Origin of the sequence: Staphylococcus lloydii, from assembly GCF_015775975.1 — a bacterium.
Taxonomy (GTDB): Bacteria; Bacillota; Bacilli; order Staphylococcales; family Staphylococcaceae; genus Staphylococcus; species Staphylococcus lloydii.
The window spans coordinates 1557128-1672470 of sequence record NZ_CP064056.1 but is presented as its reverse complement, the minus strand read 5'-3'; the positions used below and the strand labels follow the sequence as shown (position 1 = coordinate 1672470).

Sequence of the window (115343 nt, the reverse complement as noted above, 5' to 3'; positions counted from 1 at the left end):
AAAAATCTTAGTATTAGGTTCAGGACCGATTCGTATTGGACAAGGTGTAGAATTTGACTATGCAACAGTTCACGCTGTATGGGCGATTCAAGATGCAGGCTATGAGGCAATTATCGTTAACAATAACCCTGAGACAGTGTCTACAGACTTTTCAATATCAGACAAACTTTATTTCGAACCTTTAACTGAAGAAGATGTCATGAATATTATTGATTTAGAACAACCAAGTGGTGTAGTCGTTCAATTTGGTGGTCAAACAGCAATCAATTTAGCGGACAAGCTTAGCAATAAAGGCGTTAAAATCTTAGGCACATCATTAGATGATTTAAATCGTGCAGAAGATAGAAAAGAATTTGAGGCGCTATTGCATACAATCGACGTACCACAACCTAAAGGTAAAACTGCCACTTCACCTTCAGAAGCATTAATTAATGCCCGTGAAATAGGTTATCCAGTCGTAGTAAGACCTTCATATGTATTGGGTGGACGTGCGATGGAAATCGTTAATAGTGATGAAGAACTTGAAAATTATATGAACCAAGCAGTTAAAGCGAGTCCAGATCATCCAGTGTTGGTAGATAGATATTTAACTGGTAAAGAAATAGAAGTAGATGCTATTTCAGATGGTGAAACAGTCATTATCCCAGGTATCATGGAACATATTGAACGCGCTGGCGTTCACTCAGGAGATTCAATCGCGGTATATCCACCTCAAACATTGACTCAAAATGAGATTTATACGCTTGAAGATTTTACAATTCGTTTAGCTAAAGGCTTAAATATTGTAGGTTTAATTAATATCCAATTTGTCATTGCACATGATGGCGTATATGTACTAGAAGTAAATCCGAGATCTAGCCGTACAGTACCATTCTTAAGTAAAATAACAGATATCCAAATGGCACAATTAGCTATGCGTGCGATTATCGGCGATAAATTAAAAGATTTAGGCTACAAAGAAGGCATTCAACCTTATTCTGAAGGCGTATTTGTTAAGGCGCCTGTATTCAGCTTTAATAAATTGAAAAACGTTGATATTACGCTTGGACCTGAAATGAAATCTACAGGTGAAGTTATGGGTAAAGACTTAACAATGGAAAAAGCATTGTATAAAGGTCTTACGGCAAGTGGTGTTGAAGTAAAAGACCATGGCACAGTATTGATTACGGTAAGTGATAAAGATAAAGAGGAAATCATCGATATTGCTAACAGATTACATGAAGTAGGTTATAGAATTTTAGCTACTCAAGGTACTGCTTCAAAATTAGCAGAACGAGATATCCCAGCAGAAGTTGTAGGTAAAATTGGTAACGAAGATGACTTGTTAACACGTATTCAAAATGGCGAAGTTCAAATTGTTATTAACACTATGACTAAAGGTAAAGAAGTAGAACGAGATGGCTTCCAAATTAGAAGAACAACAGTAGAAAATGGTATTCCATGTCTGACATCATTAGATACAGCTAATGCTTTAACAAATGTTATTGAAAGTATGACATTTAACATGGCCAATATGTAATTTATCTTAGCGTGATTGTTAACAAAGCTTGAATTTTATAGACGTTCAGTTAGGAGACCAATTTAAATGAAACAATTACCAATTATTGCACTCGATTTTGATACTGAAGATGCTGTTAATAATTTTTTAGATAACTTTGATGAGCCTTTATTTGTGAAAGTTGGCATGGAGTTATTTTATCAAACAGGACCACAGCTTATTAAATCAATAAAAGAACGTGGGCATGATATCTTCCTCGATCTGAAATTACACGATATTCCGAATACAGTCGGAAAAGCAATGGAAGGTTTGAGTAAACTTGATGTAGATTTAGTGAATGTTCATGCAGCAGGCGGTACGACAATGATGGAACGTGCCGTCGCTGGCATTCGTAAGCATAATACTGATATTAAAATTATTGCGGTAACACAATTAACGTCAACGAGCCAAGAAATGTTGAATGAACAACAAAACATTAAGACATCAATGGATGAAGCGGTTTTAAATTATGCTAATCTTGCGCAGAAAGCTGGTTTAGATGGTGTAGTATGCTCACCACTTGAAACTACGATGTTAAAAAATCAATTAGGAGAGTCATTTTTAAAAGTTACACCAGGTATACGTCCAGCAGACAGCCAAACGGACGACCAAAAGCGTGTAACAACGCCAGAAGATGCTAAAAAATTAGGTTCTACACATATTGTTGTAGGTAGACCAATTACACAAAGCGACAATCCCGTTGCTAGTTATCATAAAATTAAAGAAAGTTGGTTAGGTTAATATGACAAAAAGTATAGCTCAGTCGTTATTAGATATCGGAGCAGTTTCTCTATCACCAAATGATTTATTTACGTGGAGTTCAGGAATTAAATCACCAATTTATTGCGACAACAGAGTGACTTTAGGCTATCCAAAAGTGAGAACTGAAATTAGAGATGGTTTAAGTGCGTTAATTAAAGAAAAGTTTGCAAATGTAGAAATCGTGTCAGGAACTGCAACGGCAGGTATTCCACATGCAGCTTATGTTTCTGAAGTGTTGGATTTACCAATGAACTATGTGCGCTCTAAAAGTAAAAGTCATGGTAAACAAAATCAAATTGAAGGTGCCTTAAGTGAAGGTAAAAAGGTTGTTGTAATTGAAGATTTAATTTCAACTGGTGGCTCTTCAATTACTGCAGTAGATGCATTGAAAGAAGCAGGTGCTGAAGTATTAGGCGTAGTCGCTATTTTTACTTATGGTCTGAACAAAGCGGATGAATTATTTAACGATGCAGGTGTTCCATTTTACACTTTAAGCGATTATAATGAATTAATAGAAGTAGCTAAAGATAATGGAGATATTTCAGAACAAGATATTAAGACATTAGTTGAATGGAGAGATAACTTAGCATAAAATGTTAAGCAGAGGGGGGGTAATATCATGACTAATAACCCACACGATGTTTATCGACAGTTTTCTCATGTTAACAAATTTTTATCTAAAACTGACGATTATCGCAATGAAGATAAAACCAATGATCAAAATGAATTGTTGTCCTCGGCTTCAGATGAAAACATATTTAAAAAAGCAAAATCAGATATTAAAGCCAAAGGTCATATTTAATAGTAAAAAAGAGATCGAGACTAAGTTTTAACTTGGGTCTCGCTCTCTTTTTAATATTTTAACGTATAAAAATTTTCGTTAGAATATAACCTAGTAATATAAAAGCTGCGGCTACTAATAATGAAATAATATAGATCATGTTATCGAACCTCCAATAAGTTATTGATTGGGAATGTTATTAAAATATTTACACATTTTAAGCTTTTTATAGTATGACTTTTTACTTTTTATCAATAATAAACTACTTACGGTATCCATATTTTAACATAGACAGAACAAAAACCACGGATAATTAATTATCGTTAGGAGCTGCGTATGAAAAAACTATTCAAAGACCACTATAAAAATGTACTCTTTTGTCTTATAGGCTCATTTATTAACGCGCTTGGCGTTAGCTTTTTTATTTTAGGAGCAAATATGGGCGATGGCGGTACGATTGGTATATCTTTAGCCCTTAAATATACATTAGGATTTTCTCCCGCAATTTCATCATTAATCATTAACACTTTGGTTATTATAGTAGGGTGGAAGTTTTTAAGTAAAGCTACTGCAGTCTATACATTTATTACAAATACTGCACTGTCATTCTTTTTAAGGTTTACTGAAAATTTTAATTTAGGTATTCATGATTTTATTATAAGTTCAGTATTTGGTGGTGTATTCATCGGTATTGGCTGTGGATTTATTATAGCAGCGGGCAGTACAGCCGGTGGTACTTCGGTCATTGCGAAGATGTTGAATAAATATTTTGACGTTAAAACTTCACAAGGTATTTTTATCTTAGATGGTTTAGTTGTGTTATCATTTTTACTCGTTTTACCATTGAAAAATGTATTATTCACAATTATTATGTTGTTTATTACAGAACGTGCCACTTCATTTATTATAGAAGGTTTCAATCCTAAAAAGGCTGTTACAGTTATTTCTAGTAAAAGTGAAGATATTAGTAATGCGATAAATTCCTTTACTGGCAGAGGTTCTACATTATTAAATGGTAAAGGTGGTTACGGCAAGACGGAAACGAGTATGTTATACGTTGTCGTTCCTCAGTCACAAGTAACCCGAGTTAAGAGAATGGTTAGTGAAATCGATGAAAATGCATTTTTAGTTATACACGATGTACGAGATGTGTTAGGTAATGGCTTTATGAATATGAATTAATGATAAAAGAGATAACTCGATTTATCAGAACAATATCGTTATGATATAAATAGATAGCAATGTAGAGAGGGGTAAAATGATGCTTATACCTAAGGTTACAACCTTTTTAATGTTTAATGGAAATGCTGAAGAAGCAATCAATTTATACGTTAATACTTTTGAAGATGCTGAAATTTTAACTTTAGTTAAGTATGGCGAAGATAGTGAAGAAATGGCTGGCGCCGTGCAACATGCTATATTTAGAATTAAAGATCAAGTATTGATGGCTATAGATAATGTAAATGGTGTAGATATTGATATGACACCTGCAATGTCTTTATATGTGACTGTAGAAAGCACTATGGAAATGGAACACCTATTTAGTAAATTAAAAAGTGGGGGCGCAATATTAATGCCGAAAACGGAAATGCCACCTACATTTAGGGAGTTTACTTGGATAGTTGATAAATTTGGCGTGAATTTCCAATTAGCTTTACCAGAAAAACAATAATAAAAGAAGCGCTTGTGTCATAAACACCCATGCTTAAAATAAGAGAGCTAACCCATTGTAGGTTAGCTCTCTTATTATTTTAAATATGATGTACTTGCCTGCGGGCAAACGTGTACATTATTCTAATTTTAATTAATTATCCTGTTTCATCGTTTGGATGTGATCGTAGTCAGGTGTAACGAATAGTGTTTTTTGATTGTCATATGTGACAAATCCCGGTTTAGCACCTGATGGTTTGTGTACATGTTTGATTTCTGTATAATCCACAGGGATTTGACTTGAACTACCTGCTTTAGAAAAATAGCCGGCCAACATAGCCGCTTCTTTAATCGTTTCATCACTAGGTTCATCGTTTAAAATGACTACGTGAGAACCCGGAATATCTTTAGTGTGGAACCAAATATGATTTTTATTAGCTTTTTTGTTCGTTAAATAATCATTTTGTTTATTATTTTTACCAACTAATATTTGCGTACCATCCGTTGCTAGATAACTTTGTAATTTTAGTTCTGGCTTTTTCTTTTTCTTACTTTGTTTACGTTGTTTCATAAAGCCTTGTTCAGCTAACTCATCTCTAATATCATCGATTTCATTAACTGTAATATGTGCGAGTTGCTGTTCAATATTTTCAAAGTAATTAATATTTTCTTTAGTGAGCGCAATTTGTTTATCTAACTCGTGGTCTCGTGTTTTCAATCTATTATATTGTTTGTAATAATACTGTGCATTAACCGATGGCGATTTGGTAGGGTTAAGCGAAATCGTTATTTCTTCATTCGTATAATAATTTAGTACCGTTACATTTTCATCGCCTTGTTTAATACGATATATATTTGCGGTAATTAATTCACCATAAAGTTGTTGTTTATCTTTTTCTTTCGTTCCTTCTTGTTCATCTATGAGTTTACTTAATTTATTTTGATATTTATGCAATTGTTGTTGGACAAATTTTACTAAATCATTTGCACGTTGTTTAACGCGTTCTCTTTCGCCACGAGCCTCATAATAACGGTCGAGTAATTCATCTAATGAATCGTAAACCGTCATGTCATCATGAAATTGTTGTAATTTCATAAAATAAAAGTCTTCTTTACCAGTTTCATGATTTTTATGAAAGACGGGCGTAGGTGCAGATTTTACTTCTGACAACACTTCATCAAATGCAGCTGGTAAAGTTTCACTTGTCATAAACTGTCTGCGGCTCACAATTTCATTCGTTATTAAAGGACTGAAACCTTCAAAATGATTGAGTAACTGTTTAGCAATCTTGCCACTATTAAAGTCGATATATTGTGTAACTTCATCTCCAGTAATTTCAAAAGGATTTATTTTATTTTGAGTTGGTGGTGTTTCGTATTGAAAACCGGGCATAACAGTACGATATTGGTTTGTATTTGGTGTTAAATGTTTGAAACCTTCGATAATTTTGCGTTTATCATCGACAAGAATCAAGTTACTGTGTTTACCCATAATTTCAAGGATAACAGTACGATAAATCGTATCACCAATTTCATCTTTACTTTCTACATCGATTTCAATTCTGCGGTCATTGCCGATTTGTTTAATTGCCTTAATAAAGCCACCCTCTAAGTGTTTACGAAATACACGTGCAAACATAGGTGGATCAAAAGGATTATCATATTTTTTATTTGTTAGTTGTAACCTAGAAAAACTAGGATGTATAGATAATAATAGTTGATGGTTTTTACGGTTTTGGCGGACCACCATAATTATTGTATCGTTTTCAGGTTGATTGATTTTGTGAATTCTTCCACTTGTTAAAAATTGTAGAGATTCAACCATTTTTTTCGTGAATAAGCCATCATATGCCATTTAAGTCAGCCACCTTATTTTAAGTCATTCATTTAATTGTAACATGTAGCAATCATTTGGTCATAGGCAAAGATTGTTATAAGTATGCTATACAATTAAAGCTTTGTTATGGTATCATATGTAAATAATATAGTATAGCTTAGAGAGGTTATAAGAAATGGATAATGAGAAAGGTTTGTTGATAGTACTATCTGGGCCATCTGGTGTTGGTAAAGGTACAGTTAGAAAGAAAATATTCGATGATCCATCTACATCTTACAAATATTCTATTTCTATGACGACACGTGAAATGCGCGTTGGAGAAGTCGATGGCGTTGATTACTTTTTCAAATCAAAAGCTGAATTTGAAGAATTAATTAAACAAGACCAATTTATAGAATATGCTGAGTATGTAGGGAATTACTATGGTACGCCTGTTCAATACGTTAAAGATACAATGGACAAAGGTTATGATGTATTTTTAGAAATTGAAGTTGAAGGTGCCAAGCAAGTACGTAAAAAGTTTCCTGACGCTTTATTTATATTTCTCGCTCCACCAAGCTTAGACCATTTACGTGAACGTTTAGTAGGTCGAGGCACTGAATCGGATGAGAAAATTCAAAGCCGTGTTAAAGAAGCTAGAAATGAAGTCGAAATGATGAACTTATACGATTATGTTGTTGTCAATGACGAGGTCGACTTAGCTAAGCAACGTATTCAATCTATCGTGGAAGCGGAACATTTAAAAAGAGAACGTATAGAAGCAAGATATAGAAAAATGATATTGGAGGCCAAAAAATAATGTTATACCCACCATTAAACCAATTAACTGCTAAAATAAACTCTAAATATTTAATCGCCACAACTGCTGCAAAGCGTGCGCGTGAATTAGAAGATGTAGAAGATACAGAATTACTTGAACGTTATCGCTCAAAAAAAGCTGTTGGCAGAGCTTTAGAAGAAATAGCTGAAGGTAAAGTTTACCCAGATGGCGTACAAAACTAAATTTTAAGCTAATACTAAAAGCATTGTGAGACATACCTTTAACTTCAAGGTGTGTCTTTTTTATAATATTAAGTTTTTGTGTATAATTAGCGATGAAAGTAAAACAAGAACGTTAAAAATAAACACCTGAAACATCATATTAACGTGTTGGTGTTAGTTGAATTGAGTTATATGGAGGTAACTTTATAATGAAAAATATATTATTAGCAGTTACTGGTGGAATTGCAGCTTATAAAGCTATAGATTTAACTAGTAAATTGTCTCAAGCTGGTTATGATGTGCGTGTCATGCTAACAGATAATGCACAAGAATTTGTTACTCCGTTATCATTCCAAGCTATTAGTAGAAATCCTGTCTATACAAACACATTTCTTGAACAAAATCCTCAAGAAATACAACACGTCTCTCTTGGTGACTGGGCAGATGTCATTATCGTAGCACCAGCTACTGCAAACACAATTGCAAAGTTAAGTAATGGTATCGCTGATGACATGGTTACTTCAACTTTATTAGCAACGGAAACGCCTAAATTTATCGCACCTGCAATGAATGTTCATATGTATGAAAATAAAAGAACACAACAAAATATGGCTACCTTAAGTGAAGATGGTTACCACTTTATCGAACCGGGTGAAGGATATTTAGCGTGTGGTTATGTAGCTAAAGGACGTATGGAAGAGCCATTACAGATTTTAACTAAAATAGAACAATTTATAAAAAATAAACAAGCCGACAGCGAAATTGAATATAGTACATTTAACGGCAAAAATGCATTAGTTACGGCAGGACCAACAATTGAAGTACTTGATCCGGTACGATACTTATCCAATCGTTCGTCGGGTAAAATGGGTTATGCCTTAGCAGAAGCCTTAGCTAAACGAGGCGCGAATGTAACACTCGTCAGTGGACCTACACACTTGTCCCAACCGAAATCTAAAAACATTACGTTAGTAAAAGTGCAAAGCGCAGCAGAAATGTTTGAAGCAGTTTCATCTAGATACGACCAATTAGATATCGTATTTAAAGCAGCAGCAGTATCAGATTATGCACCTAGTGAAACACTTAATCATAAATTGAAAAAACAAGATGGAGAATTGTCGGTAACATTTAAACGTACGTCCGATATTTTAAAATATCTAGGCGAACATAAAACACATCAATATTTAGTAGGATTTGCAGCAGAAACACAAAATATTGACGACTACGCACAACAAAAGTTAGTTAAAAAAAATGCCGACGTCATTATTGCTAATAATGTAGGCGATACATCTATTGGTTTTAGTTCAGACAATAATGATTATACGATGCATTTTGCAACTAAAGATTCGGTACAACTTGGTAAAGACACTAAAATAGCGCTCGCTGATAAAATATTAAATGAACTTGAAGCAAGGTGGCAATAATATGATAGCGAAAGTAATCGTTGATATACCGTCTAAAAGTGTTGACTTCACATTTGATTATATTATCCCAACACGATTACAATCTATTCTACAAATTGGCATGAGAGTGATTGTGCCATTTGGTCCAAGAACAATTCAAGGCTATGTAATGTCTATTACTGAAACACCTGACGAACAACTTGATACTTCGAAATTAAAAGAAGTTAAAGAAGTACAGGATATTAAACCAGAATTGACGTCTGAATTAATTGAATTAAGTGAGTGGTATAGTCAATATTTCGTGACTAAACGTATTTCTATGTTAGAAGTAATGTTGCCTAGCGCAATTAAAGCTAAATATACTAAAGTTTTTAAACTAAATGATGAACAATTGATGCCATCTTCATTACTAAGTAAATTTAATAGTGACGGTCATTATCTTTATAAAGAAGCGCAACGCAACGATGATATTACAGAACTTGTACAATATCTTAATAGCGGGGCTATTACAGAAGAAACAATCTTGTCACAAAACACAACAAAGAAAAAACAACGTGCAGTTAAAGTTACCGAGGATTATAATTACGATGAAGTTTTACAGAAGCTTGAAAAATCGGCAAAACAATATGATTTATATGCGTACTTAATGGATGAAAGGCATCATACGGTTTTGTTACGAGATATAGAAGAGATGGGTTTGTCTAAATCAAGCATAGATACACTCGTTAGAAAAGGCTACGTTGAAAAATATGACACTGTAGTAGAACGCGATCCATTTGAAACACGTGTATTTGAACAAGAAGCCAAACAAGCTTTGACTGCATCACAACAAGAAGCGTTTGATGCCATCTCGGCAAAGGTAAATGCACATGAACAACAGACGTTTTTACTTCACGGCGTTACTGGTTCAGGTAAGACAGAAGTTTATTTGCATACGATTGAAGAAGTGTTACAACTCGGCAGAGAAGCTATGATGTTAGTGCCAGAAATTGCATTAACGCCTCAAATGGTGTTACGTTTCAAACGCCGTTTTGGTGATGATGTTGCAGTACTACACTCTGGTTTATCAAAGGGTGAACGTTATGATGAGTGGCAAAAAATTCGTGACGGTCGTGCTCGGGTGAGTGTTGGTGCTAGATCAAGCGTTTTTGCGCCATTTAAAAATCTAGGCATGATTATTATAGATGAAGAGCATGAATCATCTTATAAGCAGGAAGATTATCCTCGTTATCATGCTAGAGATATTGCACAGTGGAGAAGTCAATACCATAACTGTCCCCTCATTTTAGGAAGTGCAACACCAAGTCTTGAAACATATGCACGTGCTGATAAAAAGGTGTATGATTTATTGCCATTACCGACAAGAGTTAATAATCAAGCTATGCCAGAAATCGATATCGTAGATATGCGAGCTGAATTAAGCGCAGGCAATCGCTCAATGTTCTCTAATCAATTACGTGATGCAATTCAAACCCGATTGGACAAGAAAGAACAAATCGTTTTATTTTTAAATCGCCGAGGCTATGCATCATTTATGCTTTGTAGAGACTGTGGACATGTGCCACAATGCCCAAATTGTGATATCTCGTTAACATATCATAAGTCAGCAGATCAGTTAAAATGTCATTACTGTGGTTATCAAGAAACGCCACCAAATTTATGTGCGAACTGCGAAAGTGAACATATTCGTCAAGTTGGAACAGGAACTCAACGTGTGGAAGAATTATTGCAACGAGAATTTCCTGAGGCTAATATTATTCGTATGGATGTGGATACAACTTCTCGTAAAGGCGCACATGAAAAATTATTAAATGATTTTGGTGCAGGTAAAGGCGATATATTATTAGGTACACAAATGATTGCTAAAGGATTAGACTTTCCAAACATTACCCTCGTAGGCGTGTTAAATGCTGATACAATGCTAAACTTACCAGATTTCCGATCAAGTGAACGTACGTTTCAGTTATTGACGCAAGTGGCAGGTAGAGCAGGGAGACATGACAAAGAAGGCGAAGTATTAATACAAACATACAATCCTGATCATTATGCAATTAAAGACGTGCAATTGAATGACTATTTGGCATTTTACGATAAAGAAATGAATTATAGAAAGTTAGGTAAATATCCACCATATTTCTTTTTAATCAACTTTACTATTGCACATCAAGATATGAAAAAAGTTATGGAAGCATCTAAGCATATTCATAAAATTTTATTGCAACATATTTCAGATAAAGCATTAGTTCTAGGTCCATCACCAGCCGCTTTATCAAGAATAAATAACGAATATCGCTTCCAAATTTTAGTTAAATATAAAAATGAACCAGCATTACATGAAGCATTGCAATATCTAGACGATTATTATCATGATGAATACTTAAAACATAAATTATCATTGAAGATTGATATTAATCCCCATATGATGATGTAACAAAACGCTTTGTAACTAATTGTTACAAAGCGTTTTGTTAATTAATATTTATATTGAAAAACTAAATTTCGAAGCTTGCGTTAACTTAAGCATTTTAAAATAGTTAGTTTTAACTATTCAATGTTGCAAATAGGTGATTATAGTTTTCAATAGCAGCATTGTATTTTAATTCTGGGTTCGTTTTAACATTAGATAAAGGGTTTTCAATAACCTCTTTCATATAATTGGCTAATTGAGATATATTATTCGGTTCTACAAGATAACCATTCTTACCATGATTAATAATTTCTGATGGTCCATATTTAATATCATAAGAAACAACTGGACATTTGGATTCAATACTTTCCATAACTGATAGAGCAAAACCTTCGAATTTACTAGTTAGTAAGGAAGCTTTAGATTTTTTGAATTCTAATGATGGATTATTGGTATAATCATAAATTCTTACTTTATCTTGAATTCCATAATCATTTATTAGTTTTAATAACATTTCTTTTTGATTGGATTCATCTTTACCAAAAATAGCAAGCTTAGTAGAATGACCGCTTTCTAAAAACTTATTATATGCTTTAATAACATGATCTAACTGCTTTTCAACTCCAAGTCGTCCTAAGAAAATAAACCTATTTTCTTTTTCGATTACACTAGTATCAGTTTCTTTTTCAAGCATAAAATGTGGTATAACACAAAATTTGTTAGAGTCTATTGGTAATATATTCTGAATATCATTTTTTTGTTTATGAGTTAGAACAATGTATTTTGCAACTTTATCCGGGTTATTTAAAGCAAACTTAAACGAACCTTTTATGCTATTTTCATTTAAATGACTACTATGAAATACTAAAATATTGTTGGTATTATTACTTTGTTTTAAAAGCGGAGCATCTAATGCTCTTGCATCACAAAATACTGTATCGCCGTCCTTAAATTTCGCATCAAAATAATATTGGAAAAATTGTTTTTCAGATGAAAAAGTCAAGTGGGGTCGTTCTTTACGGTATGTTTGTATATAAATCAATTCATTATTGTCTGTGTTTTCAAAAAATTTTTTACAGTAAATATTGCCGTTCTTATCAAAAAATTCTTCTGATATTTTTTGATAAGTATTGTGTGAATAGAAAAGTTTTTTATGTAAGATTCCATGTTTATTATACTGCCATCGTTGGACCTTTCGTTTACTGACGGGGGACATAAAATCTTCAAATTCTAAAATTTTAGTACTTTCATAAAATCTTCTATATAAAACATATTTATCGCCATCATAATAACGAACAACTCGCCCGTTACTTTTTATTTCACTACGTAAACCTTCTATTTCATAGGAAGTTTCCTTTTTAGAATAATTTGAATTAGTACTGAGTAAAAGGTTAAAACCAGATAACCAATCATATATATTTTCAAATTGAATATTATTTGTTACCTTTTTTTGTTCTAAAAAAAGATTATACACTTCTGGATAATCAGCATTGTAATTTGTTGTTAATATTTTAGTAGGTATTGTAAGCTCTGTATCCAGTAATTTTATTCTTCTTAATAAAGATTTTGTTCTCCCGCCATGAAGAGGTGGAAGTGTAGTTGTAACTGTATAAATCAAATGAAACATCCCCTTATTAATAATTAAAATGTAATAATGCTTCTAGGTAAAATATCTATTCCCATTAGTATTTTATAAAACATTATTTTATAAGGTTTTACTATGTTTAATACTCAATTCTTCGAATTTAAATAGAACATATTTTTTTCCCTTAATTTACAATCATTTATTTTATGCATGTATTATAAACAGTAAGCAAAACTATTTAACTAAATATTACTTTATCATAATTAATAGCGAAAGTTTATATTATAATTAATATTTATATTGCTTTTATTTATATAAAAAGTCTATCCTATACGATGATTTAGAAAGGTTTTAATTTTATTGTGAAATTGGCTCAAGGCATTGTTAATGTGATTTTAGAATGACTATCTAGATAAGTAATAAATGATGTATGTTAAGGAATTAGGATTACAGAAAAGTATGCAACATTAATGTGCCAATGTAGTACATAGTGATGTTGCTTCGTTATTTCTAAGAAAAGATAGCATTAATGTCTAAAGTATTGTATGATGCATTAGTACGCCTTAGGGCGTATCATATGAATGTTTGTCTAATTTACGCCCTGAGGTGTATCTCCAGACAAACACTCAGACATCCACCCTTCATTGGGTGGTCTTTTTTATGTATAAGCAAAATTACTAATATCAAAAATGTACGTCTCAAATTTAATTTTCGAAACGCGCATAAACTTAAAAATTACCGTCTTAAAAATGTTTTCCTAGAATGTATGATAAACTTTAAGTGTAAATTACTTTTCCGCTGCAATAGTCTTAATTATCAAGCACATAATTATTTAACATACACTGATATTAATAAAACAAAGAGGGTGTAACATGTGAGATATAATCAATTTAACCAACCGATTGGTGAAGGTTTAGAAGCTTTTAATTTGCCTCCAAATCCTGAAGTAACAGTTTTAAATGGACAATACTGTCGCTTGGAAAAGTTAAGCGAACATCATATAGATGATCTGTATAACCATTTTAGTTTAGATGATGATGCGCCCAATTGGACGTATTTAAGTGAAGAACCAGTTAAAGATAAAGACGAATTTAAGCAGTATATAAATAATCAAATTAATTCACAGGATCCATACTTTATGGCCATAATTAATCAAGATACAAATGAAGTACTTGGAGAATTTTCGCTACTGCGAATAAATCCTAACGATGCATCGATTGAAGTCGGTCATATTCATTTTTCAAATGCCTTAAAGCAAACACGAATTGCTACCGACGCACATTACTTATTAGCAAGTTATGTATTTGAGACGTTAGGTTATCGTAGATACGAATGGAAATGTGATGACTTGAATAAACCTTCTATGAAGAGTGCGAAAAGATTAGGGTTTACTTATGAAGGTACATTTAGACAACATAAAATTTATAAAACACGTAATAGAAACACGGCATGGTTTTCTATGTTAGATAGTGAATGGCCGCATATTAAACAACAATATGAACGATGGTTATCACTAAGCAATTTTGATATTAATGGCCAGCAGTTCGAGCGTTTGAATATTCAATAACTATGACAACAAGCATTGCTAAGTAAAAGTATGACTTTTATAGAGGTGCTTGTTTTTAATTGCTAAAATATAATATCTTTAATTAAAAGATAACAATATAATTTGCGAATAAGTTAAGTTTAGTAACGGTCGCAATTTTATGTAAGATAAGTTATAATTATATGATGAATTTTGAGAGGTGGCTTACTGATGACAATTAAGCGTTTAGTTGCTAAACAACATCCATTGTTGTCTAAAAAAATTAGTCCTGTTGAGGATTTTAATGAAGAACTTGAACAGTTATTATTAGATATAGAAGATACTATGTATGAACAAGAAGCGTCAGCATTATGTGCGCCACAAGTTGGTATTGATAGACAAGTAGCTATAATTGATATGGAATTAGATGGACTTTTACAGTTAATTAATCCAGAAATAGTAAGCCAATCAGATGAAAAAGTGACGGAACTTGAAGGTTCAATTAGTTTACCAGATGTATATGGGGAAGTAACGAGAAGTAAGATGATTGTCGTGAAAAGTAACGATAAAGAAGGCAACGAAGTAGAATTAACGGCCTATGATGATGTAGCTAGAATGATATTACATATGGTTGATCATTTTAATGGTATGTTATTTACTGAACGTGTTGACCGATTAATGACTGAATCTGAGATGGAGGCGTATTTTAATCATGAGTAATATAATTTTTATGGGTACACCAGATTTTTCAACGACAGTTTTAGAAATGCTTATAGCAGAACATAATGTTATAGCCGTTGTAACACAACCAGATAGACCAGTAGGTAGGAAGAAAAAAATGACGCCACCGCCAGTTAAAGAGATAGCTGTGAAGCATGGTTTACCTGTCTACCAACCAGAAAAATTGACGCAGTCTGAAGAATTAGACCAACTTATAGCATTAGATTCTGATTTAATAGTGACAGCTGCATTTGGTCAATTGTTACCAGAATCATTACTAGAAGCACCTAAATTAGGCGCAATAAATGTACACGCATCATTATTACCAAAATATAGAGGTGGTGCGCCGATACATCAAGCTATTATCGATGGCGAAACACAAACAGGCATTACAATTATGTATATGGCCAAAAAACTCGATGCTGGTGATATTATTGCGCAACGTGCGATAGATATTGAAAAAGAAGACGATGTAGGCACAATGCACGATAGATTAAGTTTCTTAGGTGCTGATTTATTAAAAGAAACATTACCAGCTATTATAAATGGTACGAATGACAGACAACCACAAGATGATAGCAAAGCTACTTTTGCTTCAAATATTAGTAGAGACGATGAAAAGATTGATTGGCAAAAGCCAGCAGAAGTAATTTATAATCATATTAGAGGATTATCACCGTGGCCAGTAGCATATACAATCATGGATGACGCTAATATGAAATTGTATGCTGCACATATTGTTTCGAATAAAGACGGTAAACCAGGCGAGATTATAGAAACGACTAAAAAGGCAATTATCGTTGGTACAGGATCACAAGATGCGATTGCTTTAACGGATATTCAAGTTGCGGGTAAAAAACGTATGCTTGCAGCAAACTATTTAAGTGGTGTCCAAACATCATTAGTTGGGAAGGAATTAACATGACAGAAGTATCTGTAAGAAGACATGCATTTGACACGTTACAAGCTATTATAAATGATAAAGCATACAGTAATATCATTATTAATGAAACGCTATCTAATAGTGAAATGAATAGAGCCGACAAAAATTTATACACTGAAATGGTCTACGGTACGCTTGCAAGAAAATATACGTTAGATTATTTTTTAAAGCCTTTTGTCCAAACAAAAATTAAAGGGTGGGTACGCCAATTATTATGGATGAGCATTTATCAATATGTTTATTTAAATAAAGTACCAGAACATGCCATCATTAATGAAGCGGTAGAGATTGCGAAATATAAAGGTGGTCCACATAACGGTAATGTCGTAAATGGTATTCTACGTAACATTATGCGTAGTGAATTACCTCAATTCGATGAGATTTCAGATGCTAAAAAAAGAATTGCAATTCAATATAGTTTGCCTAAATGGCTAGTCGATCATTGGGCAACGCATTTTGGTATAGATAAAACAGAAGAAATTGCACAGTCGCAATTAGAGAAAGTTAAACAAACTGTAAGAGTTAATACGACTAGAATAAGTGTTGAAGATGCAATTTCAAGATTAGAAGACGATGGTTTTGAAGTAGTACAAGATCAACATATCGCTAGTTGTTTACATGTCGGTGGTCAACAGATAATTGAATCACGCATGTTTAAAGATGGATTAGTATCGATTCAAGATAAAAGTTCTATGTTAGTAGGTGAAATTGTTGCACCTGAAAAACAAGATCTAATCTTGGACGCGTGTAGTGCACCTGGAGGTAAAGCGTGTCATCTTGCAGAATTAATGGATAATCAAGGGCAAATAGAAGCTACTGATATTCATGAACATAAGATTGATTTAATTAACTTTAATGTCAAAAAATTACGATTATCTAACATTTTAAGTTATACCCACGATGCCACAGAAAAATATGGTAAAGTGTATGATAAGATTTTAGTTGATGCACCATGTAGTGGTTTGGGCGTATTACGCCATAAGCCAGAAATTAAATACGAACAAAGTAAGGCAACGATAGATAGCCTTGTTGAGACACAATTAGCAATTTTAGATAATGTTAAAGCAAACGTTAAACCTGGCGGCACATTGATTTATTCTACATGTACGATAGAACAACTAGAAAATGAAAATGTAATTTATACATTCTTGAAAAATAATAAGGACTTTGAATTTGAACTATTTGTAGACCCAAGAACAGGCGAGCAAGTTAAAACAATGCAAATACTACCCCAAGATTTCAACTCCGATGGTTTCTTTATAACTAAAATAAGACGGAAGGACAGCTAATTTATGATTACAGCCGAAAAAAAGAAAAAAAACAAGTTTTTACCGGATTTTGAGAAACAATCTATATACTCTTTAAGATATGACGAGATGCAAAATTGGTTGGTAGAACATAAGCAACAAAAATTTAGAGCAAAACAAATATTCGAATGGTTATACGAAAAACGTATAAATAGTTTCGATGAAATGACAAACTTATCTAAAGATTTAAGAGAAATATTAGAAGAAAATTTTGTTATGACAACACTGTCTACAGTAGTAAAACAAGAAAGTAAAGACGGCACGATTAAGTTTTTATTTGAACTACAAGATGGCTATACAATTGAGACAGTATTGATGAGACATGAATACGGTAATTCAGTGTGTGTAACAACACAAGTAGGTTGTCGTATTGGTTGTACTTTCTGTGCTTCTACTTTAGGCGGATTAAAACGAAATCTTGAAGCTGGAGAAATCGTGTCTCAAGTTCTAACAGTACAAAAAGCATTAGATGAATCAGACGAACGTGTCTCTCAAATCGTTATTATGGGTATTGGTGAACCTTTTGAAAACTATGATGAAATGATGGATTTCTTAAGAATCGTTAACGATGATAACGGATTAAATATTGGCGCTCGCCATATAACGGTGTCAACTTCAGGTATTATCCCTAGAATTTATGATTTTGCAGAAGAAGACATTCAAATTAATTTCGCGGTAAGTTTACACGGTGCAAAAGATGAAATTCGTTCACGACTTATGCCGATTAACAGAGCATATAATGTTGAGAAATTAATGGAAGCAATAGAATATTACCAAGAAAAAACAAACCGTCGTATTACATTTGAGTACGGTCTATTTGGTGGAGTGAATGATCAGTTAGAACATGCTAGAGAATTAGCGCATTTAATTCAAGATTTAAATTGCCATGTTAACTTAATACCTGTCAATCACGTTCCTGAGCGTAACTATGTAAAGACACCGAAAGAAGATATTTTCAAATTTGAAAAAGAGCTTAAACGTCTAGGCATTAATGCAACAATTAGAAGAGAGCAAGGATCTGACATTGACGCTGCATGTGGTCAATTAAGAGCAAAGGAACGACAAGTAGAAACGAGGTAGAGATCAAATGCTAAAAGCACAATTTTACACTGACAAAGGTCAATATCGTGAAAACAATGAAGATGCGGGCGGCGTATTTTACAATAAAATAAATCAACAACTTTTAGTTTTATGCGATGGCATGGGTGGACATCAAGCGGGCGAAGTGGCTAGTCAATTCGTAACTAAAGAATTGCAACAACGCTTCGAGGAAGAAAACTTAATAGAAGCACATCAAGCAGAAGATTGGTTACGTTCGACGTTAAAAAACATTAATCGCGAGCTTTATCAGTTATCCAGTACTCGTCCCGAATACAGTGGTATGGGAACGACATGTGTTTGTGCATTAGTATTTGATGATTATATCGTTGTTGCAAATATAGGAGATTCTCGTGCTTATTTAGTCAATAGTCGAGATGTTGAACAAATTACCAGTGATCATTCATTTGTTAATCACCTAGTGATGATTGGTCAGATTACTGAGGAAGAAGCGTTTAGTCATCCACAACGAAACATTATTACTAAAGTTATGGGTACGGATAAATTAGTGTCACCAGACATTTTTGTTAAACGTTTTAACTACTATGATTATCTTATATTAAACTCTGATGGACTAACTGATTATGTTAGAGACAATCAACTTCAAGAAATCATAGAAGACAACGACACTATTGAGAGTATTGGATTAAAGTTAATAGAAGTAGCATTAGCGAATGATTCTAATGATAATATAAGTTTTGTGCTCGCAGAGATTGAAGGTGACAAAGTATGATAGGCAAAGTAATAAATGACCGTTATGAAGTAGTTGAGAAACTTGGTGGCGGAGGGATGAGTGTTGTCTATCTTGCTAAAGATACAATTTTAAAGCGTAAAGTTGCCATCAAAGCTATATCTATCCCTGCAAATGAAAAAGAAGAGACTATAGAGCGATTTGAAAGAGAAGTACATAACTTAACACAACTTGCTCACAAAAATATTGTTAACGTTTATGATGTAACTGAAAATGATGATTGCTTTTTCATAGTCATGGAATATATCGATGGACCTACGCTTTCTGAATATATAGCAAATCATCAACCATTAGATATTCAGACCATCATTAACTTTACTGAGCAAATTATTGAAGGCATTAAACACGCTCATGAAACAAGAATAGTGCATAGAGATATCAAACCACAGAACATCTTAATTGAAAAAGATAAAACATTAAAAATTTTAGATTTTGGTATCGCTAAAGCATTAAGCGAAACGACGATGACACAAACAAATCATGTACTCGGTACAGTACAATACTTATCACCAGAACAAGCTCGCGGAGAATCGACGGATAGTGGTACAGATATTTATTCTATCGGTGTCGTACTTTACGAAATGTTAGTCGGGAAACCACCTTATAATGGTGAAAATGCGATTAGCATTGCAATTAAACATATTCAAGACGATATGCCAAATCCTACTGCACAGCGCAAGGACGTGCCTCAAGCGTTAAGTAATGTTGTATTAAAAGCCACTGAAAAAGATAAAAAAGATCGTTACCAATCTGTAAACGAAATGCAGGAAGATTTAAAGAGTGCATTGTCAGACGATCGTATTAACGAATCTAAATATGTATCTGAAGATATGTCCACGACAACGATGGAATTTGATAAAAACGAAATCAAAGCGCGTGCCAAACAAGAAAATAACAACAATAATATTGAACAGACAATGCAAATTCCTATTGTGGATCACCAAAAATTTCAGTCGAGCGAAGAGCATATTTATGCTATGCCTCCTAAAAAAAGATCGAAAAAGAAAAAGTTTTTTTATGCTTTCATTTTAGTTATATTACTTTGCGGTCTATTTAGTTTTGTTGCTATGGGGATGTTTGGTAATAAATATTTAGAAACACCTAATTTATCTGGTAAAACAGAAAAACAGGCAGAATCTATTTTAGCTCAAAACAAGCTCAAATTAGGTGAAACATCTCGCGCATATAGTGATAAATATGGTGAAAATAAAATTATTAAAACTAAACCGAAAAAAGGTTCAAGATTAAAACAAAATAGTAAAGTCGATATCGTTTTATCAAAAGGTCCTCAAACGGCTAAAATGCCACAATTATATGGAATGCCTAAAGATGAAGCTGTTAAAAAATTAAAAGATTTAGGCTTTAAAAATGTAAATGTGGATAAAGCTTATACCAAAAATAATATGGATAAAGGGTTAATTGAAAAACAAAGTGTTGCAGCTGGCAATAAGGTTAAATTAAGTAGTAATGATATTAAATTGACGGAATCGTTAGGTGTTAAACAAGTTTACGTTGATGACTTTGAGGACAAACCATTTAATGATGCTAAGTCTAAACTGGAAGGCAAAGGCTTTAATGTCGTTGTTACTTCTGAAAAAAATGACGATCAAGTTAGTAAAGATTCCGTTATTAGCCAAACGCCTAAAGATAAAGAAGTTGATGAAGGCTCTACAATCTCCTTTGTTGTCTCTAAAGGTAAAGAGAAAAAAGACGATGACGACAAAGATAAGAAAGATGATAAAAATAAGAGCAAAGATGATGACGACGATGATGATATGACTAAAACTTACACGCAAACAGTTGTCGTACCATATACTGGTAAAGACGATAAAAGCCAAGAAGTAAAAGTCTATATTAGAGATAAAGACAATTCTGGATCATCAGTAGCACAAACTTATAAAATTAAAGATGATAAAACAATTAAAATTCCGATGAAGATTGCTAAAGGAAAAACGGCAGGTTATACGGTACGAGTAGATGACAAAGTAGTGTCAGACAAAGATATACCATATGATTTTTAATTGTAAATAGAGGTTTAGATAAGTTTTAATATTTATTATTAAAACTTATCTTACCTCTTTTGTTTTATTTATAGGTTATTTATTATTTAAAATAACTATGCTTTGCTATAATAAGAAAAGTAATAGTAATGAAAAGAGGTGCAAGTTTGAAAACTGGACGTATCATTAAATCGCTAAGTGGTGTATATCGTGTCGATGTACAAGGAAAAATGTATGATACAAAGCCGCGAGGTTTATTTAGAAAAAATAAATTTTCTCCGATAGTTGGAGATGTCGTAGACTTTGATGTTGAAAATAAAATAGAAGGTTATATTCAACATGTACATGAACGAAAAAACGAACTGAAGAGACCACCAGTGAGTAATATTGATCACTTAATTATCGTGATGAGTGCTGTAGAACCTGATTTTTCAACGCAATTATTAGATAGGTTTTTAGTAATAGCACATTCATATCATTTACGTCCTCAAATTTTGATTACTAAAAAAGATTTAGCGACGTCAGAAATACAACAAAATATTCAACAACAACTTGCTACTTATGCCGATATAGGATATCAAATTCAATTTATAGGTAAAGATAGCGATATTGACGCAATTTTTAATGAATGGGGAGAAGGTTTAGCTGTATTAAGTGGGCAGTCAGGTGTCGGTAAATCAACATTGTTAAATCATTATTTTCCTGAATTACAACTTGAGACGCAACATATCTCTAAATCATTAAATCGTGGACGACATACAACACGACATGTGGAGTTATTCGAAAGAAGTAATGGTTTTATAGCAGATACGCCTGGATTTAGTGCTTTAGATTTTGACCACATTCAAAAAAATGAAGTGAAAGAATATTTTATAGATATTAATGAATTTGGTGAATTATGTAAATTTAGAGATTGTAATCACATAAATGAACCAAAATGTAATGTGAAAGAACAATTGGCTCAAGGCAACCTTGCTCAATTTAGATATGATCATTATGTCCAATTGTTTAACGAGATTAGTAACAGAAAGGAAAGATATTAAATGGCAAAAATATTCCCATCTCTATTATCAGCAGATTTTTTAAACTTAAATGAAGAGTTATCAAACTTAGAAGCGGCAGGCGTTGATGGCGTACATTTTGATGTCATGGATGGTCAATTTGTGCCTAACATTTCAATAGGTATACCTGTACTTGAAGCAGTAAGAAGAGGTACATCTTTACCGATAGATGTACATTTAATGATTGAATCACCGGAAAAATATATTGAATTATTTGCAGAGAGTGGTGCGGATATGATTTCTGTTCATGTTGAGGCAACGCCACATATACATAGAGTAATTCAACAAATCAAAAATGCTAAGAAAAAAGCAGGTGTGGTCATTAATCCAGGTACACCTGTAGAAACGATTTTACCGGTCATTGATATGGTGGATTATGTATTAGTAATGACTGTGAATCCAGGTTTTGGTGGTCAAGCGTTCATCGAATCAACACTTACGAAATTAAAACAACTATCTAGCGTTAAATCTGCCAATAATTTAACATTTGATATTGAGGTAGATGGTGGCATCAATGACAAAACAGTAGAAAAAGTTATAGAAAATGGAGCAACAATGTTAGTTGCAGGTTCATACTTTTTTGGTCATCAAAATTACGATGATGCAGTAAAACAATTAAGAGGATGATGTTATGCATATAAATTTATTGTGTAGCGATAGAAACACGCCCGTACATTTATTAAATAGTAAAAAAGAAGAAACATGGTGTGGCGTAGATCGAGGCGCTTTAATTCTATATCAAAATAATATTGAACCAGAATTTACGATTGGCGATTTCGATTCGATTAATGATGAAGAGAGACAATTATTAACAGATAAATTTGGCATCAATCCCGTTAAAGCAGAAAAGGATGATACTGATTTAGCGATTGCCGTTGAAGAAGCTGTTATACGTGGTTATTTAGAAATTTATATTTATGGAGCTACTGGTGGTAGGTTAGACCATTTCATGGGCGCATTACAAATATTAGAAAAACCTGAATATCAACGATTAAATGTAAAAATTATTATTATTGATCAACAAAATGAAATTCAATATTTAACTGCCGGACATTACAATATACAACAGCAACAAAACTTTAAATATATCTCATTTATACCAGTTAACTATCCGACAGCTATTTCGTTAATCAATTTTAAATACCCTTTAGAACATCAAAATTTAGAACAAGGTTCTACATTAACTATATCTAATGAATTGGATGGACAATCAGGTGTCGTTGAATTACATGAGGGCGCAGTCTTAATGATACAATCAACTGATTAATTACAAATAAAAAAAGACCAATCCTCCACATAAGGATTGGTCTTTATTGTGCATTATATTTATTAAACTCTAGTAACTTTACCAGATTTTAAAGCACGTGCAGAAACCCAAACTTTTTTAGGTTTTCCGTCTACAAGAATTCTAACTTTTTGAAGGTTAGCATTCCATCTACGTTTCGTAGCGTTTAAAGCGTGTGAACGATTGTTACCAGTTGAAGCTTTACGACCTGTTACGTAACATTGTTTGCCCATGAAAGTACCTCCTTTAATAAATATAAATACACGTATCTACTACATACTTTACAAATGTACCATATTTAATAAATCAAAGCAATAAATTTTAAAATTTTTGACTATTTTGCTTTTAGATATAACAAAATATGCTATAATAATGCGAAATGAAATAATGTAACAGTTAACGGTTACATATCATTAATGACAAAATTAAAGAATGGTATGCAATAATGACTACACAAATTGGAGGGTAACGACAATGACATTGGAAATAAATAATGATTACGGGAACATAGATATTTCTAATGAAGTTATCGCTACTGTAGTTGGTAGCAAAGTTGTTGAATGTTATGGCATTGTAGGCATGGCATCAAAACAGCAAGTAAGAGATGGTATAGCTGAAATATTAGGCCACGAAAATTATGCTAAAGGCATAGTTATTCATAGTACAAATGACAGTATAGACGTTGATATGTACGTTATTGTAAGCTATGGTGTAAAGATTTCAGAAGTCGCAAGTAGTGTACAAGCGACAGTAAAATATGCATTAGAACAATCTTTAAAAGTAAAAATCAATGCTATAAATATACATGTGCAAGGATTAAGAATTAATAATGGTAAGGACAATTAGGAGGATATTACATAATGGTACGTACAATCGATGGTAAATTATTTGCGGAGATGATTTTTCAAGGTGCGCAAAATTTATCAAATAATGCAGAATTGGTAGATTCACTCAATGTTTATCCAGTGCCAGATGGGGATACTGGAACCAACATGAATTTAACAATGACTTCAGGGAAAGAAGCAGTTGAGCAAAATCTATCTGCACATATAGGCGAACAAGGTAAAACTTTTGCTAAAGGATTATTAATGGGCGCAAGAGGTAACTCGGGTGTTATACTATCACAAATATTTAGAGGATTTTGTCATGATTTAGAACAATTAGAAACAATTGATGCAAAACAATTTGCTGAAAGTATTCAAGCTGGGGTTAAAACAGCCTATAACGCTATTATGAAACCGGTAGAAGGTACTATTTTAACCGTTGCCAAAGATGCAGGTGCAGCGGCGCTAGAAAAAATGGATGATACTGGGGATTGCATTGAATTATTAACATATGTAGTTGAAGCAGCTAATAAATCATTAGAAAACACACCTAATTTATTACCAGTGTTAAAAGAAGTCGGCGTCGTAGATAGTGGTGGTAAAGGTTTAGTGCTTATTTATGAAGGATTTTTAAGTGCGCTAAAAGGTGAAACAATCACAAGCGAAAAAGCTAAAATCGGAACAGATCAAATCGTTCACGAAGCGCACGATTTTCATGGCGTAATTAGTACCGATGATATTAAATACGGTTATTGTACTGAAATGATGGTACGTTTTGATAGTCAGCTAAAAGATTTTGATGAAAATGAATTTAGAGAAGATATGAGTAAATTTGGAGATTCATTACTTGTAATTAATGACGATGAAATTGTTAAAGTACATGTTCACACTGAAAAACCTGGGGAAGTATTCAATTACGGTCAACAATACGGTGAATTAATTAAACTTAAAGTAGAAAATATGAGAGAGCAACATAGAGAAGTGTTGAGAAAAGAACAACATAATCAACCTAAATCTGAAACGGTTGAAACAGCAATAATTACGATTTCTATGGGTGAAGGTATTTCTGAATTATTTAAATCAATGGGTGCGACTAATGTGATTAGTGGTGGTCAGACAATGAATCCTTCTACACAAGATATTGTAAATGTCATTGAAGAAACACAATGTAAACGTGCGATTATTTTACCTAATAATAAAAATATATTAATGGCAAGTGAACAAGCAGCGGATTTAGTAGATGCAGAAGCAGTCGTTATACCTACAAAATCAATTCCTCAAGGTATAGCTGCGTTATTCAATTTAGACAGTAATGATAGCTTAGAAGATAATAAAGAACGTATGATTCAATCACTTGAGACTGTTAACTCGGGCGCAATAACTTATGCTGTGAGAGATACGAAAATTGACGGCGTAGATGTGAAAGAAAATGACTTTATTGGTTTGCAAGAGGATAAAATTGTGGCTACAAATGCGAATCAACTTGAAGCAATCAAATCATTGTTGACTAATATGATTGAAGAAGATAGCGAAATTATTACTATTATTGCAGGATCAGAAGCTACAAGTGAAAACACTGAACAGACTATTGACTGGTTAGAAGCACAATATCCTGAAATTGAAATAGATCAACATGACGGGCAACAACCTGTTTATCCATATTTATTTGCAGTAGAATAAATATGCTATTGAAATAATACGTAATTAGGCTACGGCTTAATTACGTATATTTTTGTGTTATATTACGTATTGAATTTATTAAAGTGGAAAAAAATAAGCAGTCGTTTTATTTATTTATGTCTTGTTCAACCGATAATAGTTTATAAATAAGATATAGCTTGTTATAATAATATGGACTTAAAGATGTAAGCGTAACACTTTAGAATTATTAAAAATTATTGTGGGGTATTGTTATGAAATATAAAAGCGTTTTTGACATTATAGGACCAACGATGGTAGGTCCATCATCATCTCACACAGCTGGTGCAGTCAGAATTGGTTTAGTTGCAAGAGACTTGTTTGGTCAAACACCACAACAAGCGGATATATATTTATATGGTTCATTTATGGAAACATATAGAGGTCATGGTACCGACGTAGCTTTAGTGGGAGGTTTACTCGGCTATGATACAGATGATGATCGCATAACAAAAAGTTTAGAAACAGCTGAAGAACAGGGCATGAAAGTTAATTTTATCGAAATGTCTGAAGAGCGTTCCCATCCAAATACTGCCATTATTAATATGAGAGACGGCGACACAGAAATTTCTGTCGAAGGTGTATCAATTGGTGGCGGTAAGATAGAAATTATAGCAATTAACGGCTTTAATATCGCTATTAGTGGTAATTACCCAGCGTTACTAGTCTTTCATAAAGATACTTTTGGTACGATTGGACGCGTGGCAAACATTTTGGGAGATTCAAGTATTAATGTTGGGAGTATGCAAGTTGCACGTAAAGAAAAAGGCGATCAAGCATTAATGACTTGCGAATTAGATGACGCTATTAATGATGAAATTATAGAGAGAATAAAAAACGTCGATGGTGTAGTGACTGTTTCACTCATGGGCGACGCCTAATGGAGGAATAGCATGTTTAAAAGTGTGAAAGAATTAATTGCGATTTGTGAATCAGAAAATAAAAAGATTCATGAAGTAATGCTCGAGCAAGAAATGGAAATAACAGGACTATCAGAAGAAGAAGTTTATGCCAATATGGATAAAAATCTACAAACTATGGAAAATGCTTTAGATGAAGGACTTGAAGGCGTAACGTCAACAACAGGACTCACAGGTGGCGATGCAGTATTAATTAAAAACTATTTAGCTACAGGTAAGTCATTAGCAGGGAATACGTTGTTAGATGCAGTTAGTAAGGCAGTTGCAACAAACGAAGTTAATGCAGCGATGGGAAAAATATGTGCAACGCCTACTGCCGGTTCTGCAGGTGTAGTACCAGGTGTATTATTTGGGCTAAAACCAAGATTAAATCCTTCAAGAAGAGATATGTTAAATTTCTTATTAACATCAGGTGCATTTGGATTTGTAGTGGCAAACAATGCTTCAATTTCAGGTGCTGCCGGTGGTTGCCAAGCAGAAGTAGGTTCTGCGGCAGCGATGGCGGCAGGTGCAACAGTAGAATTAGCTGGAGGTACGGCACAACAATCATCTGAAGCTTTTGCAATTTGTTTGAAAAATATGCTAGGTTTAGTTTGTGATCCAGTTGCTGGCTTAGTTGAAGTACCATGTGTTAAGCGTAATGCAGCAGGCGCATCTAATGCGATTGTTTCTGCTGATATGGCGTTAGCAGGCGTAACTTCTAGAATTCCAACTGATGAAGTAATTGAAGCAATGTATAAAATAGGACAAACAATGCCTTCTGCTTTAAGAGAGACAGGACGTGGAGGTCTTGCAGGAACTCCGACAGGGCAACGTTTAAAACAAGAAATATTTGGTGATTAATCATGTCAAAAGTCAATTTAATAGAAAGTCCATTCCCATTATCTAAAATTAAGGGATTGGGTCCTAAACGGTTGGCAGTGTTAAATGAACTTAATATTAATACAGTTGAGGATTTAATCTTATACTTACCAACACGTTATGAAGATAATACTATAATTGACTTAACTGAGGCTGAAGATCAATCTATAGTGACAGTTGTAGGTGAAGTATACTCATCTCCAACTGTCGCTTTTTTTGGTCGTAATAAATCCAAATTGACAGTTCATTTAATGGTGAACAATATAGCAGTCAAATGTGTATTTTTTAATCAACCGTATTTGAAAAAGAAAATAGAGTTACATGGTCAAGTAATTGTAAAAGGAAAATGGTTGCGTAACAAACAAGAAATTAATGGCAATAGAATGTTTTTCAATGAAGAGAACATCAATGAAGATGAACAGTTTGAACCTGTATACAGAATTAAAGAAGGCATTAAACAAAAACCTTTACGTGACATGATTCGACAAGTGTTTAATGAAGTTACAATACATGAATGGTTGTCTCAAGAATTGAGAGATAAATACAAACTAGAAACTTTAGAACAAACATTGAAATCTTTGCATTTTGCCACTGATAAACAATCATTATTAAAAGCAAGACGTACTTATGCCTTTACCGAATTATTTTTATTTGAACTAAGAATGCAATGGTTAAATCGATTGGAAAAGACGTCTGATGAAGCGGTAGAAATCGATTACGATATCGATAAAGTAAAACAATTTATTAATAATTTGCCGTTCGAATTAACAGACGCACAAAAAACAAGTGTTAATGAAATATTTAGAGATTTAAAAGCACCTATTAGAATGCATCGACTCTTACAAGGTGATGTAGGTTCCGGCAAAACCGTAGTGGCTGCAATATGTATGTATGCATTGAAAACGTCCGGGTATCAATCAGCCTTAATGGTACCTACAGAAATACTAGCCGAACAACACGCCGAAAGTCTTGTTGATTTATTTGGTGACACGATGAACGTGGCCTTACTCACAGGCTCGGTCAAAGGAAAGAAACGTAAGGTGTTATTACAACAATTGGCAGAAGGAACTATAGATTGTTTAATTGGTACGCATGCACTCATTCAAGAAGATGTTGTTTTTAACAATGTCGGGTTAGTTATTACCGATGAACAACATCGATTTGGAGTAAATCAACGACAATTGTTAAGAGAAAAAGGTGCAATGACAAATGTACTATTTATGACGGCTACTCCCATTCCAAGGACGTTGGCTATTTCGGTATTTGGTGAAATGGATGTCTCTTCAATTAAACAATTACCTCGTGGTCGTAAGCCAATCATAACGAGTTGGTCTAAACACGAAGCGTATGAAGATGTATTAAATCAAATGACCAATGAACTTAAAAAGGGTAGGCAAGCTTATGTTATTTGTCCGCTGATTGAAAGTTCAGAGCATTTAGAAGATGTACAAAATGTCGTCGCTTTATTTGAATCGTTGAAAGATTATTATGGCGAACAACGTGTAGGTATCTTACACGGGAAGTTATCTAGCGATGAGAAAGATGCTGTGATGCAACGTTTTAGCGATCATGAAATAGATATACTTGTGTCAACGACTGTTGTAGAAGTAGGAGTCAACGTACCGAATGCGACATTCATGATGATATATGATGCAGACCGTTTTGGTTTATCAACACTCCATCAATTACGAGGTCGTGTAGGAAGAAGCGATCAACAAAGTTACTGTGTTTTAATTGCTTCCCCGAAAACTGAAGTCGGTATTGAGCGTATGAATATTATGACTCAAACAACTGATGGTTTTGAATTGAGTGAACGAGATCTTGAAATGAGGGGCCCTGGTGATTTCTTCGGCGTGAAGCAAAGTGGTTTGCCTGATTTCTTAGTGGCGAATGTAGTCGAAGATTATAAAATGCTAGAAGTCGCAAGAGATGAAGCTGCAGAATTGATTCAATCGGGTGACTTTTTCTCGAGTGACTATGATCGATTAAGACATTTTATAGAACGTAATCTACTTTATATGAGTTTTGATTAACTAAGGTAATAAAAAATACTCGCTCAAGACAATGCGTTTTGAACGAGTATTTCTTTGTATGCATGTAATTTTATTTAGTTACACCTACATCATTCCAAGCTTTATCTATAGCTGTAACTTCTTTACTTTTAGCACCATATAATTGTGCTGCAGCTTTTTTTAGTGCAACTTTAGCATCATGGAATTTGGCATTAGGTGTTAAATAGCGAGTTAAAGTTAAGTAGTAGACACGTTCTGCCTTATCTTTACCAATTGCCTTGATGGTTAGATACGCAGCTTTATTAGGGATACCGCTATTAATATGAACACCACCACTATCATTTGGGCTGTTATAATAATTTTTCATATGTGCTGGCTGTTTATATTTTTCAGGGTTAGAAATACTACGTATGCCATCGCCTTTTATTTTAGGCGTATAAGCATCTTCACCGATTAACCAATCATTCGGATCAACAAAATAGGCAAATACATCGGAAATAGATTCATTAAGCGCCCCTGTTTGATTTTTATAAATTAATTTAGCTGTACGTGCGGTAACTGCATGTGTTAATTCATGCGCAATAATATCTTTTGAAGCAGACAATGCTTTAAATTGTTTGCCATCGCCATCACCATAAATCATATATTGTCCTGTCCAAGCGGCATTATTAAAGTTTTTACCGTAATGTACAAATGAATCAATGCGACCACCTTTATTATCATAACTATTACGGTTAAATTTTTTAAGATAATAGTGATATATTTCGTTAGCATAATAGTGGGCATCGACGCCTGCTTTTTGTGATGATTTGTTAAAATTACTAGTTGTATTGGTGATAGGTAGCGCCCAAGTCGTTGTATTATTAGCTGTTTTTGTATTCATTTTTGCTTTTTGTGATGTATCGTTTAACGTATATTGTGTTTTGCCTTTAACTTTTGCAGAGGTTAAGTTTAATGGCTTTTTAATGTCACCATTAACGCCTGTACCTTTACCTTTTACAGAAGCTTCTTCAATAATGTCATCTTTTTTTAATATGGCACCATTTGTTGCGTCTACTTGGATTTTCCAATGCGCGACATAAGGACTAGAATAATTGATTTCCACATTATAAACGTAACGTTGTTTATCACTGTTAATGTCTAATTTATTATTGTTTATCACTTTGTAGCCATCTATATTTTTCACTTGATTTCTTGTTAATCCAATGGCTTCAAATGCTTTAGTTTCGGCTTGTTGTTTAGTAAGGGAAATTTTATTATTAACATTGAGATAAGGTTTGTTTAATGTTCCATTTACTAGCGTCGTTTTATCGTTTTTATCGACATGAACTTTTATAACGCTATCAGATGCTACTACTTTATGTATTTTGGGTTGTAATTCATAATGTGTAACCCCGGTACTGTCTTCTTTTTTGTTAATAACAGTATATTGATTGTATGCCTCTGGTAATTTGGCCGGTTGCACATTTGAAGATGATTTTTCTAATATTTTTTTAGCATTGTTTTGTAGTAGATGTTCTGCAGAAGCATCGTTATTTACAGTTTGTTTTTTTATGGAAGTTAAAGATTCAGAAGTTATACTATTTGTTTGTGTTTGCTCAGCACCGTTAGCATAGTTAGTAGTTAAAGTGAGTAACGTACAAGTAGCAATTGTACATGTCCAAAATTTTTTCATAATGTCCCCCTTGAAATAGAAAAAATGTGTGTGTTTGGCAATACATAATAGTTGTCATTAAATTAATTAAATTATACATATTTTAAATAATATTCACAATAATAAATTGAATATGTAATTGAAAAGTAATTATTATTAATTATAAATTTACGAAGTATTGTTAAAATATAAATACTCAAAGGTTTAAAGAAGCGAGCGAAACAAATAAATCACATAATTGTTGAGCAATTAAAATAGAAAGTGTTATGATATGTTAGGAATGTTTAAGACTTGGTACTAAAAATCATTAAGGAGGGCTTTTGTGAAATTAAAAAAGCAAGCAAGACGAAACTCAATTAAAAAAGAAATAGAACGAAATCCCTTCATTACTGATTTGGATTTAAGTGAAAAGTTTGATGTAAGTATTCAAACAATACGTTTAGATCGCACAAACTTGAATATTCCAGAATTACGCAAACGAATAAAAAATGTTGCTAAAGAAAATCATGATAGAATTCGTTCGATTGATGGGAGCGAAATCATTGGTGACGTTATAAACGTTGAGCCAGATAAACATGCAGTTTCTATAATTAATATAGGAGAAGATTCAGTTTTTTCTCGTAATTTAATTGCTAGAGGACATGTCCTATTTGCTCAAGCCAATTCACTATGTGTAGCTTTAATACATAAACCAGTCGTTTTAACAAAAGAGAGTAATATTAAATTTATAAAAACAGTCAAATTAAATGATATCGTAACTGCAGAAGCACAAGTTGTAGCATATAAAGAAAAATATTATATTATTGAAGTGAAATCATTCGTTAAAGAACAACAAGTTTTTGGTGGCACTTTCAAAATGTATTATACAAGTGAGGATGAAATAAATGGTTAAAATTGCAATTGATATGATGGGTGGGGACGATGCACCTCAAATTGTACTTGAAGCTGTAGAAAAAGCAGTTAATGATTTTAAAGATTTAGAGATTATATTATTTGGTGATAAAGATCAATGTAATTTAAACCACGAACGTGTTGAAGTTAGACATTGTGCTGAAGAAATTACAATGGACGATGAACCAGTAAGAGCAATAAAGAGAAAGAAAGATAGTTCTATGGTCCGTATGGCTGAAGCTGTAAAATCAGGCGAGGCAGACGGTTGTGTCTCAGCAGGTAATACAGGCGCATTAATGTCAGCTGGTTTATTTATTGTTGGACGTATTAGTGGTGTTTCTAGACCAGCGTTAGTCGTTACGTTACCGACAACTTCTGGTAAAGGTTTCGTCTTTATGGATGTTGGTGCTAATGCTGATGCTAAAGCTGAACATTTATTACAATATGCCCAATTAGGAAACATTTATGCTCAAAAAATTCGTGGCATTGAACAACCTTCTGTGGGTCTATTAAATATTGGAACAGAGGCAGCAAAAGGTAATGCTTTAACTAAAAAGGCATTTAATTTAATGGAAGAACAAAATGACTTTAAATTTAATGGTAATGTCGAAGCTAAAGGTTTAATGGAAGATGCTGCTGATGTTATCGTTACAGATGGATACACTGGTAATATGATATTAAAAAACCTTGAAGGTGTAGCTAAAGCTTTTGGAAAAATGTTTAAAGAAACACTACTAAGTAGTTTCAAAAACAAAATGGCTGCTTTAGTATTACGCAAAGATTTACAAGGTTTAACACGTAAAATGGACTACGCAGAATATGGTGGTTCGGTATTACTTGGATTAGACGGCATCGTAGTAAAAGCACATGGTAGTTCAAGCGCTAAAGCATTTTACTCTGCAATTAGACAGGCTAAAATTGCCGGAGAACAAGAAATTGTTAAAACTATGAGAGAAACGGTTGGTGAATAAAATGGGTAAAACAGCTGTAATTTTCCCAGGACAAGGGTCACAAAAAGTAGGCATGGCACATGATTTATATAACGTTGATAGCAATGCATCAGAGGTATTGGATCAAGCCGCAAAACAACTAGACTTTGATATTTTAGAGACAATGTTTACTGATAGCGAAGACAAGTTAGGACAAACAGAAAATACACAACCAGCTTTACTAACACATAGTGTCGCTTTATATGAGGCGTTAGAAAATCTGAATGCGGATTATACTATGGGGCATAGCCTTGGCGAATATTCAAGTTTGGTAGCGAGCGGTGTATTAAAATTTGAAGATGCAGTGAAAATTGTAAGAAAACGCGGTCAACTTATGGCCGAAGCATTTCCAAACGGAGTCGGTAGCATGGCTGCTGTACTTGGATTGGACTACGACGAAGTAGATGATATTTGTAAAAAATTATCTACTGATGATGAAATTATCGAACCTGCAAATATTAATGCACCAGGACAAATCGTTGTGTCTGGACATAAAACGTTAATAGACAAACTTGCAGAAGAAGGTAAATCATTAGGTGCTAAACGTGTTATGCCATTATCTGTATCTGGACCTTTCCATTCATCAATGATGCAAGTAATAGAAGATCAATTTGCTCAATATATTGATCAATTTGAATGGCACGATGCACAATTCCCAGTCATTCAAAACGTTGACGCTCAACCAGAGACTGATAGTGCAGTAATAAAACAAAACATGATTAAGCAACTATATTCACCTGTACAATTTATTCAATCAACGGAATGGTTAATTGAGCAAGGTGTTGATCACTTTATCGAAGTTGGACCAGGTAAAGTATTATCTGGATTGATTAAAAAAATCAATAGAGACGTAAAATTAACTTCAATTCAAACTATTGAAGATTTAAAAGGATGGAATGAAAATGACTAAAAGTGCATTAGTAACTGGTGCTTCAAGAGGAATTGGACGTAGTATAGCGCTACAATTAGCAGAAGAAGGCTACAATGTAGCGGTTAACTACGCAGGAAGTAAAGAAAAAGCAGAAGCAGTTGTAGAAGAAATTAAAGCAAAAAATGTAGAAAGTTTTGCAATTCAAGCTAACGTAGCAGATGGTAATGAAGTTAAAGCTATGATTAAAGAAGTTGTGAATCAGTTTGGTTCAGTTGATGTTTTAGTAAATAATGCGGGTATTACACGTGATAATTTATTAATGCGTATGAAAGAATCAGAATGGGACGATGTCATCGATACAAACTTAAAAGGTGTCTTTAATTGTATTCAAAAAGTAACGCCACAAATGCTACGTCAAAAAAGTGGTTCAATCATTAACTTATCGAGCGTTGTAGGTGCAGTAGGTAATCCTGGACAAGCTAACTATGTAGCAACAAAAGCAGGCGTAATTGGTTTAACTAAATCGAGCGCACGTGAATTAGCTTCTAGAAACATTACTGTTAATGCTGTAGCGCCTGGATTTATCGTTTCAGATATGACTGACGCTTTAAGCGAAGAATTGAAATCACAAATGTTAGATCAAATCCCACTGTCAAGATTTGGTGATGATACTGATATTGCTAATACTGTTGCATTCTTGGCTTCAGATAAAGCTAAATACATCACAGGCCAAACAATTCACGTAAATGGCGGTATGTACATGTAAGTATGCAGAACTATTATTGTTAAAAATAATAGTTGCCTTTATAATACGACTTAGCCACATAATTTTCTGAAATTTAACTACAAATAGGGTGAAATAACGCTTGTATTTCACCTCATAAAATGGGAAAATGATAAAGTCTATGTATATTCTTTTTAAAGGAGGTGAATCGACGTGGAAAACTTCGATAAAGTAAAAGATATCATCGTTGATCGATTAGGTGTTGATGCAGATAAAGTAACTGCTGACGCATCATTTAAAGACGATTTAGGTGCTGACTCACTTGATATCGCTGAATTAGTAATGGAATTAGAAGACGAATTTGGTACTGAAATTCCTGATGAAGAAGCTGAAAAAATCAACACTGTTGGTGATGCTGTTAACTTCATTAACAGCCTTGAAAAATAATAAATCAAAATCTGGACCGTTTCTTTCGGTTCAGATTTTTTATTGACTTTAAATTGTGATGGTAAACAACTAAATATGATACAGAAATACTATAGGTTTTTCCTTTAGTTTTTCCTTGTTTTAACGTAAAATTATATATGTATGACTAAGTTTACGAAGTTTAGGAGGAAAGGTATTGACCAACAACAAAAAGATAGAAATAATTAATGACTTCAAAGATAGGTTTGCACAAAAGATGGAACAATTAAACTTAACGTATAACAATGTTGAGTTGTATCAACAAGCGTTTTCTCATTCAAGTTTTATTAATGATTTTAATATGAATCGTTTGGACCATAATGAACGATTAGAATTTTTAGGAGATGCGGTATTAGAATTGACGGTTTCACGCTACTTATTTGATAAATATCCCGACTTACCAGAAGGTAATCTGACAAAAATGCGTGCAACAATAGTTTGTGAACCCTCACTTGTAATATTTGCCAATAAAATACAATTAAATGAATTAATTTTACTCGGTAAAGGTGAAGAGAAAACAGGTGGACGTACGAGACCTTCATTAGTTTCGGATGCTTTTGAAGCATTTGTAGGTGCTCTATATTTAGATCAAGGATTAGAATCTGTATGGTATTTTGCGCAGAACGTCATTTTTCCATTTGCTGAAGATGATGAACTTGATGGCGTTATCGATTTCAAAACGCAATTTCAGGAATTTGTACACCAACAAAATAAAGGTGATGTAACTTATCGCCTAATCAAAGAAGAAGGTCCGGCGCATCATCGGTTATTTACTTCAGAAGTAATTTTAGAAAATACAGCTATAGCTGAAGGTAAGGGTAAAACTAAAAAAGAATCTGAACAAAAGGCAGCTGAAAGTGCCTACAAAACGATGGTAACTAAAGTTTAAGATGTTTAAATAGATACAATTACTTAGCGCAAATAGGTCAAGACGCTTATGTAGAGTTGGTAATGTATTAAGGAGAATAGCATGGTATATTTAAAATCGATAGATACGTTTGGTTTTAAGTCATTCGCTGAACATACGAGTGTACATTTTGACAAAGGTGTAACGGCGATTGTAGGTCCAAACGGTAGTGGAAAAAGTAATATAACTGATGCCATCAAATGGGTATTAGGAGAGCAATCTGCCAAATCTTTACGTGGCGCTAAAATGGAAGATATTATATTTTCAGGTGCTGAACATCGTAAAGCTCAAAATTATGCCGAAGTTAAACTTAAATTGGATAATAAATCTGGCAAACTACAAATTGACGAGCAAGAAGTTGTCGTGACGCGTCGTCTATATAGAAACGGCGATAGCGAGTATTATTTAAATAATGACAAAGCGCGTTTAAAAGATATAGTAGATTTATTTTTAGATTCTGGTTTAGGCAAAGAAGCTTTTAGTATTATTTCTCAAGGTAGAGTGGATGAAATTCTTAATGCAAAACCGATTGATAGAAGACAAATACTAGAAGAATCTGCAGGCGTATTAAAATATAAAAAACGTAAAACTGCATCGGTGCAAAAGCTAGATCAAACAGAAGATAATCTAACTAGAGTTGAAGATATATTATACGACTTAGAAGGACGTGTAGAACCACTTAGAGAAGAAGCAGCCATTGCAAAAGAATATAAACATTTGTCTAAAGAAATGGAAAAAAGTGATGTACTTGTTACTGTACACGACATTAAGCAATATAATGACAACATTAATAGATTAGATAATAATTTAAATAACCTCAAAAGTCAGCAAGAGACAAAAGAAGCACAAAAAGTTCAACATTCAAATGCGATTACCAAGTATAAGGCTGAACGCCAGCAATTAGACGACACAATAGAATCGCTTAACTATAAATTAGTGAAAGCGACAGAAGAAGTTGAAAAATATACGGGGCAACTCAATGTTTTAGAAGAACGTAAAAAAAATCAATCTGAAACAAATGCGCGTTTTGAAGAAGAACAAGAAAATATAGCAGAACAAATTGAACAGTTACAACAAGAACTTGCAAAAGCAAAAGAGCAACGTACAGCATTAAGTAAGCAGCAACAACAATTAACTAAAGAAATCGAACAAATCGAATCGCAACTTTATGTTTCTGATGAACAACATGATGAAAAACTAGAAGCTATTAGAGATGAATATTATGCATTGATATCAGAACAATCTGATGTAAATAATGATATTCGCTTTTTAGAACATACGATTCAAGAAAATGAAAGCAAGCAATCTAGATTAGACTCCAGGTTAATTGAAGCCTATAATCAATTAAAAGCGTTACAGAGTGAAATTAACGATAAGCAACAACAATATGACAAAAAACAACGTGAATTAAATAATCTAGATAAAGAGTTAAAGTCTTGTGAAAAGCAATTAACTGCAACTAAACAACAACAAACTGAATATGAAGATAAATTACACCAAGCATACAGATATAACGAAAAGTTAAAATCTCGAATTGATAGCATAGCAACGCAACAGGAAGACTATAGTTATTTCTTCAATGGCGTAAAGCATATTTTGAAGGCTAAGGAACAAAAATTATCTGGTATTCATGGTGCGGTTGCTGAAATTATTCAAGTACCTTCAAATTTAACAAAGGCTATTGAAACTGCGTTAGGTGCTTCATTACAACATGTCATCGTAGATACTGAAAAAGATGGACGTGCTGCGATTCAATACTTAAAACAAAATGGTTTAGGACGTGCGACGTTTTTACCGTTAAATGTTGTGCAATCACGACAATTAGGAATGGATATTCGTAAAGCAGCACAAGAGTCTGATGGTTTCGTAACGATTGCTGCAGAAGGCGTGGAAACAAATGATAAATATCAAAAAGTCATTCAAAACTTATTAGGCAACACAATTATAGTGGATGATTTAAAACACGCTAATGAATTAGCAAGAGTCATACGTTATCGTACGAGAATTGTCACTTTAGATGGTGATATTGTTAACCCTGGCGGATCTATGACAGGTGGTGGCGACAGAAAAACGAAGAGTATTTTAGCCCAAAAAGATGAACTTAATTCAATGCGCAAACAACTGGAAGACTATCAAAGACAGACAGTTAATTTTGAACAAGAATATAAATCTTTAAAAGAAAAATCAGATAGCTTAAGCGAATCTTATTTTGATTTGAGCCAGCAGTATAATAAGGTGAAACAAATCGTTCACGAGTATGAGCTAGAATTAGATAAATTGCGTAAAAGTGAAAGTCATCTAAAAAATGAACATGAAGAATTTGAATTTGAGAAAAATGATGGTTACCAAAGTGAAACGAGTCGCCAAACTTTAGAAGATAAAAAGCAAAAATTAGCAGAAATTCAATCCGCTTTACAACAATTAGAGAAAGATATTGATGTGTATACTAAATTGTCAAAAGAGGGTAAAGAAAATACTACGCAAACACAACAACAATTACATCAAAAACAATCTGATTTAGCAGTAGTTAAAGAAAGATTGAAGAGTCAACGTCAAGAAGAAGAACGTTTAAATAAACAACTTACTTCAACAACTGAGCAACAACAAAAAATCGAAGAACAGATTAATTTCTTTAATTCTGAAGATATGACAGGTCAAAAAGCGTTTGATAACGTTCAACAAAATATCGACGATAGTAAAGCAGAGAAAGAAAAGTTAACTGTTAAGCTAGCCGAAATAAAAGAACAACGAAGTCAGTTAAATGAAACGGTAGAAGAAACAGATGCATTATTACAAGAAGCACATAGAGATATCTTATCTATAGAAAATAGCTATCAAGATATAAAATCAGAACAATCTAGACTTGATGTATTAATTAATCATGCAATCGATCATTTAAGTGAAACGTATCATTTAACTTTTGAACGTGCGAAAGATTTATACGAATTAGATGAAGACATAGATACGTTACGTAAAAAAGTTAAATTAACGAAAATGTCTATTGAAGAACTTGGACCAGTTAATCTAAATGCAATCGAACAATTTGAAGAAATCAACGAACGATATACTTTCTTAAATGAACAACGCACAGATTTAAGAGAGGCTAAGATGACTTTAGAACAAATTATTGATGAAATGGACCAAGAAGTAAAAGATCGTTTTAAAGAAACCTTCCATGCTGTACAAGGGCATTTTACTGAAGTATTTAAAACCTTATTTGGTGGAGGACAAGCAGAGTTACGCTTAACTGATGATGATTATTTATCTGCAGGGGTTGATATTATAGTGCAACCACCAGGTAAAAAGCTGCAAAACTTATCATTATTAAGTGGTGGCGAAAGGGCACTAAGTGCGATTGCGTTGCTATTTGCAATATTAAAAGTTCGTTCTGCTCCATTTGTAATACTAGACGAAGTAGAAGCGGCACTCGATGAAGCAAACGTTATTAGATATGCTAATTATTTAAATAATTTATCCGATCAAACTCAGTTTATAGTCATAACACATAGAAAAGGTACGATGGAATATTCAGATAGACTATATGGTGTTACAATGCAAGAATCAGGAGTATCTAAACTTGTGAGTGTGAACTTAAATACGATTGACGAAGTAATGAAGGAGGAACAAGCATGAGTTTTTTCAAACGCTTAAAAAATAAATTCTCTGGGGCGGAGCAACAAGAAGAACAAGAACAAAATCAACTCGATAATACTTTGACAGACGAAAGCGAAGTTGAATCGACAGAAGAACAACCTAAAAAGAAACCGAAAAAATTAAAAGAGGCAGATTTTGATGAAGATGGTATGATTTCCATCGAAGACTTTGAAGAAATTGAAGCACAACAATTAGGTGCGAAATTCAAAGCCGGTTTAGAAAAATCACGTCAAAATTTCCAAGAACAGTTAAACAATTTAATTGCCAGATATCGTAAAGTTGACGAGGATTTCTTCGAGGCATTAGAAGAAATGTTAATTACAGCCGATGTTGGTTTTAATACTGTAATGCAATTAGTCGATGAATTACGTGAAGAAGCACGTCGTAGAAATATTCAAGAAACGGCTGATTTACGTGAAGTTATCGTCGAAAAAATTGTAGAAATTTATCACCAAGATAGCGAACATTCTGAAGTAATGAACCTAGAAGACGATAGATTAAACGTTATTTTAATGGTTGGTGTAAACGGTGTTGGTAAAACGACAACAATTGGTAAATTAGCACATCGTTATCAATCTGAAGGTAAAAAAGTAATGCTAGCAGCAGGTGATACGTTCAGAGCTGGAGCTATCGAACAACTTAAGGTTTGGGGCGAACGTGTTGGTGTAGAAGTAGTAAGCCAAGCTGAAGGTTCTGATCCAGCGGCAGTAATGTATGATGCTATCAATGCCGCTAAAAATAAAGGTGTAGATATTTTAATTTGTGATACTGCGGGAAGATTACAAAATAAATCTAATTTAATGAATGAATTAGAAAAAGTAAAACGTGTAATCGGCCGTTCTATACCTGATGCACCGCATGAAGTATTATTATGTTTAGATGCTACGACGGGACAAAATGCTTTATCACAAGCTAGTTCATTTAAAGACGTAACAAATGTGACAGGTATCGTTTTAACTAAATTAGATGGTACAGCTAAAGGTGGTATCGTCTTAGCAATACGTAATGAATTGCATATTCCGGTTAAATATGTCGGACTAGGCGAAAAACTAGATGATTTACAGCCATTCAATCCAGAAAGTTATGTTTATGGACTATTTGCCGATATGATTGAAGAAAATGTGGATGAACTTCCTGAAGAAGCTACAGATGAAAGTTCAACATTAGATGAAGAGGGCTCAACAGATGGCTCAAAATGATCTCGTTAAAACGTTGCGTATGAATTATTTGTTTGATTTTTATCAAGCGCTATTAACTGAAAAGCAACGTAACTATTTGCAATTATTTTATCTAGAAGATTATTCGTTAAGTGAGATTGCTGATACTTTTGAAGTGAGTCGACAAGCAGTTTATGATAATATAAGAAGAACTGGCGACTTAGTAGAAGATTATGAAACTAAACTAGGACTTTATAAAAACTTTGAGCAAAGAAAAGCATTGTATGAAGAAATAAAACAACATATAAATGATTCTGAAAAAGTGTTAGAAGCAATAAACACTCTAGAACAAATAGATTAGAAGGAGGGGAATCGATATGGCGTTTGAAGGATTGTCCGAACGTTTGCAAGGGACGATGCAAAAAATCCGAGGCAAAGGTAAAGTAACTGAAGCTGACATCAAAACGATGATGCGTGAAGTGAGATTAGCCTTATTGGAAGCCGACGTTAACTTTAAAGTAGTAAAAGACTTTGTCAAAACAGTGTCAGATCGAGCATTAGGTTCAGATGTTATGAAATCATTAACACCTGGACAACAAGTCATAAAAATTGTACAAGATGAATTAACTCAACTTATGGGTGGAGAGAATAGTACGATTACAATGGCAAATAAACCACCTACAGTTGTGATGATGGTTGGTTTACAAGGTGCCGGTAAAACAACAACTGCTGGTAAATTAGCATTATTAATGCGAAAAAAATACAACAAAAAACCAATGTTAGTTGCTGCCGATATTTATCGTCCAGCAGCAATTGATCAACTTCAAACTGTAGGTAAACAAATTGATGTTCCTGTCTACAGTGAAGGTGACCAAGTAAAACCACAACAAATCGTCGAAAATGCGATAAAACATGCCAAAGAAGAACATTTAGACTTTGTCATTATTGATACGGCAGGTAGATTGCATGTTGACGAAGCGCTTATGAACGAGTTGCAAGATGTTAAAGAGATTACAAAACCTAACGAAATTATGCTTGTAGTCGATGCGATGACAGGTCAAGATGCCGTTAATGTCGCGCAATCATTTGATGAACAACTTGAATTATCAGGTGTTACGTTAACTAAATTAGATGGTGATACACGTGGTGGTGCTGCATTATCTATCCGTTCTGTGACCCAAAAACCAATTAAATACGTTGGTATGAGTGAGAAGTTAGACGGACTAGAACCATTTCACCCAGAACGTATGGCCTCAAGAATTTTAGGCATGGGTGACGTTTTAAGTTTAATCGAAAAAGCACAACAAGACGTAGACCAAGATAAAGCTAAAGATTTAGAACAAAAAATGCGTTCATCTTCATTCACTTTAGATGACTTTTTAGAACAATTAGATCAAGTTAAAAACCTAGGGCCTTTAGACGATATTATGAAAATGATACCGGGTATGAATAAGATGAAAGGCCTAGATAACCTGAATATGAGCGAGAAACAAATCGATCATATTAAAGCGATTATTCAATCAATGACTCCGGGTGAAAGAAATGATCCAAACACGCTAAACGTTTCACGAAAAAAACGTATCGCAAGCGGATCAGGACGTAGTTTACAAGAAGTTAACCGTTTAATGAAACAATTCAACGAAATGAAAAAAATGATGAAACAATTTTCTGGCGGTGGCAAAGGTAAAAAAGGCAAACGCCAACAAATGGAAAATATGTTAAAAGGTATGAATTTACCGTTTTAATTTGTTGAATTTAACGTTGATTACCAATAACTTTAAATAATTAATAAAGGCAATTTCTATTGAATTTTAAAATAGAAATTGCCTTTATTTTAAGTTAATAGTGTAGGTAAAAGATTATAAAATAAAATAGACTTTATAGGACTGACGAAATAAATCATCTTACAAAGTAAATAAATTTTCTTATATTGATAATGGTAAAGAGAAAACTCTTTACAAAGTAATTGGAAACTGTTATATTATTGCTTGTGGAAAAATAAACATTAAAGATTTAAAGGAGAGAAATAATTATGGCAGTTAAATTACGTTTAACACGTTTAGGTTCTAAAAGAAACCCATTTTACCGTATTGTAGCAGCTGATGCTCGCGCGCCACGTGATGGTCGTAACATCGAACAAGTTGGTACTTACAACCCTAACAATGTAAATGCACCAGAAGTTAAAATCGACGAAGAGTTAGCTCTTAAATGGTTAAAAAATGGTGCGAAACCAACTGACACAGTACGTAACATTTTATCAAGAGAAGGAATCTTGAAAAAATTCGACGAACAAAAATAAGTTGATTTCAACTCGTAATAATAAGGAGAGTGCCTTTAGGTACTCTCTTTATTTTATTTGAGAAAGATTTATTTATAGTACATATTCAAAGTTTTAACATAATGGTATAATTTACGTGATTATTTTATTAAAATGTACTTAAATCTACAGCGTTTATTTACGGAGGAAAAAATATGAAAGTTGAAGTTGGCACTATAGTAAATACACATGGTATTAAAGGAGAAGTCAAAGTAAAATCAAACTCTGATTTTACGGAAACTCGTTTTCAACCAGGAGAAGTACTGACAATTGAGCATCAAGGAAAGAACATAGAATTAACTATTGCCTCATATCGTGTTCATAAAGGTTTTCATATGTTGAAATTTGAAGGTATTAATAATATTAATGATATAGAGCATTTAAAAAATGAAGTTTTACTTCAAGAACGTGAACATGAAGAAATTGAATTAGCCGAACATGAGTATTATTATTCCGACATCATAGGCTGTACAGTGTTTGATGAGGAAGATGCACCTATAGGACGAGTGATAGAAATATTTGAAACTGGTGCAAATGATGTGTGGGTGGTTAAAGGTGATAAAGAATATTTAATACCTTACATTGCTGACGTTGTTAAATCAGTAGATGTTGAAGGTAGAAAAATTGTCATCACTCCAATGGAAGGGCTGTTAGATTAATGCGAATTGATTACTTAACATTATTTCCAGAAATGTTTGATGGCGTGTTAAACCATTCTATTTTAAAACGAGCACAAGATAAAAATGTACTGTCTGTTAATACGATTAATTTTAGAGACTTCGCTCAAAACAAACATCAACAAGTTGACGATTATCCATTTGGCGGTGGACAAGGTATGGTGTTAAAACCTGAGCCTGTCTTTAATGCAATGGAATCAATCGATCATAACGAAAATACGCGAGTTATATTAATGTGCCCGCAAGGTAGACCCTTTAGTCAGCAAATTGCACAAGAGTTAAGCGAGGCTGAACATCTCGTGTTTATTTGTGGACATTATGAGGGCTATGATGAACGTATTAGAGAACATCTCGTTACCGATGAAATATCTATGGGCGATTATGTGTTAACTGGCGGTGAGCTGCCTGCTATGACCATGACAGATGCAATTGTGAGATTGATTCCGGGTGTGTTAGGGAATCAACAATCACATGAGGATGATTCATTCCAAGATGGTTTATTAGAATTCCCACAATATACAAGGCCGAGAGAATTTAATAACTACAAAGTGCCAGATGTACTGCTATCTGGTAACCATGCCAATATAGAACGCTGGAGACATGAACAAAAGATTATTAGAACATATGACAAGCGTCCTGACTTATTAGAACGTTATGAGCTTACGCAAGCAGATAAAAAAATTATAGAAAATCATAACAGACAGTCATCTAAATAATCTTGTTGAACATAAAGAAATATTTAATAAAATTTTAAAGCAGTCGAATGTATATGTAGCAGGAAATAATAAATTTAATACAGTGTATTATGACCATTACTGTTCATTTTATCACTTTTATATTTTACGAAATTGATTTATATTATTTTGACTAGAAATTTAAAAACCAATTGAAAAACAATGAACAATGTGCTAATATAATTCAAGTGTGCGATACACGAAAAATCACTATGATCCGCTGCTATATATTTGTCTAGGCAAGAACATAGGTTGAAGGAGAGAATAGAAAATGACTAATCACAAATTGATTGAAGCAGTAACTAAATCACAACTACGCACTGATTTACCTTCTTTCCGTGCAGGTGACTCTTTAAGAGTACACGTACGTATCATTGAAGGTACACGCGAACGTATCCAAGTATTCGAAGGTGTAGTAATTAAACGTCGTGGTGGAGGTATTTCAGAAACTTTCACAGTACGTAAAATTTCTTCAGGTGTTGGTGTGGAAAGAACTTTCCCATTACACACGCCTAAAATCGAAAAAATCGAAGTTAAACGTCGTGGTAAAGTACGTCGTGCTAAATTATACTACTTACGTAATTTACGTGGTAAAGCTGCTAGAATTCCAGAAATTCGCTAATCAGCTTTTCTACAAGCGAAAGAGCCTTAATTTTAAGGCTCTTTTTTTGATCTTTTTAAAGAAAATCAATTATGGCATTCAACTATCGAATTGTAATTGTTTCTCCGCTTCGTAACTTTATTATCACTTCAAGAATGAAAAATTGTATGGATAATATTATGTCAGCAAGAGAGAAATATTTAAGTAAAATGAAGTTGGTTCTGCCAAAATGATAACTACAACAACAGTATAGCCAATCAATGTTGCTAAATACTGCTTTAATTTTCTTACTACTCTTTAAAAATATTTGAAGCAAAATGGGCTGCGACTTTGGATAAAGTCTTTAATAATTTTTACCAAGTATAAATTTCAAAATAATATTAAAAAGCACTGTCGCTATTTATCTAGTGACAGTGCTTTTATTTAATGATGTTTTATCCAACGTGCAAATAGCACACTTAAAACAATGCCAACAATACTAATACATATTAAAGGCCACAGTAGTGGTGGGTGATAAGTAAGTTTAATTTGCTGTTCACCATGTTTAGCATGTACCACAGTCATGATGCCATTTCCTTTCATGACAGGAACAGTTTTTCCATTTGCAGTAGCTTTCATACCATCACGGAAAGGTATAGGAAGTACAATATAACCTTTACGTTGTTTGTTGTTAGTCAATGTATAGCCATTCCTTTGTTGTGACACTTTAATTTTTGTGAGTGATTTTGCGCTTGCACGTAAAGTTTTATAATCTTCACCATAAATACCGTGTATTTTGTAGTTATATTTACCTTTAGATAGTTTGAGGTTTAACTTGTCATTAGCCTTTACTCTTATCGTGATCGGCTTTACTACACGTCGATATTTATATGTGAGTTCGTTACGATTTTGAGCGTATTCATTTACAGATATTTTATGTCTTTTATCAGGCGCACGTAAAACTAAGTCCATTGAAATATACATGTCTTTATACTTATGAGCTAATTTTGGAGGTAGCTTATATTGAATACCGCCATTATTTTTAGTAACTATTAAAGAATTATTGTTAGCTTTATGTGCATTTATATAAGACGCTTGTGCCGAAGATAATAAATTTTTGTTTGGCTTAAATTTAGTATTTGCCTTTTCCTTGTCCGATAAAGTGACACCTTGTAGCATTGCTTGTTCTCTGTCTAACGGTATTTTTAAATCACGAGCGTTATACACTTTATTTGTAATGTGCGCGCTCGGATAAGCAATCGTATTTTTACTGTGCACGTATTGAGTTTGCTTTGTTGGTTTAATCGTCTTCGTATGTTTAAAACCATATGGTAAATTTGGATCATTAGATTTTTTGATGCGATCTTGCACATTCCATAAAGCCATCAAATTAGCACGATTTGATAACATACGATATGTACTATTTGTATCTGATGGCATATTGATTTGCATGGTTTTATCATAATAATTAAGTATACTGCCATCGAAAATACTTGAGTATAGTATTATACCGTTAAAGTGATAGATTAACGGTGTGTTAAGTGAAAAAGGAGTCATAAATTCAATGCGATTGAATGGATCGTCTTGATGTGACTCATTTATTTTATTAATTGATTTAGCAAGTGTAGCATTATGGTAGTTTGGACTTTTCAACTGTGAAAATGTTGTTTCATATTTTCTTAAATTATTATAACGATGGTCGTTTACTAAAATAGCTTGTTGAACCATAAATAGCACAATGACTATAGCAAGTGGCCAACGCTTATCTAATAAATGCTTTCGAGCAATAATTAATCCGAGCGTCATCATAATTAGTAGACATATGTACATCCAAGTTAATTTTTCATGTTGAATTAAAATATTTGCGATAATTATTGCGATTACTACAGGCGTACATGCCATAAGATAAGCACGTAAAGTTATGTCTTTTAAATAATGTATAAATAAACCGATTAAAGCACCAGTAGTTAATGCAAACACGTATATCCAGCGTCTCTCCGGTGTAGAAAATCCATTAAATAAACTATCAAAATAAGGTGTCAGAGAACCAAGTAACATTATCCATGTAAATATGGCAAATAAACGGTAGTAGTAATGTCGATACAATTGAAATGATAATAATGCTACTAAAGCAAAAATTGTGACCGTTATAAAAAAGCCATTAGAGAAAAAATGTGTTTGACGTGCAAAATCAGTAACAGCTGGAATATGAAAATCAGGGTTTGGTTTACGATTATTTGCAAGGAATGATGAAACGCCTGTATAAAATCCCCAAATAGCTGACATTAAGCTCAATAGAGCAGCAATGATAAGTGTCACTATTTTTTGCTTTCTCGTTACGATATCAGCTTCATGTTTCCAGATTACTCTATATATAAAATAACCAAATAACACGAGTGCTTCGAAATAACTAAAATAAAAATTAGAAAATAAAGTTAGTGCGACTGCAAAAATAAATAATCGTAACTTTTTTTCTTTGAAATAACGTTCCATACCAAGTAACGATAAGGGTAAAAATATTAATAAATCACCATAGAACGACCATGTGAAATTAAAATAAATAACTATTGTTGAGCCACCATATAGCAATGCTGCAATAAAAGTAGCAGATTTTTTAAAATGCAAATAGTTAAAATAGTAAAAAGCTAACATAAAAGTAACTACAGTTTTAACGAAAGCAACGATAAGTTGATTACCAGGCCAAAACATAATGCTATTAGGCTGTAAATGGAATAGTTGGCTACAAATCCAAATAGCAATAAAGTTAATATAAGTAAAAGGTGACGTAGCGTAATAATAAGAAAGGTCTTTTATATAATCGCCACCAAGACCAAATGAATGGTCGTAAAAGCTATCGAAATGAATAAAGTGATGATAAAGATACATTTGAAATGGTATCATCTGTCTGACACCATCGCCGGAACCACTAAAAATGATGCCATCTTTAAAAAATCTGATTATGTAGGGTGTGAAAATAAGCATAGCAACAATTATCCCCATCAATAAAATACAGATAAAGCGCGTTATTTTATTAGACCAAAGACGGTTTAACATATACAATTCCTCATTTGAAAGGCTCCTTTTTTAAGTTAAATGTTACGAACTGCTCCTTTTATAAAACTTCCAAAAGCAACAACTAATAATAATAAATATGAATGATAGGATACACATCGTATACCAATATGGCGGACGATATTTAATAATAATAGTTTTATCATTTTTATGAACAGGTACACCTGTCATCATATAATTTACTTTTTTAGGGGTGACTGATTTATTATCTACATATGCACGCATTCCTTTACGATAAGGAATGTTAATACTTGCTATGCCGCTTTTTTGTTGATTAAGATTAACTTTAACACCATCATTGATGTCTTTATATGTGTTTAAACGTGAGTTGTGACTAACGGCTGCCTTTAAATCTTTATAATTTTCTCCATATAAACTTTTGATTTCTAATTTATAGTTTCCTCGTGGCATTACGTTGATGTGGATGTCGCCATGTTTATCTGGTTTTGTTTTATATAATTGTGTAGCGACACCGGTTTTATAAGTTGAATTATTAAATAGACGGTTATTAATATAACCATTTATGTTTAACGTATAATTACTATCCGGTAATCCTCTATTTACTTTAAGTGTTAAATAAAAATCTTTATAGCGATTTGTTAGTTTCTTAGGGACATGAATAACATATTCACCTGAATTATCTTTTACTTTCATATGATATTTGGGTAATAACTTCATGTTATGCGTCGTAATTTTACCCTGTGATAATAAATTTTTAGCAGGATGTTGCCATGCTTTACCTGCATTATTCACAACAACACCATTAAGCATGGCATGCTCTCTATCTATCGGATTAGTTAATTTAGACGCATCATAAACATGATTCGAAATTTTAACTGTCGGTAAGACATACTTATTCTCGAAAATAGAATATTGTCCTTGTTGCTTTATTTTTTTGAAATAATGAGGTACTTTACCTAGATCTTGATAATCTTTAACCATTAAATAACGCACAGACCAGAGGCTGGCAAGGTTTTGGCGGCCATTAGTCGACTGATAACGACTGACAGACTCTTCACTCATATTAATTTTTAATTGGTCATAATAATAATCTAAAATATTGTGATTAAATATGCTCGAGTACAGACTAGTACCTTTAAAATGTTGATACATCGGTGTGTTATCTTGTTCATTCACACGCCAATCAATACGTTCACCCTCTAGTTTATGATTTTTCATGTAACTTACTAAGTCTCTTTGCATAGGTGAACTGTACATGCTTTCATTAATATATTTTGTATTAGCACGTTGTTGATGGTCAGGGAAATATATTTGATTATAAATAAATACGATTGATACTAATAAACTTAAAATAAATAGTGAAATGATAAAAATCATTGTCAGTTTTGTTCTAAAATAACTTTCCTTTACAAAAAGTATTAATAGACCAACTAAACTAACTACAGGGACAAAATAAACCCAAGAAACAGTATTATTATATGCCCAAGCACTATAAAAAATAACGGCTAAAGCTGGTATAGCAGTATAGCAATAACTTTTAATCGACATCGTTTTGAAGTATTTAACATACAAACCAACGAGCATAGCTGCATTAAAAGCTAACAAGAAATGCCAGCGTTTTTGTGGTGCAGACATACCGTTAAAAAGTTGATCTACAAATGGAATAAAACTCGCAACAATCGTAATCATTGTCAAAATAGCAAATAATCTAAAGTAAAAATGTTTATATAATTTAAATGACAAGAGTGCTTGTATTGTTATATAGAGTATGACAATTAAGTAATTATCGTAAAAAATATTTGTGTTTCTATCCAATTTTTCAAATAAATCAACGTTACCGTTAAATGGAATTCTTCTGTTACCTAGATAACTTTGAATGCCGTGGAAAAAGAAAAACAAACTGCTACCTAAACCTAAAACCGCAACAATACATAGTGTGACATAATCACGAAAGTGCAGCTTAATATCTTGCTGATGTTTGAAAATGAGTCGTATTGCTAAATAAATAATACCCACTAGTAATTGGTAATATGCAAAATAAAAATTATTTATTAAAGACAAAATGATTACTATAAGTAGCAACCCGATTTTTCTTTGTTGAATATATTTTTCAATTGAAAGTAATAGTAGTGGTAATAAAATAAAAATATCGCTGAAAAATGGCCAATATACAGTAAACCTAAAATATAGCGGTGAAATAACGAATAGTGAAGCTGCTAATACCGCTATCTTTCGATTTAGTGTTATATATTTAGCAAAAGCAAATGTTACTAGTAATGCTAAAAATGATTTGATTATTGACATGACTAATGCATTAGCCGTCCAAAACGCTACGTTATTTGTATCTATATGAATTAGATGTTTTAAAATAAACACACCAATCACATTGGAAATAAATAATATATTAGTGGAAAAGTAGTAACTTAAGTCTGTGAAAAAATCGCCACCTAATCCAAAATTAGATGCGTAGAACCATGAACCGTGACTCCAATGATCGTATAAAAACATTTGGATAGGAATCATCTGTTCTAAACCATCATTTGGCCCTGTAAAAAGTATGCCATCATGTATGTATCTATAAATTATATAACTATGGCCAATTATTGCGATGGCAATAAATACAAGCATATACAGTACTTTTCGTTTCATAATTGTTGCTCCCGACAATTTTTTATATATAAAGGTTATAAATTAAGTTGATAAAATTAATGTGCGTGTTTTTTACGCTATTACTTAACTTAAAATACTTATAGAAATGGTATCATATTATAGCGTTACATATTAAAATAAAATAGATACTTCTAACACTAAAAAGTATAGTTCAAGTGAAAATATAAATTAAGAAAAGGTGAAAGTTATGGTAATTCAATGGTATCCGGGCCATATGGCCAAAGCCAAAAGACAAGTGACTGAACAATTGAAAAAGGTCGATGTTGTTTTTGAACTTGTAGACGCACGTATTCCATATAGTTCAAGAAACCCAATGATTGATGAAGTCATACAGCAAAAACCAAGAGTGGTTATTTTAAATAAAAAAGATATGGCAAATCTAGCAGAACTAGAAAAGTGGGCAACGTATTTTGAGGAACAAGGGTTTTATCCAGTAGCTGTCGATGCCAAGCATGGTAAAAACCTCAAACAAGTTGAACAAGCTGCGATAAAAGCGACTGAAGAAAAATTTGCACGAGAACGTAGTAAAGGTTTAAAACCACGCGCGATTAGAGCTATGATTGTCGGAATACCGAATGTTGGTAAATCTACGTTGATAAATAAGTTAGCCAATAGAGCCATCGCTAAAACTGGTAATACGCCAGGTGTAACGAAACAACAACAATGGATAAAAATAGGCAAATCATTACAGTTATTAGATACTCCAGGAATACTATGGCCAAAATTCGAAGATCAATTAGTAGGTAAAAAATTAAGTATTACAGGTGCCATTAAGGACAGTATTGTACATTTAGATGAAGTGGCTATCTATGGTTTAGAATTTTTAAGAGAACATGATTATGATAATTTAGTAAAGCATTACAATGTGGATGTGTCACAAGATGACGATAATATTGCGTGGTTTGAAGCGATTGGTCGTAGACGTGGACTGTTACAAAGAGGTAATGAAGTAGATTATGAAGCGGTCATTGAGTTAATTATAAATGAAATTAGAAATGCTAAAATAGGTACTTATACCTTTGATATATTTAGCGAAATTGAGCGTGATTATCTTGACTAAACTGAGTATTGCTGAGGTCAAATCATCTTTAATGCAATATTTGTCAGAAGAAGAAATCGATCAAAGTGAATTTGCAACGGATGAACGGAAAGGTGTACAAAATGCCATCGTTTCTAGGAAAAAACAACTACAAAAAGAGCAGGCACTGATTGATCAATATACTGTCATGTCTGAGTTTGAGAATAATATTTTGGCAACTCAACCACAAGCATTGATTTGTGGTATTGACGAAGTAGGCAGAGGCCCATTAGCTGGTCCTGTCGTTACTTGCGCCGTCATTTTAAATAAAGAACATCGATTTTTAGGATTAAATGATTCCAAAAAATTATCTGCAAGTAAGCGTAAAGAAATGGAATATAGACTTAAAAACGAAGCGTTAGATTATGCTTTTGGTATTGCGTCTGTTGAAGAAATAGATCAATTAAATATTTATCAAGCAACGAAACTAGCGATGATGCGTGCAGTAACAAATTTAACTAACAAACCAACGCATTTACTCGTTGATGCAATGGAATTAGATATAGATATACCTCAGCAATCGCTTATTAAGGGCGATGCACGAAGCGTATCGATTGCAGCAGCAAGTGTACTAGCAAAAGAGCATAGAGATAACTATATGCGCCAACTTGACGCTATTTATCCAGGGTACGGCTTTGATAAAAATGTAGGCTACGGAACGAAAGAGCATCTCAAAGGTATTGACCAATTGGGTGTTATAAAAGAACATCGAAAAACATTCGAACCCATTAAATCTATAGTTAATAATACTTATTAAATAAAATAAATTATAAATAACTAGCGTCAAACAGTTTACAATAGCGCTTACATTTTTTATAATTGAAATGCACTTAACCTAAGAGGAGGATGGAGAATGAATATCCACGAGTATCAAGGCAAAAAAATCTTTCGTTCCATGGGCGTTGCTGTCCCAGAAGGACGCGTAGCATTTACTGCAGATGAAGCAGTAGAGAAAGCTAAAGAATTAAACTCAGATGTATATGTGGTAAAAGCACAAATCCACGCTGGCGGTAGAGGTAAAGCTGGTGGTGTTAAAATTGCTAAATCACTATCTGAAGTAGAAAGTTACGCAAATGAGTTATTAGGAAAACAATTAGTGACTCATCAAACTGGACCAGAAGGTAAAGAAGTAAAACGTCTTTACATTGAAGAAGGCTGCGATATTCAAAAAGAATATTATGTAGGGTTTGTAATCGATAGAGCAACAGACCGTATTACATTAATGGCTTCAGAAGAAGGCGGAACTGAAATTGAAGAGGTAGCTGCTAAAACACCAGAAAAGATCTTTAAAGAAACAATTGATCCAGTAACTGGTTTAGCTCCTTATCAAGCAAGAAGAATCGCTTTCAATATTAATATTCCTAAAGAATCAATTAATAAAGCTGCGAAATTTTTAATTTCTTTATATAACGTCTTTGTAGAAAAAGATTGTTCAATCGTTGAAATCAACCCACTAGTAACAACTGGTGACGGTGAAGTTCTAGCATTAGATGCTAAACTTAATTTCGATGACAATGCAATGTTTAGACATAAAGATATCCAAGAATTACGCGATTTAGAAGAAGAAGATCCAAAAGAAATTGAAGCTTCTAAATATGATTTATCATACATCGCATTAGATGGCGACATCGGTTGTATGGTAAACGGTGCAGGCTTAGCAATGGCTACAATGGATACAATTAACCATTTCGGCGGAAATCCAGCAAACTTCCTAGACGTAGGGGGCGGCGCTACTAAAGAGAAAGTTACTGAAGCATTTAAAATCATCTTAGGTGATGACAATGTTAAAGGTATCTTTGTAAATATTTTCGGTGGAATCATGAAATGTGATGTTATCGCTGAAGGTATCGTAGCTGCAGTCAAAGAAGTAGAACTTACTTTACCATTAGTTGTACGTTTAGAAGGTACAAACGTTAAAGAAGGTAAAGCGATTCTTAAAGAATCTGGATTAGCTATCGAACCAGCCGCGACTATGGCTGAAGGCGCACAAAAAATTGTAAAGCTTGTTAAAGAAGCGTAAGGAAAGGATGGGAGCACTAAGATGAGTGTATTTATAGATAAAAATACAAAAGTAATTGTACAAGGTATCACAGGGTCTACTGCCCTTTTCCATACTAAACAAATGTTAGAATATGGCACACAAATTGTTGCAGGTGTTACACCAGGTAAAGGCGGACAAGTTGTAGAAGGCGTACCAGTATTCAATACAGTAGACGAAGCTAAAGAAGAAACAGGTGCAAACGTATCAGTAATTTACGTACCAGCACCATTCGCGGCAGACGCTATTTTAGAATGTATCGATGCTGAATTAGATATGGCTATCTGTATCACAGAACATATTCCAGTTATAGATATGGTTAAAGTTAAACGTTATTCAGAAGGCAAAAAGACGCGTGTAGTTGGACCAAACTGCCCAGGCGTAATTACAGCTGATGAATGTAAAATCGGTATTATGCCAGGCTACATCCACAAAAAAGGTCACGTAGGCGTTGTTTCACGTTCTGGTACATTAACTTACGAAGCAGTTCACCAATTAACTGAAGAAGGTATTGGTCAAACAACTGCTGTAGGTATTGGTGGCGACCCAGTAAACGGTACTAACTTCATCGATGTATTAAAAGCATTTAATGAAGACGATGAAACTCACGCAGTAGTTATGATTGGTGAAATCGGTGGTACAGCAGAAGAAGAAGCTGCTGAATGGATTAAAGCCAATATGAACAAACCAGTTGTTGGATTCGTTGGTGGTCAAACAGCACCTCCAGGAAAACGTATGGGCCACGCTGGTGCGATTATTTCAGGTGGTAAAGGTACTGCTGAAGAAAAAATCAAAACACTTAACGATTGTGGCGTAAAAACTGCTGATACTCCTTCAGAAATTGGAACTACTCTAATTGAAGCAGCTAAAGAAGCAGGCATTTATGAACAATTATTAACTGTAAAATAATAATATATGATGTTTAGCACAAATTCTGGTAAGTCCAGGATTTGTGCGTTTTTATATATGCTTTTACTATTTTAAAACGGCTATTAAATATTACTCCTTACTTTTTGCTAACAATTAAGATATAAAAATGTAATAAGTTTACTTCATATTACGTTTTATAATGGCATAAAAGGAGGTATTTATATGGCCCAATATACCTATTTGAAATTATTAGCCGCAGGTTTTACAACACTTCAAATATATAAAATTATAGCATTTGCACCGCATTTTTTAGATGCCTCAAAATATGAACAGTCTACTATCTTAAATCATTTTGTTCGTCTACATAATAGTAAAGTGCTGCGAACAGCAGCTTCCAAATATAATAAATTATATGCTGAAAAGATAATAGAAAACTTAACAACGGATAAAGTGAATTTTATTACTATTAACGACAATCGTTATCCGACATTGTTGCGTGAAATTGCAAATCCACCCGTTATCTTATATTATAGAGGGAATATAAAATTGCTTAATTTTGTATTATTACTCGGCATTATCGGTTCGAGAAATGCGACTGCTTATACAGACCAAGCATTACACTATTTATATCCAGCATTTATTCAGCATAAGATTGGTATTGTATCAGGATTGGCGAAAGGTGCTGATCATAGTGCGCTTAAGTTAGCCTTGCAATATGGCTTGCCAGCGGTAGCAGTATTAGCATTTGGACATTGTCGCCATTATCCAGCGATAACACGAACAACAAGAAATCAACTTGAACAACATGGATTAGTAATCAGTGAATATCCACCTCAAACGCCTATTAAAAAGTATTACTTTCCGCAACGTAATCGTTTGATAAGTGGTATTGCTAAAGGAATTTTAATCACGGAATCTGAAGAGCATTCTGGTACACACATTACTTTGGAATGCGCATTAGACCAAAATAGAGAAGTTTACGTAGTACCAGGTAGATTTTATGATCATATGAGTGAAGGAAACATGATTGCAGCACAACAAGGCGCTAAAATTGTTTTGAGACCAGAAGATATAATAGATGATTTTAAGTTGACTAAGTAATTTTATTTAAAAACGATAACGTAATTTATTCACTATATAATAAAAATCCATATTCATTTCTTACTTAAATATAGTTTAATCAGTGTATTATATTATGTTACAAAAATAGAGTTGCAATTTAAAAACATTGACAAAGTCAAATTAGACCGTTTATTATTTATCTTTGTAAATTAGATACGCAAGGGGGAACTACTTTGGCAGAAAATTTAGTCATAGTTGAATCGCCTGCAAAAGCTAAAACTATTGAAAAATATTTAGGTAAAAAATTTAAAGTTATTGCCTCTATGGGCCATGTTAGAGACTTACCTAGAAGTCAAATGGGTGTAGACGAGGAAAACGATTACGAACCGAAATATATAACAATTCGCGGCAAAGGGCCAGTAGTTAAAGATTTGAAAAAACATGCTAAGAAAGCTAAAAATGTTTACTTAGCAAGTGACCCTGACCGTGAAGGTGAAGCGATTGCTTGGCATTTAGCTAACATATTAGACTTAGAAGACACAAGTGAAAATAGAGTTGTGTTTAATGAAATAACTAAAGATGCAGTAAAAGATAGCTTTAAACATCCACGTGGTATTGAGATGGAACTCGTTGATGCTCAACAAGCTAGACGTGTTTTAGATAGACTAGTTGGTTATAATATCTCTCCAGTATTATGGAAAAAAGTAAAAAAAGGTTTGTCAGCAGGTCGTGTTCAATCTGTTGCCTTACGTTTAGTTATTGACCGAGAAAATGAAATTAGAAATTTCAAACCGGAAGAATATTGGAAAATTGAAGGGGAATTTAGATATAAAAAATCTAAATTTAATGCCAAGTTTCTTCATTTAAAAAATAAACCGTTTAAATTAACGAATAAAGATGATGTTGAAAAAATAACGACACAGTTAGATGGCGATCAATTCGAAGTTACCAAAGTTACGACTAAAGAAAAGACACGTTATCCATCAAATCCTTTTACAACATCGACATTACAACAAGAAGCTGCACGCAAGTTAAACTTTAAAGCGCGTAAAACGATGATGTTAGCTCAACAATTATATGAAGGTATTGACTTGAAGAAACAAGGCACTGTAGGTTTGATTACTTATATGCGTACAGATTCAACGCGTATATCTGACCAAGCAAAAGCCGAGTCAAAACAATATATCGAAGAAACATACGGTAAAGAGTACACTTCTAATCGTAAAGCTAAAGGTCAAGGCGACCAAGATGCCCATGAAGCTGTAAGACCAACAAGTACATTACGTACGCCTAGCCAAATGAAGGATTATTTAACGCGAGATCAATATCGTCTTTATAAATTAATATGGGAACGCTTCGTGGCTAGCCAAATGGCACCGGCTATTTTAGATACCGTAGCCATGGATTTAACGCAAAATGATTTGAAATTCCGTGCGAATGGACAAACGATTAAGTTTAAAGGTTTTATGACTTTATATGTTGAAGCTAAAGATGATAGTGACGACGGTCAAGATAACAAATTACCTAAAATAAACGAAGGAGAAATGGTTACAGCGACAAATATTGAACCTTCTCAACATTTTACGCAACCACCTCCACGTTATACAGAAGCGCGTTTAGTTAAAACTTTAGAAGAATTGAAAATCGGCCGTCCGTCAACTTATGCACCGACAATCGATACAATACAAAAGCGTAACTACGTTAAAAATGAAAGTAAACGCTTTGTACCTACAGAACTTGGGGAAATCGTTAATGAACAAGTTAAAGAATATTTCCCTGAAATTATTGACGTAGATTTTACTGCTAATATGGAAACTTTATTAGATAAAGTTGCCGAAGGTGAAATCGAATGGAAAAAAGTAATAAGAGATTTCTTCAATAGTTTCAAACAAGATGTTGAGCGTGCAGAAGAAGAAATGGAAAAAATTGAAATTAAAGACGAACCTGCCGGTGAAGATTGTGAAGTTTGTGGCGCACCAATGGTTATAAAAATGGGGCGTTACGGTAAATTCATGGCTTGTTCTAATTTCCCTGACTGTCGAAATACAAAGGCAATCGTTAAATCGATAGGGGTTACTTGTCCGAAATGTAAAGAAGGAGAAGTAGTAGAACGTAAATCTAAGAAAAATAGATTGTTCTATGGTTGCTCTAAATATCCTGATTGTGACTTTATAAGTTGGGATAAACCAGTAGGAAGAGAATGCCCTAAATGTAGCGAGTACCTTGTAGAACGTAAAAAAGGTAAAACAAGCCAAGTGGTTTGTTCAAACTGTGATTATAAAGAAGCAGAGCAAAAATAAATATATTGTTACAACTTATCGTTGTTAATGTTAAAATAATGTTATTACTAATGAAGTAATTGATAATGATATAAATTAAAGCAACTAACGGCAAAAAATATAGTATCTTGCTATTGAATTTGTCGTAGTTGCTATTTTAATGTAATGGAGGAAATATATGATGCAAACAGTTAACGTTGTTGGCGCGGGATTGGCTGGATCAGAAGCGGCTTATCAACTTGCGCAAAGAGGCGTGAAAGTAAATTTGATTGAAATGCGACCTGTGAAACAAACGCCTGCACATCATACAGATAAATTTGCTGAGTTAGTTTGTTCTAACTCTTTAAGAGGTAATGCGTTAACAAACGCAGTGGGTGTATTAAAAGAAGAGATGAGACGTTTAGATTCGTTAATCATCAAAGCGGCAGACAGTGCTAGAGTACCTGCTGGTGGCGCATTAGCTGTAGATAGACATGATTTTGCTGGTTATATTACTGAAACGTTGAGAAATCATCCTAATGTAACTGTACTTAATGAAGAAGTTAATAGTATTCCAGAAGGTTATACAATCATTGCCACTGGTCCGCTAACAACTGACAAATTAGCTCAAGAAATTGTCGACGTTACAGGTAAAGATCAACTTTATTTCTATGATGCAGCTGCACCAATCATTGAAAAAGATACAATAGATATGGATAAAGTTTATTTGAAATCTAGATACGATAAAGGTGAAGCAGCATACTTAAATTGCCCAATGACTGAAGAAGAGTTCAATCGATTTTATGATGCGGTGCTTGAGGCAGAAGTAGCACCTACAAATGAATTTGAAAAAGAAAAATATTTTGAAGGGTGTATGCCTTTTGAAGTAATGGCTGAACGTGGAAGAAAAACACTTTTATTCGGACCAATGAAACCGGTAGGTCTGGAAGATCCTAAAACAGATAAAAGACCTTTTGCAGTCGTACAATTAAGACAAGATGATGCAGCTGGCACTTTATACAATATTGTTGGTTTTCAAACGCACCTTAAATGGGGCGCACAAAAAGACGTTATTCGTTTAATTCCGGGCTTAGAAAATGTAGAAATCGTACGTTATGGTGTAATGCATAGAAACACATTTATTAATTCGCCTGATGTATTATCTGAAACTTATGCATTAAAAGGTAGAGAGAATTTATACTTTGCCGGTCAAATGACTGGGGTAGAAGGCTATGTAGAAAGTGCAGCAAGTGGTTTAATCGCAGGGATTAATGTGGCACATAAATTACAAGATAAAGCTGAAGTTATTTTCCCTAGAGAAACAATGTTAGGTAGTATGGCTTACTACATTTCTCATGCTAAAAATGAAAAAAACTTCCAACCAATGAATGCTAATTTTGGATTATTACCAGCATTAGAACATCGAATTAAAGATAAAAAAGAACGTTACGAAACGTTAGCCAATAGAGCATTATCATATTTAGATAACTATAAAAAAACTTTATAATAAAAGTTGAATAGGCTATTCTTCGAAAAATTTTGATAATTGAACACAATTTAATAGTTATTTTTAGCAGTCCCCTCCTACAATGTGCTACAATGCAAAATGATGGAGGGGTTTTCTAGTGGAACAAATTCAAGAAGCTTATCTTTATATGCTAAAAGTTGAACGACAATTTTCTAACCATACACTAAAGTCTTATTATGATGATATGCATCAATTCAATGACTTTTTACAACAAGAACATTTAGCTTTAGACTCATTTGAATATAAAGATGCGCGTAACTTTTTAAGTTTTTTATATTCGAAAAACTTGAAAAGAACGACTGTTTCTCGTAAAATTTCTACGCTGAGAAGTTTTTATGAATATTGGATGACGCGAGATGAAAGTGTTGTTAACCCATTTGTTCAGCTAGTGCATCCAAAAAAAGAACAATATTTACCCCACTTTTTTTATGAAGAAGAAATGGAAGCTTTATTTAAAACAGTATCATCAGACGCTAAAAAAGGTTTGAGAGATAGAGTAATATTGGAACTATTATATGCAACTGGGATACGTGTTTCTGAGCTAGTGCACATTCGTGAACAGGACTTAGACATGAGTTCGCCGGGTGTTAAAGTTTTAGGTAAAGGTAATAAAGAAAGATTTATACCTTTTGGTGAATTTTGTAAGCAAAGTATCGAAGCTTATCTGTCACACTTCAAGCCTAAATTAAATAGTGATCATGATTTCTTATTAGTTAATATGAAAGGTGACCCAATTACTGAAAGAGGCGTACGATTTGTATTGAATGACGTAGTCAAACGTACTGCTGGCGTTACCGATATTCACCCTCATAAATTACGGCATACCTTTGCCACTCATATGTTAAATGAAGGTGCAGATTTAAGAACAGTGCAATCGTTATTAGGACATGTTAATTTGTCGACTACTGGTCGCTATACTCACGTCTCTAATGAACAGTTGAGAAAAGTATATTTAAACGCACACCCTCGTGCGAAAAAGGAGAATTAGAATGAGTACATCAATTCATGCAACGACAATATTTGCAGTCCAACATGATGGACATTGTGCGATGGCCGGTGATGGTCAAGTTACTTTAGGTGAACAAGTAATTATGAAACAAACGGCTAGAAAAGTAAGAAGATTGTATGAAGGTAAGGTATTAGCAGGATTTGCGGGAAGTGTTGCTGATGCTTTTACATTGTTTGAAAAATTTGAAACTAAATTACAACAGTTTGGTGGTAATTTAGAACGTGCGGCAGTTGAATTAGCACAAGAGTGGCGTGGCGATAAACAATTACGCCAATTAGAAGCAATGTTAATCGTTATGGATCAATCATCAATCTTAGTTGTTAGTGGTACAGGTGAAGTTATTGCACCTGACGATAACTTGATAGCAATTGGTTCTGGAGGTAATTACGCATTGAGTGCCGGTAGAGCATTGAAAAAGCATGCAACGAACCTTAGTGCAAAAGAGATGGCTTATGAAAGTTTAAAAGTTGCTGCCGATATTTGCGTATTTACGAATGATCAAATCGTTGTAGAAGAACTTTAAAAAACAATTAACTTTACTCATAACTAGCATGATTAATAGTTAGTACACATGAAATCAAGCTTAATGTATTTGATATGGAGGGTATTATTACTATGGTTGAAAATGGCATAAAATTAACGCCGAAAGACATAGTTTCAAAATTAAACGAATATATCGTAGGACAACAAGACGCTAAACGCAAAGTTGCGATAGCGTTAAGAAATAGATATAGAAGAAGTTTACTTTCTGACGAAGAAAAACAAGAAATTGCACCGAAAAACATTTTAATGATTGGTCCTACTGGTGTAGGTAAAACAGAAATCGCTAGACGTATGGCGAAAATCGTAGGTGCTCCATTTATTAAAGTAGAAGCAACTAAATTTACCGAAGTAGGTTACGTTGGTCGTGACGTTGAAAGCATGGTGAGAGATTTAGTAGATGTTGCCGTTAGATTAGTAAAAGAAGAGAAAAAAGCATTAGTTAAAGACGATGCAGAGAAAAAGGCTAACGAAAAACTAGTTAAACTACTTGTACCAAGCATGAAGAAAAAAGCGAATCAATCTTCAAATCCTTTAGAATCTTTACTCGGTGGTAATATGCCAAACTTTGGTCAAAACCAAGAAGAGGAAGAAGAAGCACCAACTGAAGAAATTAAAACGAAACGTTCAGAAATCAAACAGCAACTATTAGCTGGAAAACTTGAAGAAGAAAAAGTTCGTATCAAAGTTGAACAAGATCCTGCCGCTATGGGCATGCTGGGTACAAACCAAAATCAACAAATGCAAGACATGATGAACCAATTAATGCCTAAGAAAAAGGTTGAACGTGAAGTACCAGTTAAAACAGCACGTAAAATATTAACTGATGAGTTTGCAGATGAATTAATTGATCAAGAGACTGCTAATCAAGAAGCGATTCAACTTGCCGAAGAAATGGGTATTATATTCATTGACGAAATAGATAAAGTTGCGACAAATAACCAAAATTCTGGCCAAGATGTATCACGCCAAGGTGTACAACGAGATATTTTACCTATCGTTGAAGGTGGCATGGTTCAAACAAAATATGGTACTGTAAATACTGAACATATGCTGTTTATTGGTGCAGGTGCATTCCATGTGTCTAAACCAAGTGACTTGATTCCAGAATTGCAAGGTCGTTTCCCGATTCGTGTAGAACTGGAAAGCTTGTCAGTAGAAGATTTCGTCAGCATATTAACAGAACCAAAACTATCACTAATTAAACAATACGAAGCGTTACTATTAACTGAAGATGTCACTGTTAAGTTTACTGATGAGGCAGTTAAACGTTTAGCCGAAATTGCACATCAAGTAAACCAAGATACTGATAATATTGGTGCAAGACGTTTACACACTATATTAGAAAAAATGTTAGAAGATTTATCTTACGAAGCACCTAATATGCCGAATGCAGTTGTAGACATCACACCACAGTATGTTGATGACAAACTAAAATCAATTTCAACGAACAAAGATTTAAGCGCGTTTATATTATAAAACCAAAGGTAAAGGAGAGACAAAATGAGTTTATTATCAAAAACAAGAGAATTAAACACACTGTTACAAAAGCATAAAGGTATAGCTGTAGACTTTAAAGACATGGCTCAAACAATCAGTAGTGTTACCGTAACTAATGTATTTATCGTATCAAGAAAAGGTAAAATATTAGGTTCTAGCTTAAATGAACTATTAAAAAACCAACGTATTATTCAAATGCTAGAAAATCGTCATATTCCAAGTGAATATACTGAAAAGTTAATGGACGTGAAAGAAACGCAATCAAATATCGACATTAGTAATGTACTTACAGTATTTCCACCTGAAAACGAAGATTTATTCAAAGATAGTAGAACGACAATCTTCCCATTATTAGGTGGAGGTGAACGTTTAGGTACACTCGTATTAGGCCGCGTTCATGACGACTTCTCTGAAAATGATTTAGTATTAGGTGAATATGCAGCTACTGTTATCGGTATGGAAATTTTACGTGAAAAACATAACGAGGTAGAACAAGAAGCACGTGATAAGGCAGCCATTAATATGGCTATTAATTCACTTTCTTACTCAGAAAGCGAAGCTATTGATCATATCTTCGAAGAACTCGGTGGCAAAGAAGGATTACTTATTGCGTCTAAAGTTGCAGACAGAGTAGGTATTACAAGATCTGTTATTGTTAATGCGCTAAGAAAATTAGAAAGCGCAGGCGTTATTGAATCTCGTTCACTTGGTATGAAGGGTACATTTATTAAAGTTAAAAAAGAAAAATTCCTAGATGAATTAAGTAATATTAAATAAACTACTTTTATAAAAAAGCGACAGTAATTAGCATTTTGCGAGTCGTTTTTTTATTGTAGAATTCGCTGAAATTAATTTATTGCGTAGACCATATAATTATGGTATATTAGTAAACGGCTATTGAGCCAATACACACACGAAGAGTAGAAGTATAAAGGGTGCGAAATAATTTATTTCGTGTTTATATGAGCTTTTTGTGGAGGTAAAAAACCATTAGGAGGATTTAATCATGGCAGTAATTTCAATGAAACAATTACTAGAAGCAGGTGTTCACTTCGGTCACCAAACACGCCGTTGGAACCCAAAAATGAAAAGATACATTTTCACTGAGAGAAATGGTATCTATATCATCGACTTACAAAAAACAGTTAAAAAAGTAGAAGAAGCATATAACTTCATTAAACAAATTTCTGAAGATGGCGGACGCGTTTTATTTGTAGGTACTAAAAAACAAGCACAAGAATCAGTTAAAGCTGAAGCAGAACGTGCTGGTCAATTTTACGTAAACCAAAGATGGTTAGGCGGAATCTTAACTAACTACAAAACAATCTCTAAACGTATCAAACGCATCTCTGAAATTGAAAAAATGGAAGAAGATGGCTTATTCGAAGTATTACCTAAAAAAGAAGTTGTAGAACTTAAAAAAGAATACGACCGTTTAATCAAATTCTTAGGCGGTATTCGTGATATGAAATCAATGCCTCAAGCATTATTTGTAGTTGACCCTCGTAAAGAGCGTAACGCAATTGCTGAAGCACGTAAATTAAACATCCCTATCGTGGGTATTGTGGATACAAACTGTGATCCTGATGAAATTGATTACGTTATCCCAGCAAACGATGACGCTATTCGCGCAGTTAAATTATTAACTGGTAAAATGGCAGATGCAGTCTTAGAAGGTCAACAAGGTGTATCAAATGAAGAAGTAGCAGCAGAACAAAACATCAATCTTGAAGAATCAAGTGAAACTGAAGCTACTGAATCAGCATCAACTGAAGAAAACACTTCTGTTGAATCAAACTAAGAATAATGTAAAATGGGTGATAAGATAATAAGGCTTATCACCTTTTTTTAAAATAAATATTAAATTTATGAAATAATGGAGGAATATTAAATGGCAATTTCAGCTAAACTTGTTAAAGAATTACGTGAAAAAACTGGCGCTGGTATGATGGATTGTAAAAAAGCGTTAACTGAAACAGATGGTGACATCGATAAAGCAATCGACTACCTACGTGAAAAAGGTATCTCAAAAGCAGCTAAAAAAGCTGACCGTATCGCGGCAGAAGGTTTAGTACATGCAGAACAAAAAGGAAACGATGCAGCAATCGTTGAAATCAACTCAGAAACAGACTTCGTTGCTCGTAACGAAGGTTTCCAAGAATTAGTAAAAGAAATTGCGATCCAAGTTCTTGAAACTAAAGTAAACACTGTAGAAGAATTATCTGAAACTAAATTATCTGATGGTAAAACAGTTGACGAACGTATGAAAGAATCAATTGCTACAATTGGTGAAAAATTAAGCATCCGTCGTTTTGCAGTAAGAACTAAAACAGATAACGACGCTTTCGGTATTTACAAACACATGGGTGGACGTATTGGTGTGTTAAGTGTTGTTGAAGGTACAACAGACCAAGAAGCTGCTAAAGATGTTGCTATGCATATCGCAGCAATCAACCCTAAATATGTTTCTTCTGACCAAGTAAATGACGAAGAAATTGCACACGAAAAAGAAGTACTTAAACAACAAGCATTAAATGAAGGTAAACCAGAAAATATCGTTGAAAAAATGGTAGAAGGTCGTTTACGTAAATATTTACAAGAAATTTGTGCAGTTGACCAAAACTTTGTTAAAGATCCTGACCAAACAGTTGAAGCTTACTTGAAATCTAAAGGTGGTAAACTTGTTGACTTCGTACGTTATGAAGTAGGCGAAGGTATGGAAAAACGTGAAGAAAACTTCGCTGATGAAGTTAAAGGACAAATGAAATAATTTTTCATAAGTGTTGAACAAGAAAGAAGACACCTTTTGTGCCTCAGTATAAAAGATAAACTTTTGTATAGGTCCAACTCACGTGTCTTCTTTACTTGTATCATTTACATATATTTTCAATAGAGAGGATAAGACGATGGCTGATACTTCAAAATTCAAACGTGTTGTTTTAAAATTAAGTGGTGAGGCACTTGCAGGAGATAAAGGTAGCGGTATTAACCCTATGATTATTAAAAGTGTCGCTAGACAAGTAGCTGAAGTTGCAAAAATGGATTGCGAAATTGCTGTAATTGTTGGCGGTGGCAATATTTGGAGAGGTAAAACAGGTGCTGATTTAGGTATGGACCGTGGTACTGCGGACTATATGGGTATGTTAGCAACTGTTATGAACGCGTTAGCATTACAAGATAGTCTAGAGCAACTAAACTGTGATACACGTGTCTTAACTTCAATTGAAATGAAACAAGTGGCAGAGCCATACATTAGACGTCGTGCTATTAGACACCTAGAGAAGAAAAGAGTTGTTATCTTTGCTGCAGGTATCGGTAACCCTTACTTTTCAACAGATACTACTGCTGCATTACGTGCAGCTGAAGTTGAAGCAGATGTTATCTTAATGGGTAAAAATAATGTGGACGGTGTATACTCTGCTGACCCTAAAGTTGATGCCAATGCTATCAAATATGAGCATTTAACGCACATTCAAATGTTACAAGAAGGCCTACAAGTAATGGATTCTACTGCTTCATCATTCTGTATGGATAACAATATTCCTTTAAATGTGTTCTCAATCATGGAAGAAGGCAATATTAAGCGTGCAGTGATGGGCGAAAAAATAGGTACGTTAATTACTAAATAATCAGAGGTGTAAAATATGAGTGACATAATTAATGACACGAAAAGTAAGATGAAAAAATCTATCGATAATTTATCAAGAGAATTAGCAAACATTAATGCAGGACGTGCTAATTCAAATTTATTAAATGGAGTAACTGTTGATTACTATGGTGCACCAACTCCAGTACAACAATTAGCAAGCATCAATGTGCCTGAAGCACGTTTACTTGTTATCTCTCCATATGATAAAAGCTCTGTTGGAAATATTGAAAAAGCTATCAATGCGGCTAACTTAGGCGTAAACCCTTCAAGTGATGGTGAAGTTATTAGAATTTCTGTACCTGCACTTACTGAAGAACGCCGTAAAGAATTAGTTAAAGAAGTTAAAAAAATCGGTGAAAATGCTAAAGTAGCAGTACGAAATGTTCGTCGTGACAGTAATGATTCGTTGAAAAAACAAGAAAAAGACGGTGACATTACTGAAGATGATTTAAGAGCACAAACTGATGATATTCAAAAGCTTACTGACGATTCTATTAAGGAAATCGATAATTTACTTGAAGAGAAAGAGCAAGATATTTTATCAGTATAATCATGGTAAGACTGTGCCAAAAGTGATTTGTACAATTCATAACTTTTTATAAAACTAACATATTATAATATAAGCAATTTAAGTTTGTATTAAGATAATTAGTTTTTATGATGATATTGGACTGTATCAAATAAGACTTTGGTACAGTTTTTTCTTTGTTTATGTAATGTACAGTTTTAGTATGATAAAATGGTAGATAATTGTATAAAGAACCTATTATAATATACAGAGATGATCATGCTCGGAGGAAATACCATGTTTAAAAACCTTAAAAAGAAGAATAAAACACCTTCAAATCACGAAAATAATGATTTGGACATACATAACATACCTCAACATGTTGCAATCATAATGGATGGCAATGGTCGCTGGGCAAAGCAACGTAAACTGCCGAGAATTAAAGGTCATTATCAAGGTATGCAAACCGTAAAATCAATCACAAAAGCCGCGAGCGATATGGGATTAAAATATTTAACACTTTATGCATTTTCCACTGAAAATTGGTCTCGACCTGAAAATGAAGTGAATTATATTATGAGCTTACCAGTAAACTTCTTAAAAACTTTTTTACCCGAACTTATTGAAAATAATGTTAAAGTTGAAACGATAGGTATTTTAGATAATTTACCTAAGTCTACACTTAAGGCAATAGAAAAGGCGAAGACTGATACTCAGAATAATACAGGCATGAAATTAATATTTGCGATTAATTATGGTGGCCGTGCAGAAATTGTACATAGTGTGAGATCGCTGTATGAACAATTATTAGCAGAGGGTGCGAGTTCTGATCAAATTGACGAAAAATTAATTTCAGAACATTTATTCACACATAATTATCCAGACCCGGATTTATTAATTAGAACGTCTGGGGAACAACGTATTAGTAATTTCTTAATTTGGCAAGTTTCGTATAGTGAATTTATCTTTAATGAAAAATTATGGCCCGATTTTGATAAAGAAGAACTAACAAAATGTATAAAAATTTATCAGTCACGCCAACGACGTTTTGGTGGACTATAAAGTTAGGAGAATAGTATGAAAGTTAGAACTTTAACTGCAATAATAGCTCTGATTATCTTCCTTCCTATTTTACTAAAGGGCGGATTTATACTAATGCTATTTTCATATTTACTTGCTTTTATCGGTTTAAAAGAATTATTAAATATGAATATGATTAAATTTATGTCAATTCCAGGACTCATATGTGCGCTTGGAATATTGATTATAATGTTGCCTCAAGATGCTGGTACATGGGTTGATAATTTCCAACTTAAATCGCTTATAGCAATTAGTTTTATCTTATTAAGTTATACTGTATTGTCTAAAAATAGATTTAGTTTTATGGATGCAGCTTTTTGTCTAATGGCTGTTGCTTATGTAGGTATTGGATTTATGTATTTATACGCAACACGCTCTGAAGGAATACATTATATTTTATATGCCTTTTTAGTAGTGTGGTTAACAGATACTGGTGCATACATTTTCGGTCGTCTAATGGGCAAACACAAATTATGGCCAGTAATTAGTCCTAATAAGACGATTGAAGGTTTTATTGGCGGTTTAATTTGTAGTTTATTAGTACCGATTGTTATGTTGATTTTTGTTGACTTTAATATCGCTGTTTGGTTATTACTAATCTGGACTGTAGTGCTTAGTGCATTCGGACAGCTTGGTGATTTAGTAGAATCAGGGTTTAAACGTCATTTTGGAGTAAAAGACTCTGGTAGAATATTACCTGGTCATGGTGGTATATTAGATCGCTTTGATAGCTTTATGTTTGTCTTACCATTAGTTAATATTTTACTTATTCAAGTGTAATGATGTGACTAATTGATTATTACTAGCGAGAATATACATACAAATTATTGTCACGATTGTATAATGGAATAAAGTTGTCGAGCAGGAGTTAATGAGGTAAAATAGCTACATCATTTGAGTAGTTATTTATTTCTTAACTCCTTTTCACAAGCTATAAAAGCTTAACCCTAATAACACAAATGAAATGATACAACCATATATAAATGTAAAAGTTACGCCTCTTTAGTTTTAAAATATTGTATATTCATATGAACTGCTAACTTTTACACTTTACGCGACTAAATTAATCAAACACGAGGTGTATATAATTGAGTTTCTTAGTAACAATATTTGCTTTTATTATCGTCTTTGGCGTATTAGTATCAGTACATGAATACGGACATATGTTTTTCGCCAAACGAGCAGGAATTATGTGTCCAGAATTTGCAATAGGAATGGGCCCCAAAATTTTCAGCTTTAGAAAAAATGAAACGTTATATACGATTCGCTTATTGCCAGTAGGTGGGTATGTACGTATGGCTGGTGATGGTTTAGAAGAACCACCAGTAAAACCAGGTATGCATGTCAAAATTAAATTAAATGAGAAAGATGAAATTACACATATCATCTTAGATGACCAACATAAATTCCAACAAATCGAAGCAATTGAAGTAAAACAATGTGATTTCAAAGAAGGTTTATTTATTGAAGGCGTTGATTCAGATGAAGAACGACACCATTATGCAATTGCGCATAAATCATATTTTGTAGAAAACGGTAGTTTAATTCAAATTGCGCCCAAAAATAGACAATTTACTTACAAAAAGCCATACCAAAAGTTTTTAACATTGTTTGCGGGGCCGTTATTTAACTTTTTACTTACTTTAGTATTATTTATTGGATTAGCCTATTATCAAGGCACACCAACTACAACAATCGGCCAATTAGCTGATAACTATCCAGCGCAAAAAGCAGGGCTTCATTCAGGAGATAAAATCGTCAAAATAGGCGATCAAAAAATTACAGATAAGCAACAAATTAACGATAAAATAAATGAAATTAAAAGTAATAAGACTAAAGTGACGGTTGAACGTGACGGCAAGGATAAAACAGTTGAGCTTACACCTAAAAAAGTAGAACAAAAAATTACAAAAACTAAAACACAAACATCTTATGTTTTAGGATTCCAAGCTAAAAATGAGCATTCAGCATTTAAACCTTTAGTTAGTGGATTTGAAAAGTCTATAGAAGCAGGTAAATATATATTTACAGCTATCGTTGGATTGATTGCTAGTATTTTCACTGGCGGGTTCTCATTTGATATGTTAAACGGTCCAGTTGGTATTTATCATAATGTCGATACGGTTGTGAAAACAGGTATTATTAATGTGATACAATTAACAGCGTTATTGAGCGTTAACCTTGGACTAATGAACTTGTTACCAATTCCTGCATTAGATGGTGGACGTATTTTATTTGTGCTTTATGAAGCAATATTTAGAAAACCATTAAATAAAAAAGTTGAATCAGCAATTATTGCCGTAGGGGCTGTTTTTGTCCTTATTATCATGGTCTTAGTAACATGGAATGATATTCAACGCTATTTCTTATAACGAGAGAGGAGTAAAAGTGTATGAAACAATCTAAGGTCTTTATACCAACGATGAAAGAGGTACCTGCCGGTGCAGAAGCACTTAGCCATAGATTACTATTAAAAGCAGGGCTTATAAAACAAAGTACAAGTGGCATATACAGTTATTTACCACTAGCTACTCGCGTATTAAATAATATCGAAGCAATTATACGTGAAGAAATGGAAAGTATCGATGCGGTTGAAATTTTAATGCCAGCGTTGCAACAAGCTGAATTATGGGAAGAATCAGGTCGCTGGGGTTCTTATGGCGCAGAACTTATGCGTTTAACAGATCGTCATGGTCGTGAATTCGCACTTGGACCTACCCATGAAGAAGTGGTGACATCGATTGTTAGAGATGAACTAAAATCATATAAACAATTACCATTGACGCTATTCCAAATCCAATCAAAATATCGTGATGAAAAACGTCCACGTTTTGGTTTATTACGTGGTAGAGAATTTATTATGAAAGATGCTTATTCTTTCCATGTAGATGAAGCATCTTTAGATGCTACTTATCAAGATATGTATGAAGCATATAAAAGAATTTTTTCACGTTCTGGTATCAACGCACGTCCAGTGTTAGCTGATTCAGGTGCTATCGGTGGTAATCATACACATGAATTTATGGCCTTAAGTGATATTGGTGAAGACACTATCGTTTATAGTGAAAATAGTGATTATGCGGCAAATATAGAAAAAGCGGAAGTTGTTTATGAACCAAATCAAAAACATCAACCAGTAGAAGCATTAGCTAAGATTGAAACACCAAATGTTCATACGGCACAAGAATTAGCTGATTTCTTAGAGAGACCATTAGATGAAATAACTAAATCTATGATTTTTAAAGTTGATGGCGAATTTATTATGATTTTAGTACGTGGACACCATGAAATTAATGATGTGAAGTTAAAATCTTACTTTGAAACTGACAACATCGAACTTGCAACACAATCAGAAATCGTTAATTTATTAGGTGCTAATCCAGGTTCATTAGGACCAATATTTGATAAAGATATTAAAATTTATGCAGATAATGCATTACAAGATTTAAATAATATTGTAGTAGGCGCGAATGAAGATGGATTCCATTTAGTGAATGCTAACGTTGATAGAGATTTTAACGTTGATGCATTTGGTGACTTTAGATTCATTTTAGAAGGAGAGCCACTTGCAGATGGTTCTGGAGCAGCACATTTTGCTGAAGGTATTGAAGTAGGACAAGTCTTTAAACTAGGTACTAAATATTCTGAAGCGATGAATGCGACAATTTTAGATAACCAAGGTAAAGCTAAGCCATTATTAATGGGTTGCTATGGTATTGGTGTTTCTAGAACTTTAAGTGCTATTGTTGAACAAAATAATGACGATAATGGTATTATTTGGCCAAAAGCAGTAGCGCCATTCGATTTACATTTAATTACGTTAAATCCTAAAAAAGATGAGCAACGTGAATTAGGAGATCAACTATACGCTTCCTTGAAAAATTCATTTGATGTTTTATACGACGACCGTAAAGAACGTGCTGGCGTTAAATTTAATGATGCAGACTTAATTGGTTTACCAGTTAGAGTCGTTATCGGTAAAAACGCAGCAGAAGGTATCGTAGAAGTAAAACGAAGAGATTCAGGCGAAAGTGAAGATGTTAACATCGATGATTTAGTAGATTACGTAAAAGCTTTATATGAAAAAGTTAAATAACAGGACAAGCAGAGCTATTAATATTTTGTTATAATGTATTAGTATTTTATCTGCTTCTGACAAATGCATCATTGTATATACGCAATGGTGCATTTATTATAGAGTTTGAGATTATTAGCATTCAATGTTACATAATTGAATCGATAAGCACTGTATATAACCAGTGCATTATAAAGTAAGGTGGTTACCGTCATGGCAATGACAAATCAAGAAAAATTCAAAATACTAGCTGACCAAATCAAGATTGCTTATCAGTTAGACCAAGATATATTAGAACAGGGAGAATTAACTCGTATAGATGTTTCCTCTAAGAATAGATCATGGATGCTTCAAATTAAATTACCGCGCTTTTTATCTTATGAAGATTACTTACTTTTTACTAACGCCGTGACAGAAGAATTTAAAGCTATTGCGTATGTGGAATGGCAATTTGAAATTGAAGATACATCTAATCAAGATGAACACGCTTTAAAATATTTCAATTATTGTATTGACCAAACTAACTTGTCGCCGAAAGTAAAAGGACAATTAAAACAAAAGAAACTTATTATGTCTGGCGATGTGATTAAGGTTGTCTGTCAAAATGATGTTGAAGGAAATCATTTTGATAAAGTGTGTAATGGTAGCTTAGTGAAAGCATTTAAACAATGTGGCTTTAATATTAATAAAGTGATTTTTGAGACAAATAACGATAATACAGATGATGATTTAGCCTCATTAGAAGCACACATCCAAGAAGAAGATGAAAAGAGCGCACGTGAAGCTACTGAAAAATTAGAAAAAATGAAAGCTGAAAAAGCAAAACAACAAGATAATAACGAAAGTGACGTAAGTAAATGTCAGATTGGTAAACCAATTCAAGTTGAAAGCGTAAGACCAATCGAAAATATTATTGAAGAAGAATTTAAAGTGGCAGTCGAAGGTGTCATATTTGATATTAACCTTAAAGAATTAAAAAGTGGTCGACATATCGTAGAATTAAAAGTAACGGACTATACTGATTCTCTTGTGTTAAAGATGTTCACACGTAAAAATAAAGATGATTTAGCTCATTTTAAAGCGTTAAGTGTTGGTAAATGGGTACGTGCGCAAGGTCGTATTGAAGAAGATACTTTCGTCAGAGATTTAGTAATGATGATGTCAGACATTGAAGAGATTAAAAAAATATCTAAACAAGACAAAGCTGAAGAAAAAAGAGTTGAATTCCATTTACACACTTCTATGAGTCAAATGGATGGAATACCTAATATTAGCGCTTATGTTGATCAAGCAGCAAAATGGGGACATAAAGCCATTGCTGTAACTGACCATAACGTCGTACAGGCTTTTCCTGATGCACATGCTGCGGCTGAAAAAAATGATATTAAAATGATTTATGGTATGGAGGGTATGCTCGTTGATGATGGTGTGCCGATCGCTTATAAACCCACTGATAGAAATTTAAAAGATGCGACTTATGTGGTTTTTGACGTTGAGACTACCGGTTTATCTAACCAATATGACAAAATTATTGAATTAGCTGCCGTTAAAGTTAAAGAAGGAGAAATCATAGATAAATTTGAACGTTTTAGTAATCCGCATGAACGACTTTCTGAAACGATTAAAAATTTAACGCATATTTCAGATGATATGTTAGTAGATGCACCTGAAATTAATGATGTGTTAACAGAGTTTAAAGAATGGGTAGGCGATGCAATCTTTGTTGCACATAATGCTTCATTCGATATGGGCTTTATCGATACGGGATATGAACGTGCTGGTTTTGGACCATCTACCAATGGTGTTATCGATACATTAGAACTTTCTAGAACAATTAACACTGAATATGGAAAGCACGGCTTAAACTTCTTAGCCAAAAAATATGGCGTTGAACTTACGCAACATCATAGAGCAATTTATGATACCGAAGCGACAGCATACATGTTTATAAAAATGTTAAAACAACTTGAAGAATTAAACGTAAATAACCATCAAGATATCAATAAATCTTTAACGAATGAAGATGCATATAAACGTGCTAGACCGAACCATGTAACGCTTATTGTTCAAAACCAAGAAGGTTTAAAAAACTTATTCAAAATTGTTAGTGCATCATTAGTAAAATATTATTATCGTACACCACGCATTCCACGCTCATTATTAGATGAACATCGTGAAGGGTTACTTGTTGGTACTGCTTGTGACGAAGGTGAATTATTTACCGCCGTAATGCAAAAAGACCAAACGCAAGTAGAAAAAATTGCTAAATATTATGATTATATTGAAATGCAACCACCTGCACTATATCAAGACTTAATTGATAGAGAATTAATCAGAGATAATGAGACGCTTCATGAAATATATGATCGATTAATGAAAGCAGGAAAAGCTGCTGATATTCCTGTAATTGCAACAGGGAATGCGCATTATTTATACGAACATGATGCAATTGCACGTAAAATTTTAATTGCATCTCAACCCGGAAATCCATTAAATCGTTCAACATTGCCGGAGGCTCATTTTAGAACAACGGATGAAATGTTAGATGAATTCCATTTCTTAGGTGAAGACTTAGCAAAAGAAATTGTTGTTACAAATACAAATAAATTGGCCGATCAAATTGAACGTGTCGTACCAATTAAAGATGAGTTATACACGCCACGAATGGAAGGCGCCAATGATGAAATTCGCGAATTGAGTTATTCTAACGCTAAAAAATTATATGGGGAAGAATTACCTCAAATTGTTATAGATAGATTAGAAAAAGAACTCGAAAGTATTATAGGTAATGGTTTCTCTGTTATTTATTTAATATCTCAACGACTAGTAAAAAAATCATTAGATGATGGCTATCTAGTTGGTTCGCGTGGTTCTGTAGGCTCAAGTTTCGTAGCCACGATGACGGAAATTACAGAAGTTAATCCATTACCACCACATTATATTTGTCCAAAATGTAAAACGAGTGAATTCTTTGATGATGGCTCGGTTGGTTCAGGATTTGATTTACCAGATAAAAATTGCGACACATGTGGCAGTGAACTTATCAAAGAAGGGCAAGATATACCTTTCGAAACTTTCTTAGGTTTTAAAGGGGATAAAGTACCCGATATCGATTTGAACTTTAGTGGTGAATATCAGCCAGAAGCACATAATTATACTAAAGAATTGTTCGGTGATGATAAGGTGTTCCGTGCTGGTACGATTGGTACCGTAGCGGAGAAAACTGCATTTGGTTTCGTTAAAGGCTTTTTAAACGATCAAGGTATTCATAAACGTGGTGCAGAGGTTGATCGACTTGTTAAAGGTTGTACGGGAGTTAAACGTACGACTGGTCAACACCCTGGTGGTATTATTGTTGTGCCAGATTACATGGATATTTATGATTTTACGCCTGTGCAATTCCCAGCGGATGATCAATCAGCTTCATGGATGACTACACATTTCGACTTCCATTCTATCCATGATAATGTGTTAAAACTTGATATACTAGGACACGATGATCCAACCATGATTCGTATGCTGCAAGATTTATCGGGCATTGATCCGAAAACGATTCCAGTTGATGATAAGGATACGATGGGTATATTTAGTTCGCCACAATCTTTAGGTGTTACTGAAGATGAGATTTTGTGTAAAACAGGTACTTTTGGTGTACCAGAGTTTGGTACTGGATTCGTAAGACAAATGTTAGAAGACACGAAGCCAACCACATTTTCAGAATTAGTTAGAATTTCAGGTTTATCACATGGTACCGATGTGTGGTTAGGAAATGCTCAAGATTTAATCCGTTCAGGTACTTGTGACTTATCAAGTGTAATCTGTTGTCGTGACGATATCATGGTTTACCTAATGTATAACGGCTTAGAACCATCACTAGCCTTTAAAACAATGGAATTTGTGCGTAAAGGGAAAGGTTTAACTGACGATATGGTAGAGGCTATGGTTGAAAACGAAGTCCCAGATTGGTATTTAGATTCATGTAGAAAGATTAAATACATGTTCCCTAAAGCCCATGCAGCCGCCTATGTATTAATGGCAGTAAGAATTGCTTACTTTAAAGTGCATCATCCTTTATATTACTATGCGAGCTATTTCACAGTAAGAGCATCAGACTTTGATTTAATTTCGATGATTAAAGACAAAGAAAGCATACGTAATACTGTTAAAGACATGTATTCCAAATATATGGATTTAGGTAAAAAAGAAAAAGATACATTGACTGTGTTAGAAATTATGAATGAAATGGCACATAGAGGCTATCGTATGCAACCTGTAAGTTTAGAAAAAAGTAAGTCGTTTGAATTTGTGATTGAAGGTGACACTTTAATACCACCATTCGTCGCTGTACCTGGTCTAGGTGAAAACGTTGCAAAACGTATTGTAGATGCTAGGGAAGAAGGCCCATTTTTATCAAAAGAAGATTTAAACAAAAAAGCGGGTCTGTCACAAAAAGTGATTGATTATTTAGATGAATTAGGCTCATTACCAGACTTACCAGATAAGGCACAATTATCTATATTTGATATGTAAAAAGTGAGCTTACATGCATACAAACAATGTATTTAATCGTATTTCGTATTACCGTAAAACATTAGTAAATAGTGCCGTTTGTGCGCATCATGAACATATGGTATAATATTATTGTTAAAAGATTAAACTCAAGCAGGAAGAGTGGGCATATTACCCGCTCTTTTCTATTTGTCAAAAAAGGAGGCCAGCATGAGTAAAATAGACCAAGAAGTTGAAGCGCTAATTAAACCCGTTTTGGATGACTTGAATTTTGAATTAGTAGATGTCGAATTCACTAAAGAAGGTAAAGATCATTTTTTACGCATTTCTATTGATAAAGAGGGTGGCGTTGACTTAAATGACTGCACATTAGCATCTGAGAAAATAAGTGAAGTAATGGACAAAAACGACCCTATAGAACAAATGTATTATTTAGATGTTGCTTCACCTGGTGCTGAAAGACCGATTAAAAAAGAACAAGATTTCCAAAATGCAATTACGAAACCTATCTTTGTTTCTCTCTATGCGCCAATCGAGGGTGATAAGGAATGGTTAGGTACATTACAATCGGTTAATGAAGATACAATTGTCATGGAAGTTAAAGAAAAAGCTAAAACAAAAACAATCGAAATACCAAGAAATAAAATAGCTAAAGCACGTCATTCTGTAATGCTTTAAGTTGATTAGGAGGGTTAATAGTGTCAAGTAACGAACTATTATTAGCTACTGAATATTTAGAAAAAGAAAAGAAAATACCAAGAGAAGTATTGATTGATGCTATCGAAGCAGCGTTGATTACTGCTTACAAGAAAAACTATGATAGTGCTCGCAATGTGCGCGTTGAATTAAACATGGATGAAGGTATCTTCAAAGTTATAGCAAGAAAAAATGTTGTAGAAGAAGTGTTCGATGACAGAGATGAAATCGATTTAAGTACAGCATTAGTTAAAAATCCAGCATATGAAATAGGTGACATTTACGAAGAAGACGTAACACCAAGTGACTTCGGACGTGTAGGTGCACAAGCTGCAAAACAAGCAGTTATGCAACGTCTAAGAGATGCTGAAAGAGAAATTTTATACGATGAATTTATTGATAAAGAAGAAGACATTGTAACAGGATTAATCGACAGAGTTGACCATCGTTATGTTTATGTCAACTTAGGACGTACTGAAGCAGTTTTATCTGAAGCAGAAAGAAGTCCAAATGAAAAATATATTCCAAACGAACGTATTAAAGTTTTTGTAAATAAAGTTGAACAAACTACAAAAGGTCCTCAAATCTATGTTTCAAGAAGTCATCCAGGCCTATTAAAACGTCTATTCGAACAAGAAGTTCCTGAAATCTTTGATGGTACTGTAATTGTTAAATCAGTTGCACGTGAAGCGGGTGACCGTTCTAAAATTAGTGTGCATGCTGATAATCCAGACATCGATGCTGTCGGCGCTTGTGTAGGGTCAAAAGGTGCTCGTGTTGAAGCTGTTGTAGAGGAACTTGGTGGCGAAAAAATTGATATCGTGCAATGGGATGAAGATCCAAAAGTCTTTGTTCGTAACGCATTGAGTCCATCTCAAGTGCTTGAAGTTATTGTTGACGAAGAAAATCAATCTACAATTGTAGTAGTACCAGATTATCAATTATCATTGGCTATTGGTAAACGTGGACAAAATGCGCGTTTAGCTGCTAAATTAACTGGTTGGAAAATAGATATCAAATCAGAAAGTGATGCACGTGAAGCTGGCGTATATCCTAGCAATTCTTCAGACGATGTAGCTACAGAATCTATTGAGCTTGATGAAGAAAATGAAGACAATAATCTTGATGCCTAATAAATAATTGGAGTGATTACTTTATGAAAAAGAAAAAAATTCCAATGCGTAAATGTATCCTTTCTAATGAAATGCATCCTAAGAAAGACATGATTAGGGTGGTCATTAATAAAGAAGGAGAAATATTTGCAGATGCGACAGGTAAGAAACAAGGTCGTGGCGCTTATGTTTCTAAAGATGTAAATGAAGTAGAAAAAGCACAACAAAAAGGCGTGCTTGAAAAATATTTTAAATCAGACGCAGAAACTTTAGATCCAGTATATAAAGAAATCATACGTCTGATTTATCGTGAAGAGATACCTAAATGATGAAAGAGAAAATCGTAAATTTTTTGGGATTGGCTATGCGAGCGGGAAAAGTTAAAACGGGTGAATCAGTCATCATCAACGAGATAAAAAAACATAGAATCCAACTCGTTATTATAGCTGAGGACGCTTCAGAGAACACGAAAAAAGTAATACAGAACAAATGTGAAAGTTACCATATATCATTTCGTATATTTGGAACTAGATCAGAACTAGGACAAGCTTTAGGTAAAGCGGAACGTGTCAACGTAGGAATTACAGACCAAGGTTTTGCTAAAAAGTTGTTGTCAATGATAGAAGAATATCGTAAGGAGTGACTATATGAGTAAAAAAAGAATTTACGAATATGCCAAAGAATTAAATTTAAAAAGTAAAGATGTTATAGATGAACTTAAGAAAATGGATGTTGAGGTTTCTAACCATATGCAAGCGTTAGAAGATAACCAAATTGTTGCTTTAGACAAGATTTATAAAAAAGACAATCAAAGTGACAAAGGCCAAGCTCAACAACCTAAAGCACAAGGTCAAAAACAAGACAACAAAAAACAACAAAGTTCTCAAAAACCTGCCCAAGGCAACAAGCAAGATGCAAAAAATAATAAGAAACAAAATAACAAAAAGCAAAATAATAAAAATAACAAGAAACAAAACAGACAAAATAATAAAGAGCAACAAACAACAAAAGAGACACCTTCAAAAATTACTTATCAAGACGGTATAACTGTAGGTGAACTTGCGGACAAGTTGAATGTTGAATCTTCTGATGTTATTAAAAAGCTCTTCTTATTAGGAATCATGGCGAATATTAACCAATCATTAGATGATGAAACTTTAGAAGTTATCGTTGATGAATATGGTGTAGAACTTGAAAAAGAAGAAGTAGTAGATGAAGAAGATTTAGCTATTTACTTTGAAGATGCTACTGATGATGAAGATGCAATTGAAAGACCAGCAGTAGTTACAATTATGGGACATGTTGACCATGGTAAAACGACATTATTAGATTCTATTCGTCATACTAAAGTAACAGCTGGTGAAGCAGGTGGTATTACGCAACATATTGGTGCATATCAAATAGAAAATGATGGCAAAACAATTACTTTCTTAGATACTCCAGGACATGCTGCCTTTACTACTATGCGTGCACGTGGTGCTCAAGTTACCGACATTACAATTTTAGTCGTTGCAGCTGATGATGGTGTAATGCCACAAACGATTGAAGCAATCAATCATGCAAAAGAAGCTAATGTACCTACAATCGTTGCTGTTAACAAAATCGATAAACCAACTTCAAACCCTGACCGTGTGATGCAAGAATTAACAGAATATGGTTTAATTCCTGAAGATTGGGGTGGCGACACAATTTTCGTACCACTTTCAGCGCTAAGTGGCGATGGAATCGATAATTTATTAGAAATGATTGTACTTGTATCAGAAGTACAAGAATTAAAAGCTAATCCAAATAACCGTGCAGTGGGTACAGTTATTGAGGCTGAATTAGATAAATCACGTGGACCATCAGCATCTTTATTAGTACAAAATGGTACGTTAAATGTTGGAGATTCACTTGTTGTAGGTAATACGTATGGTCGTATCCGTGCAATGGTAAATGATTTAGGACAAAGAATTAAAACCGCTGGACCTTCTACACCTGTTGAAATAACGGGTATCAATGATGTACCTCAAGCAGGGGACCGTTTTGTTGTATTCTCTGATGAGAAACAAGCTCGAAGAATTGGTGAAGCACGTCACGAAGAGAATATTTTACAACAACGTCAAGAAAGTAAAAATGTTTCATTAGATAATTTATTTGAACAAATGAAGCAAGGTGAAATGAAAGACTTAAATGTTATTATAAAAGGTGACGTTCAAGGTTCAGTTGAAGCATTAGCTGCATCACTTATGAAGATTGATGTTGAAGGCGTTAACGTTAGAATCATCCACACTGCTGTTGGTGCAATTAATGAATCAGACGTTACTTTAGCGAATGCGTCTAATGGTATTATTATCGGTTTTAACGTTAGACCAGATACCGGCGCTAAACGTGCAGCTGAAGCTGAAAATGTAGATATGCGTTTACACCGTGTAATTTACAACGTTATTGAAGAAATTGAATCTGCGATGAAAGGTTTACTTGATCCAGAATTTGAAGAACAAGTTATTGGTCAAGCAGAAGTTCGTCAAACATTCAAAGTTTCTAAAGTGGGTACGATCGCAGGTAGTTATGTAACAGATGGTAAAATTACGCGTAATGCCGGCGTACGTGTTATTAGAGATGGTGTTGTACAATTCGAAGGTGAATTAGATACTTTAAAACGTTACAAAGATGACGTTAAAGAAGTAGCTCAAGGATATGAATGTGGTATCACAGTTGAGAAATTTAATGACCTTAAAGAAGGCGACATCATTGAAGCATATGAAATGGTTGAAGTTGAAAGATAAATAATTTAATATTTCTATAATTACACTTTAAAAAAGTTACACTTCTAAAATATAATGGAGGTGTAACTTTTTTGTTGTAATTACAACAATTTATATTTAATGACATCAGGTGTCTAGGTGTGTTTATATAATTAATACGTAAACAAACGTTGGAGGAGTATTTATGACTAATAAATATTTAACAGATATAGAGCAATTTTGGAGTAAATACTTAGCTCAATATAATTACGAGTATAGTGAACATACATTAAATGCCATTGCTGAAAATAATGATGAAACTGCATTTTTGCATTTAGAGGACCTCGCGCATTGTCGTGAACGATTCGGCCCAAATTTTACAGAATTACCTAAATTTAAAAAATTGCTAAATTTTGCAAATGGCTTGATGGTGGTAGATAAAAATAGAAAGAAAATAATGGTAGAAAATTGTACGATTAATCCTATGATTCCCCAACCCTATTTTGGGAATCCAGAAACTGCAGATATCGTTATTTTAAATAAACAACCTGAAAATGATTTTAGAACCGACAATCCGAACATCGATGGACAAAGAAAGATTCACTTGCGTAATAGGATATTGCAAGATTTTAGAGGCGATTTGAAGTTTAATGGAAAAAAAGGATTTTTACCTTATGAAGATGAACATATCTGGTTTATGAAATATTTTGGTGGAGATTCCTCAATTTTAAAACAATTTAATATAAATCCTAATCGCTTAATGATTCTTAATTATTTTCCTTATCAAACGACATACCAAGCAGGTGTGCCTAAAGATTTTCTATATACTTTGGCTGTTTTACCATCCCAACAACAAAATGCAGATTTATTTAAAATGATGTTCCATGATAATAAACAACGTATATATATTGTGAGAGAAGAAGAACTTTGGGGTTCATTTTTTAGTAAAGCTTTTACTGAAGAAGAAAAACAAGTGCTATTAAAAAATACTTTTGTCTATGCTTCAAAACAAAATAAATATTTTACAGTTGGAAATATTTTAAGTTATAGAGAACAACGTGAGAAGTTAAAGCAAAAAAGAACATTATCTAAATGTGAATATTATAAATGGAATCAACAACTCAAAGAAGAAAGATTAAATGGCAAGTCAGATTTTTATAAAAGAATGGCAACATTAAACAATAAATATTAACTATGAAAAATGCAATTATAAAAGAGGTGGAGCTGAAACGACAATCAGTTCGGCCTCTTATTATTATAAATATTGATTAATTATGGTCTTCAAATGATTAATGAGTTCATCTCTATAGGCCTCAGGTGCTATGATTTTAATATGTTTATAATATTTTTTTATTAGCGCAAAACATTCTACTTTAGACATCAATATTTGGGCAATGATTTTATCGTCTTTATCATAAGAAGAAATAATATTATATTCTGTTGAAACATATTGCCAAAAACTAACACTGATTGATAATGTAATCATATTTTTAATCGTCATATCTGCGAATGTGTAATTGATAGATGTTTCATTAAGGTGCGCTATATCTTCAAATTTAATGGCATCTATTAAATCATCTTTAATGTAAGTCATCCAAAACTCATCATCAATGACATGAATATTAATTGGGCTAACGTAAAGATGTGCACCTGCTCGTGTAGTAATAGTCATATTGTATTTGGCATCTATACAACGTGCGACTTGTATAAAAGAAGAGTAATTATAGTCTCTTTCTTTGATATGGAATTTCTTTAATAAATTATGTACCAATACTTTATGATTCGTACTGGAGAACGAATATTGTTCTATAAATTTATAAATATCTTCATGTACAACAGGCAACGTACCTTTAATTTGATAGAGTAAGGTAATTAGCATTTGTTGTCTGATTTTTAATGGAAATGTTTGGAGACTATGCGTTTCTAATATATTGTCATAAACTATTTTAGCATTAAGTCCTCGCCATTCCTCGTCTTCATATAAGAAATTATTAATATCACTAAAATCTCTTTGAACAGAACGTAAGTTGATGTTTAACGCTTGTGCTAAAGTAGACTTGTTTAAATGTTTACCATTTAGTAAACGTGTATATATGTACAAAAGCCTTTCGGGTTTATTCAAACAATACCTCCTAGTTATAGTGTAAATCAATTTTGAACACTCTAATTATTTATATTACCACATTTAAATTGTTTGTAGTATTAATAAAATATAATTAATTTAAAATTTAAAAGAATTTAGCGGAATACGAATTGTGATAGTTCAAAAGACAAACAGCTAGGAGATAAAATATACAGTTAGGCATAATTTATATGAAACAACTAATTATATTTGTTACATTATTACAATTTTTAACAGTTAGGCATTTTATTAGTGCGTAACTGTAAAGATAATTTGGAAAAGTTATTTAAAAAAATTTCAATAAATAGCGTGTAACATGTCTTTTAAAATTAATAAAGATTGCGATGAAAGGTTTGACGATAATAAACGAACTATCATATAATTTGTAAGTAAGTTAGCTCATAAACAATCGTGAGGTGAAAATGATGAACATGAGAGCAGAACGTGTAGGCGAACAAATGAAACAAGAAATCATGGATATTGTAAATAATAAAGTAAAAGATCCGAGAATTGGATTTTTAACAATAACAGATGTAGAACTTACAAACGATCTTTCGATTGCAAAAGTTTATTTAACAGTTTTAGGTGAACAAAAACAAATTGATGATACGTTTAAAGGATTAGAAAAAGCTAAAGGTTTTATTAAAACAGAATTAGCTTCACGTATGAGATTACGTATCGTACCTGAATTAAACTTTGAGTATGATGAATCAATCGATTATGGTAATAAAATTGAACGTATGATTCAAGACTTGCATAAAAAGGATTAAAGAGAAGCTGGGGCGTAAATCATTGATGGTTTAAGTTCCAGCTTTTTATCGCTTAGACAATATGAGAAAAGGATGTTTTTAATATGTACAATGGCATCTTACCAGTATATAAAAATAGAGGCATGACGAGTCACGACGTCGTGTTTAAATTAAGAAAAATTTTAGGCACTAAAAAAATAGGGCACACCGGTACATTAGATCCAGAAGTCGATGGCGTATTACCTATTTGTATTGGACCAGCTACTAAAGTTAGTGATTACATTATGGATATGGGTAAAACTTACCACGCTACAGTTACTTTAGGGTCAAGTACGACGACTGAAGATCAAACTGGTGAGGTATTAGAGACAAGGCAGTTAGATAATAATGCTCTAAATATTTCTGAAATAGATAAAGTAATAGCAACTTTCCGAGGGACTATCACACAAATACCACCGATGTATTCTTCGGTTAAAGTAAATGGTAAAAAGCTATATGAATATGCAAGAAATAATGAAACTGTTGAACGTCCTGTAAGGCAAGTTAATATTTACCAAATTGAGAGAACAGGTGATTTGGTTTATGAAAATGGACATTGTCAATTTGGTATAATTGTTAAATGTGGCAAAGGTACTTACATAAGAACGTTAGCGACAGATATTGGTAAAGCATTAGATTTGCCAGCACATATGTCTAAATTAACGCGTACGAGTAGTGGTGGATTTGATATAAATGACAGCTTATCTTTAGAAGAGATATCACAGTTACATGAGCAAGAAGCGTTACAGGAAAAATTATTTGCTATAGAATATGGTTTGAAAGGTTTGCCATCTATCAAAATTGAAGATGACGACATGAAACAAAAAGTATTAAATGGACAAAAGTTCTTTATTAACGATTTTGATGAACCAATTTCTGGTAAAATAGTAATGCTAGAAGCACGCACGGAGAAAGCATTAGCGATATATGAACCTCATCCAACTAAAACTGATGAAATTAAGCCTAAGAGGGTTTTTAACTAAAGGAGTATTTGTATGAAAGTTATAGAAGTTACACACCCAATTCAAGAAGATCAATTCATTAAAGAGCCTGTAGCTATGGCTTTCGGCTTTTTTGACGGTATGCATAAAGGCCATTCCAAAGTGTTTGATACTTTAATTCAAAAAGCTGAAGAAAGTAATTTAAAAAAAGCGGTTATGACATTTGATCCACATCCTTCAGTTGTCTTAAACCCTGAACGTAAAAGAACAGACTACTTAACACCTATCGAAGATAAATTGGATATTATCGAACAATATGGCATTGATTACTGCATCGTAATCAATTTTTCTTCGAAATTTGCCGATGTTAGTGCAGAAGATTTTGTGAACGACTATATATTGAAAAATAATGTAGTGAAAATAATAGCTGGCTTTGACTTTACTTTTGGTAAATATGGTAAAGGTAATATGATGACTTTAAGTGAATTAGATGAATGTGAAACGACTATAGTTAGTAAATTAGAAATTGAATCAGAAAAAATTTCTACGACAGAAATTAGACGTGCTTTAAAAGAAGGCGATTTAACTAAAGCCAATAAAGAATTAGGCTATCGCTACCAAATTAAGGGTACAGTCGTTCAAGGAGAAAAAAGGGGCAGAACAATAGGTTTTCCAACTGCAAATGTTCAACCAAGCGGCGATTATGTACTACCGAAAAAAGGTGTTTATGCAGTTAGCATGAAAATAGGTGCTGAAGATAAAATTTATAGAGGCGTTGCTAACGTGGGCGTTAAACCTACATTCCATGATCCTTCACAAGCACAAGTCGTAATTGAAGTGAATTTATTTGATTTTAAAGAAGATATTTATGGCGAGCGAGTAGTTGTTTATTGGCATCATTTTTTGCGCCCAGAAGTCAAATTTGATGGCATTGATCCTTTAGTCGAACAAATGCATAAAGATAAAGAACAAGCCAAATATTTATTATCGGTTGATTTTGGTGATGATGTATCATATAATATTTAAGTCGAATGTATAAAATTTACATTTAAACACCTTTACCTTGGCAAGTTGAGTCTCCGACGCTTTGCTCGGATAAAGGACATAATTTAATTAAATAGGAGGAAATTGATTATGGCAATTTCACAAGAACGTAAAAACGAACTTATTAAAGAATATCGTACGCATGAAGCAGACACTGGTTCACCAGAAGTACAAATCGCTGTATTAACTGCAGAAATCACTGCATTAAACACGCACTTACGTACACACAAAAAAGACCACCATTCACGTCGTGGTTTATTAAAAATGGTAGGTCGTCGTAGACACTTACTTAACTATTTACGTGGTAAAGATATTCAACGTTACCGTGAATTAATTAAATCATTAGGTATCCGTCGTTAATCTTCAGACGTTTATATTCAGGCCGGGACACAATTTTGTCTCGGCCTGAAATATTTTATCGGTAATTTTTGTCTATGTTGCGTGAATACAACGTATCTCACTATTAATATTAGTCATCTTTACCATGGTGTGGGACAATGAAATCTATTATAAATTGGATTTCTATCCTACTCTTTTTTTATAACTCAAAAATTAAAATATATTGTAGCAGTTGTTCAACAATAAATAGGTTGAAAATACTAAAATATACTAATATAAAATTACTTAAATAAATGATATGATAGGATTATTAGATATAGGAGAGGAGATTTATAATGTCTCAAGAGAAAAAAGTTTTTAAAACTGAATGGGCAAACCGTTCATTAACCATCGAGACGGGACAGTTAGCTAAGCAAGCTAATGGTGCTGCGCTTGTACGTTATGGAGACACGGTAGTACTTTCTACTGCTGTTGCTTCAAAAGAACCACGTGACGTGGATTTCTTCCCATTAATGGTTAACTTTGAAGAAAAAATGTACGCAGCAGGTAAAATCCCTGGAGGTTTTAAAAAACGTGAAGGTCGTCCTAGCGATGATGCTACGTTAACAGCGCGACTAATCGATAGACCAATCCGTCCATTATTCCCAAAAGGTTACAAACATGATGTTCAAATTATGAATACGGTACTTAGTGCAGATCCTGATTGTTCACCTGAAATGGCAGCAATGATAGGTTCATCAGTAGCATTAAGTGTTTCTGACATTCCATTCCAAGGACCAATTGCGGGTGTTAACGTTGGTCTTGTAGACGGACAATTTGTAATAAATCCAACAGTAGAGCAGCGTGAAGTTTCTAGATTAGATTTAGAAGTTGCTGGTCATCGTGATGCTGTAAACATGGTAGAAGCTGGTGCTAGTGAAATTACTGAACAAGAAATGCTAGAAGCAATCTTTTTCGGACACGAAGAAATTCAACGTTTAGTTGACTTCCAACAACAGATAATTGATCATTTAACACCTGAAAAACAAGCATTTACACCTGTAGAACAAGATGAACAATTAGTAGACAAAGTTACGCGTTTAACTGAAGAACAAGGATTGAAAAAAGCTGTTTTAACTTTTGATAAACAGCAACGTGACGACAATTTAGATGCCCTAAAAGATGCAGTGATTGAACAATTTGTCGATGAAGAAGATCCAGATAATGAAGCTTTAATTAAAGAAGTTAAAGGTATTTTAAATGACTTAGTTAAAGCTGAAGTAAGAAGATTAATCGCTGAAGAAAAAATTAGACCTGATGGCCGTAAAACTGATGAAATTAGACCGTTAGAATCTGAAGTTGGCTTATTACCTAGAACACATGGTTCAGGTTTATTCACACGTGGTCAAACACAAGCGTTATCTGTAGTGACGTTAGGTTCACTAAGTGAATATCAAATTATTGATGGTTTAGGCGCTGAGGAAGAAAAACGCTTTATGCATCATTACAATTTCCCTAACTTCTCTGTCGGTGAAACTGGACCGGTACGTTCTCCGGGTCGAAGAGAAATTGGACACGGTGCGTTAGGTGAACGCGCATTACAACAAATTATTCCTGATATTAAAGATTTCCCTTATACAGTTAGAATCGTAAGTGAAGTGCTTGAATCAAATGGTTCTTCTTCACAAGCATCAATCTGTGGTTCAACGCTCGCATTGATGGATGCAGGTGTTCCTATTAAAGCACCAGTAGCAGGTATTGCTATGGGACTAGTAACTAGAGATGATAGTTATACAATTTTAACAGATATTCAAGGTATGGAAGATGCTTTAGGAGACATGGACTTTAAAGTTGCCGGTACTTCAGAAGGTATCACAGCGATTCAAATGGACATCAAAATTGATGGACTAACTAAAGAAATTATCCAAGAAGCATTAGAACAAGCACGCGAAGGTAGAATGGCTATCTTAAATCATATGCTTGAAACTATTGACGTTCCTAGAAATGACCTTAGTGCTTATGCGCCAAAAGTCGTAACGATGAACATTAAACCAGACAAGATTAGAGACGTTATTGGACCTGGTGGTAAAAAAATCAATGAAATCATCGATGAAACTGGCGTGAAATTAGATATCGAACAAGATGGTACGATATTTATCGGTGCGGTAGACCAAGAGGCAATTAACAAAGCTAAATCAATTATTGAAGACATTACGCGTGAAGCGGAAGTCGGTCAAACTTATGATGCGAAAGTAAAACGTATTGAGAAATACGGTGCATTTGTTGAACTATTCCCTGGTAAAGATGCATTAGTTCACATTTCACAAATTGCTAACGAACGTATCAATAAAGTAGAAGACGTGCTTGCGATTGGTGATACACTTAAAGTTAAAGTAACTGAAATCGACAAACAAGGTCGTGTAAATGCATCACACAAAGTATTAGAAAGTAAATAATCAAGTATTATTAATACATGAAACTAGTTTAAACAATCATTTCACACAATAGGTTTAAAAGAAATGTGTAAATGACTAAACTAGTTTCTTTTTATTTATTAAGTTAAATTACATACAAAAATAGAATGATATGGAAATTACTTTAATAGTGTACATAGAGCCTAAGATAACTTATAATATAGTATGAGATTATATATGGTCGGGGATTAAAATTAGGAGGTACAATTTTGAGTTTAATTAAGAAAAAAAATAAAAATATTCGCATAATCCCCCTTGGTGGAGTCGGAGAAATTGCGAAAAATATGTATATCGTTGAAGTAGACGATGAAATGTTTATGTTAGATGCTGGTTTAATGTTCCCAGAGGATGAAATGCTAGGGGTCGACATCGTTATACCAGATATTCAATATGTTATTGAAAACAAACATAAACTTAAAGGGATCTTTTTGACACATGGGCATGAGCATGCAATTGGTGCGGTAACTTATGTGTTAGAACAAGTTGATGCCCCAGTGTATGGTTCAAAACTAACAATTGCTTTAGTTAAAGAAAATATGAAATCACGTAATATAAATAAAAAAGTTAGATACTATACAGTAAATAATGAATCTGTTATGCGTTTTAAAGGCGTTAATGTCACGTTCTTTAGTACAGCGCACAGTATTCCTGATAGTTTAGGTGTGTGTATTCATACTTCATATGGTTCAATCGTTTATACTGGCGAATTTAAATTCGACCAAAGTTTACAAGGCCATTATGCACCTGATTTAAAACATATGACTGAAATTGGTGCAGAAGGCGTTTTCGCACTAATCAGTGATTCTACAGAGGCAGAAAAACCCGGCTACAATACGCCTGAAAATGTTATAGAATCACATATGTATGATGCATTTACTAAAGTCAAAGGACGTTTAATCGTTTCATGTTATGCCTCTAACTTTATTCGCATTCAACAAGTATTGAATGTTGCTAGCAAGTTAAATAGAAAAGTGTCATTTTTAGGTAGATCACTTGAAAGTTCTTTTAGCATTGCGCGTAAAATGGGTTATTTTGATATACCAAAAGACTTACTTATTCCGATAAACGAAGTTGAAAATTACCCTAAAAACGAAGTTATTATTATTGCGACTGGTATGCAAGGCGAACCAATCGAAGCACTAAGCCAAATGGCACAACAAAAACACAAAATTATGAATATTGAAGAAGGCGATTCAGTATTTTTAGCTATCACAGCATCGGCAAATATGGAAGTTATAATCGGTGACACTTTAAATGAGCTTGTGAGAGCAGGCGCAGAGGTTTTACCGAATAACAAAAAAATTCATGCATCAAGCCATGGTTGTATGGAAGAATTAAAAATGATGATTAACATTATGAAGCCAGAATATTTTATTCCTGTTAATGGTGAATTTAAAATGCAAATTGCGCATGCCAAATTAGCCAACGAAGCAGGCGTTCAGCCTGAGAAAATCTTTTTAGTAGAAAAAGGTGACGTTGTTAATTATGACGGCGAAGAAATGATTTTAAATGAAAAAGTAAATTCAGGAAATGTGTTAATTGATGGTATTGGCGTTGGTGATGTCGGCAATATCGTCTTAAGAGATCGTCATTTGTTAGCAGAAGATGGCATTTTTATTGCAGTAGTGACATTAGATCCAAAAAACAGACGTATTGCTGCTGGTCCAGAAATACAATCACGTGGTTTTGTATATGTGCGTGAAAGCGAAGAATTATTAAATGAAGCTGAAGAAAAAGTGCGCGAAATTGTAGAACAAGGACTGATGGAAAAAAGAATCGAATGGTCTGAAATTAAACAAAATATGCGCGATCAAATCAGTAAGCTTTTATTTGAAAGTACAAAACGTCGTCCAATGATCATTCCAGTTATTTCGGAAATCTAATATTAACACATAGTTAAAGAGGTTGAGACTTGAGCTTTAATCATATAGCGCAAAGTTTCTACCTCTTTGTGTCATTCATAGCGATTTATAAAAATTAGAAGTGTAGTTTACATCCGTATCGAAGTTATATGAATTTTGTTGAAATCAAACTATTTTCGTGCTGAACGTCGGTATAAATGTAAACTACACTGATACATAGATTTAGTAAAAGAAGGTGTGAATTTTGCCACAAACGAAGAAAAGAACAACTGCTAAGAAAAAGCCAACTAATACGAAAAAGAAAACGACAAGTCGTAAAAATAAACAAAGTGATAACGCCTTAAAATATATTTTTGCGATAATTGTTATAATCTTAACGGTATTAGCTGTTTTTCAATTAGGCATTGTTGGTGTCATGTTAGATAGTTTTTTCAACTATTTATTTGGTATGAGTAGATATTTAACTTATATATTGATATTAGCAGCAACAATATTTATAACTTTTTACAAAGGGATACCTAAGACCAGAAGAACCATCGGCGCGATTGTATTACAATTGACTTTATTATTATTAACACAAATAGTATTTCATTTTTCTCATACAAGCCAATCTAAAAGAGAACCAGTACTGTCATTTGTATATAAATCATATGAACATTCACACTTCCCAAATTTTGGCGGAGGCTTACTAGGATACTATTTATTAGAACTATTAACACCTCTTATATCAATAGTTGGCGTAATTATAGTTACGATTTTATTAATTATCTCTAGTATTGTGTTGATACTGAAACATCGTCATAGAGATGTAGCTAAAAGTTTCTTTGATAATGCTAAAGTGAAAAGCGAGTCTGCTTCATACAAATTAAGTGAAAAGAGACAACAAAATAAAGTCAAAAAAGAAGCCAAAGCGAGAGTTAAAGCAGAGAAAAAAGCGGCACAAGAAGCAGAAGCTAATAATGTAAAAGACGTTAGTGATTTACCAGAAGTTACAGAGAAGGAACAACAGACGCCACAATCCACAATCCCTATTTATGGGCACAATGATTCAGAAAATAACGCACAAAAAGAGTTACAAGAAAGCGACAATGAACCGGAGGATAATAATCACTCACCATCTTCTATTACAAGTAATTCACGTAAAAGTAATAAACGTGATACAAACGGTGACAACAATCAAGAAACAGAAGAAATCACTGATCATGATAATTCTGGTTCAATTTCTGATGCAGGAGAAGTAGAAAATGAAGCTTATAATATACCGCCATTGAGTTTACTTAAACAACCTGCGAAACAACAATCCACTTCTAAGGCTGAAGTGCAGAAAAAAGGGCGTTTACTTGAAACTACATTGAAAAACTTTGGTGTTGACGCCAGAGTAACTCAAATTAAGATAGGACCTGCAGTTACTCAATATGAAATACAACCAGCACAAGGTGTCAAAGTAAGCAAAATTGTAAATTTAAATAATGACTTAGCGTTAGCATTAGCAGCGAAAGATATAAGAATTGAAGCTCCAATTCCTGGTCGCTCAGCGGTAGGGATAGAAGTACCAAATGATAAAATTTCACTGGTTGCATTAAAAGAAGTATTAGATGAAAAATTCCCTGCTGAGAATAAATTAGAAGTTGGTTTAGGTAGAGATATTTCTGGTGATCCTATTACAGTCGAACTAAACAAAATGCCTCACTTATTAGTGGCTGGTTCAACGGGTAGCGGTAAATCCGTATGTATCAATGGTATTATTACGAGTATTTTATTAAATGCCAAACCGCACGAAGTGAAATTAATGTTAATCGACCCGAAAATGGTTGAATTGAATGTCTATAACGGGATACCACATCTGTTAACACCTGTAGTTACAAACCCGCATAAAGCTGCACAAGCATTAGAAAAAGTAGTTGCTGAAATGGAACGACGCTACGACTTGTTCCAACATTCTTCGACTAAAAATATAGAAGGATACAATCAATATATCCGTCGTCAAAACGAAGAGCTTGATGAAAAACAAGCAGAATTACCTTATATAGTTACTATCGTAGATGAATTAGCTGACTTAATGATGGTGGCTGGTAAAGATGTTGAAAATGCCATTCAACGTATAACGCAAATGGCACGTGCTGCAGGTATCCATTTGATTATCGCTACACAACGACCTTCAGTAGATGTTATTACCGGTATCATTAAAAACAACATTCCATCAAGAATAGCATTTGCCGTAAGTTCACAAACTGATTCAAGAACGATCATCGATAGTGGCGGTGCAGATAAACTGCTCGGTAAAGGCGATATGTTGTATGTAGCTAATGGCGGTTCAATACGTACGCGTGTGCAAGGCGCATTTTTAAGTGAACAAGAAGTACAAGACGTTGTTAATTACGTTGTAGATCAACAAAAAGCAAATTATGTTAAAGAGATGGAACCGGATGAACCTGTAGAGAAATCTGAAATGAAAAGTGAAGATCCACTTTATGATGAAGCCTATTTATTTGTCATCGAACAACAAAAAGCAAGTACATCGTTGTTACAACGTCAATTCAGGATAGGTTATAATAGAGCTTCAAGATTGATGGATGATTTAGAAAGTAATCAGGTCATCGGACCACAAAAAGGAAGCAAACCAAGACAAATATTAGTTGATTTAAATAGCGATGAGGTGTAAATATGGAATTAACTTCAGTGTATAAAGTTAAAGAGTGGATTTTAAACCAAATTAAGGCCGGTAAATTAAATAACGGTGATAAATTGCCTAGTTATTTAAGCATTGCTAGAGACCTAAAAGTTAAAACAGATGATGTCTACGATGGCGTAGATGAATTAATAACAGAACAAATTTTAACGAATAACTTAGAGGAAGGTGTCAGTGTTAAACCGCTGCATCCTTTCCTTTACCCATTAGGGGAATTAGTAAGTATAAGTGAAATGATTGAAGAACAAGGTTATAATGCAGGTACTGAATTTATTAGCTTAGATGAAAAGCCAGCTACATCTTTAGATGCATATACTTTAGAAATAGAAGATAAAACACTTGTCACGATTATTGAGCGTATTCGTACGGCAGATCAATTTCCAGTCGTTTATTGTTTAGATAAAATTCCAAATGATGATTTGACCTGTTTCCAGTATCAAGAACATAGACAATCTATTTTAAACGCGATTGAACAATATTCTGATAAAGAAATTAGTTATGCTGAAACCGAAATAGAAGCGATAAGTTATGAACCACACATCTCTGATCTATTGAATGCTTCACCTCATGAAGGTTTAATGTTGTTAAAATTAGTTCATTATGATGAAAATGATAAACCTGTGTTTTATTCATTTAATTACTTTAAAAGTAGTTTAGTTAAATTTAAAGCGGTAAGAAATAGAGTATAAACTAAAATGAAAGTGGGGAAAATTATTGGAAAATATAAAACCACAAGATAATTTTCATGTAAGTGTATTACCAACAACTAAGTTTAAAACGACGATGATTACATTGAAGTTTATGGCTCCATTAGAAGAAGAGACGATTACTTCTAGGTCGTTACTTAGTAAAATACTTATGAGAGCTACTCAAAAGTATCCAACAGATAAAGCTTTCAATAGAAAGTTATCTGAACTTTATGGCGCATATGTAAATAGCTATGTTTCTAAATTTAAAGATAAACATGTGATTACAATCTCTCTAGAGTTAGTTAACGAGAAATATTTAAAAGATACCACACCTTTATTCGAACAGGGTATTGAACTACTAAAAGAAATAATCTGGCATCCATTAACCAATGACGGTTTATTTGATGAAACTTTATTGGCGCAAGAGAAGTCTTTATTAACTAAAAAATTAGAAGCTGTTGAAGATAATAAATCACAACTCGCGTTTTTAAACTTACTTCAACATATGTTTGGAGAACAATCATATAGTCAACTTTCTACAGGTCAAGTAGAAAAGATAGCACATATTACGAACGAGTCTTTATATAATACATATCAATCTATGATTGAAAATGACTATTGCGCAGTATACGTAGTGGGCAATGTCAATGAAACGGAAGTTAAATCAAATATAAATAAATATTTTAAATTAAAACCATTTAAATTTGAATCATTTAATGATGTTCAAGTCAAACCTAAAAATCAATTGCCTCACGTTGTAGTCGAATATGATGAAATTGATCAAGCGAAATTAAACATGGGGTTTAAGTTCCCAACTAAATTTGGAGATAATGATTACTTCACTTTTGTTGTGTTAAACATGATGTTCGGTGGGGATCCATCTTCAGTATTGTTTAATGAAGTACGCGAAAAGCAAAGTCTAGCTTATTCAATCCATTCACAAATTGATAGTAAAAATGGCTATATGTTTGTATTGAGTGGTGTAGCCTCTGATAAATACGAGACTGCCCAAGCAACGATTATTAAAGAATTTGAAAAGTTCCAACAAGGTGATTTTACTGACGATAAAATCGATTTAGCTAAAAAAGTGATTATTTCACAACGACGAGAAGCGGAAGATAGACCTAAAAGTATTATAGAACGTTTAAATAATAACTTGTTACTCGAGTCAAATATGACAGAGTCTACATACATAGAAGGTATTATGAATGTTTCTCGCGACCAAATTATCGCTTTAGCCCAAGCGACAGTCTTAGATACTATATATATTTTGACTAAGGGAGGAGAAGCATAATGGAGGAACAATATTACCAACAAATAGACGAATATGTGTATAAAGAAAAATTAGATAATGGCTTAGACGTCTTTATTATACCTAAAAAAGGATTTCAAAAAACGTTTGTAACATATACAACACAATTTGGCTCATTAGATAGTAAGTTTAAACCTCATAATCAAGATTCATACATAACAGTTCCAGATGGTGTTGCTCACTTTTTAGAACATAAGTTATTTGAGAATGAAGAAGATGATTTATTTACAGCATTTGCAGAAGATAATGCCCAAGTCAATGCTTTTACGAGTTTTGACCGTACTAGCTATTTGTTTAGTGCTACAGACCAAGTTGAAACAAATATTAAGCGTTTACTCACTATGGTTGAAACACCGTACTTTACGAAAGAAACTGTAGATAAAGAAAAAGGTATTATTGCAGAAGAGATTAAAATGTACCAAGAGCAACCAGGCTATAAAATCATGTTTAACACATTAAGAGCGATGTATGATACCCATCCAATTAAAGTAGATATTGCGGGTAGTGTTGATAGTATATATGAGATAACGAAAGATGATTTATATTTATGTTATGAAACATTTTATCATCCATCTAATATGGTGTTGTTCGTGGTGGGCGATGTAGATCCCGAGCAAATTTTAAAAATTGTAACTGAACATGAAGATAAAAGAGATAAAGTAGCACAACCTGAGATTCAACGAGATGCACTAGTTGAAAAAGAAGAGGTTAATCAACAGTTCGTCTCAGAAAAGATGAAATTACAATCTCCAAGATTAATGCTCGGTTTTAAAAACAAGCCATTAACGAATGCTTCGGCCGATCAATATGTCCGCAAAGATTTAGAGATGACACTCTTTTTTGAACTTGTATTTGGTGAGGAAACAGATTTTTACCAATCATTACTTAATAGTGAATTGATAGACGATACATTTGGATACCAATTTATATTAGAACCAACGTATAGTTTTTCAATTATTTCAAGTGCTACACAAAAGCCAGATGAACTAAAGCAATTATTATTAGCAGAGTTAGCACAATCTCAAGGTAAATTAACAGATAATGAAGCCTTTGAATTACTGAAGAAGCAATTTATTGGAGAATTCATTTCTGGATTAAATTCACCAGAATATATTGCCAATCAGTATACTAAATTACATTTTGAAGGGGTAAGCCTCTTCGATATGTTAGAAATAGTGGAAGATATTACGTTGGAAAGTGTGAATGAGACCGCTAAGCAATGTTTAAATTTAGAGCAAATGGTTGATAGCCGGTTGGAGATGAAATAATATGAAGGCACTTGTTATAGGTGGTTCTGGTTCGATAGGACAAGCGATTGTTACCCGTTTATTAGATGAAGGTTATGAAGTGATCGTGCAATATAATTCCACAGATTTAACAAACTTAACCCAACAATTTGAAAATGATGCGGTGCAATTTGTGCAATGTGATTTATTAGCAACGTCTGATTATAATAAAGTATTTGGGTTTATACATAATTTAGATTGCTTAATATATTCAGGTGGCAATGCGCTTTATGGACAACTTCAAGACATGCATGAGGAACAAATTGATGAAGCATATTGTCTTCATGTACGAGAATTTATTAGACTGTCTAAATATTTTGTAGATCAACTCCGTCGCAGTGATAATGGTAGAATAATCGTTATTTCATCTATATGGGGTGAAACTGGCGCTAGTTTAGAATCAGTGTATTCAGCAATGAAAAGTGCACAAATAGGATTCGTTAAAGCAATGAGTCAAGAATTAGCACTAACAACTGTTACGGTTAATGCAATTACACCGGGTATTGTACGAGGACGTATGTCTGAGGTATGGAGTGACGAAGAACTCCAACAAATACTTGATGACTTGCCGCAACAGCGCTTAATTGAACCAGAAGAAATTGCACATACGTGTGCTTATCTTTGTCATCCTTTTGCTAAAAGTGTAACCGGCACCGTTCAAAAAATTAACGGCGGTTGGTATTTATAAAAAGAAGACAATATTATGTTCCACGAAATTAATATTCAATGTTATAATGACCATATAATTAAATGCAAACGATAACAAACATATAATTGTCCGTTTGTATCATTGTTTAAACTTGTCACTGCTCGAAAACTAAGGGGTGTAAAATATGACGGTTACTACAAAAAAAGAATGGTATTTAGAATATGAAATCACTATGAACCGTGCAGGTTTATTAGGTGATATTTCGAGTCTTTTAGGCATGATGGGTATTAGTATTGTTACCATTAATGGTGTTGAACAAGCGCGAAGAGGTTTGCTTATTAAATCGGATAACTTAGAAAAAGTAAGTCGTTTTGAAGGTATAGTGAGCGAAATAGATGATATTTCTATTACGAAGTTGAGAAAACCTGAACTACGTGACAGACTAGCTGTAAGACATGGGCGTTACATAGAGCAAGATGCAGATGATAAAAAGACATTTCGCTTTGAACGTGAAGATTTAGGTTTGTTAGTCGATTTTATGGCAGAATTATTTAAAGAAAACGGACATAAATTGATTGGTATTAGAGGTATGCCTCGCGTTGGTAAAACAGAATCAATCGTTGCCGGTAGTGTCTGTGCGCATAAAAGATGGCTATTTATTAGTTCAACACTTATTAAACAAACAGTACGTAGTTCATTAATTAAAGGTGAATATGATTCTGACCATGTTTACATTATTGATGGCGCCGTAACCGCAAGAGAATCAGATGCTAAACACCAAGATTTAGTTAAAGAAGTTATGAATTTACCAGCGATTAAAGTCGTTGAACATCCAGATTTATTTGTCGAAACTAGTGATTACGAAATGAATGATTTTGATTATATAATTGAGTTGAGAGAAAATAAAAACCAAGAAATTCATTATGAAGAAATGAAGAAAAATACGGTCAAAAGAAAAAATAATTTAGATTTTGGCGAAAATGGATTTGGTGACTTCGGTGATGGTTTTGGTTTCTTTTAATAATATTGTAGTGAAGTAAGGAGCAATCTTGCCGTGAATACTATTGGTCAAACTTTGAAAGGGCGTCGTGAACGTTTAGGAATGACGCTAAATGAATTAGAAGGTAAAACACATATTAAGCGTGAAACATTAAAGTTAATCGAAAACAATGATTTTAACGGTTTGAAAAATGCAGATTATGCTGAAGGGTTTATTACTAAATATGCTAAAGCTGTTAATATAGACTCGGATCAATTGATTGAGTCTCATAGAGACGAAATTCCAAATAGAAGAAATAGTGACATCAATGAAGCTATTCACGCTTTTTCTAATGGTGAAGCACCGTCATATAGAAGAAAAGATAAAGAACCGTTGCAATTGGTAGTAGTTATTAGTACCGTTATTCTTATTACAATAGTGCTATGGATTTTAGCGGTAATCATATTATAAGAAGTCAACGATTTAAGATATAAATAGAAAAGAGGATTTTATATGAACATACCGAATTGGATAACGGTTTTTAGGGTTATACTAATTCCAGTATTTTTAATTTTTGCATTGGCAAATTTTGGGTTTGGAACAGTGTCATTTATCGGAGGTTACAATGTAAGAATCGAGTTAATAATAAGTGGTATAGTATTTATCGTAGCTTCGTTAAGTGACTTTGCCGATGGATATTTAGCCAGAAAATGGCAATTAGTTACGAATATGGGTAAATTTTTGGATCCCTTAGCAGACAAGTTATTAGTATCTGCTGCCCTTATAGCATTAGTACAAATAGATTTAACTAATTCTGTCGTTGCAATCATTATTATTGCCAGAGAATTTGCAGTAACAGGACTACGTTTATTACAAATTGAACAAGGTTTCGTAAGCGCTGCAGGACAACTAGGTAAAATTAAAACAGCGGTTACTATGGTTGCGTTAATTTGGATTCTCTTAGGCGACCCATTAGCGACATGGATAGGTTTTCCATTAGGACAAGTACTACTTTATATTGGCGTATTCTTTACTATACTTTCTGGTGTTGAATATTTCTATAAAGGTAGAGATGTATTTAAAGCAAAATAATAATATATTTTCATAAGTAATGGCAGAAATCGATATGGTTTCTGTCATTTTTAATTGTATAAATAATTAGTAAGCATCGTTTTTATTTTTAACATGCATATAGCTGAATTTTTCCAATTATTATTCTTAGATTTTTAAAGATTTTTAGTTTTATAATAGAGGGTATAGTTAATATGTACTTCGTATACATATTGAAGGAGGTAATAAGTTGTGAAAGTTTCAATTATAGCAGTTGGCTCAGAGCTATTGTTAGGTCAAATTGCCAACACGAATGGACAATATTTATCAAAACTATTAAATGGCATAGGTCATAGTGTGCTAGAACATGCAGTGGTAGGTGATAACCCTGAACGACTAGAACGAGTAGTGACTAATGCATTAAATAATAATGACACAGTAATTCTAACAGGTGGTTTAGGACCAACTAAAGATGATTTAACTAAACATACAGTGGCTAATGTACTAGGACGTTCTTTAGTTACAGATGAACAAGCTTTAACGTATATCGAGGATTATTTTAAACAACAAAATCAAGTTATGACACCTAATAATAAACAACAAGCATTGGTTATTGAAGGTTCAAAAGTATTAGAAAATAAAGTTGGTATGGCGCCAGGTATGCTTGTAGAAACTAATGGCAAACGTATCGCCTTACTACCCGGGCCACCAAAAGAGATGCAACCAATGGCTAAAAATGAGCTATTACCTCATTTACTCGATGGCGAACAAGTCATCTTTTCAGAACTACTTAGGTTTGCTGGCATTGGAGAATCTCGCGTAGAAACAGAACTAATGGATTTAATTGATAATCAAACTAATCCAACAATTGCACCATTGGCTGGTACACATGAAGTTAATATCCGTCTAACTGCTAATGGACAAACTACTAAGGAATGTCAAAATTTAATTGCACCTATTAAGCAAGAAATATTATCAAGAATTGGTGACTATTATTATGGCTCGGATGACATTAAACTTGAGCAAGCTGTTATGAAAGAGGTCAGTCGCTCATTTGCAATATATGATGGTGTAACCGACGGCAAATTATATAGTAGATTACAAGATTACAATGATGCTCATAAGTTGAAAGGCATGTTACCTCATTCTAATAAATTTATAACGGACAGTGATAGTATCGATAATCGATTGGCAATCGGTGCAACTATTGTTAAAGATTTATTTGAAACAGATATGGGCATTGCATTATTATATGATGACAATAAAGTTTATTTAGGCATATTGTTAAAAGATAAATTACATGTACAGTCGTTTAATATGACACAATCAAGAAATCTAATTAAATCTAGAACGCCAAATTATGCACTCATAAGATTACTAAATTTTATTAAACACTGATATAATACTACAATAATCAAATTATAGAGTACGCATGTTCGATTATAAGAAGTTTTGTCAATTTAATAGCGAACAAATATTCGCAAAATGCTTGCTAAATTATAATAATCCATGTATGATGTGGTTAAGATAATTAATAGAGATTAAACTCATTTAGGAGGTTCATCATTGGATAACGATCGTCAAAAAGCTTTAGATACAGTAATAAAAAATATGGAAAAATCATTTGGTAAAGGTTCAGTTATGAAACTGGGCGATAACAAAGGACGCAGAGTTTCAAGCGTTTCAAGTGGCTCAGTTACATTAGATAACGCATTAGGAGTAGGCGGATATCCTAAAGGTAGAATTGTTGAAATTTATGGACCAGAAAGTTCTGGTAAAACTACTGTTGCGCTACATGCCATTGCAGAAGTGCAAAGAAAAGGCGGTATTGCAGCATTTATCGATGCTGAACATGCGTTAGATCCAGTTTATGCAGAAGCTTTAGGCGTAGATATTGATAATTTATATTTATCTCAACCTGACCATGGTGAACAAGGTCTTGAAATTGCAGAGGCCTTCGTGCGAAGCGGTGCAGTTGACATTGTAGTAGTCGACTCTGTTGCAGCGTTAACACCAAAAGCTGAAATTGAAGGTGAAATGGGAGATACACACGTTGGTTTACAAGCACGTCTAATGTCACAAGCATTACGTAAATTATCAGGTGCTATTTCTAAATCAAATACAACAGCGGTGTTTATTAACCAAATTAGAGAAAAAGTCGGCGTTATGTTCGGTAACCCTGAAACGACACCAGGTGGTCGTGCACTTAAATTCTATAGTTCAGTTAGATTAGAAGTTCGCCGTGCAGAACAACTAAAACAAGGGCAAGAAATTGTCGGTAACAGAACAAAAATTAAAGTAGTTAAAAACAAAGTTGCACCACCATTTAGAGTTGCCGAAGTAGATATTATGTATGGTAAAGGTATATCTAAAGAAGGCGAGTTAATTGATTTAGGTGTCGAACACGAAATCGTAGATAAGTCAGGTGCTTGGTATTCATACAATGGAGAACGTATGGGTCAAGGTAAGGAAAATGTTAAGATGTTCCTTAAAGAAAACCCTGAAATCAAAAAAGACATTAATCATAAATTACGTGAAAAATTAGGCATATTTGATGGTGATGTTGAAGAATCAGAAAGCGAAGATAACGCGCCAAATTCATTATTTGATGAAGAATAACAACATATAGCATTTCATTAAAAGAGAAGTTTTATCGCTTGAAGATAAAACTTCTCTTTTTTGCTTAATTTATGGATATAAAATTCATAAAACTTTTGAGATAATAAGGTGAATTTATTGATTGTATATAAATATTTATAGCTGGGATAACAATTAGGTTAGTAACCTTTGTAAGATGCATTTTAACAACATTTAAATACTATCTTGTAGCATAAATGATTCGTTTGTGAGTTATAATAAAAAGTAATTAAGATATTTTTAAATACTATTAAAACGCTATTTAAAATGAAATTATATTATTGTGGGTTGATACCTTGACACTTCTTAGTTTTTAAACGTACAATTACATTGTATGATTATTATATAGTTCAATAAAATCATATTTATTTTTATATAAAGCGCAAATCCTAGAAAAAGGGGGGTGTTTATGTGAATTTATTAGGCCTCCTACTCATTTTGCTAGGAATTATTCTGGGCGTTGTTGTAGGGTATTTTATTGCCCGAAATTTGTTGCAACAAAAACAAATCCAAGCAAGACAAACTGCTGAAGATATCATCGATCAGGCGAATAAAGAAGCAGATAATGTAAAAAAAGAAAAGCTACTTGAAGCAAAAGAAGAAAACCAAATCTTAAAAGAGCAAGTTGAAAATGAACTTCGTGAAAGACGAGGAGAACTTCAAAGGCAAGAATCTCGCCTACTTCAAAAAGAAGAAAATTTGGAACGTAAATCTGATTTGCTTGATAAAAAAGATGAAATTTTAGAGCAAAAAGAATCTAAACTTGAAGAAAGACAACAACAAGTAGATGCAAAAGAGAGTAGTGTTCAATCATTAATAAATAAACATGAACAAGAATTAGAACGCATCTCTGGTCTCAGTCAAGAAGAAGCAGCTAATGAGCAACTTCAAAGAGTTGAGGAAGAACTGTCACAAGATATTGCAATACTTGTTAAGGAAAAAGAGAAAGAAGCAAAAGAAAAAGTCGATAAAAATGCAAAAGAGTTATTAGCAACTACTGTACAAAGATTGGCGGCAGAACATACGTCAGAATCAACAGTATCAGTTGTTAATTTACCTAACGATGAAATGAAAGGTCGAATTATTGGTAGAGAGGGTAGAAATATTAGAACTCTTGAAACGCTTACTGGTATCGACTTAATAATAGACGATACGCCTGAAGCGGTAATTCTATCAGGATTTGACCCAATCAGACGTGAAATTGCTAGAACAGCATTAGTAAATCTTGTTTCTGATGGTAGAATCCATCCTGGACGGATTGAAGATATGGTAGATAAAGCTCGAAAAGAAGTAGACGATATTATAAGAGATGCAGGGGAACAAGCAACATTTGAAATAAATGTGCATAATATGCATCCAGACTTAGTGAAAATATTAGGTCGTTTACAATATCGTACAAGCTATGGCCAAAATGTGCTTAAACATTCAATTGAAGTAGCATATTTAAGTGGCATGCTTGCTGCTGAATTAGGTGAGGATGTATCATTAGCTAAACGTGCGGGACTACTTCACGATGTTGGTAAAGCAATTGATCATGAAGTTGAAGGTAGCCATGTTGAAATTGGTGTAGAATTAGCGAAAAAATATAATGAGCATGAAACAGTTATTAACGCAATTCATTCACACCATGGTGATGTAGAACCTACATCTATAATATCTATTTTAGTAGCAGCTGCAGACGCATTATCAGCAGCTAGACCTGGCGCTCGTAAAGAAACATTAGAAAACTATATCAGAAGACTAGAGCGTTTAGAAACTTTATCAGAAAGTTATGATGGTGTAGATAAAGCATTTGCAATACAAGCTGGTAGAGAAATTCGAGTAATTGTATCACCAGATGCTATAGACGACTTAAAATCACATCGCTTAGCAAGGGACATTAAAAGTCAAATTGAAGATGAACTTCAATACCCTGGCCATATTAAAGTGACTGTTGTTCGTGAGACTAGGGCAGTTGAATATGCAAAATAAAAAGGTTGCCATCGTGGCAACCTTTTTTATATACATTAATTAGTAAAATAACAAGATTATGTGAGTTCTAAATCAGTATTTTTCACTTCTTGGATAATTTCAGCTGTATCGTAAGAATTTGTTGAAATATTAGAATAACGTTCTGCTAAACGATAAGCGTTAATATAAAGTTCCAAGCTTTCTTTAGCTACTTCTTCAGCATCATCACTTTTAGAAGGATTAGCTGAAACTACTAAATTTGCAAAACTTTCGGGATCGATATTAATTGACATGAATTAATTACATCTCCTAATAAATTATTTTTAACCGTACATTATTTCAATTACCACATGAACATAACTTAAAACAAAATATCTGGCATAAATTTTTACAATATACTTTCCTTAAGTTTAAATATGCATTAAACTAGCACTGAGAAAGGATGACTCGCAGTGAGAATATTATTTATAGGTGACTTGGTTGGCAAAATTGGCAGAGAGGCGATTAGTACTTATTTAACTAAGTTAAAACACCATTATCGTCCGACGGTCACGATAGTTAATGCTGAAAATGCCGCACACGGTAAGGGCCTAACTGAAAAGATTTATAAGCAATTGTTAAGAGAAGGCGTCGATTTTATGACTATGGGAAATCATACTTATGGTCAGCGCCAAATTTATGACTTTATAGACGATGCCAAAAGAATGGTAAGACCTGCAAACTTCCCAGATGAAGCGCCAGGCGTTGGCATGCGTTTTATTCAAATAAATGACATTAAACTTGCAATTATCAATTTGCAAGGTCGTGCATTTATGCAAGACATAGATGACCCATTTAAAAAAGCAGACGCTTTAATTGAAGAAGCGAAGAAGGAAACGGATTATATTTTCGTGGACTTCCATGCGGAAACGACATCAGAAAAAAATGCAATGGGTTGGTATTTAGACGGTCGTGTAAGCGCGATGGTCGGTACACATACTCATATTCAAACTGCGGATGAAAGAATACTGCCAAATGGCACTGGTTATATTACTGACGTCGGTATGACTGGATACTATGATGGCATTTTAGGTATTAACAGAGACGAAGTAATCAATAGATTTATTACGAGTCTACCGCAAAGACATGTACTTCCAGAAGAAGGCAGAAGTGTATTGTCTGGAGTCATTATTGATTTAGATAAGAATGGACAGACTAAGCATATTGAACGTGTGTTAATTAATGACGATCATCCGTTTAATTAATATCGTCCATTAGTATGAAAATAAATTTTAACCACGCTATACATAGTAATAGGGTGGTTTTATTTGGTATTATTAAAGATGAACTATTTTACCACTAGGAGGCAAGTTGATATGAAATCACAAGTATCATGGAAAGTGGGCGGCCAACAAGGTGAAGGCATTGAATCAACGGGAGAGATCTTTGCTACAGCTATGAACCGAAAAGGCTACTATCTTTATGGCTATAGACATTTTTCTAGTCGTATTAAAGGTGGACATACAAACAATAAAATTAGAGTATCAACAACGCCTGTCCATGCGATAAGCGATGATTTAGATATTTTGGTAGCTTTCGATCAAGAAACGATTGAAGTAAACCATCACGAAATGCGAGAAGATAGCGTTATTCTTGCAGACAGTAAGGCGAAACCTGAAAAGCCTGAAGATTGCAAAGCGCAATTAATAGATTTACCTTTTACAGCAACAGCAAAAGATTTAGGCACAGCATTAATGAAAAACATGGTAGCAGTTGGTGCTACTTGTTCACTTATGAACTTAGATACTGCAACTTTTGAAACTTTAATCACTAACATGTTTGAAAAGAAAGGCGATAAAGTTGTAGAAATGAATATACAAGCATTAAATGAGGGTTATCGTTTGATGCAAGAACAATTGCAAAGCGTAAGCGGTGACTTCGAGTTAGACAATACTAATGAAGACCCTCATTTATATATGATTGGTAATGATGCGATTGGGTTAGGTGCATTGTCAGCAGGCTCTAGATTTATGGCTGCATACCCTATTACACCGGCATCAGAAATTATGGAATACATGATAGAGAACTTACCTAAAGTTGGGGGTACGGTTGTACAAACTGAAGATGAAATTGCGGCAGCAAATATGGCAATTGGTTCTAACTATGCTGGCGTTCGTTCATTTACAGCAAGTGCTGGACCAGGGTTATCCTTAATGATGGAAGCGATTGGTCTATCTGGTATGACTGAAACACCTTTCGTCGTTATTAATACGCAACGTGGTGGTCCTTCTACAGGTTTACCAACTAAGCAAGAACAATCTGATTTAATGCAAATGATTTATGGGACACACGGAGATATTCCTAAAATTGTAGTAGCACCGACAGATGCAGAAGATGCTTTTTATTTAACGATGGAAGCATTTAACTTAGCTGAAGCCTATCAATGTCCAGTTATTGTACTTAGTGATTTACAATTATCATTAGGTAAACAAACGGTACAACAACTAGATTATAATAAAATAGAAATTAACCGTGGTGAATTACTACAAAGTGACATTGAAAGAGACGAAGATGATAAAGCTTACTTCAAACGTTATGCATTAACAGACAGTGGTGTATCACCTAGACCGATACCAGGTTTAAAAGGCGGTATTCATCACGTAACGGGCGTTGAACATAACGAAGAAGGTAAGACGAGTGAAGCGGCAGATAACCGTCAACAGCAAATGGAAAAACGTATGCGTAAAACGCAACACTTATTAATTAATAAACCAGTTGAGTTAGACGAAGCACATTCAGCTGCGGACATTTTATATATAGGTTTTATTTCAACTAAAGGTGCAATACAAGAAGGAAAAGAACGTTTAGAAAAACAAGACATCAAGGTTAATCATCTACAAATCAGACAATTGCACCCATTCCCTAATAAAATTATCCAAGATGCAGTTGATAAAGCATCTAAAGTCGTAGTTGCTGAGCACAATTATCAAGGTCAACTCGCAAACATACTAAAAATGAACGTAAATTTAGGCGATAAATTAATTAATCAAACGAAATATGACGGTACGCCGTTCTTGCCTCATGAGATAGAAGAAAAAGGTTTAGCAATAGCTAAAGAAATTAAGGAGCTGGTTTAAGTGGCAACATTTAAGGATTTTAGAAATAATGTGAAGCCCAACTGGTGTCCAGGTTGCGGTGATTTTTCAGTACAAGCCGCAATTCAAAAAGCTGCAGCAAATGTAGGACTGGAACCAGAAGAAGTTGCAATAATAACAGGAATAGGTTGTTCTGGCCGTTTGTCTGGTTATATTAATGCTTATGGTGTGCATGGTATTCATGGTCGTTCATTACCACTTGCACAAGGTGTGAAGATGGCAAACAAAGACTTAACAGTTATTGCTTCTGGTGGTGACGGTGATGGCTACGCTATCGGTATGGGTCATACGATTCATGCATTACGTAGAAACATGAACATGACTTATATTGTAATGGATAACCAAATATATGGTTTAACAAAAGGACAAACTTCACCATCATCAGCACCAGGTTTTATAACTAAATCGACACCTAAAGGAAACATCGAACAAAATGTAGCTCCGTTAGAAATTGCTATTTCTTCAGGTGCAACATTTGTGGCACAAGGTTTTTCTAGCGATATTAAAGGCTTAACAAAAATGATAGAAGATGCGATTAATCATGATGGCTTCTCATTTGTGAATGTTTTCTCTCCATGTGTAACTTACAATAAAGTAAACACATATGATTGGTTTAAAGAGAATTTGACAAGCATCGATGATATTGAAGATTATGATGTTACAGATAAGCAAAAAGCAATGCAAAATGTTTTAGCTTATGAATCGCTGTTAAAAGGTATTGTATATCAAGATACAGAAACACCATCATATGAATCTCAAATCGCAGAATTAGACGAAACACCGTTAGCTAAAAAAGATATCAAAATTGATGAAAATCAATTTAATGAATTAATTGGACAATTTGTATAATCAACTATGTGAGTAAACCTAGAGCGATTTAGCCATAAAACGTTCTAGGTTTTGCTATGTGTATAAAAAGAAGGGACGATGATGTGTGGTAGACAAGTATAAATCAATGACGCAACTTTTTCAGTATAATCAAGAAAATGAAGATTTTAGCATTGAGCTCATCGATAATTCGAGTCCAAACCTAATTACTGCTGTCCATGGAGGCGCTATAGAACGAGGTACAACTGAACTTGCTCAACTTATAGCACGTAAAGGTGGTTTTTCATTTTATACTTTTAAAGGGTGTAAAAGAAATAAAAATAATGAATTACATGTGACATCGAGACATTTTGACGATCCTCAATTATTACAATTAGTACCAGGAAAAAAACAAGTGTTATCAATTCACGGATGTAATGGGACAAATGAAGCTATATATATCGGTGGTTTAGATGAAGCGTTGAAAGCAAAATTATCACAAGCGTTTAACGATATAGGCGTAACAGCGGCACCTGCACCTCGTCATATATCGGGTATGGATAAAGATAATTTTGTTAATCAAGGTGAAACGTCACAAGGCGTACAATTAGAAATTACGGCCGCGCTACGTAAAAAATTATTTAAAAATAATAAATTTAATTTAGTTAACAGAGAAAATGAAGACAATTGGTCTCCACTCATGCATCTACTTGCCGATACTTGTGTGAATATATTGAATCAATAGAGCTAGTCTGTATAAGTCGGTTTGTTATTTAAAATGATGAATAGTAAGAAAATAAGCAATAGTCGATTTTAACTATCTCAAAAGCGCTTTATTTGTTAAACTTAAATAAAATTAATAAGGGGGCGACGCTCGTGGATGATACATTAATGAGTATTCAAATTATTCCTAAAACGCCTAACAATGAAGATGTTATACCGTATGTGGATGAGGCAATCAAGGTAATTCAGGATTCAGGTTTACAATATAGAGTGGGGCCATTGGATACTACAGTTCAAGGTGACATGAATGAATGTCTAATTTTGATTCAAAAACTAAATGACCGTATGGTTGAGCTAGAAGTACCAAGTACGATTAGCCAAGTGAAGTTCTATCATGTACCTGAGGGCATAACGATCGAAACATTAACTGGTAAATATGACGAATATTAATAACTTACCCCAAGCACCATATCAATTTTCTACTGTATGATTAATTCACTTTAATTTTATATTCATTTTGCACTTTGATATTAAATTTAATATAATATAATAATGGTTTACGGCATATAACTAGCACTTGATAAACAACGCTTCATTTAGAAGTTTTGTGCGTGCTATGACATAGAAAGGGTTTTGTAAAGTGAACGAAGAGCAGAGAAAGCAAACTTCAATTAACATATTAGATGAACGTGATAAAAAAGCTGCTAAGAAAGAAACAAAAGACTATAGTAAATATTTCGAACACGTTTATCAGCCACCAAGTTTAAAAGAAGCAAAAAAACGTGGTAAAGAAACAATTAAATACAATGACGATTTTCAAATAGAAGAAAAATATCGCAATATGGGGAAAGGTAAAACTTTCCTTATTAAAACATACGGTTGCCAAATGAATGCACATGATACAGAAGTCATGGGGGGCATCTTATCGGCATTAGGATTTGAAGCCACAGATGATATCAATACAGCAGATGTTATCTTGATTAATACTTGTGCGATTAGAGAAAACGCCGAAAATAAAGTGTTCAGTGAAATAGGTAATTTAAAACATCTTAAGAAAGAACGTCCTGAAACGCTCATTGGTGTTTGTGGTTGTATGTCACAAGAAGAGTCAGTAGTTAATAAAATTTTAAAATCATATCAAAATGTTGATATGATTTTTGGTACACATAATATTCATCGTTTACCTCAAATATTAGAGGAAGCTTATTTAGCTAAAGCAATGGTTGTTGAAGTGTGGTCTAAAGAAGGCGACGTCATTGAGAACCTACCTAAAGTTAGAGCAGGTAATATTAAAGCGTGGGTTAATATTATGTATGGTTGTGATAAATTCTGTACATACTGTATCGTGCCATTTACAAGAGGTAAAGAGCGTAGTAGACGACCAGAAGACATTATCGATGAAGTGAGAGACTTAGCTCGACAAGGTTATCAGGAAATAACGTTACTGGGGCAAAATGTAAATTCTTACGGTAAAGATATAGATGGGCTTGAATATGGTTTAGGTGATTTATTAGAAGATATTTCAAAAATTGATATTCCTCGTGTAAGATTTACAACAAGTCATCCGTGGGATTTCACAGATAGAATGATTGATGTGATTGCTAATGGTGGAAACATTGTTCCTCATATTCATTTACCGGTACAATCTGGTAATAACCAAGTATTAAAAATTATGGGACGTAAATATACGCGAGAAAGTTATTTAGAATTAGTAAATAGCATTAAAGAGGCTATTCCTAATGTAGCGTTAACGACTGATATTATTGTTGGCTATCCGAATGAAACGGCAGAACAATTCGAAGAAACGTTAACATTATATGATGAAGTCGAGTTTGAACATGCTTATACTTATATTTATTCACAACGTGATGGCACACCAGCTGCTAAAATGAAAGACAATGTGCCGCAAGATGTGAAAAAAGAACGTTTACAAATATTAAACAAAAAAGTCAGCTATTATTCAGAAAAAGCAATGAGCCAATACGAAGGCGCTACAGTTAATGTACTTTGTGAAGGAACAAGTAAAAAAGATGATGCCGTATTATCTGGATATACTGAAAAGAATAAACTTGTAAACTTTAAGGCACCTAAATCTATGATTGGTAAAATAGTAAAAGTAAGAATAGATGAAGCAAAACAATATTCATTGAATGGTACATTTATTGAAGAAACTAATAAAGCTGTGGTGACCCATTAGTGTATAGTAAAGAAGATATTTTAGCTGAAGCAGATGACATTGTAGCGAAAATTCAATCATTAGATACAGTACGTGACTATCATGATGTAGAACAACAAATTCATAACAACATTAATATTGAAGCGCGTATGAAAGAGTTAAAGCGCAATCAAAAACAATCGGTTAATTTACAAAATTACGGTAAAACTGAAGCTTTGAAACAATCAGAGGGTAAAATAAGTGGGATTGAGCAAGATATCAATGCACTGCCCATCGTTGAAGAGTTTAGAGCCTTACAATATGAAGCCAATGAATTATTGCAAATGATGATTAGCACAATGGCTGATCAATTGAATCGATTACATGTAAACGACGACAACGAATAAGATGTGAGTCGTAAGAGGGAAGGGTGAAACTAAGTTGAACAACACAAAAAAATTAACATTAACAGCGATGTTTATAGCTATAAATGTTGTGTTAAGTAGTATCGTAGTTATTCCATTAGGACCAATTAAAGCTGCCCCGGTTCAGCATTTAATCAATGTATTATGTGCCGTTTTTGTTGGGCCTTGGTTTGGACTGGCGCAAGCTGTTATCTCATCAGTGCTACGATTAATTTTTGGTACAGGTAGTGCCTTTGCCTTTCCTGGTAGTGTAATCGGTGTATTACTTGCAAGTGGCTTTTATTATTATCGTAAGCATATATTTATGGCTGCGGTAGGAGAAGTTATTGGTACGGGTATTATTGGTAGCTTAATGTGTATTCCAGTAGCTTGGATTATAGGTTTAGATAACTTTGTCGTTAAACCTTTAATGTTAGCATTTATAGTTTCAAGTGTTATCGGTTCCGTTATAAGCTACATCATTTTAATGATTTTAAAACGTAAAGGATTATTAAAAAAATTCTTATCATAAATATTAAACGACACGAGATTTTAACATTTAATTTTGCGTATCCTAAAAAGTTTAGGTTAGCGAAAAGTTAATTAAAAGTCTCGTGTTTTTTAATTATATTATGGTTTGTTTTAAATTAGCATAAATAGGTTTCAAGACGTTTTTATGTTAAAATTTAAGAGTTAAATATATAGAGAAAAATAACAATGTCATATATACATAAACTATAAATATTATGCTATTGCATATAGAAGAAAAAGGATTGTGAACTATAGAGATGGCAAATGAAACTCCAATGATGCAACAATATTTAAAAATTAAAGCGCAATATCAGGACTGTTTATTGTTTTTTAGACTAGGCGACTTTTATGAAATGTTTTTTGAAGATGCAAAAGAAGCATCAAGAGTACTAGAAATTACTTTAACAAAAAGAGATGCTAAAAAAGAAAACCCGATACCTATGTGTGGTGTACCGTATCATTCAGCGGATAGTTATATTGAAACGCTAATAAACAATGGTTATAAAGTTGCGATATGCGAGCAAATGGAAGATGCTAAATTAACCAAAAGTATGGTGAAAAGAGAAGTTGTAAGAATTGTAACGCCAGGTACAGTGATGGAACACGGTGGTGTTGACGATACGCAAAATAATTATATTTTAAGTTTTATTTATAATAGCGATCATTATGCACTAAGCTATTGTGATGTCTCAACTGGTGAATTAAAAGTTACGCATTTTGATGATGAAGCGACTTTAATAAACGAAATTACAACGATTAATCCTAATGAGATTGTCGTTCATAAACCAATACCAGAACCATTACAAAGACAAATTAATTTAACTACAGAAACAATAACTGTATCAGAAACAATTTCAGATATGAAATACGGTGTGAATCATTTAGAAGATGAAGCGATGTATACTGCGACACAATTGTTATTAGATTATATACATCACACACAAAAAAGAGATTTGTCTCATATAGAATCCGTTGCAAAATATGAAGCGGTCGACTTTATGAAAATGGATTTTTACGCTAAACGTAATTTAGAACTAACGGAAAGTATTAGATTAAAGTCAAAAAAGGGTACTTTACTTTGGTTAATGGATGAAACGAAAACACCAATGGGCGCGAGAAGATTAAAGCAATGGATAGATCGTCCATTAATTCATCAACAACAAATAAACGCGCGTTTAGATACGGTTGAACAATTTATTACGCATTTCATCGAACGTGATACTTTGCGTGGATATTTAAACCAAGTGTATGATATTGAACGTTTAGTTGGACGTGTGAGTTACGGTAATGTAAATGCACGTGATTTAATCCAACTTAAACATTCAATTATGGAAATCCCTAATATCAAAGCTTTGCTTAATGATTTCGATGAGAAAATGCCTGCTCATTTTGAGGCATTAGAACCGTTGGATGATTTATTGACTGTATTAGAAAATAGTATTGTGGAAGAACCGCCAATTTCTGTAAAAGATGGTGGCTTGTTCAAAAAAGGATTTAACGAGCAACTCGATGAATATTTAGAGGCATCACAAAATGGGAAGTCTTGGTTGGCTGAGTTACAAAGTAAAGAACGACAACGTACCGGGATAAAATCACTTAAAATAAGTTTCAATAAAGTATTCGGTTACTTTATTGAAATTACTAGGGCCAATTTACAAGGATTTGAGCCGAGTCAATTTGGTTATAATCGTAAGCAAACATTATCTAACGCGGAACGATTTATAACTGATGAGTTAAAAGAAAAAGAAGATATTATTCTTGGTGCGGAAGACAAAGCAATTGAATTAGAATATCAATTGTTCAGTGAATTACGTGAACATATTAAGGCTTATACGGAAAGGCTACAACAGCAAGCTAAAATTATTTCGGAACTGGATTGTCTGCAAAGCTTTGCGGAAATTGCGCAAAAGTATAATTATGTGAGACCGACCTTTAGTCAGGATAAAACATTGCAATTAGAAGATTCTCGTCATCCAGTTGTAGAACGAGTAATGGATCATAATGACTATGTGCCAAATGATTGTAAATTAGATCAAGATACATTTATTTATCTTATTACAGGACCAAATATGTCTGGTAAGTCTACTTATATGCGTCAAGTTGCGATTATAAGTATTATGGCTCAAATGGGGGCTTATGTTCCATGTAGTTCAGCAATCGTACCGATATTCGATCAAATATTTACACGTATTGGTGCAGCCGATGACTTAGTGTCAGGTAAAAGTACATTTATGGTAGAAATGTTAGAAGCACAAAAAGCATTAGCCAATGCGACTGAACATAGCTTAATTATCTTTGATGAAATCGGACGTGGTACTTCTACTTATGATGGCTTGGCATTAGCGCAATCAATGATTGAGTATGTAGCCCATACATCTAAAGCAAAAACGTTATTCTCTACACACTATCACGAATTGACTACATTAGATCAAACGCTATCGAGTTTAAAAAATGTCCATGTGGCTGCTAACGAATATAAAGGAGAACTTATCTTCTTGCATAAGGTGAAAGATGGTGCCGTAGATGATAGTTATGGAATACAAGTAGCAAAACTAGCCCATTTACCTGAAGAAGTTATCAATAGGGCTCAAATTATATTAACACAATTTGAACAACATAACGCTAATCACTCAGTTACTAAACAAGCGTCACAAATTGAGGATGACTCGCAGTTCGATTCTAAAGAAGAAGCGGAAGTTAATAACAATCAATTTGAACAAGCGGCGTTTGAATTGTTTGAACAACAACCGGAAGAGAGTGAAACGGAAATAACCATAAAAAATATGAATTTATCAAATATGACACCTATTGAAGCATTGGTTAAATTAAATGAATTACAAAATCAATTGAAATAGAGGTGAGTTTTATTGGGTAAAATTAAAGAATTACAAACCTCACTAGCAAATAAAATTGCTGCGGGTGAAGTTGTAGAAAGACCCGGCTCAGTAGTAAAAGAATTACTAGAAAATGCTATCGATGCTAATGCAACAGAAATTAATATAGAAGTAGAAGAATCAGGTGTAGCTTCTATTAGAGTTGTAGATAATGGCACAGGTATAAGTGAAGATGATTTAGACTTGGTCTTTCATCGTCATGCAACGAGTAAATTAGACGAAGATGACGACTTATTCCATATTAGAACATTAGGATTCCGTGGAGAAGCATTAGCTAGTATCTCGTCTGTTGCAAAGGTGACTTTGAAGACGTGTACTGATAATGAAGAAGGACATGAAATCTACGCGGAAAATGGAGCCATTTTAAATAAAAAACCTGCTAAAGCTAAGCGTGGT

99 protein-coding genes and 2 pseudogenes (2 of these 101 running past the window's edge) are annotated in these 115343 nt (G+C 33.5%); 93 read left to right on the top strand and 8 right to left on the bottom strand.

Annotated elements, in window-relative coordinates:
* From carB to ISP08_RS08090, 6 genes are all read left to right on the top strand, one after another.
* Positions 1-1519, top strand: partial view of a carbamoyl-phosphate synthase large subunit gene (gene carB / locus ISP08_RS08115; protein WP_195718285.1) — the 3' portion only. Its footprint begins 1655 nt before the window's first position; only the last 1519 of its 3174 coding nucleotides appear in the window; the start codon falls outside the window, past its left edge; it ends in the stop codon at positions 1517-1519.
* A gap of 66 nt (positions 1520-1585) precedes the next feature.
* Positions 1586-2278 (top strand): orotidine-5'-phosphate decarboxylase, encoded by a 693-nt coding sequence (gene pyrF / locus ISP08_RS08110; protein ID WP_195718284.1) that lies wholly within the window; start codon positions 1586-1588, stop codon positions 2276-2278.
* Position 2279: 1 nt separating this feature from the next.
* Positions 2280-2891 carry an orotate phosphoribosyltransferase gene (pyrE, locus tag ISP08_RS08105; protein ID WP_195718283.1) on the top strand — a complete coding sequence of 204 codons (612 nt, stop codon included), beginning with the start codon at positions 2280-2282 and terminating at the stop codon, positions 2889-2891.
* Between the two features lie 27 nt (positions 2892-2918).
* Positions 2919-3101: a hypothetical protein gene (locus ISP08_RS08100; RefSeq protein ID WP_048794120.1), complete on the top strand. Its 183-nt coding sequence runs from the start codon at positions 2919-2921 to the stop codon at positions 3099-3101.
* Between the two features lie 315 nt (positions 3102-3416).
* Positions 3417-4262 (top strand): YitT family protein, encoded by an 846-nt coding sequence (locus ISP08_RS08095; protein WP_048794119.1) that lies wholly within the window; start codon positions 3417-3419, stop codon positions 4260-4262.
* A gap of 79 nt (positions 4263-4341) precedes the next feature.
* Positions 4342-4752 (top strand): VOC family protein, encoded by a 411-nt coding sequence (locus ISP08_RS08090; RefSeq protein WP_195718694.1) that lies wholly within the window; start codon positions 4342-4344, stop codon positions 4750-4752.
* A 132-nt stretch (positions 4753-4884) separates the two neighbouring features.
* On the opposite strand, the gene ISP08_RS08085 is transcribed toward ISP08_RS08090, so the two are convergent.
* The gene (locus ISP08_RS08085; RefSeq protein ID WP_195718282.1) at positions 4885-6585 is read right to left on the bottom strand and encodes an Rqc2 family fibronectin-binding protein; all 1701 of its coding nucleotides are present in this window, start codon (positions 6583-6585) and stop codon (positions 4885-4887) included.
* A gap of 157 nt (positions 6586-6742) precedes the next feature.
* Here ISP08_RS08085 and gmk point away from each other — a divergent pair, with 157 nt between their 5' ends.
* The 4 genes from gmk to priA all read left to right on the top strand — a co-directional run bounded on the left by gmk (position 6743) and on the right by priA (position 11382).
* Entirely contained in the window at positions 6743-7366 is a 624-nt protein-coding gene (gene gmk / locus ISP08_RS08080; RefSeq protein WP_048794116.1) for a guanylate kinase, read from the top strand.
* Positions 7366-7569, top strand: coding sequence for a DNA-directed RNA polymerase subunit omega (gene rpoZ / locus ISP08_RS08075; RefSeq protein WP_048794115.1), 204 nt, complete (start codon positions 7366-7368; stop codon positions 7567-7569). Before gmk ends, rpoZ begins: the two co-directional genes overlap by 1 nt.
* Before the next feature lie 188 nt (positions 7570-7757).
* Positions 7758-8972 carry a bifunctional phosphopantothenoylcysteine decarboxylase/phosphopantothenate--cysteine ligase CoaBC gene (gene coaBC, locus ISP08_RS08070; RefSeq protein ID WP_195718281.1) on the top strand — a complete coding sequence of 405 codons (1215 nt, stop codon included), beginning with the start codon at positions 7758-7760 and terminating at the stop codon, positions 8970-8972.
* Between the two features lies 1 nt (position 8973).
* On the top strand, positions 8974-11382 hold the full coding sequence (gene priA, locus ISP08_RS08065; protein ID WP_195718280.1) for a primosomal protein N': 2409 nt from the start codon (positions 8974-8976) through the stop codon (positions 11380-11382).
* A gap of 109 nt (positions 11383-11491) precedes the next feature.
* Here the strand turns inward: priA and ISP08_RS08060 are convergent, their stop codons facing one another.
* Positions 11492-12976 (bottom strand): glycosyltransferase, encoded by a 1485-nt coding sequence (locus ISP08_RS08060; protein WP_195718279.1) that lies wholly within the window; start codon positions 12974-12976, stop codon positions 11492-11494.
* Between the two features lie 841 nt (positions 12977-13817).
* On the opposite strand from ISP08_RS08060, the gene ISP08_RS08055 reads away from it, so the two are divergent.
* From ISP08_RS08055 to ISP08_RS08010, 10 genes are all read left to right on the top strand, one after another.
* A complete protein-coding gene (locus ISP08_RS08055) occupies positions 13818-14510 on the top strand; it encodes a GNAT family N-acetyltransferase (protein WP_195718278.1) in 693 nt (230 codons plus the stop codon).
* A 189-nt stretch (positions 14511-14699) separates the two neighbouring features.
* Entirely contained in the window at positions 14700-15188 is a 489-nt protein-coding gene (locus tag ISP08_RS08050; protein WP_195718277.1) for a peptide deformylase, read from the top strand.
* A complete protein-coding gene (gene fmt / locus ISP08_RS08045) occupies positions 15181-16113 on the top strand; it encodes a methionyl-tRNA formyltransferase (RefSeq protein WP_195718276.1) in 933 nt (310 codons plus the stop codon). The genes ISP08_RS08050 and fmt overlap by 8 nt, the downstream gene beginning before the upstream one ends.
* Positions 16110-17420, top strand: a complete 1311-nt coding sequence (gene rsmB / locus ISP08_RS08040; protein WP_195718275.1) for a 16S rRNA (cytosine(967)-C(5))-methyltransferase RsmB — start codon at positions 16110-16112, stop codon at positions 17418-17420. Before fmt ends, rsmB begins: the two co-directional genes overlap by 4 nt.
* 3 nt (positions 17421-17423) lie before the next feature.
* On the top strand, positions 17424-18518 hold the full coding sequence (rlmN, locus tag ISP08_RS08035) for a dual-specificity RNA methyltransferase RlmN (protein WP_195718274.1): 1095 nt from the start codon (positions 17424-17426) through the stop codon (positions 18516-18518).
* Positions 18519-18525: 7 nt separating this feature from the next.
* Entirely contained in the window at positions 18526-19269 is a 744-nt protein-coding gene (locus ISP08_RS08030) for a Stp1/IreP family PP2C-type Ser/Thr phosphatase (RefSeq protein WP_195718273.1), read from the top strand.
* Positions 19266-21308 carry a Stk1 family PASTA domain-containing Ser/Thr kinase gene (pknB, locus tag ISP08_RS08025; protein WP_195718272.1) on the top strand — a complete coding sequence of 681 codons (2043 nt, stop codon included), beginning with the start codon at positions 19266-19268 and terminating at the stop codon, positions 21306-21308. The genes ISP08_RS08030 and pknB overlap by 4 nt, the downstream gene beginning before the upstream one ends.
* A 146-nt stretch (positions 21309-21454) precedes the next feature.
* Positions 21455-22330 carry a ribosome small subunit-dependent GTPase A gene (rsgA, locus tag ISP08_RS08020; RefSeq protein ID WP_195718693.1) on the top strand — a complete coding sequence of 292 codons (876 nt, stop codon included), beginning with the start codon at positions 21455-21457 and terminating at the stop codon, positions 22328-22330.
* Positions 22331-22975 (top strand): ribulose-phosphate 3-epimerase, encoded by a 645-nt coding sequence (gene rpe, locus ISP08_RS08015; RefSeq protein ID WP_048794101.1) that lies wholly within the window; start codon positions 22331-22333, stop codon positions 22973-22975. It abuts the gene before it with no gap.
* A 4-nt stretch (positions 22976-22979) separates the two neighbouring features.
* Positions 22980-23615 (top strand): thiamine diphosphokinase, encoded by a 636-nt coding sequence (locus tag ISP08_RS08010; protein ID WP_195718271.1) that lies wholly within the window; start codon positions 22980-22982, stop codon positions 23613-23615.
* Positions 23616-23677: 62 nt separating this feature from the next.
* Here ISP08_RS08010 and rpmB read toward each other — a convergent pair whose 3' ends face one another.
* Positions 23678-23866 carry a 50S ribosomal protein L28 gene (gene rpmB, locus ISP08_RS08005; RefSeq protein WP_061854869.1) on the bottom strand — a complete coding sequence of 63 codons (189 nt, stop codon included), beginning with the start codon at positions 23864-23866 and terminating at the stop codon, positions 23678-23680.
* A gap of 241 nt (positions 23867-24107) precedes the next feature.
* Between rpmB and ISP08_RS08000 the strand changes: the two genes are divergently transcribed.
* The 5 genes from ISP08_RS08000 (at position 24108) to recG (ending at position 29969) form a co-directional block, all read left to right on the top strand.
* Positions 24108-24479: an Asp23/Gls24 family envelope stress response protein gene (locus ISP08_RS08000; RefSeq protein WP_048794098.1), complete on the top strand. Its 372-nt coding sequence runs from the start codon at positions 24108-24110 to the stop codon at positions 24477-24479.
* Positions 24480-24493: 14 nt separating this feature from the next.
* Complete coding sequence (fakA, locus tag ISP08_RS07995; protein WP_195718270.1) at positions 24494-26137, top strand: fatty acid kinase catalytic subunit FakA; 1644 nt, start codon at positions 24494-24496, stop codon at positions 26135-26137.
* A 233-nt stretch (positions 26138-26370) separates the two neighbouring features.
* Positions 26371-27036 (top strand): L-serine ammonia-lyase, iron-sulfur-dependent subunit beta, encoded by a 666-nt coding sequence (gene sdaAB / locus ISP08_RS07990; RefSeq protein ID WP_048794096.1) that lies wholly within the window; start codon positions 26371-26373, stop codon positions 27034-27036.
* A gap of 12 nt (positions 27037-27048) precedes the next feature.
* Entirely contained in the window at positions 27049-27918 is an 870-nt protein-coding gene (gene sdaAA, locus ISP08_RS07985; RefSeq protein WP_048794095.1) for an L-serine ammonia-lyase, iron-sulfur-dependent, subunit alpha, read from the top strand.
* A gap of 2 nt (positions 27919-27920) precedes the next feature.
* A complete protein-coding gene (recG, locus tag ISP08_RS07980) occupies positions 27921-29969 on the top strand; it encodes an ATP-dependent DNA helicase RecG (RefSeq protein ID WP_195718269.1) in 2049 nt (682 codons plus the stop codon).
* 70 nt (positions 29970-30039) lie between these two features.
* Here the strand turns inward: recG and ISP08_RS07975 are convergent, their stop codons facing one another.
* Positions 30040-31623 (bottom strand): M4 family metallopeptidase, encoded by a 1584-nt coding sequence (locus tag ISP08_RS07975; RefSeq protein ID WP_195718268.1) that lies wholly within the window; start codon positions 31621-31623, stop codon positions 30040-30042.
* A 301-nt stretch (positions 31624-31924) separates the two neighbouring features.
* Here ISP08_RS07975 and fapR point away from each other — a divergent pair, with 301 nt between their 5' ends.
* The 14 genes from fapR (at position 31925) to rplS (ending at position 45610) form a co-directional block, all read left to right on the top strand.
* Positions 31925-32494, top strand: a complete 570-nt coding sequence (fapR, locus tag ISP08_RS07970; RefSeq protein ID WP_195718267.1) for a transcription factor FapR — start codon at positions 31925-31927, stop codon at positions 32492-32494.
* Complete coding sequence (gene plsX, locus ISP08_RS07965; protein WP_048794091.1) at positions 32487-33464, top strand: phosphate acyltransferase PlsX; 978 nt, start codon at positions 32487-32489, stop codon at positions 33462-33464. Before fapR ends, plsX begins: the two co-directional genes overlap by 8 nt.
* 1 nt (position 33465) lies before the next feature.
* A complete protein-coding gene (fabD, locus tag ISP08_RS07960) occupies positions 33466-34392 on the top strand; it encodes an ACP S-malonyltransferase (RefSeq protein WP_195718692.1) in 927 nt (308 codons plus the stop codon).
* Complete coding sequence (gene fabG / locus ISP08_RS07955; RefSeq protein ID WP_195718266.1) at positions 34385-35119, top strand: 3-oxoacyl-[acyl-carrier-protein] reductase; 735 nt, start codon at positions 34385-34387, stop codon at positions 35117-35119. The genes fabD and fabG overlap by 8 nt, the downstream gene beginning before the upstream one ends.
* Before the next feature lie 171 nt (positions 35120-35290).
* Positions 35291-35524 carry an acyl carrier protein gene (locus ISP08_RS07950; protein WP_002462381.1) on the top strand — a complete coding sequence of 78 codons (234 nt, stop codon included), beginning with the start codon at positions 35291-35293 and terminating at the stop codon, positions 35522-35524.
* Positions 35525-35759: 235 nt separating this feature from the next.
* Positions 35760-36431 carry a ribonuclease III gene (rnc, locus tag ISP08_RS07945; RefSeq protein WP_394372036.1) on the top strand — a complete coding sequence of 224 codons (672 nt, stop codon included), beginning with the start codon at positions 35760-35762 and terminating at the stop codon, positions 36429-36431.
* 81 nt (positions 36432-36512) lie between these two features.
* Positions 36513-40082 (top strand): chromosome segregation protein SMC, encoded by a 3570-nt coding sequence (gene smc, locus ISP08_RS07940; RefSeq protein ID WP_195718264.1) that lies wholly within the window; start codon positions 36513-36515, stop codon positions 40080-40082.
* The gene (gene ftsY, locus ISP08_RS07935) at positions 40079-41302 is read left to right on the top strand and encodes a signal recognition particle-docking protein FtsY (RefSeq protein WP_048794086.1); all 1224 of its coding nucleotides are present in this window, start codon (positions 40079-40081) and stop codon (positions 41300-41302) included. The genes smc and ftsY overlap by 4 nt, the downstream gene beginning before the upstream one ends.
* Positions 41289-41621: a putative DNA-binding protein gene (locus ISP08_RS07930; protein WP_048794085.1), complete on the top strand. Its 333-nt coding sequence runs from the start codon at positions 41289-41291 to the stop codon at positions 41619-41621. The genes ftsY and ISP08_RS07930 overlap by 14 nt, the downstream gene beginning before the upstream one ends.
* Before the next feature lie 16 nt (positions 41622-41637).
* Positions 41638-43005 carry a signal recognition particle protein gene (gene ffh, locus ISP08_RS07925; RefSeq protein ID WP_048794084.1) on the top strand — a complete coding sequence of 456 codons (1368 nt, stop codon included), beginning with the start codon at positions 41638-41640 and terminating at the stop codon, positions 43003-43005.
* 287 nt (positions 43006-43292) lie between these two features.
* Complete coding sequence (gene rpsP / locus ISP08_RS07920; protein WP_048794083.1) at positions 43293-43559, top strand: 30S ribosomal protein S16; 267 nt, start codon at positions 43293-43295, stop codon at positions 43557-43559.
* Positions 43560-43732: 173 nt separating this feature from the next.
* Positions 43733-44236 (top strand): ribosome maturation factor RimM, encoded by a 504-nt coding sequence (gene rimM, locus ISP08_RS07915; RefSeq protein WP_195718263.1) that lies wholly within the window; start codon positions 43733-43735, stop codon positions 44234-44236.
* Positions 44236-44970: a tRNA (guanosine(37)-N1)-methyltransferase TrmD gene (gene trmD / locus ISP08_RS07910; RefSeq protein WP_048794081.1), complete on the top strand. Its 735-nt coding sequence runs from the start codon at positions 44236-44238 to the stop codon at positions 44968-44970. Before rimM ends, trmD begins: the two co-directional genes overlap by 1 nt.
* 289 nt (positions 44971-45259) lie before the next feature.
* Positions 45260-45610, top strand: coding sequence for a 50S ribosomal protein L19 (gene rplS, locus ISP08_RS07905; protein WP_048794080.1), 351 nt, complete (start codon positions 45260-45262; stop codon positions 45608-45610).
* A gap of 402 nt (positions 45611-46012) precedes the next feature.
* On the opposite strand, the gene ISP08_RS07900 is transcribed toward rplS, so the two are convergent.
* Together ISP08_RS07900 and ISP08_RS07895 are read right to left on the bottom strand one after the other, a co-directional pair.
* On the bottom strand, positions 46013-48622 hold the full coding sequence (locus ISP08_RS07900; RefSeq protein ID WP_195718262.1) for a YfhO family protein: 2610 nt from the start codon (positions 48620-48622) through the stop codon (positions 46013-46015).
* Positions 48623-48664: 42 nt separating this feature from the next.
* Positions 48665-51250, bottom strand: coding sequence for a YfhO family protein (locus ISP08_RS07895; RefSeq protein ID WP_195718261.1), 2586 nt, complete (start codon positions 51248-51250; stop codon positions 48665-48667).
* Positions 51251-51458: 208 nt separating this feature from the next.
* On the opposite strand from ISP08_RS07895, the gene ylqF reads away from it, so the two are divergent.
* The 26 genes from ylqF to ISP08_RS07765 all read left to right on the top strand — a co-directional run bounded on the left by ylqF (position 51459) and on the right by ISP08_RS07765 (position 82701).
* On the top strand, positions 51459-52331 hold the full coding sequence (ylqF, locus tag ISP08_RS07890) for a ribosome biogenesis GTPase YlqF (protein ID WP_195718260.1): 873 nt from the start codon (positions 51459-51461) through the stop codon (positions 52329-52331).
* Positions 52324-53106 carry a ribonuclease HII gene (locus ISP08_RS07885; protein ID WP_195718259.1) on the top strand — a complete coding sequence of 261 codons (783 nt, stop codon included), beginning with the start codon at positions 52324-52326 and terminating at the stop codon, positions 53104-53106. Before ylqF ends, ISP08_RS07885 begins: the two co-directional genes overlap by 8 nt.
* Before the next feature lie 96 nt (positions 53107-53202).
* Complete coding sequence (sucC, locus tag ISP08_RS07880) at positions 53203-54369, top strand: ADP-forming succinate--CoA ligase subunit beta (RefSeq protein ID WP_195718258.1); 1167 nt, start codon at positions 53203-53205, stop codon at positions 54367-54369.
* 21 nt (positions 54370-54390) lie between these two features.
* Positions 54391-55296, top strand: a complete 906-nt coding sequence (sucD, locus tag ISP08_RS07875; RefSeq protein ID WP_195718257.1) for a succinate--CoA ligase subunit alpha — start codon at positions 54391-54393, stop codon at positions 55294-55296.
* Between the two features lie 183 nt (positions 55297-55479).
* The gene (locus tag ISP08_RS07870; RefSeq protein ID WP_195718256.1) at positions 55480-56358 is read left to right on the top strand and encodes a DNA-processing protein DprA; all 879 of its coding nucleotides are present in this window, start codon (positions 55480-55482) and stop codon (positions 56356-56358) included.
* A 194-nt stretch (positions 56359-56552) separates the two neighbouring features.
* Positions 56553-58619, top strand: a complete 2067-nt coding sequence (topA, locus tag ISP08_RS07865; RefSeq protein WP_195718255.1) for a type I DNA topoisomerase — start codon at positions 56553-56555, stop codon at positions 58617-58619.
* Positions 58620-58776: 157 nt separating this feature from the next.
* Positions 58777-60084: an FADH(2)-oxidizing methylenetetrahydrofolate--tRNA-(uracil(54)-C(5))-methyltransferase TrmFO gene (trmFO, locus tag ISP08_RS07860; RefSeq protein ID WP_195718254.1), complete on the top strand. Its 1308-nt coding sequence runs from the start codon at positions 58777-58779 to the stop codon at positions 60082-60084.
* Between the two features lie 118 nt (positions 60085-60202).
* Positions 60203-61093 carry a tyrosine recombinase XerC gene (xerC, locus tag ISP08_RS07855; protein ID WP_048794071.1) on the top strand — a complete coding sequence of 297 codons (891 nt, stop codon included), beginning with the start codon at positions 60203-60205 and terminating at the stop codon, positions 61091-61093.
* A gap of 1 nt (position 61094) precedes the next feature.
* Positions 61095-61637 (top strand): ATP-dependent protease subunit HslV, encoded by a 543-nt coding sequence (gene hslV, locus ISP08_RS07850; protein WP_048794070.1) that lies wholly within the window; start codon positions 61095-61097, stop codon positions 61635-61637.
* Between the two features lie 92 nt (positions 61638-61729).
* Positions 61730-63133, top strand: a complete 1404-nt coding sequence (gene hslU / locus ISP08_RS07845) for an ATP-dependent protease ATPase subunit HslU (RefSeq protein ID WP_195718253.1) — start codon at positions 61730-61732, stop codon at positions 63131-63133.
* 24 nt (positions 63134-63157) lie between these two features.
* The gene (gene codY / locus ISP08_RS07840) at positions 63158-63931 is read left to right on the top strand and encodes a GTP-sensing pleiotropic transcriptional regulator CodY (protein ID WP_048794068.1); all 774 of its coding nucleotides are present in this window, start codon (positions 63158-63160) and stop codon (positions 63929-63931) included.
* A 229-nt stretch (positions 63932-64160) separates the two neighbouring features.
* Positions 64161-64955 (top strand): 30S ribosomal protein S2, encoded by a 795-nt coding sequence (rpsB, locus tag ISP08_RS07835; protein WP_048794067.1) that lies wholly within the window; start codon positions 64161-64163, stop codon positions 64953-64955.
* A gap of 90 nt (positions 64956-65045) precedes the next feature.
* On the top strand, positions 65046-65924 hold the full coding sequence (tsf, locus tag ISP08_RS07830; RefSeq protein ID WP_048794066.1) for a translation elongation factor Ts: 879 nt from the start codon (positions 65046-65048) through the stop codon (positions 65922-65924).
* Positions 65925-66060: 136 nt separating this feature from the next.
* Entirely contained in the window at positions 66061-66783 is a 723-nt protein-coding gene (gene pyrH / locus ISP08_RS07825) for a UMP kinase (RefSeq protein ID WP_048794065.1), read from the top strand.
* A 15-nt stretch (positions 66784-66798) separates the two neighbouring features.
* Positions 66799-67353, top strand: a complete 555-nt coding sequence (frr, locus tag ISP08_RS07820; RefSeq protein ID WP_048794064.1) for a ribosome recycling factor — start codon at positions 66799-66801, stop codon at positions 67351-67353.
* Between the two features lie 255 nt (positions 67354-67608).
* Positions 67609-68373, top strand: a complete 765-nt coding sequence (locus tag ISP08_RS07815; protein ID WP_048794063.1) for an undecaprenyl pyrophosphate synthase — start codon at positions 67609-67611, stop codon at positions 68371-68373.
* A gap of 15 nt (positions 68374-68388) precedes the next feature.
* Positions 68389-69171: a phosphatidate cytidylyltransferase gene (locus ISP08_RS07810; protein ID WP_048794062.1), complete on the top strand. Its 783-nt coding sequence runs from the start codon at positions 68389-68391 to the stop codon at positions 69169-69171.
* A 308-nt stretch (positions 69172-69479) separates the two neighbouring features.
* Positions 69480-70763, top strand: a complete 1284-nt coding sequence (gene rseP / locus ISP08_RS07805; protein WP_195718252.1) for an RIP metalloprotease RseP — start codon at positions 69480-69482, stop codon at positions 70761-70763.
* A 20-nt stretch (positions 70764-70783) separates the two neighbouring features.
* Positions 70784-72487 carry a proline--tRNA ligase gene (locus ISP08_RS07800; protein ID WP_195718251.1) on the top strand — a complete coding sequence of 568 codons (1704 nt, stop codon included), beginning with the start codon at positions 70784-70786 and terminating at the stop codon, positions 72485-72487.
* A gap of 192 nt (positions 72488-72679) precedes the next feature.
* Entirely contained in the window at positions 72680-76996 is a 4317-nt protein-coding gene (locus ISP08_RS07795) for a PolC-type DNA polymerase III (protein WP_195718250.1), read from the top strand.
* Positions 76997-77185: 189 nt separating this feature from the next.
* The gene (gene rimP / locus ISP08_RS07790; RefSeq protein WP_048794058.1) at positions 77186-77653 is read left to right on the top strand and encodes a ribosome maturation factor RimP; all 468 of its coding nucleotides are present in this window, start codon (positions 77186-77188) and stop codon (positions 77651-77653) included.
* A gap of 20 nt (positions 77654-77673) precedes the next feature.
* The gene (nusA, locus tag ISP08_RS07785) at positions 77674-78804 is read left to right on the top strand and encodes a transcription termination factor NusA (RefSeq protein WP_195718249.1); all 1131 of its coding nucleotides are present in this window, start codon (positions 77674-77676) and stop codon (positions 78802-78804) included.
* A gap of 23 nt (positions 78805-78827) precedes the next feature.
* Positions 78828-79112 (top strand): RNase P modulator RnpM, encoded by a 285-nt coding sequence (rnpM, locus tag ISP08_RS07780; RefSeq protein WP_048794056.1) that lies wholly within the window; start codon positions 78828-78830, stop codon positions 79110-79112.
* A complete protein-coding gene (locus ISP08_RS07775; RefSeq protein WP_195718248.1) occupies positions 79109-79426 on the top strand; it encodes a L7Ae/L30e/S12e/Gadd45 family ribosomal protein in 318 nt (105 codons plus the stop codon). The genes rnpM and ISP08_RS07775 overlap by 4 nt, the downstream gene beginning before the upstream one ends.
* 4 nt (positions 79427-79430) lie before the next feature.
* Positions 79431-81551, top strand: a complete 2121-nt coding sequence (infB, locus tag ISP08_RS07770) for a translation initiation factor IF-2 (protein ID WP_195718247.1) — start codon at positions 79431-79433, stop codon at positions 81549-81551.
* 163 nt (positions 81552-81714) lie between these two features.
* Positions 81715-82701, top strand: coding sequence for a hypothetical protein (locus tag ISP08_RS07765; RefSeq protein ID WP_195718246.1), 987 nt, complete (start codon positions 81715-81717; stop codon positions 82699-82701).
* 63 nt (positions 82702-82764) lie between these two features.
* On the opposite strand, the gene ISP08_RS07760 is transcribed toward ISP08_RS07765, so the two are convergent.
* The gene (locus ISP08_RS07760) at positions 82765-83631 is read right to left on the bottom strand and encodes a hypothetical protein (protein ID WP_195718245.1); all 867 of its coding nucleotides are present in this window, start codon (positions 83629-83631) and stop codon (positions 82765-82767) included.
* Between the two features lie 422 nt (positions 83632-84053).
* On the opposite strand from ISP08_RS07760, the gene rbfA reads away from it, so the two are divergent.
* The 18 genes and pseudogenes from rbfA to rny all read left to right on the top strand — a co-directional run bounded on the left by rbfA (position 84054) and on the right by rny (position 104320).
* Positions 84054-84401, top strand: coding sequence for a 30S ribosome-binding factor RbfA (gene rbfA / locus ISP08_RS07755; protein ID WP_048794052.1), 348 nt, complete (start codon positions 84054-84056; stop codon positions 84399-84401).
* Between the two features lie 83 nt (positions 84402-84484).
* Positions 84485-85402: a tRNA pseudouridine(55) synthase TruB gene (truB, locus tag ISP08_RS07750; protein WP_195718244.1), complete on the top strand. Its 918-nt coding sequence runs from the start codon at positions 84485-84487 to the stop codon at positions 85400-85402.
* A 12-nt stretch (positions 85403-85414) separates the two neighbouring features.
* Positions 85415-86386, top strand: coding sequence for a bifunctional riboflavin kinase/FAD synthetase (locus ISP08_RS07745; protein ID WP_195718243.1), 972 nt, complete (start codon positions 85415-85417; stop codon positions 86384-86386).
* 108 nt (positions 86387-86494) lie between these two features.
* Positions 86495-86764: a 30S ribosomal protein S15 gene (gene rpsO, locus ISP08_RS07740; RefSeq protein ID WP_048794049.1), complete on the top strand. Its 270-nt coding sequence runs from the start codon at positions 86495-86497 to the stop codon at positions 86762-86764.
* Positions 86765-87078: 314 nt separating this feature from the next.
* Entirely contained in the window at positions 87079-89178 is a 2100-nt protein-coding gene (gene pnp / locus ISP08_RS07735) for a polyribonucleotide nucleotidyltransferase (protein WP_195718242.1), read from the top strand.
* 227 nt (positions 89179-89405) lie between these two features.
* Positions 89406-91079 carry a ribonuclease J2 gene (rnjB, locus tag ISP08_RS07730; protein WP_048794047.1) on the top strand — a complete coding sequence of 558 codons (1674 nt, stop codon included), beginning with the start codon at positions 89406-89408 and terminating at the stop codon, positions 91077-91079.
* Positions 91080-91302: 223 nt separating this feature from the next.
* Positions 91303-92113 (top strand): annotated as a pseudogene (locus ISP08_RS13035) (DNA translocase FtsK 4TM domain-containing protein); the annotation flags it as partial.
* Between the two features lie 155 nt (positions 92114-92268).
* Positions 92269-93720 (top strand): annotated as a pseudogene (locus tag ISP08_RS13030) (DNA translocase FtsK); the annotation flags it as partial.
* Between the two features lie 2 nt (positions 93721-93722).
* On the top strand, positions 93723-94436 hold the full coding sequence (locus ISP08_RS07720) for a GntR family transcriptional regulator (RefSeq protein WP_048794045.1): 714 nt from the start codon (positions 93723-93725) through the stop codon (positions 94434-94436).
* Between the two features lie 25 nt (positions 94437-94461).
* On the top strand, positions 94462-95730 hold the full coding sequence (gene yfmF / locus ISP08_RS07715; RefSeq protein WP_229294065.1) for an EF-P 5-aminopentanol modification-associated protein YfmF: 1269 nt from the start codon (positions 94462-94464) through the stop codon (positions 95728-95730).
* A complete protein-coding gene (yfmH, locus tag ISP08_RS07710; RefSeq protein ID WP_195718240.1) occupies positions 95730-97016 on the top strand; it encodes an EF-P 5-aminopentanol modification-associated protein YfmH in 1287 nt (428 codons plus the stop codon). Before yfmF ends, yfmH begins: the two co-directional genes overlap by 1 nt.
* Position 97017: 1 nt before the next feature.
* On the top strand, positions 97018-97722 hold the full coding sequence (ymfI, locus tag ISP08_RS07705; RefSeq protein WP_195718239.1) for an elongation factor P 5-aminopentanone reductase: 705 nt from the start codon (positions 97018-97020) through the stop codon (positions 97720-97722).
* Positions 97723-97867: 145 nt separating this feature from the next.
* Positions 97868-98704 (top strand): DUF3388 domain-containing protein, encoded by an 837-nt coding sequence (locus ISP08_RS07700; RefSeq protein WP_048794041.1) that lies wholly within the window; start codon positions 97868-97870, stop codon positions 98702-98704.
* Positions 98705-98737: 33 nt separating this feature from the next.
* Entirely contained in the window at positions 98738-99133 is a 396-nt protein-coding gene (locus ISP08_RS07695; protein WP_195718238.1) for a helix-turn-helix domain-containing protein, read from the top strand.
* Between the two features lie 42 nt (positions 99134-99175).
* Positions 99176-99754: a CDP-diacylglycerol--glycerol-3-phosphate 3-phosphatidyltransferase gene (pgsA, locus tag ISP08_RS07690; RefSeq protein ID WP_048794039.1), complete on the top strand. Its 579-nt coding sequence runs from the start codon at positions 99176-99178 to the stop codon at positions 99752-99754.
* Positions 99755-99964: 210 nt separating this feature from the next.
* Positions 99965-101110, top strand: coding sequence for a CinA family nicotinamide mononucleotide deamidase-related protein (locus ISP08_RS07685; protein WP_195718237.1), 1146 nt, complete (start codon positions 99965-99967; stop codon positions 101108-101110).
* 168 nt (positions 101111-101278) lie between these two features.
* The gene (recA, locus tag ISP08_RS07680) at positions 101279-102331 is read left to right on the top strand and encodes a recombinase RecA (protein WP_048794037.1); all 1053 of its coding nucleotides are present in this window, start codon (positions 101279-101281) and stop codon (positions 102329-102331) included.
* A gap of 429 nt (positions 102332-102760) precedes the next feature.
* On the top strand, positions 102761-104320 hold the full coding sequence (rny, locus tag ISP08_RS07675; RefSeq protein WP_048794036.1) for a ribonuclease Y: 1560 nt from the start codon (positions 102761-102763) through the stop codon (positions 104318-104320).
* A 56-nt stretch (positions 104321-104376) separates the two neighbouring features.
* Here rny and ISP08_RS07670 read toward each other — a convergent pair whose 3' ends face one another.
* Entirely contained in the window at positions 104377-104592 is a 216-nt protein-coding gene (locus ISP08_RS07670; RefSeq protein WP_048794035.1) for a hypothetical protein, read from the bottom strand.
* A 159-nt stretch (positions 104593-104751) separates the two neighbouring features.
* Here ISP08_RS07670 and ISP08_RS07665 point away from each other — a divergent pair, with 159 nt between their 5' ends.
* The 10 genes from ISP08_RS07665 to mutL all read left to right on the top strand — a co-directional run.
* On the top strand, positions 104752-105543 hold the full coding sequence (locus ISP08_RS07665; protein ID WP_195718236.1) for a TIGR00282 family metallophosphoesterase: 792 nt from the start codon (positions 104752-104754) through the stop codon (positions 105541-105543).
* Between the two features lie 111 nt (positions 105544-105654).
* Positions 105655-107415, top strand: a complete 1761-nt coding sequence (locus tag ISP08_RS07660) for a 2-oxoacid:acceptor oxidoreductase subunit alpha (RefSeq protein WP_195718235.1) — start codon at positions 105655-105657, stop codon at positions 107413-107415.
* The gene (locus ISP08_RS07655; RefSeq protein WP_048794032.1) at positions 107416-108282 is read left to right on the top strand and encodes a 2-oxoacid:ferredoxin oxidoreductase subunit beta; all 867 of its coding nucleotides are present in this window, start codon (positions 107416-107418) and stop codon (positions 108280-108282) included.
* Between the two features lie 85 nt (positions 108283-108367).
* Positions 108368-108985, top strand: coding sequence for a poly-gamma-glutamate hydrolase family protein (locus tag ISP08_RS07650; protein ID WP_195718234.1), 618 nt, complete (start codon positions 108368-108370; stop codon positions 108983-108985).
* A 131-nt stretch (positions 108986-109116) separates the two neighbouring features.
* Positions 109117-109413 carry a thiamine-binding protein gene (locus tag ISP08_RS07645; RefSeq protein ID WP_048794030.1) on the top strand — a complete coding sequence of 99 codons (297 nt, stop codon included), beginning with the start codon at positions 109117-109119 and terminating at the stop codon, positions 109411-109413.
* A gap of 190 nt (positions 109414-109603) precedes the next feature.
* A complete protein-coding gene (gene miaB, locus ISP08_RS07640; protein WP_195718233.1) occupies positions 109604-111160 on the top strand; it encodes a tRNA (N6-isopentenyl adenosine(37)-C2)-methylthiotransferase MiaB in 1557 nt (518 codons plus the stop codon).
* Entirely contained in the window at positions 111160-111525 is a 366-nt protein-coding gene (locus ISP08_RS07635) for a YlbF/YmcA family competence regulator (RefSeq protein WP_195718232.1), read from the top strand. Before miaB ends, ISP08_RS07635 begins: the two co-directional genes overlap by 1 nt.
* A 34-nt stretch (positions 111526-111559) precedes the next feature.
* Positions 111560-112054: an energy coupling factor transporter S component ThiW gene (gene thiW / locus ISP08_RS07630; RefSeq protein WP_267904778.1), complete on the top strand. Its 495-nt coding sequence runs from the start codon at positions 111560-111562 to the stop codon at positions 112052-112054.
* Between the two features lie 256 nt (positions 112055-112310).
* Positions 112311-114908 carry a DNA mismatch repair protein MutS gene (mutS, locus tag ISP08_RS07625; RefSeq protein ID WP_195718231.1) on the top strand — a complete coding sequence of 866 codons (2598 nt, stop codon included), beginning with the start codon at positions 112311-112313 and terminating at the stop codon, positions 114906-114908.
* Positions 114909-114920: 12 nt separating this feature from the next.
* A protein-coding gene (gene mutL / locus ISP08_RS07620) for a DNA mismatch repair endonuclease MutL (RefSeq protein WP_195718230.1) crosses the window boundary here: on the top strand, positions 114921-115343 show its 5' end (the start). The gene runs 1485 nt beyond the window's last position; the window shows 423 of its 1908 coding nt (coding positions 1-423); it begins with the start codon at positions 114921-114923; its stop codon lies beyond the right edge, outside the window.

What these genes read in the sequence shown, in the direction of transcription:
- mutS (WP_195718231.1), top strand. Translation starts at nt 112,311, where the DNA reads ATGGCAAATGAAACTCCAATGATGCAACAATATTTAAAAATTAAAGCG.
- ISP08_RS08095 (WP_048794119.1), top strand. Translation starts at nt 3,417, where the DNA reads ATGAAAAAACTATTCAAAGACCACTATAAAAATGTACTCTTTTGTCTT.
- rpsP (WP_048794083.1), top strand. Translation starts at nt 43,293, where the DNA reads ATGGCAGTTAAATTACGTTTAACACGTTTAGGTTCTAAAAGAAACCCA.
- rimP (WP_048794058.1), top strand. Translation starts at nt 77,186, where the DNA reads ATGAGTAAAATAGACCAAGAAGTTGAAGCGCTAATTAAACCCGTTTTG.
- fabG (WP_195718266.1), top strand. Translation starts at nt 34,385, where the DNA reads ATGACTAAAAGTGCATTAGTAACTGGTGCTTCAAGAGGAATTGGACGT.
- ISP08_RS08030 (WP_195718273.1), top strand. Translation starts at nt 18,526, where the DNA reads ATGCTAAAAGCACAATTTTACACTGACAAAGGTCAATATCGTGAAAAC.
- hslU (WP_195718253.1), top strand. Translation starts at nt 61,730, where the DNA reads ATGGTTGAAAATGGCATAAAATTAACGCCGAAAGACATAGTTTCAAAA.
- coaBC (WP_195718281.1), top strand. Translation starts at nt 7,758, where the DNA reads ATGAAAAATATATTATTAGCAGTTACTGGTGGAATTGCAGCTTATAAA.
- ISP08_RS07815 (WP_048794063.1), top strand. Translation starts at nt 67,609, where the DNA reads ATGTTTAAAAACCTTAAAAAGAAGAATAAAACACCTTCAAATCACGAA.
- smc (WP_195718264.1), top strand. Translation starts at nt 36,513, where the DNA reads ATGGTATATTTAAAATCGATAGATACGTTTGGTTTTAAGTCATTCGCT.
- hslV (WP_048794070.1), top strand. Translation starts at nt 61,095, where the DNA reads ATGAGTACATCAATTCATGCAACGACAATATTTGCAGTCCAACATGAT.
- pyrE (WP_195718283.1), top strand. Translation starts at nt 2,280, where the DNA reads ATGACAAAAAGTATAGCTCAGTCGTTATTAGATATCGGAGCAGTTTCT.
- gmk (WP_048794116.1), top strand. Translation starts at nt 6,743, where the DNA reads ATGGATAATGAGAAAGGTTTGTTGATAGTACTATCTGGGCCATCTGGT.
- ISP08_RS07895 (WP_195718261.1), bottom strand. Translation starts at nt 51,250, where the DNA reads ATGAAACGAAAAGTACTGTATATGCTTGTATTTATTGCCATCGCAATA.
- yfmH (WP_195718240.1), top strand. Translation starts at nt 95,730, where the DNA reads ATGGAGGAACAATATTACCAACAAATAGACGAATATGTGTATAAAGAA.
- ISP08_RS07800 (WP_195718251.1), top strand. Translation starts at nt 70,784, where the DNA reads ATGAAACAATCTAAGGTCTTTATACCAACGATGAAAGAGGTACCTGCC.
- rpmB (WP_061854869.1), bottom strand. Translation starts at nt 23,866, where the DNA reads ATGGGCAAACAATGTTACGTAACAGGTCGTAAAGCTTCAACTGGTAAC.
- codY (WP_048794068.1), top strand. Translation starts at nt 63,158, where the DNA reads ATGAGTTTATTATCAAAAACAAGAGAATTAAACACACTGTTACAAAAG.
- rimM (WP_195718263.1), top strand. Translation starts at nt 43,733, where the DNA reads ATGAAAGTTGAAGTTGGCACTATAGTAAATACACATGGTATTAAAGGA.
- ISP08_RS07660 (WP_195718235.1), top strand. Translation starts at nt 105,655, where the DNA reads ATGAAATCACAAGTATCATGGAAAGTGGGCGGCCAACAAGGTGAAGGC.
- pyrF (WP_195718284.1), top strand. Translation starts at nt 1,586, where the DNA reads ATGAAACAATTACCAATTATTGCACTCGATTTTGATACTGAAGATGCT.
- sucD (WP_195718257.1), top strand. Translation starts at nt 54,391, where the DNA reads ATGAGTGTATTTATAGATAAAAATACAAAAGTAATTGTACAAGGTATC.
- ffh (WP_048794084.1), top strand. Translation starts at nt 41,638, where the DNA reads ATGGCGTTTGAAGGATTGTCCGAACGTTTGCAAGGGACGATGCAAAAA.
- ISP08_RS07720 (WP_048794045.1), top strand. Translation starts at nt 93,723, where the DNA reads ATGGAATTAACTTCAGTGTATAAAGTTAAAGAGTGGATTTTAAACCAA.
- tsf (WP_048794066.1), top strand. Translation starts at nt 65,046, where the DNA reads ATGGCAATTTCAGCTAAACTTGTTAAAGAATTACGTGAAAAAACTGGC.
- ISP08_RS07765 (WP_195718246.1), top strand. Translation starts at nt 81,715, where the DNA reads ATGACTAATAAATATTTAACAGATATAGAGCAATTTTGGAGTAAATAC.
- fabD (WP_195718692.1), top strand. Translation starts at nt 33,466, where the DNA reads ATGGGTAAAACAGCTGTAATTTTCCCAGGACAAGGGTCACAAAAAGTA.
- ISP08_RS08050 (WP_195718277.1), top strand. Translation starts at nt 14,700, where the DNA reads ATGACAATTAAGCGTTTAGTTGCTAAACAACATCCATTGTTGTCTAAA.
- ISP08_RS07810 (WP_048794062.1), top strand. Translation starts at nt 68,389, where the DNA reads ATGAAAGTTAGAACTTTAACTGCAATAATAGCTCTGATTATCTTCCTT.
- trmFO (WP_195718254.1), top strand. Translation starts at nt 58,777, where the DNA reads ATGATGCAAACAGTTAACGTTGTTGGCGCGGGATTGGCTGGATCAGAA.
- fakA (WP_195718270.1), top strand. Translation starts at nt 24,494, where the DNA reads ATGGTACGTACAATCGATGGTAAATTATTTGCGGAGATGATTTTTCAA.
- ISP08_RS07775 (WP_195718248.1), top strand. Translation starts at nt 79,109, where the DNA reads ATGATGAAAGAGAAAATCGTAAATTTTTTGGGATTGGCTATGCGAGCG.
- ISP08_RS07900 (WP_195718262.1), bottom strand. Translation starts at nt 48,622, where the DNA reads ATGTTAAACCGTCTTTGGTCTAATAAAATAACGCGCTTTATCTGTATT.
- rpsO (WP_048794049.1), top strand. Translation starts at nt 86,495, where the DNA reads ATGGCAATTTCACAAGAACGTAAAAACGAACTTATTAAAGAATATCGT.
- pnp (WP_195718242.1), top strand. Translation starts at nt 87,079, where the DNA reads ATGTCTCAAGAGAAAAAAGTTTTTAAAACTGAATGGGCAAACCGTTCA.
- rnc (WP_394372036.1), top strand. Translation starts at nt 35,760, where the DNA reads ATGGAACAATTAAACTTAACGTATAACAATGTTGAGTTGTATCAACAA.
- plsX (WP_048794091.1), top strand. Translation starts at nt 32,487, where the DNA reads ATGGTTAAAATTGCAATTGATATGATGGGTGGGGACGATGCACCTCAA.
- ISP08_RS08010 (WP_195718271.1), top strand. Translation starts at nt 22,980, where the DNA reads ATGCATATAAATTTATTGTGTAGCGATAGAAACACGCCCGTACATTTA.
- trmD (WP_048794081.1), top strand. Translation starts at nt 44,236, where the DNA reads ATGCGAATTGATTACTTAACATTATTTCCAGAAATGTTTGATGGCGTG.
- pyrH (WP_048794065.1), top strand. Translation starts at nt 66,061, where the DNA reads ATGGCTGATACTTCAAAATTCAAACGTGTTGTTTTAAAATTAAGTGGT.
- rsmB (WP_195718275.1), top strand. Translation starts at nt 16,110, where the DNA reads ATGACAGAAGTATCTGTAAGAAGACATGCATTTGACACGTTACAAGCT.
- ISP08_RS08000 (WP_048794098.1), top strand. Translation starts at nt 24,108, where the DNA reads ATGACATTGGAAATAAATAATGATTACGGGAACATAGATATTTCTAAT.
- ISP08_RS08100 (WP_048794120.1), top strand. Translation starts at nt 2,919, where the DNA reads ATGACTAATAACCCACACGATGTTTATCGACAGTTTTCTCATGTTAAC.
- ymfI (WP_195718239.1), top strand. Translation starts at nt 97,018, where the DNA reads ATGAAGGCACTTGTTATAGGTGGTTCTGGTTCGATAGGACAAGCGATT.
- truB (WP_195718244.1), top strand. Translation starts at nt 84,485, where the DNA reads ATGTACAATGGCATCTTACCAGTATATAAAAATAGAGGCATGACGAGT.
- priA (WP_195718280.1), top strand. Translation starts at nt 8,974, where the DNA reads ATGATAGCGAAAGTAATCGTTGATATACCGTCTAAAAGTGTTGACTTC.
- rplS (WP_048794080.1), top strand. Translation starts at nt 45,260, where the DNA reads ATGACTAATCACAAATTGATTGAAGCAGTAACTAAATCACAACTACGC.
- ISP08_RS07700 (WP_048794041.1), top strand. Translation starts at nt 97,868, where the DNA reads ATGACGGTTACTACAAAAAAAGAATGGTATTTAGAATATGAAATCACT.
- ISP08_RS07795 (WP_195718250.1), top strand. Translation starts at nt 72,680, where the DNA reads ATGGCAATGACAAATCAAGAAAAATTCAAAATACTAGCTGACCAAATC.
- sdaAB (WP_048794096.1), top strand. Translation starts at nt 26,371, where the DNA reads ATGAAATATAAAAGCGTTTTTGACATTATAGGACCAACGATGGTAGGT.
- fmt (WP_195718276.1), top strand. Translation starts at nt 15,181, where the DNA reads ATGAGTAATATAATTTTTATGGGTACACCAGATTTTTCAACGACAGTT.
- rpsB (WP_048794067.1), top strand. Translation starts at nt 64,161, where the DNA reads ATGGCAGTAATTTCAATGAAACAATTACTAGAAGCAGGTGTTCACTTC.
- ISP08_RS08085 (WP_195718282.1), bottom strand. Translation starts at nt 6,585, where the DNA reads ATGGCATATGATGGCTTATTCACGAAAAAAATGGTTGAATCTCTACAA.
- ISP08_RS07870 (WP_195718256.1), top strand. Translation starts at nt 55,480, where the DNA reads ATGGCCCAATATACCTATTTGAAATTATTAGCCGCAGGTTTTACAACA.
- pgsA (WP_048794039.1), top strand. Translation starts at nt 99,176, where the DNA reads ATGAACATACCGAATTGGATAACGGTTTTTAGGGTTATACTAATTCCA.
- rnpM (WP_048794056.1), top strand. Translation starts at nt 78,828, where the DNA reads ATGAAAAAGAAAAAAATTCCAATGCGTAAATGTATCCTTTCTAATGAA.
- rbfA (WP_048794052.1), top strand. Translation starts at nt 84,054, where the DNA reads ATGATGAACATGAGAGCAGAACGTGTAGGCGAACAAATGAAACAAGAA.
- frr (WP_048794064.1), top strand. Translation starts at nt 66,799, where the DNA reads ATGAGTGACATAATTAATGACACGAAAAGTAAGATGAAAAAATCTATC.
- ISP08_RS07670 (WP_048794035.1), bottom strand. Translation starts at nt 104,592, where the DNA reads ATGTCAATTAATATCGATCCCGAAAGTTTTGCAAATTTAGTAGTTTCA.
- ISP08_RS08090 (WP_195718694.1), top strand. Translation starts at nt 4,342, where the DNA reads ATGCTTATACCTAAGGTTACAACCTTTTTAATGTTTAATGGAAATGCT.
- sucC (WP_195718258.1), top strand. Translation starts at nt 53,203, where the DNA reads ATGAATATCCACGAGTATCAAGGCAAAAAAATCTTTCGTTCCATGGGC.
- ISP08_RS07745 (WP_195718243.1), top strand. Translation starts at nt 85,415, where the DNA reads ATGAAAGTTATAGAAGTTACACACCCAATTCAAGAAGATCAATTCATT.
- ylqF (WP_195718260.1), top strand. Translation starts at nt 51,459, where the DNA reads ATGGTAATTCAATGGTATCCGGGCCATATGGCCAAAGCCAAAAGACAA.
- ftsY (WP_048794086.1), top strand. Translation starts at nt 40,079, where the DNA reads ATGAGTTTTTTCAAACGCTTAAAAAATAAATTCTCTGGGGCGGAGCAA.
- infB (WP_195718247.1), top strand. Translation starts at nt 79,431, where the DNA reads ATGAGTAAAAAAAGAATTTACGAATATGCCAAAGAATTAAATTTAAAA.
- rpe (WP_048794101.1), top strand. Translation starts at nt 22,331, where the DNA reads ATGGCAAAAATATTCCCATCTCTATTATCAGCAGATTTTTTAAACTTA.
- recG (WP_195718269.1), top strand. Translation starts at nt 27,921, where the DNA reads ATGTCAAAAGTCAATTTAATAGAAAGTCCATTCCCATTATCTAAAATT.
- ISP08_RS07975 (WP_195718268.1), bottom strand. Translation starts at nt 31,623, where the DNA reads ATGAAAAAATTTTGGACATGTACAATTGCTACTTGTACGTTACTCACT.
- rlmN (WP_195718274.1), top strand. Translation starts at nt 17,424, where the DNA reads ATGATTACAGCCGAAAAAAAGAAAAAAAACAAGTTTTTACCGGATTTT.
- ISP08_RS07930 (WP_048794085.1), top strand. Translation starts at nt 41,289, where the DNA reads ATGGCTCAAAATGATCTCGTTAAAACGTTGCGTATGAATTATTTGTTT.
- rpoZ (WP_048794115.1), top strand. Translation starts at nt 7,366, where the DNA reads ATGTTATACCCACCATTAAACCAATTAACTGCTAAAATAAACTCTAAA.
- sdaAA (WP_048794095.1), top strand. Translation starts at nt 27,049, where the DNA reads ATGTTTAAAAGTGTGAAAGAATTAATTGCGATTTGTGAATCAGAAAAT.
- pknB (WP_195718272.1), top strand. Translation starts at nt 19,266, where the DNA reads ATGATAGGCAAAGTAATAAATGACCGTTATGAAGTAGTTGAGAAACTT.